Annotated in this window: 94 protein-coding genes, 1 rRNA gene and 3 riboswitches; of the genes, 72 read left to right on the forward strand and 23 right to left on the reverse strand. The window is 39.2% G+C overall.

Going from position 1 to position 102,266, the window contains the following annotated elements; translation table 11 throughout:
- The 4 genes from rrf to gntK (AC3WR0_RS16435) form a co-directional block, all read left to right on the forward strand.
- Positions 1–75, forward strand: a 5S ribosomal RNA gene (rrf, locus tag AC3WR0_RS16420); the annotation flags it as partial.
- A 220-nt stretch (positions 76–295) separates the two neighbouring features.
- Positions 296–1,345: a Gfo/Idh/MocA family protein gene (locus AC3WR0_RS16425; RefSeq protein ID WP_492553317.1), complete on the forward strand. Its 1,050-nt coding sequence runs from the start codon at positions 296–298 to the stop codon at positions 1,343–1,345.
- A gap of 412 nt (positions 1,346–1,757) precedes the next feature.
- Positions 1,758–3,077 (forward strand): GntP family permease, encoded by a 1,320-nt coding sequence (locus AC3WR0_RS16430; protein ID WP_492553318.1) that lies wholly within the window; start codon positions 1,758–1,760, stop codon positions 3,075–3,077.
- Between the two features lie 304 nt (positions 3,078–3,381).
- A complete protein-coding gene (gene gntK, locus AC3WR0_RS16435) occupies positions 3,382–4,926 on the forward strand; it encodes a gluconokinase (RefSeq protein WP_492553319.1) in 1,545 nt (514 codons plus the stop codon).
- A 55-nt stretch (positions 4,927–4,981) separates the two neighbouring features.
- On the opposite strand, the gene AC3WR0_RS16440 is transcribed toward gntK (AC3WR0_RS16435), so the two are convergent.
- Entirely contained in the window at positions 4,982–5,773 is a 792-nt protein-coding gene (locus tag AC3WR0_RS16440) for a MurR/RpiR family transcriptional regulator (RefSeq protein ID WP_492553320.1), read from the reverse strand.
- A gap of 170 nt (positions 5,774–5,943) precedes the next feature.
- Between AC3WR0_RS16440 and gntK (AC3WR0_RS16445) the strand changes: the two genes are divergently transcribed.
- On the forward strand, positions 5,944–7,482 hold the full coding sequence (gntK, locus tag AC3WR0_RS16445; protein WP_492553321.1) for a gluconokinase: 1,539 nt from the start codon (positions 5,944–5,946) through the stop codon (positions 7,480–7,482).
- A gap of 34 nt (positions 7,483–7,516) precedes the next feature.
- Here gntK (AC3WR0_RS16445) and AC3WR0_RS16450 read toward each other — a convergent pair whose 3' ends face one another.
- Positions 7,517–8,224: a DUF421 domain-containing protein gene (locus AC3WR0_RS16450; RefSeq protein WP_492553322.1), complete on the reverse strand. Its 708-nt coding sequence runs from the start codon at positions 8,222–8,224 to the stop codon at positions 7,517–7,519.
- 705 nt (positions 8,225–8,929) lie between these two features.
- Here AC3WR0_RS16450 and AC3WR0_RS16455 point away from each other — a divergent pair.
- From AC3WR0_RS16455 to AC3WR0_RS16475, 5 genes are all read left to right on the forward strand, one after another.
- On the forward strand, positions 8,930–9,826 hold the full coding sequence (locus AC3WR0_RS16455; protein WP_492553323.1) for a helix-turn-helix domain-containing protein: 897 nt from the start codon (positions 8,930–8,932) through the stop codon (positions 9,824–9,826).
- 37 nt (positions 9,827–9,863) lie between these two features.
- On the forward strand, positions 9,864–10,220 hold the full coding sequence (locus tag AC3WR0_RS16460) for a hypothetical protein (protein ID WP_492553324.1): 357 nt from the start codon (positions 9,864–9,866) through the stop codon (positions 10,218–10,220).
- A 242-nt stretch (positions 10,221–10,462) separates the two neighbouring features.
- Complete coding sequence (locus AC3WR0_RS16465) at positions 10,463–10,735, forward strand: hypothetical protein (protein ID WP_155900175.1); 273 nt, start codon at positions 10,463–10,465, stop codon at positions 10,733–10,735.
- Positions 10,736–10,921: 186 nt separating this feature from the next.
- A complete protein-coding gene (locus AC3WR0_RS16470) occupies positions 10,922–12,151 on the forward strand; it encodes an MFS transporter (protein WP_492553325.1) in 1,230 nt (409 codons plus the stop codon).
- Between the two features lie 45 nt (positions 12,152–12,196).
- The gene (locus tag AC3WR0_RS16475) at positions 12,197–12,565 is read left to right on the forward strand and encodes a DUF488 domain-containing protein (protein WP_492553326.1); all 369 of its coding nucleotides are present in this window, start codon (positions 12,197–12,199) and stop codon (positions 12,563–12,565) included.
- A 325-nt stretch (positions 12,566–12,890) separates the two neighbouring features.
- Here the strand turns inward: AC3WR0_RS16475 and AC3WR0_RS16480 are convergent, their stop codons facing one another.
- Positions 12,891–13,361, reverse strand: coding sequence for a VOC family protein (locus AC3WR0_RS16480; protein WP_492553327.1), 471 nt, complete (start codon positions 13,359–13,361; stop codon positions 12,891–12,893).
- 280 nt (positions 13,362–13,641) lie between these two features.
- On the opposite strand from AC3WR0_RS16480, the gene katA reads away from it, so the two are divergent.
- Positions 13,642–15,099: a catalase KatA gene (katA, locus tag AC3WR0_RS16485; protein ID WP_492553328.1), complete on the forward strand. Its 1,458-nt coding sequence runs from the start codon at positions 13,642–13,644 to the stop codon at positions 15,097–15,099.
- Between the two features lie 51 nt (positions 15,100–15,150).
- On the opposite strand, the gene AC3WR0_RS16490 is transcribed toward katA, so the two are convergent.
- Complete coding sequence (locus tag AC3WR0_RS16490) at positions 15,151–16,422, reverse strand: dicarboxylate/amino acid:cation symporter (protein ID WP_492553329.1); 1,272 nt, start codon at positions 16,420–16,422, stop codon at positions 15,151–15,153.
- Between the two features lie 513 nt (positions 16,423–16,935).
- Positions 16,936–17,979: a DctP family TRAP transporter solute-binding subunit gene (locus AC3WR0_RS16495; protein WP_492553330.1), complete on the reverse strand. Its 1,044-nt coding sequence runs from the start codon at positions 17,977–17,979 to the stop codon at positions 16,936–16,938.
- Positions 17,980–18,169: 190 nt separating this feature from the next.
- Between AC3WR0_RS16495 and AC3WR0_RS16500 the strand changes: the two genes are divergently transcribed.
- The 13 genes from AC3WR0_RS16500 to purD all read left to right on the forward strand — a co-directional run bounded on the left by AC3WR0_RS16500 (position 18,170) and on the right by purD (position 32,154).
- Entirely contained in the window at positions 18,170–19,759 is a 1,590-nt protein-coding gene (locus AC3WR0_RS16500) for an ATP-binding protein (RefSeq protein ID WP_492553397.1), read from the forward strand.
- Positions 19,752–20,429, forward strand: a complete 678-nt coding sequence (locus tag AC3WR0_RS16505) for a response regulator (protein ID WP_492553331.1) — start codon at positions 19,752–19,754, stop codon at positions 20,427–20,429. Before AC3WR0_RS16500 ends, AC3WR0_RS16505 begins: the two co-directional genes overlap by 8 nt.
- A 136-nt stretch (positions 20,430–20,565) precedes the next feature.
- Positions 20,566–20,667, forward strand: a riboswitch (purine riboswitch).
- Between the two features lie 152 nt (positions 20,668–20,819).
- Entirely contained in the window at positions 20,820–21,284 is a 465-nt protein-coding gene (purE, locus tag AC3WR0_RS16510) for a 5-(carboxyamino)imidazole ribonucleotide mutase (protein ID WP_492553398.1), read from the forward strand.
- Positions 21,277–22,428: a 5-(carboxyamino)imidazole ribonucleotide synthase gene (gene purK / locus AC3WR0_RS16515; RefSeq protein WP_492553332.1), complete on the forward strand. Its 1,152-nt coding sequence runs from the start codon at positions 21,277–21,279 to the stop codon at positions 22,426–22,428. Before purE ends, purK begins: the two co-directional genes overlap by 8 nt.
- Positions 22,429–22,430: 2 nt before the next feature.
- Complete coding sequence (gene purC / locus AC3WR0_RS16520) at positions 22,431–23,156, forward strand: phosphoribosylaminoimidazolesuccinocarboxamide synthase (protein WP_492553399.1); 726 nt, start codon at positions 22,431–22,433, stop codon at positions 23,154–23,156.
- A complete protein-coding gene (gene purS / locus AC3WR0_RS16525; protein WP_027323114.1) occupies positions 23,144–23,398 on the forward strand; it encodes a phosphoribosylformylglycinamidine synthase subunit PurS in 255 nt (84 codons plus the stop codon). The genes purC and purS overlap by 13 nt, the downstream gene beginning before the upstream one ends.
- Positions 23,395–24,081: a phosphoribosylformylglycinamidine synthase subunit PurQ gene (gene purQ, locus AC3WR0_RS16530; protein ID WP_492553333.1), complete on the forward strand. Its 687-nt coding sequence runs from the start codon at positions 23,395–23,397 to the stop codon at positions 24,079–24,081. The genes purS and purQ overlap by 4 nt, the downstream gene beginning before the upstream one ends.
- A complete protein-coding gene (gene purL / locus AC3WR0_RS16535) occupies positions 24,065–26,284 on the forward strand; it encodes a phosphoribosylformylglycinamidine synthase subunit PurL (RefSeq protein ID WP_492553334.1) in 2,220 nt (739 codons plus the stop codon). The genes purQ and purL overlap by 17 nt, the downstream gene beginning before the upstream one ends.
- The gene (gene purF / locus AC3WR0_RS16540; protein WP_492553335.1) at positions 26,269–27,684 is read left to right on the forward strand and encodes an amidophosphoribosyltransferase; all 1,416 of its coding nucleotides are present in this window, start codon (positions 26,269–26,271) and stop codon (positions 27,682–27,684) included. Before purL ends, purF begins: the two co-directional genes overlap by 16 nt.
- Before the next feature lie 24 nt (positions 27,685–27,708).
- Positions 27,709–28,743 (forward strand): phosphoribosylformylglycinamidine cyclo-ligase, encoded by a 1,035-nt coding sequence (gene purM, locus AC3WR0_RS16545; protein WP_492553336.1) that lies wholly within the window; start codon positions 27,709–27,711, stop codon positions 28,741–28,743.
- A complete protein-coding gene (gene purN, locus AC3WR0_RS16550) occupies positions 28,740–29,309 on the forward strand; it encodes a phosphoribosylglycinamide formyltransferase (RefSeq protein WP_492553337.1) in 570 nt (189 codons plus the stop codon). Before purM ends, purN begins: the two co-directional genes overlap by 4 nt.
- Positions 29,310–29,318: 9 nt before the next feature.
- Positions 29,319–30,857, forward strand: coding sequence for a bifunctional phosphoribosylaminoimidazolecarboxamide formyltransferase/IMP cyclohydrolase (gene purH / locus AC3WR0_RS16555; protein WP_492553338.1), 1,539 nt, complete (start codon positions 29,319–29,321; stop codon positions 30,855–30,857).
- Between the two features lie 22 nt (positions 30,858–30,879).
- A complete protein-coding gene (gene purD / locus AC3WR0_RS16560) occupies positions 30,880–32,154 on the forward strand; it encodes a phosphoribosylamine--glycine ligase (RefSeq protein WP_492553339.1) in 1,275 nt (424 codons plus the stop codon).
- 677 nt (positions 32,155–32,831) lie between these two features.
- On the opposite strand, the gene AC3WR0_RS16565 is transcribed toward purD, so the two are convergent.
- Entirely contained in the window at positions 32,832–33,446 is a 615-nt protein-coding gene (locus AC3WR0_RS16565) for a YitT family protein (protein ID WP_492553340.1), read from the reverse strand.
- 25 nt (positions 33,447–33,471) lie between these two features.
- A complete protein-coding gene (locus AC3WR0_RS16570) occupies positions 33,472–33,750 on the reverse strand; it encodes a hypothetical protein (protein WP_492553341.1) in 279 nt (92 codons plus the stop codon).
- A 203-nt stretch (positions 33,751–33,953) separates the two neighbouring features.
- Between AC3WR0_RS16570 and AC3WR0_RS16575 the strand changes: the two genes are divergently transcribed.
- The 8 genes from AC3WR0_RS16575 (at position 33,954) to AC3WR0_RS16610 (ending at position 42,705) form a co-directional block, all read left to right on the forward strand.
- The gene (locus tag AC3WR0_RS16575) at positions 33,954–34,148 is read left to right on the forward strand and encodes a VOC family protein (protein ID WP_492553342.1); all 195 of its coding nucleotides are present in this window, start codon (positions 33,954–33,956) and stop codon (positions 34,146–34,148) included.
- Positions 34,149–34,598: 450 nt separating this feature from the next.
- Entirely contained in the window at positions 34,599–36,038 is a 1,440-nt protein-coding gene (locus AC3WR0_RS16580; RefSeq protein WP_492553343.1) for a GntP family permease, read from the forward strand.
- Positions 36,039–36,117: 79 nt separating this feature from the next.
- A complete protein-coding gene (locus AC3WR0_RS16585; RefSeq protein WP_492553344.1) occupies positions 36,118–36,903 on the forward strand; it encodes a 3-hydroxybutyrate dehydrogenase in 786 nt (261 codons plus the stop codon).
- Positions 36,904–37,032: 129 nt separating this feature from the next.
- Positions 37,033–38,445 carry a sigma-54 interaction domain-containing protein gene (locus tag AC3WR0_RS16590; protein ID WP_492553345.1) on the forward strand — a complete coding sequence of 471 codons (1,413 nt, stop codon included), beginning with the start codon at positions 37,033–37,035 and terminating at the stop codon, positions 38,443–38,445.
- A gap of 122 nt (positions 38,446–38,567) precedes the next feature.
- The gene (locus AC3WR0_RS16595) at positions 38,568–38,813 is read left to right on the forward strand and encodes a hypothetical protein (RefSeq protein WP_492553346.1); all 246 of its coding nucleotides are present in this window, start codon (positions 38,568–38,570) and stop codon (positions 38,811–38,813) included.
- The gene (locus AC3WR0_RS16600) at positions 38,813–39,964 is read left to right on the forward strand and encodes a GerAB/ArcD/ProY family transporter (protein ID WP_492553347.1); all 1,152 of its coding nucleotides are present in this window, start codon (positions 38,813–38,815) and stop codon (positions 39,962–39,964) included. Before AC3WR0_RS16595 ends, AC3WR0_RS16600 begins: the two co-directional genes overlap by 1 nt.
- Positions 39,924–41,501, forward strand: coding sequence for a spore germination protein (locus AC3WR0_RS16605; RefSeq protein ID WP_492553348.1), 1,578 nt, complete (start codon positions 39,924–39,926; stop codon positions 41,499–41,501). Before AC3WR0_RS16600 ends, AC3WR0_RS16605 begins: the two co-directional genes overlap by 41 nt.
- A gap of 4 nt (positions 41,502–41,505) precedes the next feature.
- Entirely contained in the window at positions 41,506–42,705 is a 1,200-nt protein-coding gene (locus AC3WR0_RS16610; RefSeq protein ID WP_492553349.1) for a Ger(x)C family spore germination protein, read from the forward strand.
- Positions 42,706–42,767: 62 nt separating this feature from the next.
- On the opposite strand, the gene AC3WR0_RS16615 is transcribed toward AC3WR0_RS16610, so the two are convergent.
- The 3 genes from AC3WR0_RS16615 to AC3WR0_RS16625 form a co-directional block, all read right to left on the reverse strand.
- On the reverse strand, positions 42,768–42,893 hold the full coding sequence (locus tag AC3WR0_RS16615) for a 3-methyladenine DNA glycosylase (protein ID WP_492553350.1): 126 nt from the start codon (positions 42,891–42,893) through the stop codon (positions 42,768–42,770).
- Between the two features lie 25 nt (positions 42,894–42,918).
- On the reverse strand, positions 42,919–43,146 hold the full coding sequence (locus AC3WR0_RS16620; protein ID WP_492553351.1) for a YczO family protein: 228 nt from the start codon (positions 43,144–43,146) through the stop codon (positions 42,919–42,921).
- A gap of 826 nt (positions 43,147–43,972) precedes the next feature.
- Positions 43,973–44,773: a glycerophosphodiester phosphodiesterase gene (locus AC3WR0_RS16625; protein ID WP_492553352.1), complete on the reverse strand. Its 801-nt coding sequence runs from the start codon at positions 44,771–44,773 to the stop codon at positions 43,973–43,975.
- A gap of 189 nt (positions 44,774–44,962) precedes the next feature.
- Here AC3WR0_RS16625 and ytvI point away from each other — a divergent pair, with 189 nt between their 5' ends.
- From ytvI to AC3WR0_RS16660, 7 genes are all read left to right on the forward strand, one after another.
- Positions 44,963–45,994, forward strand: coding sequence for a sporulation integral membrane protein YtvI (gene ytvI / locus AC3WR0_RS16630; protein WP_492553353.1), 1,032 nt, complete (start codon positions 44,963–44,965; stop codon positions 45,992–45,994).
- Between the two features lie 200 nt (positions 45,995–46,194).
- Positions 46,195–46,302 (forward strand): YjcZ family sporulation protein, encoded by a 108-nt coding sequence (locus AC3WR0_RS16635; protein ID WP_492553354.1) that lies wholly within the window; start codon positions 46,195–46,197, stop codon positions 46,300–46,302.
- 22 nt (positions 46,303–46,324) lie between these two features.
- A complete protein-coding gene (locus AC3WR0_RS16640) occupies positions 46,325–46,462 on the forward strand; it encodes a YjcZ family sporulation protein (RefSeq protein ID WP_081680176.1) in 138 nt (45 codons plus the stop codon).
- Positions 46,463–46,659: 197 nt separating this feature from the next.
- Positions 46,660–47,958 carry an ABC transporter substrate-binding protein gene (locus tag AC3WR0_RS16645; RefSeq protein ID WP_492553355.1) on the forward strand — a complete coding sequence of 433 codons (1,299 nt, stop codon included), beginning with the start codon at positions 46,660–46,662 and terminating at the stop codon, positions 47,956–47,958.
- 167 nt (positions 47,959–48,125) lie between these two features.
- Positions 48,126–49,013 carry a carbohydrate ABC transporter permease gene (locus AC3WR0_RS16650; protein WP_492553400.1) on the forward strand — a complete coding sequence of 296 codons (888 nt, stop codon included), beginning with the start codon at positions 48,126–48,128 and terminating at the stop codon, positions 49,011–49,013.
- Complete coding sequence (locus AC3WR0_RS16655; RefSeq protein WP_492553356.1) at positions 49,010–49,879, forward strand: carbohydrate ABC transporter permease; 870 nt, start codon at positions 49,010–49,012, stop codon at positions 49,877–49,879. Before AC3WR0_RS16650 ends, AC3WR0_RS16655 begins: the two co-directional genes overlap by 4 nt.
- Positions 49,880–50,274: 395 nt before the next feature.
- A complete protein-coding gene (locus AC3WR0_RS16660) occupies positions 50,275–50,874 on the forward strand; it encodes a cell wall hydrolase (RefSeq protein ID WP_492553357.1) in 600 nt (199 codons plus the stop codon).
- A 14-nt stretch (positions 50,875–50,888) separates the two neighbouring features.
- Here the strand turns inward: AC3WR0_RS16660 and AC3WR0_RS16665 are convergent, their stop codons facing one another.
- Positions 50,889–51,320 (reverse strand): YkvA family protein, encoded by a 432-nt coding sequence (locus AC3WR0_RS16665; protein WP_492553358.1) that lies wholly within the window; start codon positions 51,318–51,320, stop codon positions 50,889–50,891.
- Between the two features lie 185 nt (positions 51,321–51,505).
- Here AC3WR0_RS16665 and AC3WR0_RS16670 point away from each other — a divergent pair, with 185 nt between their 5' ends.
- A complete protein-coding gene (locus AC3WR0_RS16670) occupies positions 51,506–53,182 on the forward strand; it encodes a glycoside hydrolase family 13 protein (RefSeq protein WP_492553359.1) in 1,677 nt (558 codons plus the stop codon).
- 228 nt (positions 53,183–53,410) lie between these two features.
- On the opposite strand, the gene AC3WR0_RS16675 is transcribed toward AC3WR0_RS16670, so the two are convergent.
- The 4 genes from AC3WR0_RS16675 to AC3WR0_RS16690 all read right to left on the reverse strand — a co-directional run bounded on the left by AC3WR0_RS16675 (position 53,411) and on the right by AC3WR0_RS16690 (position 57,822).
- A complete protein-coding gene (locus AC3WR0_RS16675) occupies positions 53,411–53,890 on the reverse strand; it encodes a polysaccharide deacetylase family protein (protein WP_492553360.1) in 480 nt (159 codons plus the stop codon).
- A gap of 125 nt (positions 53,891–54,015) precedes the next feature.
- Positions 54,016–54,528 carry an acyl-CoA thioesterase gene (locus AC3WR0_RS16680; RefSeq protein ID WP_492553361.1) on the reverse strand — a complete coding sequence of 171 codons (513 nt, stop codon included), beginning with the start codon at positions 54,526–54,528 and terminating at the stop codon, positions 54,016–54,018.
- A gap of 506 nt (positions 54,529–55,034) precedes the next feature.
- A complete protein-coding gene (locus tag AC3WR0_RS16685; RefSeq protein WP_492553362.1) occupies positions 55,035–56,774 on the reverse strand; it encodes an AAA family ATPase in 1,740 nt (579 codons plus the stop codon).
- A 178-nt stretch (positions 56,775–56,952) separates the two neighbouring features.
- A complete protein-coding gene (locus AC3WR0_RS16690) occupies positions 56,953–57,822 on the reverse strand; it encodes a metal-dependent hydrolase (protein ID WP_492553363.1) in 870 nt (289 codons plus the stop codon).
- 172 nt (positions 57,823–57,994) lie between these two features.
- On the opposite strand from AC3WR0_RS16690, the gene AC3WR0_RS16695 reads away from it, so the two are divergent.
- The 8 genes from AC3WR0_RS16695 (at position 57,995) to AC3WR0_RS16730 (ending at position 67,909) form a co-directional block, all read left to right on the forward strand.
- Positions 57,995–59,575: a peptide chain release factor 3 gene (locus tag AC3WR0_RS16695; protein WP_492553364.1), complete on the forward strand. Its 1,581-nt coding sequence runs from the start codon at positions 57,995–57,997 to the stop codon at positions 59,573–59,575.
- 132 nt (positions 59,576–59,707) lie between these two features.
- Positions 59,708–60,739 carry an EAL domain-containing protein gene (locus tag AC3WR0_RS16700; RefSeq protein WP_492553365.1) on the forward strand — a complete coding sequence of 344 codons (1,032 nt, stop codon included), beginning with the start codon at positions 59,708–59,710 and terminating at the stop codon, positions 60,737–60,739.
- Between the two features lie 450 nt (positions 60,740–61,189).
- Positions 61,190–62,287 carry an SDR family oxidoreductase gene (locus AC3WR0_RS16705; RefSeq protein ID WP_492553366.1) on the forward strand — a complete coding sequence of 366 codons (1,098 nt, stop codon included), beginning with the start codon at positions 61,190–61,192 and terminating at the stop codon, positions 62,285–62,287.
- Positions 62,288–62,303: 16 nt separating this feature from the next.
- Positions 62,304–63,839 (forward strand): aldehyde dehydrogenase family protein, encoded by a 1,536-nt coding sequence (locus AC3WR0_RS16710; RefSeq protein WP_492553367.1) that lies wholly within the window; start codon positions 62,304–62,306, stop codon positions 63,837–63,839.
- 171 nt (positions 63,840–64,010) lie between these two features.
- Positions 64,011–64,481, forward strand: a complete 471-nt coding sequence (locus AC3WR0_RS16715) for a hypothetical protein (RefSeq protein ID WP_492553368.1) — start codon at positions 64,011–64,013, stop codon at positions 64,479–64,481.
- Positions 64,482–64,632: 151 nt separating this feature from the next.
- A complete protein-coding gene (locus tag AC3WR0_RS16720; RefSeq protein ID WP_492553369.1) occupies positions 64,633–65,940 on the forward strand; it encodes a DUF5667 domain-containing protein in 1,308 nt (435 codons plus the stop codon).
- A 131-nt stretch (positions 65,941–66,071) separates the two neighbouring features.
- Positions 66,072–66,818 (forward strand): RNA polymerase sigma factor SigI, encoded by a 747-nt coding sequence (gene sigI, locus AC3WR0_RS16725; protein ID WP_492553370.1) that lies wholly within the window; start codon positions 66,072–66,074, stop codon positions 66,816–66,818.
- Positions 66,815–67,909 carry an anti-sigma factor domain-containing protein gene (locus tag AC3WR0_RS16730; protein WP_492553371.1) on the forward strand — a complete coding sequence of 365 codons (1,095 nt, stop codon included), beginning with the start codon at positions 66,815–66,817 and terminating at the stop codon, positions 67,907–67,909. The genes sigI and AC3WR0_RS16730 overlap by 4 nt, the downstream gene beginning before the upstream one ends.
- A gap of 43 nt (positions 67,910–67,952) precedes the next feature.
- Here AC3WR0_RS16730 and AC3WR0_RS16735 read toward each other — a convergent pair whose 3' ends face one another.
- Together AC3WR0_RS16735 and AC3WR0_RS16740 are read right to left on the reverse strand one after the other, a co-directional pair.
- Complete coding sequence (locus AC3WR0_RS16735) at positions 67,953–68,147, reverse strand: alpha/beta-type small acid-soluble spore protein (protein WP_027323152.1); 195 nt, start codon at positions 68,145–68,147, stop codon at positions 67,953–67,955.
- Between the two features lie 125 nt (positions 68,148–68,272).
- Positions 68,273–68,617, reverse strand: coding sequence for a DUF3905 domain-containing protein (locus AC3WR0_RS16740; protein WP_492553372.1), 345 nt, complete (start codon positions 68,615–68,617; stop codon positions 68,273–68,275).
- Between the two features lie 152 nt (positions 68,618–68,769).
- On the opposite strand from AC3WR0_RS16740, the gene ykzP reads away from it, so the two are divergent.
- Positions 68,770–68,931, forward strand: a complete 162-nt coding sequence (gene ykzP, locus AC3WR0_RS16745) for a protein YkzP (RefSeq protein WP_196814362.1) — start codon at positions 68,770–68,772, stop codon at positions 68,929–68,931.
- Positions 68,931–69,071: a hypothetical protein gene (locus AC3WR0_RS16750; RefSeq protein WP_196814363.1), complete on the forward strand. Its 141-nt coding sequence runs from the start codon at positions 68,931–68,933 to the stop codon at positions 69,069–69,071. Before ykzP ends, AC3WR0_RS16750 begins: the two co-directional genes overlap by 1 nt.
- A gap of 29 nt (positions 69,072–69,100) precedes the next feature.
- Here AC3WR0_RS16750 and AC3WR0_RS16755 read toward each other — a convergent pair whose 3' ends face one another.
- Positions 69,101–70,843: a B12-binding domain-containing radical SAM protein gene (locus AC3WR0_RS16755; protein ID WP_492553373.1), complete on the reverse strand. Its 1,743-nt coding sequence runs from the start codon at positions 70,841–70,843 to the stop codon at positions 69,101–69,103.
- 224 nt (positions 70,844–71,067) lie between these two features.
- On the opposite strand from AC3WR0_RS16755, the gene AC3WR0_RS16760 reads away from it, so the two are divergent.
- From AC3WR0_RS16760 to AC3WR0_RS16770, 3 genes are read left to right on the forward strand one after another with little or no spacing between them, the layout of a single operon-like run.
- Entirely contained in the window at positions 71,068–71,784 is a 717-nt protein-coding gene (locus tag AC3WR0_RS16760; protein ID WP_027323155.1) for a (Fe-S)-binding protein, read from the forward strand.
- A 23-nt stretch (positions 71,785–71,807) separates the two neighbouring features.
- The gene (locus AC3WR0_RS16765; protein ID WP_492553374.1) at positions 71,808–73,235 is read left to right on the forward strand and encodes a LutB/LldF family L-lactate oxidation iron-sulfur protein; all 1,428 of its coding nucleotides are present in this window, start codon (positions 71,808–71,810) and stop codon (positions 73,233–73,235) included.
- Positions 73,235–73,936, forward strand: coding sequence for a LutC/YkgG family protein (locus AC3WR0_RS16770; RefSeq protein WP_492553375.1), 702 nt, complete (start codon positions 73,235–73,237; stop codon positions 73,934–73,936). Before AC3WR0_RS16765 ends, AC3WR0_RS16770 begins: the two co-directional genes overlap by 1 nt.
- 39 nt (positions 73,937–73,975) lie before the next feature.
- On the opposite strand, the gene AC3WR0_RS16775 is transcribed toward AC3WR0_RS16770, so the two are convergent.
- Complete coding sequence (locus AC3WR0_RS16775; protein ID WP_492553376.1) at positions 73,976–74,998, reverse strand: acyltransferase family protein; 1,023 nt, start codon at positions 74,996–74,998, stop codon at positions 73,976–73,978.
- A gap of 331 nt (positions 74,999–75,329) precedes the next feature.
- Between AC3WR0_RS16775 and AC3WR0_RS16780 the strand changes: the two genes are divergently transcribed.
- The 5 genes from AC3WR0_RS16780 to AC3WR0_RS16800 all read left to right on the forward strand — a co-directional run bounded on the left by AC3WR0_RS16780 (position 75,330) and on the right by AC3WR0_RS16800 (position 83,598).
- Positions 75,330–76,343: a 2-oxoacid:acceptor oxidoreductase family protein gene (locus AC3WR0_RS16780; protein ID WP_492553377.1), complete on the forward strand. Its 1,014-nt coding sequence runs from the start codon at positions 75,330–75,332 to the stop codon at positions 76,341–76,343.
- Positions 76,343–78,637 carry a thiamine pyrophosphate-dependent enzyme gene (locus AC3WR0_RS16785; protein WP_492553378.1) on the forward strand — a complete coding sequence of 765 codons (2,295 nt, stop codon included), beginning with the start codon at positions 76,343–76,345 and terminating at the stop codon, positions 78,635–78,637. The genes AC3WR0_RS16780 and AC3WR0_RS16785 overlap by 1 nt, the downstream gene beginning before the upstream one ends.
- 434 nt (positions 78,638–79,071) lie before the next feature.
- Positions 79,072–80,871 (forward strand): methyl-accepting chemotaxis protein, encoded by a 1,800-nt coding sequence (locus AC3WR0_RS16790; RefSeq protein WP_492553379.1) that lies wholly within the window; start codon positions 79,072–79,074, stop codon positions 80,869–80,871.
- Between the two features lie 153 nt (positions 80,872–81,024).
- Positions 81,025–82,875: a PAS domain-containing sensor histidine kinase gene (locus AC3WR0_RS16795; RefSeq protein ID WP_492553380.1), complete on the forward strand. Its 1,851-nt coding sequence runs from the start codon at positions 81,025–81,027 to the stop codon at positions 82,873–82,875.
- A 135-nt stretch (positions 82,876–83,010) separates the two neighbouring features.
- The gene (locus tag AC3WR0_RS16800; protein WP_492553381.1) at positions 83,011–83,598 is read left to right on the forward strand and encodes a DUF2087 domain-containing protein; all 588 of its coding nucleotides are present in this window, start codon (positions 83,011–83,013) and stop codon (positions 83,596–83,598) included.
- A gap of 579 nt (positions 83,599–84,177) precedes the next feature.
- Here AC3WR0_RS16800 and mtnK read toward each other — a convergent pair.
- Together mtnK and AC3WR0_RS16810 are read right to left on the reverse strand one after the other, a co-directional pair.
- Positions 84,178–85,362, reverse strand: coding sequence for an S-methyl-5-thioribose kinase (mtnK, locus tag AC3WR0_RS16805; RefSeq protein ID WP_492553382.1), 1,185 nt, complete (start codon positions 85,360–85,362; stop codon positions 84,178–84,180).
- Between the two features lie 95 nt (positions 85,363–85,457).
- Positions 85,458–85,612, reverse strand: a riboswitch (SAM riboswitch).
- A gap of 77 nt (positions 85,613–85,689) precedes the next feature.
- Positions 85,690–86,472, reverse strand: coding sequence for a carbon-nitrogen family hydrolase (locus AC3WR0_RS16810; protein WP_492553383.1), 783 nt, complete (start codon positions 86,470–86,472; stop codon positions 85,690–85,692).
- A gap of 173 nt (positions 86,473–86,645) precedes the next feature.
- On the opposite strand from AC3WR0_RS16810, the gene AC3WR0_RS16815 reads away from it, so the two are divergent.
- The 10 genes from AC3WR0_RS16815 (at position 86,646) to AC3WR0_RS16860 (ending at position 96,125) form a co-directional block, all read left to right on the forward strand.
- Positions 86,646–87,824, forward strand: coding sequence for a pyridoxal phosphate-dependent aminotransferase (locus tag AC3WR0_RS16815; RefSeq protein WP_492553384.1), 1,179 nt, complete (start codon positions 86,646–86,648; stop codon positions 87,822–87,824).
- Positions 87,825–87,908: 84 nt separating this feature from the next.
- Positions 87,909–88,016, forward strand: a riboswitch (SAM riboswitch).
- 377 nt (positions 88,017–88,393) lie between these two features.
- Positions 88,394–89,605 carry a 2,3-diketo-5-methylthiopentyl-1-phosphate enolase gene (mtnW, locus tag AC3WR0_RS16820; RefSeq protein ID WP_492553385.1) on the forward strand — a complete coding sequence of 404 codons (1,212 nt, stop codon included), beginning with the start codon at positions 88,394–88,396 and terminating at the stop codon, positions 89,603–89,605.
- Positions 89,605–90,282 carry a 2-hydroxy-3-keto-5-methylthiopentenyl-1-phosphate phosphatase gene (locus tag AC3WR0_RS16825; RefSeq protein ID WP_492553386.1) on the forward strand — a complete coding sequence of 226 codons (678 nt, stop codon included), beginning with the start codon at positions 89,605–89,607 and terminating at the stop codon, positions 90,280–90,282. Before mtnW ends, AC3WR0_RS16825 begins: the two co-directional genes overlap by 1 nt.
- Positions 90,269–90,889 (forward strand): methylthioribulose 1-phosphate dehydratase, encoded by a 621-nt coding sequence (locus tag AC3WR0_RS16830; protein WP_492553387.1) that lies wholly within the window; start codon positions 90,269–90,271, stop codon positions 90,887–90,889. Before AC3WR0_RS16825 ends, AC3WR0_RS16830 begins: the two co-directional genes overlap by 14 nt.
- Positions 90,890–90,919: 30 nt before the next feature.
- Positions 90,920–91,447 (forward strand): 1,2-dihydroxy-3-keto-5-methylthiopentene dioxygenase, encoded by a 528-nt coding sequence (locus AC3WR0_RS16835; protein ID WP_492553388.1) that lies wholly within the window; start codon positions 90,920–90,922, stop codon positions 91,445–91,447.
- A 477-nt stretch (positions 91,448–91,924) separates the two neighbouring features.
- Positions 91,925–92,164: a Spo0E family sporulation regulatory protein-aspartic acid phosphatase gene (locus tag AC3WR0_RS16840; RefSeq protein ID WP_027323170.1), complete on the forward strand. Its 240-nt coding sequence runs from the start codon at positions 91,925–91,927 to the stop codon at positions 92,162–92,164.
- A gap of 500 nt (positions 92,165–92,664) precedes the next feature.
- Positions 92,665–93,489 (forward strand): electron transfer flavoprotein subunit beta/FixA family protein, encoded by an 825-nt coding sequence (locus AC3WR0_RS16845; RefSeq protein WP_492553389.1) that lies wholly within the window; start codon positions 92,665–92,667, stop codon positions 93,487–93,489.
- A 32-nt stretch (positions 93,490–93,521) separates the two neighbouring features.
- Complete coding sequence (locus AC3WR0_RS16850; protein ID WP_492553390.1) at positions 93,522–94,553, forward strand: electron transfer flavoprotein subunit alpha/FixB family protein; 1,032 nt, start codon at positions 93,522–93,524, stop codon at positions 94,551–94,553.
- The gene (locus AC3WR0_RS16855) at positions 94,546–95,841 is read left to right on the forward strand and encodes an FAD-dependent oxidoreductase (protein ID WP_492553391.1); all 1,296 of its coding nucleotides are present in this window, start codon (positions 94,546–94,548) and stop codon (positions 95,839–95,841) included. The genes AC3WR0_RS16850 and AC3WR0_RS16855 overlap by 8 nt, the downstream gene beginning before the upstream one ends.
- Complete coding sequence (locus AC3WR0_RS16860) at positions 95,841–96,125, forward strand: 4Fe-4S dicluster domain-containing protein (RefSeq protein ID WP_027323174.1); 285 nt, start codon at positions 95,841–95,843, stop codon at positions 96,123–96,125. Before AC3WR0_RS16855 ends, AC3WR0_RS16860 begins: the two co-directional genes overlap by 1 nt.
- A 221-nt stretch (positions 96,126–96,346) precedes the next feature.
- On the opposite strand, the gene AC3WR0_RS16865 is transcribed toward AC3WR0_RS16860, so the two are convergent.
- A complete protein-coding gene (locus tag AC3WR0_RS16865; RefSeq protein WP_492553392.1) occupies positions 96,347–96,697 on the reverse strand; it encodes a hypothetical protein in 351 nt (116 codons plus the stop codon).
- A 387-nt stretch (positions 96,698–97,084) separates the two neighbouring features.
- Here AC3WR0_RS16865 and AC3WR0_RS16870 point away from each other — a divergent pair, with 387 nt between their 5' ends.
- From AC3WR0_RS16870 to AC3WR0_RS16880, 3 genes are all read left to right on the forward strand, one after another.
- Complete coding sequence (locus tag AC3WR0_RS16870) at positions 97,085–97,612, forward strand: hemerythrin domain-containing protein (protein WP_492553393.1); 528 nt, start codon at positions 97,085–97,087, stop codon at positions 97,610–97,612.
- A gap of 211 nt (positions 97,613–97,823) precedes the next feature.
- Positions 97,824–98,969: an MFS transporter gene (locus tag AC3WR0_RS16875; protein WP_492553394.1), complete on the forward strand. Its 1,146-nt coding sequence runs from the start codon at positions 97,824–97,826 to the stop codon at positions 98,967–98,969.
- On the forward strand, positions 98,953–99,960 hold the full coding sequence (locus AC3WR0_RS16880; protein ID WP_492553395.1) for a phosphotransferase enzyme family protein: 1,008 nt from the start codon (positions 98,953–98,955) through the stop codon (positions 99,958–99,960). Before AC3WR0_RS16875 ends, AC3WR0_RS16880 begins: the two co-directional genes overlap by 17 nt.
- A 67-nt stretch (positions 99,961–100,027) precedes the next feature.
- On the opposite strand, the gene AC3WR0_RS16885 is transcribed toward AC3WR0_RS16880, so the two are convergent.
- Positions 100,028–101,524, reverse strand: coding sequence for an ATP-binding protein (locus AC3WR0_RS16885; protein WP_492553396.1), 1,497 nt, complete (start codon positions 101,522–101,524; stop codon positions 100,028–100,030).
- A gap of 196 nt (positions 101,525–101,720) precedes the next feature.
- On the opposite strand from AC3WR0_RS16885, the gene AC3WR0_RS16890 reads away from it, so the two are divergent.
- On the forward strand, positions 101,721–102,161 hold the full coding sequence (locus AC3WR0_RS16890; protein WP_027323179.1) for a MarR family winged helix-turn-helix transcriptional regulator: 441 nt from the start codon (positions 101,721–101,723) through the stop codon (positions 102,159–102,161).
- The last annotated feature ends 105 nt before the right edge of the window (positions 102,162–102,266 follow it).

The raw sequence follows: 102,266 nt of genomic DNA on the forward strand, positions 1-102,266 counted from the left end.
AACACGGAAGTTAAGCTTCTCAGCGCCGATGGTAGTTGGGACATGCGTCCCTGTGAGAGTAGGACGTTGCCAGGCAAAAAAAAGACAACCTGTATGGGTTGTCTTTTTTTTGCGTTAAAATTAGCTCTATAATACATCTAGATCTTCAAGCGATTTGCACGAAAGTATTTTCTTCGTAAGTGTCACATTAGATAAGGGGTGACAGTCTTAGTCATCACCACAACATTTGACGGAACATATAAGGTATTATTTAACCTAAAGAAATATCTAAATTAGTGTCTATTTAAAAGGAGTAATGTGTATGACCATGAGAGTTGGAATTATCGGGGCGGGTGGTATTGCTGCTGGAGCCCATATCCCCAATTATCAAAACTATGGACCGAACGTAGAAGTGTTAGCAATCTCTAACCATAATAAAGAAAAAGCAGAAGTATTGGCAGAACAATTTTCCATTCCTTCTGTCTTTGAAAATTACCAGAATATGCTTGATGAAATGAAGTTGGATGCGGTAAGTATTTGTACTCCCAATAAATATCATGCTGAACAAACTATTGCTGCATTGTTAGCTGGATGCCATGTTTTGTGTGAAAAGCCCCCAGCAATTACTCCAGAAGAAGCTGCCCTAATGGAAGACATCTCAAAAAAAACCGGAAGGATATTAGCATATGGCTTCCATTATAGGTATTCCGCAGAGGTTCAAACATTAAAAAGATTTATTCAAGAAGATGAATTAGGAGAAATCTATGCAAGTACAGTTAAAGCTGTTCGTCGCAGGGGGATTCCGGGCTGGGGAGTATTTGCTAATAAAGAGCTTCAGGGAGGCGGTCCCCTTATTGATATAGGTGTTCACATGCTTGATAGTGCGTTGTATTTAATGGGGTACCCGGAACCGGATACTGTTTTTGGTACAGCTTATCAAAAGCTGGGGAATCGGAAGGGAGTAGGTCTTCTTGGAGATTGGGATTGGGAGAATTTTTCTGTAGAAGATATGGCCAGAGGTATGATTACATTTAAAAATGGTTCTTCTCTATTACTTGAAACCGCATTTGCTGCCAATGTAGAAGCATCGGAAGAAATGCAGGTATCCCTGATGGGTGAAAAGGGTGGAGCAAATCTTTTTCCTTTGAAGATTTTTCAGGAAAAGCATGGGACTTTAATTGATATTCAGCCAGTTTTTCTTTCTAAGCGAAATATGTACAAAGAGGAAATCCATCATTTTATAAACGCCATATTAGAAGGAAAACAGAACCTCTCCACACCTCGCCAGGGAGTGATTCTTCAAAATATTGTTCACGCATTATATGAATCAGCTTTAAAAGGGGAAGCCGTCAAGCTAGAGTTATAAAATCATCTATGAAAACAAGAGATAGTTTTTAATGACTGTTATCTAAGAGGGCTTTATTACGAGGGCTTTTGTTTGATGGGTATTTCACGCTAATGCTTTAATTTGTCATTTTTCAGCCAACTTTAGTATTGTTACATTTGAAAACTCTTTAAAAAGTGCTCTTGTTAAATACATAAGAGGTTAAACGAGAGGAGTCCTTATCCAAAATGGGTAAGGATATTTTTTATGGAAAAAAATAAAGAAAAAAATTTTCATATTTATGTTGATGAAAAAAATTTTCTTTCGTATAATAAGTTTAAGGGTTGAAAGTGCTTTCATTTTACCAGCCAAATAAAAAGATATTGATTGGTAATAATGATAGGACATGGGCTATGCCCACAGATCTTTTTACAAAGAAAAGGGGGAAATAAGAATGTCTCATTTAATAGTCACATTATTAGCTATTATTATCGTTATCATTGGGGTTTCATGGTTTAAGTGGCATGCGTTTATCAGCTTAACTGTTGCGACATTATTCCTGGCTATTTTTTCAGGTTTATCTATGGATAAGATTGTTAGCGGCATTGAAACAGGTGTCGGAGGAGCACTTGGACACTTAGTAGGCATCTTGGCACTTGGTACTATTTTAGGAAAGTTAATGGCCGAGTCTGGTGCAGGGGTTCAAGTAGCCAATTTCTTTGTACGTACCTTTGGAATCAAAAGGCTGCCTTGGGCAATGCTCCTTGCAGGATTTATTATTGGTCTTCCTGTATTTTTTGAAGTGGGAATTTTAATTGTACTTCCATTGGTTATTTCATTACAAAAAACATCTAAGCAGAATCTCTTGCTTATCGGTTTGCCAGCGATTGCCGGTTTATCCATTGTTCATGGATTGGTTCCGCCACATCCTGGAGCAATTGCAGCAATTGGAATTTATAATGCAAACATGGGCAGAGTTCTAATGTACTCCCTTATTATCGCAATTCCAACAGCCATTCTTGGAGGGCCGGTATTTGCAAAATGGATCTCTAAACGGGTTATTCCTGAAGGAGAACCTGTACTTATTAAAGTTGAAGAAGTGCAAAGGAAGCTTCCAAGCACAGGAATTTCTTTCTTCGTCATCCTGCTTCCTGTCATTTTAATGGTATTTTCTGCACTGGCTCCATACATTGGTTTGCCAGCAGGTTTCGCAAAATTCCTAGGATTTATCGGAAGTCCGTTAATTGCTTTATTAATCTCAGCTTTTGCAGCAATGTATTTCCTTGGTTTCCGTCAAGGATTGGATAAAAATCAAGTTAAAACTTTGATTGAAGAATGCTTTTTGCCAGTCGGCTCTATCATTGCGATCATCGGTGCCGGTGGCGGATTCAAACAAATCCTGATTGACAGCGGCGTTGGTACTACAATCGGAGATATGGCTCAACATTTCTCACTGTCACCTTTAGTATTAGCATTTATTATTGCAGGCTTAATCCGTATCGCAACGGGTTCTGCAACAGTAGCCCTTACAACTGCGGCAGGTATTGTTTCACCAATTATTCAGCACATGACTGGTGTTAACCTAGAACTTCTTGTTATTGCTACTGGTGCTGGTTCATTAATGTTCTCACACGTTAACGATGCTGGTTTCTGGATGGTTAAAGAATATCTTGGTTTGAGCGTTCCTGAAACCTTTAAAACATGGACTGTATTGGAAACGATCCTTTCATTCGTTGCTTTCGGTCTTGCTCTAGTATTGGATCTATTTGTTTAATATCATGAAAAGCTGGCTATGGGGTAATAATTAAACCCATGCCAGTTTTTTCTATTTGCGAAAAAAATTTTCATAGTTCGGTTTTTGTGTTAAAATTATTTTCGTATAATATGTATGAATGAAATATTTTTTCTCGCAAATTCTTTTGATTTTGATAGTAGAGGAGCGGCTATGGTAAAATGCTGAGATCCTTGATAACTTGTTTAAAAAAAACAGCCGCAAAGCTGTTTGAGAAGCACCATAGAATACTTAAAAAGTTCTAAAAGGAACATCCTATTGGTGTTGTAGGTTTAAGGAGGAAAAAATGATGGGCTCAAAATATGTCATCGGTGTAGATATTGGAACTACCAGTACAAAGTCTGTTTTATTTTCTGATAAGGGAAAAGTTATTTCAAGTCATGGAATTGAATATCCGCTTTATTCCCCTACACCTGATACGGCTGTGCAAGACCCTGAAGAAATTATGAATGCAGTGGTAAAAACGATTAAGGAAGCGATAGTAAAAGGCGGAATTCCTTCTTCTGAAATTGTGTGTGTTTCCTTTAGCTCTGCTATGCATAGTGTGATTGCGGTTGATCATGAGGGAAAACCCATTTCACCATGCATAACATGGGCTGATAATAGAAGTGCAAAATGGACTGAGAAAATAAGAAATGAGATGAATGGCCATAATATTTATCTTCGGACAGGTACACCGCTTCACCCGATGTCCCCGCTTTCTAAATTATTATGGATGAAAAATGAGGAACAGGAAATTTACTCAAAAGCATCTAAGTTCATTTCTATAAAAGAATATGTTTTTTATAAACTTTTTGGACGATATGTAATTGATTACTCCATTGCTTCTGCAACGGGAATGTTCAATTTGAAAGAATTAAAATGGGACGATGAGGCATTAAGAGTAGCGGGAGTATCCGCTGATAAATTGTCTGAACCGGTCTCTACCACCTTCAGCCTTACGGGTTTAAACGCTATGTACGCGAATGAAATGAACCTTTTGGCCGACACTCCATTTGTGGTAGGGGCTAGCGACGGGGTTTTATCAAACCTCGGAGTAAACGCGATTGAACCAGGTTCTCTTGCTGTTACAATAGGTACCAGTGGTGCAATACGTACGGTAACAGACAAACCAGTAACCGATCCCAAAGGACGTATTTTTTGCTACGCATTAACTGAAAATCATTGGGTTGTTGGCGGCCCTGTTAATAATGGCGGGATGATCTTTCGTTGGGTAAGAGACCAGCTTGGAGCTTCTGAAATTGAAACGGCAAAGAGGTTAGGTATGGATCCATATGAGGTTCTTACACAGATTGCGGCAAAGGTAAAACCAGGGGCTGATGGCTTGCTGTTCCATCCTTATTTATCTGGCGAACGTGCTCCTTTATGGGATGCAAATGCGAGAGGATCTTTTTTCGGGCTAGGCCTTCACCATAAAAAAGAGCATCTTATCCGTGCGGTCCTAGAAGGCGTTATTTTTAATCTGTATACGGTTCTTCTAGCTCTAAAAGAGTTAATCGGGGAACCTAAAAAGATACAGGCTACGGGCGGCTTTGCAAGGTCTCAGTTATGGCGGCAAATGATGGCGGATATATTTAACCAGGAGCTATATGTACCGGAAAGCTTTGAAAGCTCTTGTTTGGGTGCAGCTATTTTAGGATTGTACAGTCTTGGATTGGTGGATTCCTTAAATGTCGTTTCTGAAATGGTAGGAGCAAGCCACTATCATAAGCCTATCCAAAAAAATGTTGAGGTTTATCAGGAGCTTGCTCCTATTTATATCCATGTTTCCCGGTCATTAAATGAAGATTACCAGAGAATAGCAGCATTCCAAAAGAAATGGGTACATTAATAAATAAAAAACCTCACCTTTAATAGGTGAGGTTCTTGCCGTTTAAGAACTAGGTTCAATTATTATTTATTTTTGATAAAACACTCATATATAAAGCATCCAGCAGGCTTAACAGCACAATTCTCGAAGAAAGTGAAGAAGGCTCGTCGGTTCGGTTAGTAAAAGAATAGAGAGTTAGGTCTGCGTTTAAACTAACAGGTGACTGAGAAAAAACGGTTATGGCAATTAATGAGGCTTTGGTTTTTTTTATTGTGTCAAGGATAGTGATTGTTTCCTTGCTGCTCCCAGATTGCGAGACAATAACGGCGACATCATTTTGGGTTAATTGAGAAGCGGTTGTTAATTGAAACTGAGTTTCAAGGAACGCAGTTGCTTTAATTCCGGCATGTGAAAACCTTTGAAAGGCATCAAGTGCAAGGATGGAAGAGGTACCAGTGCCAAAAAATTGGACTCTATCTGCTTCTAGAATCAAATCCGAAGCTTTAGAAAAAGCATCATCATCCAGACGTTCGAGAGTATTTTCAAGAGATGTAATGGTATTTTTAAAAATTGTCTCGATAAGGCTATCATTATCATTGTTATCATTTTGAGGACTCTCTTTCTTATGTTCAGAACTTATTACTTCTGAAGCAAGAGAGATTTTCATTGCCTGGAACCCTTTAAAACCAATCCTTTTTGAAAAACGAAAAACAGTGGCATCCGCAAGATTTAAATCATCGGCTACTTCATTAATAGTCCGGTGGATCATAATCTCTGGTTTTTCCAGGATATAATCTGCAATTTTTTTTTCTTTCTCGCTTAACTTTGGATAAATGGAACGAATAGTTCCTAAACAATTTTGTGCCATTGCTATTTCCCTTTCTAGCGTTCCTAATAGGAGTATAGCATAATTAAAGGATGAAAAAAATTTTTATTGAAAACGTTTGCTGTAAGAAAATTATTTTTATTCATGTATAATTAAATAATAAAATAGATTCTCCAAGGAGTCGAAGAAGTTTTTCGAGGAGGCATTAGATTGTGCACACAACATATGTAATAGGTGTAGACATTGGAACAACAAGTGCAAAAGCAGTATTATTTTCAAAGGATGGTACTGTAGTGTCCAACTATAGTATTGAATATCCGCTGCACTCTCCTACACCGGAAACAGCTGAACAGGACCCGGAAGAAATCTTCAGGGCAGTTATAAACTCAATTAAAAAAGCTATACAGGGAAGCAACGTTTCCCCGGATGAAATCAAGTGTGTTTCATTTAGTTCCGTGCTCCATAGTGTTATAGCGGTTGATACAGCTGGTAAGCCATTGACAGAATGTATTACCTGGGCAGATAACAGGAGTTCTGAATGGGTGGAAAAAATCAAAACAGAAATGAACGGTCATGAAATTTACCTGCGTACAGGCACTCCAATTCATCCCATGTCTCCACTCTCTAAATTAGTGTGGCTAAGGAATGATTATTCAGAAGTATTTAACAGTACATATAAGTTTATTTCGATAAAAGAGTACGTTTTTAACAAGTTATTTGGCAGGTATATTGTTGATTACTCTCTTGCTTCAGCAACAGGATTGTTTAATATACATACATTAACCTGGGAAAGTGAAGCACTGGAAATAGCAGGGATATCACCTGAAAAACTGTCTGAACCAGTGCCTACCACCTATAAGATTGAAGGACTTAAAGAAGAGTATGCAAAAGAAATGAATTTGCTTCAATCTACTTCGTTTGTAGTAGGAGCAGGAGACGGGGTTTTGTCCAATCTCGGGGTTAATGCCATTCAACCGGGTGTTGTAGCGGTTTCCATTGGCACAAGCGGAGCGATTAGGGCAGTCGTAGACAAGCCAATGACCGATCCAAAGGGCAGAATCTTTTGCTATGCTTTAACAGAAAAGCATTGGGTCATAGGCGGGCCGGTTAATAATGGTGGTATGATCTTTAGATGGGTAAGGGATCAGCTGGGGGATACGGAGGTTTCCGCAGCTAAGAGACTAGGAAAGGACCCGTATGAGCTATTAACTGAAATAGCTGACAGGGTAACTCCGGGTTCTGACGGGCTGCTATTCCATCCTTATTTGGCTGGTGAAAGGGCTCCTTTATGGAACTTCAATGCCAGAGGATCATTTTTCGGATTGGGTATGCATCATAGAAAAGAACATCTAATTAGGGCTGTCCTTGAGGGTGTTATCTTTAACTTGTATACGGTTCTTCTTGCTTTAACGGAGTTAATTGGAGAGCCTCAAAAAATTCATGCTACTGGCGGTTTTGCAAGGTCTGAACTTTGGCGCCAAATGATGGCCGACATCTTTAATCACGAAGTATACATTCCGGAAAGCTTTGAAAGCTCCTGTCTCGGAGCAGCAATCCTTGGCCTTTATAGTCTTGGTGAAGTGGAATCTATAGAAGTGGTAGATAAGATGGTAGGTGCAACCTTTCATCACACTCCAAATTGTGAAAATGTCGCCATCTACCAGGACCTGACGCCGATTTATATACGATTATCCAGATTGCTTCAGGAAGAATACGAAAGCATCTCCGCGTTTCAAAAAAAATGGGTATAGGAACAAACAAAGGCTGTCCAAAATTGGACGGCCTTTATTCTTTATCTAAGGGTGATTTAATATCATCGTTATAAACATCAATGATAAGAGCACCGTTGGAAGAGATGACTGCATAATAAATGTCTTCCATTTTTAGCTTTCTTACTGAAAGTTCTTTTTCAAGCCAGGGCTTTGAATAACGGGAATTAAAATTTTTCTCAATGGGTATTCCGTCCATGATGATTTCTATAGGAAGGTTTTCCTGTCCAATTCTCCCTTGATAAAAATCTTGTTTGGTCAAAACTAGATGCTTTGTTTTTTTCATCACAGATAATTTACCACTTACCTCTAACAAAGCATAATCCACCTCTGAAAAATTGAAAATTCCTTGTTCCCTAAGCTGCTGGTTTAAATCATCAAGAGAATATCTTATCTTTTTCATATTGGAGTCGAGAATTTTTCCGTTTTCGATAACGACTGTTGGTTCTCCAGAAAACCATAATCGAAAGTGTCTGCTTCTTGATGAAATAATCGATACCAATAAGTACAGTAATATGAGAGTAAAGAAGGACGACAGCATTGGAGTGAAATGTAATGTAGTATGAAAACTCATATTCGCTATAAATGATCCGATTGTTATGGATAATGCAAAATTATAATGATTATTGTGGGAGTTAACCTGTTTTCCTATCCATGTGGAAATGACCATCAAAATAATGAAAGAGACACCAGTACGGAAAATAGAATCTAAGACATCTTCCAATCTTTTTCCATCCTTTACAAAGTATTATTCATTCCATTATTGACCAAATGATTAGATAATATGAAAATAATTAAAGGGGAGAGAAATGAGGGGAAAAGTTCATCTGTTTTTGAAGTGTTTTGAAATTTATAAAGCCACCCCTTGCTCAGAGATACCAATGAACTGCATTCAGGTGAGAAGGCCCTTCAAATCGGAGGCAGGCTTAACCATCATTACAGATCGAAGTACAAGCGGAAGAATACGAGCTTTAATCATTCCGAAGAGGTTTTACATTGCTATTGCCGATGGATTTATTTGAGGCGACAAAGAAATAAGCAGAATTGGGAAAAATAGTGGGAGCCACTTGCAGCGGGGGATACGAGCTTAGAAAAGCTAATTTATTAATGGTAATATGTTATTGAACCAAGAGCCTCATAGAAAAATTTCTCCTCATTAAAGCATCATAAAAAACCTCTTTGCAATTTTGATAAGGTTACTGTCTAGAGGTTTAAGTAATGCCTCCATGAACCTTTATAGACGGTTATCTAATAAAAGGATGGAAAATGAATCTTATGTAAAAAATTTTTCCCAACATCTTAAAAAGGATTTTGTCGATTTTGAAGGGAATACGACAGAGCAAGTTGAATAATAATGTAATACCTCTAATAAATTCAACAAAAAAAAATATATAGAGATAGAGTTTAAAGAGAGAGGAGCCAATAAATAATGGGGACAGAAAACATTAATTTTGGTGAAATACTGCATTCATTGAGAGTTTACAAGGGAATTGAGATTAAAGAATTGGCTCAGGGAGTATGCTCAGAAGAAGATCTTATCGAAATTGAAAAAAATAAAAAATACCCTGCCCTTGATCAAATTTATAAATTGGCAGAAAAATTAAATGTCGAAGTAAGCGACTTTTTTGACTTTGCAAATGCTGGGCCGGTGAACTATGTATCAGCTGTTTTTGAATTAATAAAAAAGTATAAAAGGGATCGAAATTACTCAGCTATCTTTGAAATTGTCATTACTGAAAAAACAAACCCTTTGTTTTCCCACCCCTCTAGTTCGCAATTTTTGTTGTGGCATGAAGCAATCTCAGAGTATTACCTTGAAGGGGAGAGTAAAAGGGATAAAAACGAAGTTGTAAAAAAACTTTATAGGGCCATCGAAATTACAAATCCATCAAAAAAGGGATTAACAGAGAGAGAAATAGAAATATTGACTTCTATTGCAATTATAGAGAAGGATGATTCAAATTATAACGAAGCTATTACTTTATTTAAAGAGGCATTGGAGGATATGGATAAATTACCAAGCCTAAGAGACTCAAGAGTACGGTTACGAACATTATTTGGTTTATCGCAAGCTCTAACAAAAGTAGAAAAATACGAGGAATCCTTAATTTATAGTAACAAGGGCATAAATCAATGTATTAATGATGAAATGCTATATTTATTTGGAGAATTTTATTGTCAGAGTGGCCTTAATTATATTAGTCTTGGAAAATTAAAAGAAGGTAAAGAGTATTTAGACAAGTCATTACAGACCTTTGAACTTCAAAACAATGAAAAATTTGTTAAATTAATAAAACTCGAAATGGAAAATGTTGTTCTATTATGATAATATTTACACAATTAAAACTATAGGAGGAACAAACATGAAAAGGCTTCTAAAAGTATCGCTTTTATCTTTCGGTATTCTTTCTGCTTCTCTAATGTTAAAAGATTTACCAAGCCAGCATAGCCCTCAATTAGCTGATTTACCAAGTCAACACGTGGTTACACCACCATTATTGGCTGACCTGCCAAGTCAACATGTAGTAACCCCACCATTGTTGGCTGACCTGCCAAGTCAACATGTAGTAACTCCACCATTGTTGGCGGATCTTCCAAGTCAACACGTGGTTACTCCACCATTATTGGCTGATCTACCAAGTCAACATGTAGTAACCCCACCATTGTTGGCAGATCTTCCAAGCCAGCACGTAATCTTTGGCGGTTCTGACTTAGCGTAAAAGTAGCATATTAATAAATAACTAGGGACTGGATAACTATATCCGGTCTTTTTAATTTTAATTACAATTACCTAGAGATATTTATTCTGAATAGTTTTATAATTATGGTTATAATTCCATTTTCAGGAAGGTGCATCTGATTGGTTAATTTCGATCTAAGGTATTGTCCCCAGTGTCTGGCGAAGCTTTTTATTAGAGAAGAGTTTAAGAAAAGGCTTATAGAAATCCTACAAGAGCATGAAATGGATAGGGAACTTTTTCTGGAAAAAGCTGAGGAGTTGCTGCTATGTGAGAATGCACCTTTTGAATTGCTGATGGATATTCGATTTGCGATAAAAACTGTAAATGCTAATCGGAATAATCTCATAGCAAAAGCTCTGGAGACAATAGGACATGATAAACTATGTTTTACTTGTGGATATAGCAATGCGGAAATTGAAGTTCTAAAACCAGTTCTGAAATCAAGATTCAGTCTGCGAAGCTTTTTTCTAAAGGCTCAACAGAAAAATATTTAAAACGGATTCCCCTTTCTCTGAAATGCAGAGGAGGGGATTTTTTTTGACTTTGACTGTGAAAATAGTAATCGGTTCTCAATTGAGAAGCTATGATATTATAACTGTTTTTTGCTGCTTGTATTGCCTTTAGAAAAGCGCCGATATACAATCCATTTCGGCACATTGAAAAAGGGGAGACATCAAGCATTGAAATTAACAGCAAATGAAAAATTAAGTATACAGCACGGAATAGCTTCTACGGTATCTACTACAGCAGTAAATGGATATATTCCACTTTTCGCCCTGGGCGTTCTTGGAGCAACCAACCAGCAAATGGGTCTTATAACATCATTGCCTTCCATCATTGGCATGCTTGCACTTATACCCGGAACCATGTGGTTAAATCGCTCCCAAAATATAAAGAATATAGCGGTAGGAACAACTTTTTTTACTAGGTTTCTATTTATGCTTATTATGTTTGTTCCGTTCTTATCCCATTCCTTGGCTGCATGGGCCCTTGTGGTATTAACAGGTTTATTAAATTTTCCAGGAGCGCTCTCAGGGCTTTCTTGGCAGTCGCTGATTGGGGATGTCGTGGAAGAAAAGAGAAGAGGGGAATTTTTTAGCACCCGCAATCGATTATCAACGATTACTGCAATGGCAGTAACTTTTGGAACAGGATTATACCTGCAGCACTTTGATAAAAATAGTGCTTTCCCTTATCAAATATTATTTGTGGCTGGCTTTTTATTTGCCCTAGCCGAAGTTTACTTTCTAATGAAGCACAAAATAGATCCAGGCCAATCCGCTAAACAAGAAAAGAACGAGCTTTCAAAACGAAAATTATCACTTGCAGTATTTACCTATAAGCCATATCTATCCTTTGTGATCTGTGGTCTTTTATTTAACTTTGGCGCACAAATGGCCTGGTCACTTTTCAGTATCTATCATATTAGAGAAGCTCACGCTACTGCATTATGGTTCAGTTTATTTTCAGTAACGAATCAGCTTGCCCAAATAGTCAGCATAAAGTGGTGGGCAAAAGCAGCAGACCGCTGGGGCAACACGATGGTATTATTCGTTGCTGCAGCAGGGATGGCAACTGCTCCTGCTTTGACTATTTTATCGGTTAATCTCGTGTATATTACGTTAATCAATCTATGGATAGGGCTTTTTGTTTCAGGAACTAACCTTCTTCTTTTCAATCAGCTTTTAAAGGCATCACCTGAAAAAAATCGAACCTCTTATATTGCCAACTATAATTTTCTCTTATCTGTGATTGGCTTTATAGCACCACAATTTGGTGTATACCTATTGAACCTTTATGGAATGAACTCTGCTATGATATTAATTTCACTGATAAGGTTTGCGGCAGGTTGTTCATTTCTTTTTGTAGCGTTAAGGGTTGAAAAAAGGCATGCGATTAAACCAGCTTAAATGTAGTAAACTAAGTTTATGGAAAAAATATAAATTAGGTGAACTATGACTGGAATCTATTTAAAAAGGATTTATGATCCTTATAGTGAAGAGGATGGAGAAAGAGTTCTTATAGATCGGGTTTGGCCAAGAGGAGTCAGCAAGGCGGAAGCAAGATTGTCTTTTTGGGAAAGGGAAATTGCACCCGATACAGAATTGAGAAAGTGGTTTAATCATAAACCTGAACGCTTTCAAGAGTTTAAAAAGAAATACCTCTATGAATTGCAAAATGTTGAAACAAAAAATCGTAAATTAAATGATTTAGTTGAATTAAGCAAAGATAAAACAGTTACTCTTTTATTTGCTACAAAGGACCCTATTTATAACCACGCCCAGGTTCTGCAAGAGGAACTGAACAGAAGGCTGAACTCCTGATGAAAATACCTTTTTTAAAGTTCTTTTTCTAAGACGATGTTAAGGGATTTTGTCCAATATAGATGCTCTAATGGCATTAAGATGAACCCTTTATGGGATTTCTTCCAATAGAGGCGATATAACGGACATTTTGATGGTCCCTTTATGAAGTGGTGTCCCAGAGAGGGCCTCGATGGCACTTTACCAGTCAGCTAGAGCAGAGCGTGTTTCTAAAATTCTTACTGAAGCTCTGCACGCTTTTGTCACTCAGCAACGCTCCGGATCTTTATCTTATTCTAAAAATCAAAAAGGCTGTCTCGCTTAAACCCGAGACAGCCTTTTGCATTTACCTCTTAACAGCTTCTTTACTTAATTTCTCCCATTCGCTCAAATGGACTACATGCATATCCGGTCTGGATTTCCCATCAATCAAAGCCAAATACTCGAGTGAATTTCCGTCAGGATCCTTAAAATAATAGGCGGCAGCAGGCATCCAAGGATGCACGACTGGTTCTGTTTTATCCAGCTTAAAGGAAGGGACGACGGAGATACCCCTTGCTCCCAGGAAATCAGGCACTTTCAGCAGCTCTTCAAGGGAAACATAAAAGGCGAAGTGTGATCGAAAAAACTCTTCTTCTGGAACCTCCCACACACCCAGCATTTGTTCTTTAATTCCTGGATCACCAAGCCAAAAGAAAGCTACTCTTCTTTCCTCAATAAAATGAGCTAGTTCAAAGCCAAGCCTTTTATAAAATTCTACTGCAGTTTCCAAGTTCATCGTATTTACATGTGTTTCATATAACTTTGCATTTTCCATAATAATCCCTACTGGTCCATATATTTATTTTAAAAGACAAAAGATAGCTCAGCATTATCCTTTCGAAGGAATATTTCTACATCAAAGGTCTGAATTTTTTCAATCAAAACATGTGATACTTTTTGTACATGTTGAATAGTTTTATAACTATAAGGCTAGTATTAAAATCTTTAAACTAGTTATTTGTTTAAAATTATTATAAATAAGTATTGATTTTTAATTGAGAGATGTTATCATTGGTTTTATAGCAAACAGATTAGATAAAAGAGGAGATGTTAAAATGACAAATAACAATCAAAAGCTTACAACAAGCTGGGGAGCGCCTGTTGGGGATAACCAAAATTCAATGACTGCAGGTTCACGGGGTCCGACTTTAATTCAAGATGTACATCTTCTTGAAAAACTTGCCCATTTTAACAGAGAGCGTGTTCCTGAAAGGGTTGTACATGCTAAAGGTGCGGGAGCACATGGTTATTTTGAAGTAACGAACGATGTTTCCGAATATACAAAAGCAAACTTCTTATCCCAGGTAGGAAAACGTACACCATTGTTTGTCCGATTCTCAACTGTAGCAGGTGAAAACGGTTCAGCTGATTCTGTACGGGATCCACGAGGCTTTGCTGTAAAGTTTTATACTGAAGAAGGAAACTATGACCTTGTTGGTAACAATACACCCGTGTTTTTTATTCGTGATGCGATTAAATTCCCGGATTTTATACATACACAGAAGCGCCATCCGGTCACTCATTTAAAGAATCCTACAGCGATTTGGGATTTCTGGTCTCTATCACCTGAATCACTTCATCAGGTAACGATTCTTATGTCAGATAGGGGAATTCCGGCAACCTACCGCCATATGCATGGTTTTGGAAGCCATACCTTCAAATGGGTTAACGCTGACGGTGATGGAGTTTGGGTGAAATACCATTTTAAGACTGAGCAGGGCATTAAAAACCTGACAGAGGAAGTCGGAACTCGTATTGCAGGAGAAAATGCGGATTACCATACTCAGGATTTGTTTAATGCCATTGAAAAAGGAGATTTCCCGGCCTGGAAGCTGTATGTTCAAATCATGCCGCTGGAGGATGCCGAAACGTACCGATTTGATCCATTTGATGTAACGAAGGTTTGGTCACAAAAGGATTACCCATTAGTAGAAGTAGGACGTATGGTACTTAACAAGAATCCGGAAAATTACTTTGCGGAAGTTGAGCAGGCTACATTCTCACCAGGAACCTTGGTACCAGGTATTGATGTATCACCGGATAAAATGCTTCAGGGACGTTTGTTTGCTTATCATGATGCACACCGCTACCGTGTGGGTGCGAATCATCAGTCGCTTCCAATCAACCGTCCTCGGAATGAGGTTAACAACTATCAGCGTGATGGTCAAATGAGGTTTGACAATAATGGCGGCGGAGCTGTCTATTATGAGCCAAATAGCTTTGGAGGGCCAAAGGAAACACCTGAAAATAAGCAGGCACCGTTCGCAGTAGCTGGTGCAGCTGACAGCGTTGGTTACGATCATAATGATCATTATACACAGGCAGGAGATTTATACAGGCTGCTGGGTGAAGAGGAAAGAGAGCGCCTTGTTAACAATATTGTTGGCGCTATGAAGCCGGTGGAAAGTGAAGAAATTAAACTTCGCCAGGTACAGCACTTCTTTAAAGCAGATCCAGAATACGGAACTCGTATTGCAAATGGGTTGGGGCTTGCATTGCCGCAGGAAGTATAAGATAGCAAAAGAAAGCCGTTCCTCAAAATAGGAACGGCTTTTCTCTGTGGCTTAGTTAGCTATTTTTATAGATGGATTTAATGGTTCGGTTTCAGTAACTGTTTCTGGATGGAATTCATTCTCGGTTTTAGCGATTACTACAGTTGCAACCCCATTACCAATCAGATTTGTTATAGCGCGTGCTTCAGACATAAAGCGGTCAACACCTAGAAGCAGGGCAATACCTTCAACTGGAATGCTTGGGAATGCAGCTAAAGTAGCAGCAAGTGTAATAAAACCTGAACCTGTTACACCAGCAGCACCCTTTGAGGTAAGCATAAGGATACCAAGGAGAGTGATTTGCTGCCATACAGACATATCAACACCATAAGCCTGTGCAATAAACATAGCTGCCATTGATAGATAGATAGCAGTACCATCAAGGTTAAATGAGTAGCCAGTTGGAACAACTAACCCAACTACTGACTTGGAACATCCGTATTTTTCAAGTCTTTCCATCATTTTTGGCAAAGCTGATTCCGAAGATGAAGTTCCTAAAACAAGCAGGATTTCTTCTTTAATATAAGCAATAAACTTTAATATATTAAACTTGTAAAGTTTTGCAATTGTTCCTAAAACCACTAGGATGAAAAGTGCCATTGTGATATAAACAGAGCCCATCAATTTTCCAAGTGAAAGAAGCGAAGCTACTCCAAACTTTCCGATAGTAAAAGACATGGCGCCATAAGCAGCGATTGGTGAAAGCTTCATAACCAGGTTTGTAATCCCGAAGAATACATCTGCGAGTTTTTCAAGAAGGGTAACAACTGGTTTCCCTTTCTCGCCCATTGCGGCAAGGGCAAATCCAAACATGACTGCAAAAAAGAGAATGGGAAGCAATTCGCCTTTTGCCATAGCAGCAATAATATTATCTGGAATGATATTCATAAAGAATTCAACTGCTCCGTGGCTCGCTGCTTTGGCCTGCTCTGTATATTGTGAAATGTCTCCGCCTTTAGCCCCAGCGGTATTGAAGCCATGTCCAGGCTTGATGACATTCACAACAAGAAGTCCAATTGCAAGAGCAAATGTCGTAACAATCTCAAAGTATAGCAGGGCTTTTCCCCCGATTCGCCCTACTTTTTTCATATCTCCCATACTTCCGATTCCTATTACGACAGTAAAAAATACGATTGGTGCGATAACCATTTTGATTAATTTAATAAATGCGTCTGCAAGAAGCTTTAATGAATCGGCCCACTGAGGAAAGATAATTCCTGTTATGATACCAAGAACGATTGCAATAAGAACACGAACCGTAAGATTATTTAGTGCTTTTTTCATTTAAAATCCCCCTTTGTTTGATTTGATAACGCTTTCATCCCTTGCTTTAATATTAGCCAAATATTTAGAAAAATTGTCTTTTAGGTGCTATTGTTCGTTTTGTTCATTTAGGTCATGAACTTTTTAAAATAAAGGCTTTTTAAGCTTATGTCGATTTTGCAATATGCTGATTGTGCTGTAGGCGCGAAACTCCTGCGGGGAAAGCTGTTAAAGGGAGACCCAACAGGCGAAAGGAATGGAGGAGAAAGAAGAACGGAATTGTCTTGTTCAGCACCGACAAGCGGTGGCCGGCTAAATAAAATCGCCACGCCCTGTGGCGATACCGGCACTATTATTTCATGTGCGCCGAAGGGCCTGACGATGAATCGTTCTTTGCTTAAAACATCAGGATTGAAGCAAACTCAAGGGGCTAGGCGAGGAAGTTGACAGGCTTCTAAAACGATCGCGGAAAGCGAGCGCCGGAAGCGAAAATCAACAGGAAAGAAAAAAAGAGGGGAAATCCCCCTCTTTGTGCTATTTGGTATTCTGTATTTTTTTTATTAAGTCATTGCTTTTTTCATCGTTAAAATCACGATAGAGAGGATGGAAAGCCTTCATCCATTCCTTTTTTTCCTGATTGCTTAATGAATGAATCTGTATAGGTGAACTATTTTTAATTTCTTTAAGCTGTTTAGTGTTCATTTTCGTAGATTCCTGTAAAATCCAAACAGTAGTTTCCTCCATAGCATTCTGAATCTCATCTTGAATCTCAGGGGAGAGGCTTTTCCAAAACTTCTGATTGATAACTACGATATATCCTAAATATCCATGATTGCTGATAGTCATATACTTTTGGAGTTTATAAATCCTCTTGGAGTAGATATTAGATATAGAATTTTCCTGTCCATCAACCTTGTGATTTTCCAAAGATTGATAAACCTCGTTAAACGAAGTAATGACAGGTTTAGCGTTCAGAAGGTTAAATTGTTCTGTAATCACTTTGCCAGGCATTACCCTGAAAGATTGACCTTTAAAATCAGAAGGGTGAATAAGAGGCGTTTGGCATGAAGTCATTTGCTTAAAACCATTACTCCAAAAAGCCATTCCCTTGATTTGCTGCTGGTCCACCATACCTAGAAGCTGACGGCCGACCTGGCCGGTAAAAATAGCTTTTACATGCCGGTCATCCCGGAAAATAAATGGCAGGTCAAGCACCTCCAGGCTGGGGACAATATCTGTCAGTTTAGAATAAGAGGGAGCAATCATCTGAATTTTCCCATCCTGTAGAGCTTTAAGCTCATCACTGTCAGAGTAAAGAATCCCATTTGGATAAACCTCTACTCTAACTTTTCCGTGAGTCTTTTTCTGGACGAGCTCAGCAAACTTCTGAGCAGCAAGACCTTTAGGGGTATTTTCAGCAACTACATGGCTGAAACGAATAACTACTTGATCTTTTAATCCTTTTTGCTCATCGTCCGCCGGGACTTTAGTGCGGTCAAAAAAACCTTCGGTACTGTTCATTACAAATATTATAAGAAGAGATAAAATTAGGCATGCTGAGAGGATATACCATTTCATTCTAGAAAACTCCCATTCTCAATTACCGTCTTAATAAAGTTTAAATTGTACCAGGATAATTTCTTTTTTCAAATTTATAATATCATTTTTTCAATTAAATGATTTAAGAAATCAGTTAGGATTGCTACAATACAGTAAAAAAGATTTTTTATACTGGCGGTCGAGCGCATTGAAAATAAATCTTGGCAGAATGCCAATCCACTGGAAGATTACGATATTAACATTTTTTATTGTTTTCGTTACTTTGCTTCTCCTGGGCATTTTTCTTGTAAATGAATTTATCCAGTCAAATGAAAACGAATTGAAGGAAAGGGCCATGATTACAGCCAGGAATGTGTCTGAGCTTCCTGGAGTTTTGCCCAATATGTTTAAAACGGGGAAGCCGTCGGAATCACTGAATAACATAGTTGAAAAAATAAGAATGAATAACAAAGCTGAGTATATTGTGATTTTGAATATGGATCATGAAAGGCTGACACATCCGCTTCCTCAGATGAGAGGCACCATCTCAAAAGGAGACGATGAAGGCCCGGCCTTTGCAGAAAGTTCATATACCTCTAAAGCAAGAGGCGAAATTGGGACGGTAATACGTGCTTTTGTACCCATCATAGATAAGGACCATCAGCAGGCTGGAGTAGTTATCGCAGGGTATCGTCTTCCAAGTGTTTGGGAAACCCTTCTATCAATTAAAAAAGAGCTGTTTTTAATAGGTGGAATGTGTCTATTTCTTGGAGGGTGGGGAGCATGGCTCCTGGCGGCCCAGATTAAGAAGCAGATGTTTTATCTGGAGCCTTATGAAATTGCCAGATTAGTAACAGAAAGAACGGAAACCTTCAACGCCATGCATGAAGGTATTATTGCTATCGACAGCAATGAAAAAATTACACTCTTTAACCGTAAAGCCTATGAGATTTTAGGGATTACTGGAAATGTTATCAGCATGCCGATCAGAGAGGTTTTGCCTGATACTTATCTGCCGGAAATTCTTGAATACAATCAGGGGATTTATAATAAAGATTTATATATTAATAACAGGACAATAATCAGCAACCGTTTCCCGATTATTGTCAAAGGAGGGACCATTGGCGCAATCGCTGTTTTCCAGGATAGTACTGAAGTAAGAAAGCTTGCAGAAGAATTGACTGGAGTAAAAGCGTTTGTCAGTGCTCTTCGGGCGCAGACTCACGAATATTTGAACAAGCTTCATACGATTGCCGGTCTTATTCAGCTGGGGAAAAATGAAGCAGCCCTCGAATATGTTTTTGATGTCTCGGAAACGCATGGAGAAATAACTAGATTTCTAAGTAAAAATATAAAGAATGACAGCATTTCGGGTCTCCTATTAAGTAAGATTTCGAGAGGGACGGAGCTTGGTATTCTAGTTTCAATTGACCGAAGCAGCACTCTTCAGCAGCTTCCGGATACTTTAGATCATCATGACCTGGTATTGATTCTTGGTAATTTGATTGAAAATGCTTTTGATTCTTTTAAAAATAAAGACAGCAGGGAGAACGAGATTTATCTCAGCATTCAACAAACCGACGAATTTTTATCAATATTGGCTGAAGACAATGGCTGTGGAATTTCAGAGAAGGATCTTCCGCATATTTTTGAATACGGCTTTTCTTCAAAAAGAGCAGAGGGCCGTGGAATCGGCTTATTCCTTATTAATCAGATTATCGAAAAGGGGAAAGGGGATGTCCATGTGGATTCGGCCATTAATCGGGGAACAGCCTTCACGATTACCTTCCCCATGAAAATAGGAGGCGCTTATGATTGATGTAGTTTTGATTGAAGATGATCCAATGGTTCAGGAAGTTAACCGGCAATTTGTCAGTATGGTTGAGGGGTTTCAGGTCACAGGTATTGCTTCAAATGGTAAAGAAGGTATGAAGCTAATAAAGTCCAAAAGGCCTAATTTAGTTTTAATTGATGTGTATATGCCTCATCTAAATGGACTCGAAACGATGACGCTCCTTAGGGCTGAACAAATTTCAGTGGACGTTATTGCGATTACGGCTGCGAGTGATATAGAAACCGTTAAGGCATTCCTTCAGAACGGGGCTTTTGATTATATTATGAAACCCTTTAAGTTTGAACGATTGAAAAAAGCCCTTGTAAATTACAGAAACTACTATGAAAAAATAAACAGGCTGGAAAATGTGTCACAAAAAGAATTAGATGCATTGCTCCATACACTGCCGAAGGAGAATTCAGCCCCAAATCAGCTGCCAAAAGGACTGCATGAGGTTACTTTGAAAAAAATTTATGCTCATTTGAAAAATACCAAGGCTCCCCTGTCAGCTGAGGAGGCAGCGGATGAGATAGGGATTGCCAGGGTCACGGCCAGAAGATACCTGGAATACTTAGAAGGCAGCGGTCAGGTCACCCTTGATGTGACATATGGAGGGATTGGCAGGCCCATTAACAGATATATCATAAAAGAATAATGGCTTGCATATTCTTTTGCAGAGGATTATATTAAATAGAAATAAAGATGATTCATAATCGAACGTTTTATGTAAAAACATCTTAAATGTTCGTGATTTGGTTTGACATTACCTGTTTTAGATTGCTATGATAGTATTAATCAAATAATTTACACCTCGTATAATAATGGGAATATGGCCCATGAGTCTCTACCCGGCTGCCGTAAATAGCCGGACTATGAGGGAGAGTTTTTCTATTTCTGCATATAAGCTGTATGCATAGGCTTTTTTGTTTGCGTACTTTTTCTATTGCCCGGAATGGTTTGCTTTCTCTTATAGAGAAGACAATCCATTTCGGGCTTTTTATTTTTTCAAGGGAGAGTGGAAGTTTTGCCTGATGTTTCAGTCATTATGGGAAGCAAATCAGATTGGGAGACGATGAAAAATGCATGTTTGATATTGGAAAAACTGCATATTGATTATGAAAAAAAAGTGATCTCAGCCCATAGAACTCCTTCTTATATGTTTGACTTTGCTGAAAAGGCGAGAGAAAGAGGCATTAAAGTTATTATCGCCGGAGCCGGTGGTGCCGCACATTTGCCGGGTATGGTTGCTGCTCTTACTACCTTGCCAGTAATCGGAGTTCCGGTTCAGTCAAAAGCATTAAACGGCTTGGATTCTCTGTTATCCATTGTACAAATGCCCGGCGGGATTCCGGTAGCAACAACAGCTATAGGAAAAGCGGGAGCTGAAAATGCCGGATATTTGGCTGCACAGATACTGGGAGCCTTTGATTCTAATGTGGCAAAAAAGATTGCTGAAGCCAGAGAAGAAATGAAAAGTAAAGTAATGGAAAGCGGTGAGGAGCTTGTCTAATAAAGTGATTCTACCTGGACAAACAATTGGAATAATCGGCGGTGGCCAGCTTGGCAGAATGATGGCACTGGCTGCTAAAGCACAGGGATTTCGAATAGCTGTTCTTGATCCGGAGGAGAAGTCACCATGCGGCCAGGTTGCTGACATCGAAGTTACAGGCGGGTATAACGATATGGAGGCAATTCGCACGCTGGCAGATATTAGCGATGTTATTACATATGAATTTGAAAATATAGATGCTGAAGCACTTAATTGGCTTTGTCAAAATGCCTATGTTCCCCAGGGAGAAAGAGTATTGAAAATTACCCAGGATAGGCTGAATGAAAAACAAGCAATCCTCGAGGCGGGTCTTCATCCTGTTCCATTTGAAAGAGTGGATGAAGAGGAGGAATTGGCGCAGAAAATAAATAGAATCGGCGGTTTCCCAGCGGTTTTAAAAACCGCAAAGGGAGGATACGACGGAAAAGGCCAATATGTTCTTCGGAGTGAAAGTGATACAGAAATGGCAATAAGACTGCTGGCAAATGGGCCATGCGTACTTGAAAAATGGATTGAGTTTGAAAAAGAAATTTCAATAATAGTTACTAGAAAAATAGATGGGGAGATTAAATTTTTCCCTGCCGCTGAAAATGTCCACAAAAATAATATACTGCATAAGACCATTGTGCCTGCCCTAATTTCGGATGACACAGAGCAAAAAGCCAAAAGAATGGCTGGAAGGCTTGCTGATTATCTTGAGCTGGTAGGGACCCTAGCTGTTGAAATGTTTGTCGGTAAAGATGGAGAACTTTATATAAATGAAATGGCTCCACGTCCTCATAATTCTGGCCACTATACCATTGAGGCCTGTGAAACATCTCAGTTTGAACAGCATATACGTGCTATCTGCTGCTGGGATTTGGGAAGTACAGAGCTTTTAAAACCGGCAGTTATGTATAACATATTAGGCCAGCATCTTGAACCGCTTTTGGAAACTATCCCTGCACCGGCAGATTGGAAAATTCATTTATATGGAAAAAAAGAGCCTAGAGAAAATCGAAAAATGGGGCATATCACCATTTTAGAGGAATCTCTGGAAAAGGCAGAAGCGTCCGCCGCAGCAAGTCTGATTTGGAATGAAAAAACAGCAGAAGGGATGAAGTGAGCATGAACAAAGGTGAGCTTTTATACGAAGGAAAAGCAAAGAGAATCTATTCCACCGAAGATGAAGGCATAGTTTGGGTTGAATATAAAGACTCAGCCACAGCTTTCAATGGTGAAAAAAAAGCTAATATTGCAGGTAAGGGCATGCTGAACAACCAGATTACTAGTTTGCTATTTTCAATGCTTGCCGATAAAGGTGTTAAATCTCACTTTATCAGCAAGTTATCCGAAACAGAACAGCTGGTAAAGCGGGTGAAGATCATCCCTCTTGAGGTAGTAGTTCGAAATCTGGCTGCCGGCAGCCTTTCCAAGCGGCTTGGAGTTCCAGAGGGAAAAGCTTTCACCAGGCCAATGGTTGAGTTTTATTACAAAAATGATGATCTTGGCGACCCAATACTGACAGAGGACCATATCAGAGAAATGGAATTAGCCACACCTGAAGAATTAAAGGAACTAAAGAATAAAGCTTTGGAAGTAAACTCGGTTTTATCATTGTATTTTAAAGACCTTGGCATTAACCTTGTTGATTTTAAACTTGAATTTGGAATAGACCAAGACGGCATTATTCTTCTTGCAGACGAAATTTCTCCTGATACATGCAGGCTTTGGGATATAGCTACAAATGAAAAGCTGGATAAGGACGTTTTCCGCAGGGATTTAGGAAGCCTGACAGAAGCTTACACTAAAATTCTAAAGAAAGTAGGAGGGCAAACAGCATGTACAAAGTAAAAGTTTATGTAACTTTAAGGGAAAGTGTATTGGATCCACAGGGGGAAGCTGTAAAAAATGCTCTTCACTCCATGAATTATGGAGAAGTTGGAAGCGTTCGAATCGGAAAATATATGGAGCTTGAAATTGAAAAAGGCAGCAAAGAAGTTGAGGAAACAGTTAATGAAATCTGCAGCCGTCTTCTATCTAATCCTGTAATTGAGGATTATCGTTATGAAATTGAGGAGTGTGTGGCCCTGTGAAATTTGCTGTGATTGTTTTTCCAGGATCCAATTGCGACCTTGATATGTTTCATGCCATTAAGGATGAATTAGGTGAAGAGGCAGATTATATTTTTCATGACAGTGAAAATCTTGATGGCTATGATGCCATCCTTCTTCCAGGTGGTTTTTCTTACGGAGACTATCTTCGAACAGGTTCCATTGCCCGTTTTAGCAATGTAATGAAGGAAATTATCAAGGCAGCTGAAGCAGGAAAGCCTATTCTGGGAGTTTGCAATGGATTTCAAATCCTTCTCGAGACAGGCCTTCTTCCTGGCGCTATGCTTCGCAATGAAAATATGAAGTTTATTTGCCAGGATGTCCAGTTAAAAGTGCAAAACAATGAAACGTTATTTACCACCGGATATGAAAATGGAGAAATTATCACTATTCCTATTGCTCATGGTGAGGGCAATTACTTTTGTGACACAGAAACCTTAAAAGAACTCAAGAATAACAAGCAGATTGTTTTTTCATATGAAGGTGTAAATCCCAATGGCAGCATTGAAAACATCGCTGGCATTACGAATAGAAAAGGCAATGTACTGGGGATGATGCCACATCCTGAGAGAGCGGTAGATTCTTTGCTTGGAGGAGCAGCTGGCTTAACGCTATTCAAATCAATCGTCAAAAACTGGAGGGAAGCAAATGTTATTAAAGCTTGAGCCAAGTCCGGAGCAGATTAAAGCAGACCGTCTTTATCGTGATATGGGATTATCTGATCAGGAATTTTCGATGATTGAAAGAATCATAGGAAGATTGCCTAATTTTACGGAGACAGGACTATTTTCAGTAATGTGGTCAGAACACTGCAGCTATAAAAATTCCAAGCCTGTTTTAAAAAGATTTCCAACAACTGGGGAAAGGGTACTTCAGGGACCAGGTGAGGGTGCAGGAATCGTTGATATCGGGGACGGGCAGGCAGTTGTTTTTAAAATTGAAAGCCATAATCACCCTTCAGCAATTGAGCCCTATCAGGGGGCGGCAACAGGTGTAGGAGGAATTATCCGCGATGTCTTTTCCATGGGTGCAAGACCTATAGCCATTCTAAATTCTCTGCGTTTCGGGGAACTTGATAACGAAAGAGTAAAGTATCTATTTAAAGAAGTGGTTGCCGGAATCGCAGGCTATGGTAACTGCATCGGTATTCCAACTGTTGGAGGAGAAATACAATTCGACGCTTCCTACGAAGGGAATCCTTTGGTAAATGCCATGTGTGTTGGATTAATCGACCACGACAGCATTAAAAAAGGCCAGGCGCATGGCGCGGGAAATACCGTTATGTACGTTGGAGCCAAAACCGGCAGAGATGGAATTCATGGGGCCACTTTTGCTTCAGAAGAACTGACTGAGAAATCGGAAGAGAAAAGACCAGCCGTACAGGTTGGCGATCCATTTATGGAAAAGCTCCTTTTGGAAGCTTGTCTTGAGGCAGTTAAATCAGACGCTTTAGTCGGAATTCAGGACATGGGAGCGGCAGGGCTAACCAGCTCTTCAGCCGAAATGGCCAGCAAAGCAGGCATGGGAATAGAAATGAATCTTGACCTTATTCCACAGCGCGAAACAGGTATGACTCCATATGAAATGATGCTGTCAGAATCTCAGGAACGCATGCTTTTGGTGGTGGAAGCAGGCAGAGAGAAGGAAATTAGCGATATCTTTTTAAAATATGGATTGGAAGCTGTTCGGGTTGGGCAGGTAACAGAGGATAAAATGCTGAGACTTCTTCATCACGGTGAGGTAGTAGCCGATGTACCAGCGGATGCACTTGCTGAGGAAGCTCCTGTTTATCATAAACCTTCCTCAGAACCACAGTATTTCCGTGACTTCCAAAGTATCGGAGAAGAGATTCCTTCAGTTGAAAATTATAAAAATACATTCCTGAAGCTATTGGCACAGCCAACCATTGCCAGCAAAGAGTGGGTTTACAGCCAATATGATTATATGGTCCGGACCAGTACCGTAGTTTCACCTGGTTCAGATTCAGCCGTTGTCCGCATCCGTGGCACAAGAAAGGCATTGGCTATGACAACAGATTGTAATTCCCGTTATTTATATCTTGACCCTGAAATGGGAGGGAAAATAGCAGTTGCTGAAGCAGCAAGGAATATCGTCTGCTCCGGAGCAGAGCCGCTTGCGATTACTGACTGCCTGAACTTCGGAAATCCGGAAAAACCTGAAATTTTCTGGCAGATTGAAAAAGCAGCGGATGGAATCAGTGAGGCATGCCGTACCCTTGCCACTCCGGTCATCGGAGGGAATGTATCGCTTTATAATGAAACAAATGGAACAGCGGTTTATCCAACTCCCGTTATTGGAATGGTAGGCCTTGTGGAGGACCTTGATCATATAACAACTCAAAGCTTTAAAAATGCAGGGGACCTTATTTATTTAATAGGTGAAACTGCAGCTGAATTTGGAGGAAGCGAGCTGCAAAAGCTTACTGCCGGCAGGATTTATGGGAAGGCGCCAGCTATTAATTTGGAAATAGAACAGCAAAGACAGTCCGAAATTCTAGCAGCGATCCGTTCAGGACTGGTTTCCTCGGCACATGATCTTTCAGAAGGCGGCTTGTCTATTGCACTGGCTGAATGTTTAATGGGAACAAATGGGCTTGGTGTGAAGGTCCAGATTGAAGGGGAACCTGTCACTAATCTTTTCAGTGAAACTCAATCACGATACCTTTTATCTGTCAAAAAAGAACACCAATCAAAAGTAGAGGCAATGATTGAGGGTTGTGTATTGATTGGAGAAGTAAACGACTCTGCAGCTCTTGCCATCTTCTCAGAAGACGAGGAACTGATTAAAGCTGACGTTAAAGAACTTGAAACAGTCTGGAAAGGGGCTATCCCATGCTTGCTGAAATAAAGGGTATGAATGAGGAATGCGGCATATTCGGTATCTGGGGGCATCCCGATGCTGCTCAAATCACATATTATGGACTTCACAGCCTGCAGCACCGGGGACAGGAAGGAACAGGCATGGCAGTTTCCGATGGGGAGCAGCTTAAAGGCTATAAAGATGAGGGTCTTGTGACAGAGGTTTTTACTCAAGAGGCACTTCAGGGATTAACTGGAAAGGCTTGTATAGGGCATGTACGCTATGCTACGGCAGGCGGAAGCGGCTATGAAAATGTCCAGCCGCTGCTGTTCCGTTCTCAAAGTGGCAGCCTTGCCCTTGCCCATAATGGGAACCTTGTTAATGCAGTTTCCTTAAAACATCAGCTGGAAGCACAGGGCAGTATTTTTCAGACCAGTTCAGACACTGAAGTTCTCGCACATTTAATTAAAAGAAGCGGCTTTTACGAAATAAAGGATAGAGTTAAAAACGCTCTTACTATGTTAAAGGGTGCTTATGCATTTCTTATTATGACGGAGAAAGAAATGCTTGTGGCACTGGATCCTAACGGGCTGCGTCCGTTATCTTTAGGTAAATTAGGTGACGCATATGTGGTTGCCTCAGAAACCTGTGCCTTTGATATTGTTGGTGCAGAGTTTATTCGGGATGTTATTCCTGGTGAACTGTTGATTATTTCTGATGAAGGCATTAAATCAGAGTTCTTCTCCATTAACACTACGAGAGCTATTTGTACGATGGAATATATTTATTTTTCAAGGCCGGACAGCAATATTCATGGGATAAATGTCCATACAGCCAGAAAGAACCTTGGAAAACGGCTTGCTAAAGAAGTGTCTATCGAAGGGGATGTTGTAACCGGCGTGCCGGATTCAAGTATTTCAGTCGCAATTGGCTATGCGGAAGCATCCGGAATTCCTTATGAATTGGGGCTAATTAAGAACCGTTATGTAGGCAGAACCTTTATCCAGCCATCTCAGTCACTGAGAGAGCAAGGGGTAAAAATGAAACTTTCTCCTGTAAGGGGAGTTGTCGAGGGCAAAAGAGTCATCATGGTAGATGATTCTATTGTCCGCGGTACTACCAGCAGGCGTATTGTCTCCATGCTAAAAGAGGCAGGGGCATTAGAGGTACATGTTGTTATCAGTTCACCGCCTATTAAAAATCCTTGTTTTTATGGAATTGACACCTCCACAAAGGAAGAGCTAATCGCCTCGAGACATTCAGTTGAGGAGCTTCGGGAAATTATTGGAGCAGACTCTTTAACCTTTTTAGGTGTAGAAGGAATGCTTGAAGCAATCGGGCATCAAGGCGAGGGCAGTTCATGCGGACAGTGCCTTGCTTGTTTTACAGGCAACTATCCAACAGAAATCTATCCAGAAACAATGGGAGTTCCTCTTCAAAAGTGTTAATAAAGGGATCCGGGAGGTCACAAAATGGCAAACGCATATAAACAGGCTGGAGTAGATATTGAAGCAGGCTATGAGGCGGTTTCAAGAATGAAAAAACATGTTAAAACAACCTGGCGCCCGGGCTTAATGGGTGGCCTTGGGGGTTTTGGAGGAATGTTTGACCTTTCTGCACTTCATTTAAAGGAGCCCGTTTTGGTCTCGGGTACTGATGGCGTCGGGACTAAACTCATGCTCGCATTTATGGCAGACAGACATGATACCATAGGGATAGATGCTGTTGCGATGTGTGTGAATGATATTGTGGTTCAGGGTGCCGAACCCTTATATTTTCTAGACTATATCGCATGCGGAAAAGCCCTCCCAGAAAAGATAGAAATGATTATTAAAGGAGTTTCAGAAGGCTGCGTCCAGGCAGGATGTGCTCTCGTTGGAGGAGAAACGGCAGAAATGCCGGGAATGTATGATATAGAGGAATACGATCTTGCCGGCTTTGCTGTAGGCGCCTGTGAAAAATCAAAAATTATAACTGGTGCTGATATTACAGAAGGAGACGTACTAATCGGCCTTTCATCAAGCGGGCTTCATAGCAATGGATTCTCCCTTGTGAGGAAAGTTCTCCTTGAGGACGCTCAAATTGATCTTAACAGTATGGTTGAAGAACTTGGCTGCACTCTTGCAGTTGAATTGCTAACACCTACTAAAATTTATGTAAAGCCAATTTTATCAGCTTTAGAAAAGTTTAACATTAAGGGAATGGCCCATATAACAGGCGGCGGTTTTATAGAAAATATCCCCCGCATGCTTCCGGATGGTCTTGGAGCGAAAATTTACGAAGGCCAATGGCCAATTCACCCAATCTTTCATCTCCTAGAACAAAGAGGACAACTAAAGAGGTCTGAAATGTACAATATTTTTAATATGGGAATTGGTATGGTAATAGCGGCAGCTCCTGAAGATGTACCCAATCTAATATCACACCTGGAGGAACAGGGTGAAACCGTATATAAGATTGGAATAGTTAAATCGGGCGAAGGCATAGAAATTGGTGACTTCCTATGAAAAAAGTAGCAGTCTTTGCGTCAGGGAGCGGCAGCAACTTTCAGGCAATTGCCGATGCAGTCGTTTCCGGTAAACTGCAGGCAGAAATAAAACTGCTTGTATGTGACCGACCGGGGGCTCAGGCCATAAAACGTGCTCAAAAAATGGGTATTGACCAGTTTGTCTTTTCGGCAAAAAGCTATAGCTCTAAGGAAGAATTTGAACGGGAGATTCTCACGGAATTAAAAGAGAGAGGGATTGAGTACTTAATTTTGGCTGGATATATGAGATTGATAGGACCAACTCTTTTATCTGAATATCCGGAGAGGATTATTAATATCCATCCATCCTTACTTCCGGCTTATCCCGGAAAGGATGCTATTGGCCAGGCACTTGAAACTGGTGCATCCAGAAGCGGTGTTACCATTCATTTTGTTGATGCGGGAATGGACACCGGACCCATTATCGCCCAGCAAACAATAGAAATTGGGTATAATGAAACTCGGGAAAGCTTACAGGAAAAAATACATAGACTCGAACATCAGCTTTATCCTGTAACCTTACAAAAACTACTAACTAGAAAATAGAGGAGTGTCATGATGAAGAAACGTGCATTAATAAGCGTATCGGATAAGGAAGGAATCATTGAATTTGCGGCTGGTCTAGAAAAACTTGGATTTGAAATACTTTCTACCGGCGGAACTAAAAAAACCCTTCAGGAGAATGGCATTTCCGTTAAAAGTGTAAGCGAAATAACTGGATTTCCGGAGATTTTGGAAGGCAGAGTAAAAACCCTTCATCCGATGATTCACGGGGGGCTTCTGGCAAAGGCGGATGATCCATCCCATAAGGAGCAGTTAAACGAGCATGGAATTGTTCCTATACAGATTGTTTGTGTAAATCTTTATCCTTTCAAAAAGACGATTGAGGTGCCAGGAACAACCTTTGAACAGGCAATCGAACAAATTGATATTGGCGGGCCTGCCATGCTTAGGGCTTCAGCTAAAAACCATAAATATGTAGCTGTTACAGTTGATCCCGCTGACTACCCTTCAATATTAGGTGAACTGAATGAGTACGGAGAGGTCCAGCCTGCAACGAAACAGAGATTAGCAGCGAAGGTTTTCAGACATACTGCCGCTTACGATGCTCTGATTGCTGAATATATGACAGGATTAACTTCTACAGAAGCACCTGAAAAATTAACGGTTACATATGAATTGAAACAGGGGCTGCGATATGGCGAGAATCCGCACCAGAAAGCATCCTTCTACCAAAAGCCGCTAGGCTCATCTTTTTCGATTGCTAATGCGATACAGCTTCATGGAAAAGAACTGTCTTACAATAATATTAATGATGCGGATGCGGCCCTTAAAATTATTAAGGAATTCTCTGAACCTGCTGCAGTGGCTGTTAAACACATGAATCCTTGCGGTGCGGGAACGGGAAAAACGATTTATGATGCCTTTACTAAAGCTTTTGCAGCAGATCCTGTTTCCATTTTTGGAGGTATTGTGGCATTAAATCGTGAGGTAGATCGTGAAACAGCTTCAAAACTACACGAAATATTCCTTGAAATTATTATTGCTCCCGGATTCTCGGAGGAAGCTCTAGATATTCTAAAAGGGAAAAAGAATGTCCGCCTGCTGGCTATTCCATTTGAGAGTGAACCGAAGAAAGAAATGCGCTTAACATCTATCGAGGGCGGGCTTCTGGTACAGGATAACGATGAATTCTCTATAAAGGATGCGGAAATCAAGGTTGCAACCAAAAGAGAACCGACTGAAGCTGAGTGGAAGGCTTTAGAGTTTGGCTGGAAAATGGTGAAGCATGTTAAGTCTAATGCAATCGTAGTTAATGGAGAAGACATGACTTACGGCATCGGCGCTGGCCAAATGAACCGTGTCGGTGCGGCAAAAATTGCCCTCGAACAAGCAGGTAAAAAAGCAAATGGAGCAGTTATAGCATCCGATGCATTTTTCCCAATGGATGATACAGTAGAAGCTGCAGCAAAAGCCGGGATTACAGCGATCATTCAGCCTGGCGGATCTATCCGGGATGAGGATTCCATCAAAAAAGCCGACGAGTATGGTATTGCAATGGTATTAACCGGAATTCGACACTTTAGACATTAAAATAGCCATGGAGGTGCCGTTTGTGAATGTGCTGGTAATTGGCCGCGGTGGCCGTGAGCATGCGATTTGCAGGAAACTAAAGGAAAGCAGATTGGTGAAAACTGTTTATTGTGCTCCTGGAAGTGAAGGCATTAGGAATGTGGCTGAGACAGTTAATATTCAGGAAAATGAACAGAACAAACTTGTAGATTTTGCTAAAAAAAATAAAGTTGAATTAACGATTATCGGTCCGGAGGTTCCTTTGCTAGAAGGCCTTGCCGATCGTTTCTCCGCAGAAGGTCTCCGTGTTTTTGGGCCGAGCCGAGAGGCAGCCCTGATAGAAGGAAGCAAAGGATTCGCAAAGGATTTAATGAAACGTTATACAATCCCTACTGCCGATTACCGCACCTTCACTGATTACGAAGAGGCGGCTGAATATATTAGAGTAAAGGGAGTTCCCATTGTCATAAAAGCAGATGGCGTGGCGGCAGGAAAAGGTGTATCTGTTGCTTTTACATTGGAAGAAGCTTTGGACAGTCTGACAGAGATGATGCTGGATAAAAGATTTGGTTCTTCTGCGGATAAGGTTGTAATTGAAGAGTTTTTACAGGGAGAAGAGTTTTCCTTTATGGCCTTCATCAATGGAGAAACAGTTATCCCATTGCAAATAGCTCAGGATCATAAGCGCGTATATGACAATGACCTGGGACCAAATACTGGTGGAATGGGTGCGTATTCGCCAGTACCTCAAATTGGTGAACAAACCATTGCTGAAGCTGTGGAAACCATTTTAATACCAGCCGCTGCTGCCATGGTTAAGGAAGGGAAAAGCTTTTGCGGAGTCCTTTTTGCAGGCCTGATAAAAACAGAGCACGGACCAAAAGTGATTGAATTTAATGCGCGATTTGGAGATCCTGAAACACAGGTAGTTCTCCCTAGAATGAAGTCCGATCTCGCAGAAATAATTCTTGATATTTTGGAAGGAAAAGTTCCTGAGATTGAGTGGCATGAGGAAGCAATGGTTGGCGTTGTACTGGCATCTGGAGGTTATCCGGAAGCCTATGAGAATGGCAAAATCATTAATGGCTTGAACTCACTTCATGAAAGTACTTATCTATTCCATGCTGGGACCGGAAAATCAGACGCGGGACAGTGGACCTCAAATGGAGGGCGCATCCTTCTCGTTGGGTCTAAAGGAAACACAATTGCCGAGGCACAGGAAAAGGTATACGGAGAAATGAAGAAAATAAGCTGTTCTGAAGCATTTTATCGTAAAGATATTGGGAAACGTGCTATTGGGTATAGTGTTACCCCTTAATTAAAAATACCCAAATAATCGAGACTCTGTCCCTTCCAGGACAGAGTTTTTTGCTTGGCTAATCAGAATTTATTTCCCTAACTTCTGAACGCACGATGGACAGGATAAGGAAGGCTTCGTCAGCAATATCATCGCACGAAGGAAAAGCACTAGCTTTTCCGAGGATGTCCTAGTCAGGCGAAAGGCACACGATGTGCCGTTTTGAGCGTGATAAGCACAACTAAGGTATCCGCAAAGGACTTGGCGAATTCCAAGTTTTTTTAAAACTTACCTGTCAATGTTCCTTGACATCCAATTGATTTAAAAAAGGAGGAATTGTGATGTTACCAATCTTCAATGACATCACTTTGGTTCTAAAAAAGAGAAAATGTGATGTTACTAATCTTCAATAACATCATTTTGGTTCTAATAAGGAGAAAATGTGATGTTACCAATCTTCAATAACATCACTTTGGTTCTAAAAAAGAGAAAAAGTGATGTTACTAATCTTCAATAACATCACTTTGGTTTTAAAAAAGAGAAAAAGTGATGTTACCAGTCCCCACTATTATCACTTTGGTTCTAATAAGGAGAAAAAGTGATGTTACCAGCCTCCACTAATATCAATTTGAGGTTAAAAAAAAGTGAAGTCGAAAAATGCTCATATCAACATCAAAAGGACAAAGTTCCCCTTCAAGTTAAATCAGTGGGAAACCTCTCCAATAAAAATTAGATTTCCGGTATTGAACCTTTGTAAAACTGGAGGTTACTACGCCTACTATTAGTATGGTTAACGCTGAATAGAGAAAGCTTTTTAATCCCAGTATGTTATATCCTAATAAGGCTACAAAACCATCAAGGAGAAATATCATAAGACCGATATTGATGGGGGAAGACTTAGATATTATGTAAGCTAATAAATCGGTTCCTCCCGTACTTGCCTCATATCGGAGCATCAGTCCAATTCCCAATCCGATGATAGAGCCTCCCAAAACTGAACTCAGTAAAATAGGAAGTAAAAAAAAGTGCTGCAAGGGTGCCAATGAATCAATAAAAGTGGAGGAAACTACAAGACCTAGCAGGCTGGTATAGAGTAAATGGCGACTCACAAACCATGCAAATAAACAAAGGGGGAGGCTAAGCAAAATCATACACAATCCGACCTGGATACTGTATTGGTAATGGATAATTAGGGCAAGTCCAACAATCCCGCCATCCAATAAATGGTGAGGGATTAAAAAGCCATTGATACCTGTTCCAATTAATAGACTTCCAAGGAATACAGTAACGATTTTTATAAGGATGGCAATCACCTAGCTTTCATTAAACTGAAATAAATTAACGTTTATTGACTAAAATAATAGTAATTCCAAAAATTAGAGAAATGAAGGTGACGATCCAGGTAATATTAAAGGCTATGCCAATATCCAGATTCATTAATGATTTATTATTCATTCTCTCACAATAAAGAGCATAGATAAGGGGAATGGAACCGATAAGTACTAATAGATTAAATGAGACCTTTTTAAGTGGTGATCTGGAATTGAATTGATTAAATAAGAATGAAAATGAAGTATATAACAATCCAAGGGATACAACAATTTTAGCAATCAGCACCGCATATCTCTCCTTTAAAATCCCCATTTACTTTAAGCTTGTTTCTTTTATAAATATTTCCTGCCAGCCAAAAATATTCTTTGAATAAAAAGAATAGGACAATGATCGAATGTTCTGGATTGAAAATTTGATAATCCAAAATTTTTATAGACAGCATTTTAAAGATTATTCTTAGAAAGGATAAAGGGGAATTACCGTGGGTTTTGACCGTAAAGGACATTGAAAAAACCTGCAGCTTCTATTCAACTATTAAGGGAATGGAAATTATTACATTCGGTGATAACCGAAAGGCTTCTAAATTTGGAAATCAAAAGATTAATCTTCATCTCTGGGGAAATGAATTTGAACCAAAGGCAAATATGCCGACTCCTGGTTCTTCTGATTTATGTTTTATTTAGGAAACTCCCATTAATCAGGTTTTAAAAGAAATAGGAGAGCACGAGATTATAATTGAAGAAGGACCAATTGAACGACTGGATCTCTGGTGAAAAAAAGTTACTATATATTTTAGAGATTTGGATTTAAATCTACTAGAAGTTTCCAATTATATAGAAGAAAAATAAAATTCCGTTCGGACGGAATTTTTCCGGATAGCCGGACTGGTTAGCCAGACTTTTCCGGATAATCGGATTATATTGTCTTGAAAAAGAAGTTTAATAAAAGGAAAACATATGGAAGCACCCTACAAGTAGATTGATTTTTTTGATAATTAGGAAGATATAAATATCTTGGCACGAATCTTGCAACTAAACTAATGTAAGCAGTTAAGAAAGGGGGAAGGTTTGAGAAGTTTTGTAAACGCTTACTATTACTCTGTAAGAGGTAAAGAACGATTAAGGGGGATTTAAATGGATTTAATTGTAATTTTATTGGCGTTAGGACTTTTAATGTTTGTGGCGTATCGCGGATTTTCTGTTATTTTATTTGCTCCACTATGTGCACTTTTTGCTGTTTTATTAACACAGCCAGGTTACGTTCTGCCATTCTTTTCTGGGGTATTCATGGTTAAGATGGTCGGCTTTATTCAATCTTATTTTCCTGTATTTTTATTAGGTGCAATCTTTGGTAAGGTAGTTGAGATGTCAGGACTTGCGGAATCAATTGCTAAAACAATCGTAAAAGCGATTGGTGCAAAGAGAGCCGTTTTGGCTATCGTTCTTTTGGGAGCCATCTTGACATATAGCGGAGTAAGTTTATTCGTTGTTGTATTTGCTGTTTATCCTTTTGCTGCACACTTGTTTAGAGAAGCAAATATTCCTAAACGACTTATTCCGGGAACTATTGCATTGGGAGCCTTTACCTTTACAATGGATGCATTGCCGGGCACTCCGCAAATTCAAAACGTAATACCGATTGCTTTCTTTAAAACGGATATATATGCAGCTCCTGTATTGGGTATTTTAGGAGGAGTTTTTGTATTTCTCATTGGTTATTTATATCTAGAATCAAGACGCAAGAAGGCAGAAAAAGCTGGAGAAGGCTATTTTGGATTTGGAACTGAAACTGCGGCGGCTGCAGATAGCCAGGCAGCTATACAAAAAGGGGAGACAGTTCCTGACTTTTCGACCCAGCAATCTCTTGGCAAACAAATCATGGCCTTTGTTCCACTAATACTAGTAGGCGTTATGAATAAAGTATTCGTAACCTATATTCCAAAATGGTATCCTAATGGCTTTGATTTCTCAGCAATCGGATTAAAAACCTATGCTGTTGATGTTCCAGCAGTGGCTGCAATCTGGGCAGTAGAATTGGCGTTAGTGGTAGGTATTTTTGCTACCATGGCATACGATTGGAAACGGGTAAAAGCTAATTTCAAAGAAGGTCTTAATTTAAGTATCGGAGGCGCACTCCTTGCAACTATGAACACAGGATCAGAATATGGATTTGGAGGGGTTATTGCCTCACTTCCTGGTTTTAAAACGGTTAGTGACGGAATTTCCGGAACTTTTTCTGACCCGCTAGTGAACGGTGCTGTTACTACAACTACTTTGGCAGGTATTACAGGCTCTGCTTCAGGCGGTATGGGTATTGCATTAAGCGCAATGTCTGAAAAATATAATCAGGCAATCCAAGCAGCCAATATTCCTCCAGAGGTTATGCACCGGGTTATCTCTATGGCATCAGGTGGTATGGACTCACTTCCGCACAATGGTGCTGTTATCACGTTACTAGCGGTAACTGGTCTTACACATAGGCAATCTTATAAAGATATTTTTGCCATTACGGTTATTAAAACAGTTTCTGTTTTCTTCATTATTGCTCTGTATTCATTGTTTGGAATTGTGTAACAACAGACTAACAGTGAGATTACAATCACTGGCAGTCGGTTAGCAAATCTAAACATTGATTAAGAGAGGAAGAAAAAGTATGGGTAAATTGCTAGAAGGAAAAGTAGCTTTTATTACCGGTTCCGGAAGTGGAATTGGCCTGGAAGTAGCTAAGTCATTTGCAAATGAAGGCGCAAAGGTGGTTATTTCTGATTTAAATAAAGAAAGCAGTGAAAAAGCAGCAGAGGAATTAAAAGAGCATGGATATGATGCTCTTTCTGCTCCTTGTGATGTTACAGATGAAACCGAGTTTAAAAGCAGTCTTGAGTATGCTCATCAGGTATATGGTAGTCTCGATATTCTTGTGAATAATGCTGGCCTTCAATATGTTTCACCAATAGAGGATTTTCCTACTGAGAAATTTAAATTATTGATTAATGTCATGCTTACAGCTCCTTTCATTGGAATAAAAACTGTTTTTCCAATTATGAAAAAGCAAGGGTATGGAAGAATCATCAATATGGCATCTATAAACGGTCTAATTGGATTTGCTGGAAAAGCAGCATATAATAGTGCGAAACATGGAGTAATCGGTTTGACCAAGGTGGCAGCTCTTGAAGGTGCAGAGCATGGCGTAACAGTCAACGCTCTTTGCCCAGGGTATGTCGATACACCACTTGTTCGAAACCAAATGAAGGATCTTGCCGCGACTAGAAATGTAGCATTGGAAAGCGTTTTGGGTGAAGTTCTTTATCCTTTAATTCCACAAAAGAGGCTATTGTCTGTCAATGAAATTGCTGATTATGCCGTGTTTCTTGCCAGCGATAAAGCCAGAGGAGTGACTGGGCAGGCTGTCGTTTTAGACGGAGGTTATACTGTTCAGTAACTTTAATAAACGAGAGGATCCCAATCAAAGGGGGTCCTTTTATTTTTAGAAGATTAAAAATTTTATCGGCTTATCCCATATACCTCTGATATAATGGTTATAATTTGAACGCGTAAAGGGGATATTGCTATGAAATTAGGTATCGACCATATCCCGTATGAATGGATAGAACAAATTATTAGTCTCTCAGCTGAAAGAATTGTGGTTGTTGACCGTGATGGAGTTATCCGTTACATCAGCGACCCCTATTGTGATTTCCTTGGTACATCTGTTGAATATGCAACAGGACGTTATGTGGGGGAAGTTATAGAAAACACTAGGATGCATATCGTCGCACGGACTGGACAGGCAGAAGTGGCTTCGGTTCAGGCCATAAAAGGAAGTGAAATGATAGCGAATCGATATCCCTTGATTGTTGACGGGGAACTTGTAGGTGCTTTTGGAACCGTAATGTTTCGAAGTCCTGAAGAATGGCGGGATTATAACAGAAAAATTCAGCCACTTCTTCAGGAATTGAAATTTTATAAAACAAAGTTCGAGAGTGAGCTTAAGAGTAAGTACAGTTTCGATGATATTGTCGGAAACAGTCCATCCTTTATTGCTGTAAAGCAATTTGCCGAGAGAATTTCTGTAAGCCAGTCAGGTGTTCTTCTATTAGGAGAATCAGGAACTGGAAAGGAACTCTTTGCCCATGCTATCCACAATAATAGTACACGTGCTGCATTTCCTTTTGTACCAATCAATTGTGCGTCAATCCCCGATCATTTATTGGAGTCGGAATTATTTGGTTATGAAGAAGGTGCTTTTACAGGAGCCAAGAAGGGCGGAAAAAAAGGACAATTATATGTGGCTAACTATGGAACTATTTTTCTTGATGAAATCGGTGATATGCCGCTGGCCATGCAGAGCAAGCTTTTAAGAGTCCTGCAGGAGAAGGAAATTCAGAGAATTGGCAGTCAAAAAACAATCCCCATCGATGTGAGGGTTATTGCAGCTACACACCGGGATTTAGAGAAATTGGTTCTGGAGGGGAAATTTCGCTCTGATTTATATTACCGGTTAAATGTTATAAAAATCGAGATTCCTTCTCTAAGGAAAAGAATAGAAGATATTGTTCCCATAGCTCTTAGTCTTTTAAAAAAGCTTGAGAAAAAATTCAATCGGGGGGGAATCGAGCTTTCAGAAAAAGCCTCAGAAAGGCTTAAGCTTCATTCCTGGCCGGGTAATATACGTGAATTGGAAAACGTTCTTGAACGTGCGTTAAATGTCCTGGATGGAAAAATGATAGATATTTTTCACCTTCCACTCTACCTAAGAGATATAGATCCAGGCCAGCAGGGATTTAAAAATTCAGTTGTTTCTTTCAGTGTTGAAAAAAAGGAAGAAATAAAGTCTTTAAAAGAAGAAATTGCAATAGCTGAGAAAAATACCATTTTACGGGCCATAAATGCTTCCGGGGGAAATAAGGTGGAAGCTGCAAGACTTTTGCAAATTAGTAAAACTACTCTCTATGATAAATGCAAGCTGCATAATATTAAATAAATCTGCTATAAACCTTCCTGTCGGGAGGTTTTTTTATTTAGGTCAATCGGCGGGATAAAATCCGGAAGGGATTGGAAAGATAGGAGAGATAATGAAAAATCCACTAAAATATAGGTGTTTCTATGATTACCTTATCATACTTTCTTACCTTTGCATCTTTATGGGTTCTGACTGCTTTATTTGATTCGGCTCTATACCATTACTCTATTTGGGAGGGGCTGAAATATCTTCTTTTCACCGAGATTAGCTTGGATATGGCTTATCTTATAAGCAGCCTGCTTATCGGTCTTGCCTTTTGTATCGTGACGGATATCAGACTCTATCGGAATAAGAAAAAGGGTAATCAGGCAAAGGGGAATAAAAATTAATGCTTAAAGAAAATATTTCACTTACACAACTCGAAGCTTTGCTGATTAACTTTCTTCTAGGGAGTGCAATCGTAATTGGGATTGGCACAGAAGCGAAAAATGACGCGTGGATCGCAATATTAATTGCATCTTTAATTGGCAGTGGCATTATCCTGTTTTATTGGTTTTTAATGAACCGGCTCCCGGGGAAAACACTTTACGAGCTGTTGGAGTTCTGTTTTGGAAGGAAGTTCGCAATTCTTCTCTCCCATGGATATATTGTTTATTTTTTGTACAATTCCGGCAGGGTTATTAGAGATTTTGGTGAATTAATGGCATCAGCCATCATGCCTAATACCCCGATTGAAATCATTTCACTGACCATTTGCTTTGTTATAGGATATATTTTGTACCTTGGGTTGGAGGTTTTAGCCCGAACATCGGAAATTTTCACCCCTTATTTATTTGGTTTTATATTTTTGTTAACCATTTTTCTGCTGGTAAGTGGGAATATTGAAGTGACAAGATTACTTCCGGTTCTGGGGGAAGGATTTAAGCCTATTTTGAAATCATTGTTCCCTGGTCTGCTGACATTTCCTTTTGGGGAATTAATTGTTTTTACAGTTATCTTATTAAATGTAACTGATACTAAAAAAGGACGAAAGGCATCGTTAATAGGAGTCGGGGTTGCATCGTTTCTCCTGGTTTTTTCATCGATATTAATGATTGTAACGCTTGGTGTCGATGGAATTCTTCGTTCTAATTTCCCCTTGCTTAGTACAGCAAGGGAGGTAGCCATCGGCAACTTTATAGAAAGAATTGATGCGATTGTTGTTTTTATTATGATGCTAGGGATTTTAGTAAAGGGCTCTGTTTTTTTATATGGGGCATTAAAAGGATTGGAATATATATATAAGAAACCTTTCCGTTACTTTTCCATTCCCTGTGCGATGCTGGTTGCGTTTTATTCGGTGTTAATATCTGTAAACTTTGCCGACCATCTTCAGGAAGGGTTAAAATTGGTCCCTTACTTTCTTCATTTACCCCTCCAATTCGGAGTCCCAGCTGTAATGCTGGTTATCCTTTTATGGAAGCAAAGGAAAGGTAAAAAAAATAAAACGGGGTGGAATTATGGCTCCAATCAGAAGGCTAAGAAAAACCCGGGCTCTTAAAAAAATTGGAGAAATAAAAGAGGGCAAGGAAATGGTAATACCGGAACTAGCCAACAGCCTGCATAGCTGGAAGAAAACCTTATCAAGTATGTTTGGTAAATCTTTTGATTTTCGGGTAATTGAGGGAGTTATTAATGGTAAGGCCGGTATTCTTTTTTATCTGGAAAGCATGATTAATAAGAAGGAAATGGTCAAAACAACCAGCAAATTGTTTGTTAATAACAGGAATATACAACAGTTTCAAACAATTGATGAATTTTGTTCATATGCCCAAGAAATATTTGGAGGAATTAAATGTAAAATTCTGGACGATGAAAAGACCGTTTCAGAAGCAGTTCTAAATGGAAGCATAGTTATTGTAATAGAGGGACTTTTTGAAGCAATAGCTATTAAAATGTCAAATGCTGAAAAAAGAGCCTTAACGGAACCAAGCACACAGACAGTAATAAGAGGACCAAAAGACAGCTTTATCGAGGCTATATCTACTAATATAACCCTTATTAGAAGAAGAATTAAAAGTTCTAATCTAACATTTGAAAAATTCACCATCGGTAAGGACACCCAAACCGTTGTATATATAGGCTATATGGATGGCATTGTAAATCAAACTGTTCTAAAGGAATTAAAGGATAGGTTAAATGATATACAAGTGAGTGCGATTTTTGATTCAGGCAATATCGAGGAGCTCATAACTGATAAGACTTTTACATTTTTTCCATTGGCCTTAAACACCGAACGGCCGGATAGTGCAGCTGCGAATATAATGGACGGGAAAATAGTCATTCTGGTAGATGGAAGTCCTTTCGCACTTATAGTTCCAGCCGTGTTTGTAAACTTTTTCGAGATATCGGAGGATTTTTATCAGCCATTATATTTAGGCTCATTCTTAAGGTTTATTCGTTATCTTTCCTTTATGATTGCTCTTATTACTCCTTCTGTTTATGTTGGAGTATTAACTTATCATCAGGAATTGCTTCCAACCAGCCTGTTGCTGAGTATCATTGCCCAGCGGGAAGGTGTCCCTTTTCCAGGCGTAGTTGAGGTGCTTTTAATGGAAATAACCTTTGAAATTCTTCGGGAGGCAGGCATACGAATGCCAAAAGCTGTAGGGCAAATGGTGTCCATTGTAGGAGCGCTTGTTATTGGACAGGCTGCAGCTGAAGCAGGGATCATATCAAATATCATGATTATTATTATGGCAATAACTGCCATTGCAAATTTTGTTTCTCCCGTTTATAGCTTTTCCTCCGCCTCAAGGCTGATCCGGTTTATGCTGATTATTTCCGCAGCATGTCTTGGTCTGTACGGTGTATTCCTGATGTTGATTTTAATGGTTGCCCATCTCTGCTCGCTTCGGTCATTTGGGATACCGTACCTTTCACCTTTAGCCCCATTCATATTGGAAGATCAAAAGGATGTCTTTATTCGCTTTCCATACTGGGCTATGAGTAAGAGGCCAAAATACATGGAAACGGAAAAAGGCCAAAAAGCAAAACCAACCGCAAGTCCTTCACCGCCTCCAATGAAGGGAGAATAGGATAATGAGGGCCCGAAAATATGGAATTGCGGCAGCCTTTCTATCTGTTTTTTTATTAGCAGGCTGCTGGGACCAGCGAGAACTCTCAACAATATCTGTAGTAACAGGAATGGCAGTAGACAAGGGAGAAAAGGGAAAATATATTCTCACTATAGAAGCTGTTAATGCACAGGAGCTTAATAACAAGACCGCAAGTGGCTTTGCCCCATCCACTGTCTACGGTTTGGAAGGAGACTCAATGGAAGGCTTAGCCCAAAAGATGAATGTTGCTTTTTCTAGGAATTTAATCTACTCGCATATGAAAACCTTCATTATTAGTGAGGAAATTGCGAAAAAAGGAATGCTTGATTTTCTTGACTTCTTGGAAAGAGACCGAGAGATACGGGATGATTTTAATATCCTTATTGCCAAAGGTGTTAAAGCATCAGACATTTTAAGAGTAACTTACCAATTCCAAAAATCATCCCCCCTTAAGTTACATGCCCAGCTTGATTCGATGGTAAAAAATTGGGGCGGTGACCCTGATGTTCGTTTAAATGATATGATTGAAGCCCTCACTTCCACAGGACGCGAACCTGTAATGGCTACAGTTACGATTAAGGGCAACCCCCAAAAAGGTAAGAGTATTGAGAATATGCAAAAGGTTACCCCAGATGCCCTTGTTACTCTTGATTCGATGGCCATTTTTAAATCTCAAAAATTAAAAGGATTTTTAAATTTAAATGATACAAGAAATTATATATGGATAGAGGATAAATTAAAGCATACCTCCTTAACCGTTCCATGTAAAAAAAATCATTATTTTGATGCAAGGGTATATGATAACGCTACTAAAGTTGAGGGTTATCTGGAGAATGGTAAAGCAAGGATTACTGTCAGCGTCAGGGCTGAAGCGTATCTTAACGGGACTCAATGTGCCGCAGATTTGGTTAAGATTGAAGTATATAAAAAATATGAAGACATGCTGGAAAAGACAATTAAAAAGAATTTGTTGAACACTATTACCAAGGTGCAGAAACAGTATGGTCTGGACATTTTTGGATTTGGTGAAAAAGTAAGGCAGCAGGACTATAAAGACTATAAAAAGATTGAAAATAATTGGGAACACTATTTTAAAAATGCTGAAATTAAAGTAAATGTAACCGCAAGAATAAGAAGATCCGGCATCCGGACAAAGAGTTATTTAACGAATATAAAAAAGTAATAAATACAAAAAATCCTGATTAACAAAGACCAAAAGAAAAAGGGCCATATGCCCTTTTTCTTTTATTTATTATCGCATTCTTCCTGAGGTTTTTTAGGATCCCGTTCTGGCTCGATATCCTGATTTTGCTGGTTCTTTAAATTTTGTTCCACTGAATTATTTTGATTATCGTTTTGTTTTTGTTCCATGATAAATGCCTCCTTGAAGTTGTAATTACATACCTGTTTTGTATTTTTTATCACTTGAAGAAGTATGCTTAGACACATGCTCTTCTTTTTCTTCAATTTGTTCTTCCCTTAAATCCTCCATTGGAATGGGATCTACATTTTGTTCACTTTCAAATTTATCAAATAGGCTTTCTTTATCTGTCGGATATTGCTCTGGATTGTCCATGTCTTTTGGCGGATTGGCCATATATCGTTCCTTTTTGCCTTTTTCCATTTGAATATCACCTCACTAGTTTTTATATACCCGCCATTTTTTCAAAAAAAACAAAAATAATAGAATTACTACTGATCCTGAATGTGGCTAAATGTTTTTTAGCAAAAATTCTTAAAAAAGAATTTTTAAATGAGGCGGATACCATTTTCGGTTACGGTGAAGCATATCTGACAAATCATAAAATTAAAGAAATGGCTAGAAGAGAGTAGGAAACTCTGAATCAATCTTTATAATAGAAGATAAAGATTCAAGCGGAAGTCTAGGAAGGAAATCAATTAATCTTTTTTTTGAAAAGTGTAAGCTCTACTAAAGCTAATCGGAAAAGAGATCATAATAAAACGGCAGCTGTCGTGGAGACAGCTGCTGTTGTTTATGGTTAAGAAATATAAAGTTTTACCTTTTAAATTGTCTAGCTCCAGCGCCCAGCGAGTTTTCATCTCGGTAAGGCTTCCTTGAGTATCTTGCGTCAAGTATGACCTTTAGGTGATACTTGGTGCAGCTAGTGTCCATCCCACTTCTCCCTACGATAAGTCAACATCGAAATGCTTTGCATTTCGTGTTGTCCAGCTTCAGTGTCTAGGGGCTCGAGGTCATAAGCCAATCCGTCTGAAGGTTAAAGAACAACCTTCTCGCCGGCTCGTCTTATGCTTGTCGCCCCTAGTCAAGACACTTCAGCATTTCATTATCCTTTATCTCAGTCGAAGTGGAGGCGCGCAGGACGCGGGTCAGAAAGGCGTTGCCACAGGAAGTGGCGATCTTAGCCTTTCTTCAAATGGCCATACGTCGCTGAACGGGCGCTTGCGCTTTTCTTTTACATTATAAGAAATTAAAGCAAATCCGGATAGTCGCTGATAATCCCATCGGCTTTTAGCAAGTTCATTTTGATCGCTTCACGCTTATTATTTATGTTCCATACAAGCATTTTCATTCCAAGACTATGGATTATTTCAGCAAGATACCGATTGACTATAGTGATTTTTGGGTTTACATACGAAGCATATTTAGATATTTCCATTAGCTCAGTTTCAGTAATTCCACGGAAAGAATTTTTTATCAGAACACCGACTGGAATAGAAGGACACAAAGAATGAAAATGTTGAATGGCTTGGCGGTCAAAGGATTGGACGATAAACCTGCATTTATCGGAGGTATACCTTTTGAACTGTTCCGAAAGTACTTCTGTTATACCGGGATATTGAAAGGGTTTTTTTATTTCGATTAACAGACCGGCTTGTTCACTGTATCTTTCTAAAATATCCCGAAGCTCAGGGATACTTTCACCAGCAAACCTGGTATGAAACCAGCTGCCGGCATCCAAGTTTTTTAATTCGTTCATTGTAAAGTCGGAAACCTTACCCTTGGCGTTAGTGGTTCGATTCACGGAAGAATCATGAATAACAGCAAGCTTTCCATCCTTCGTCAAATGGATATCCAATTCAAGAAACTCAGCTCCTAGTTCAATTGCATGATCGAATGAAGCTATGGTATTCTCCGGACAATAACCAGCAGAGCCTCTGTGGCCAATTTTTAAAAAGGGATGTACTGGAAATTTTGATTTTCCCTTTTTATAAATTCCCCTTGAAAAAGAACCTAAAAAGATGGATCCGTATCTTTTATTTCTTCTCAATTGCACCACTCCGATCAGTGTAAAAATAGAAATAGTTTCGTTCCGCACCGGGCATGTCTATTTTAATGAATAATAAAGTCAGAATTTTAAATTGTCAAAAACTTAGCATTCAAGCATTTAAAAAGATATAATAAACACATGTTTGCTGCACTCTGTTTAGGGCCGAATAGCTTTGTAGGAGAGAATATTATGTGGAAAAAATGGATTATTATACTGGCAGTCGTGGCGGGGGTTATCTTTTTTGTTCCGTATAGTCTTCCGTTAATATTTGCTTTTTTAACAGCAATTTTGCTGGAAGGGCTTGTTAACTATTATCAGCGTAAGTTGAATTTGAGCAGAGTTAAATCTGTACTCGCTTCCTTTATTACCTATTTACTGGGTATCACCGTTATTGGCTATAATTTGTTTTTGCTGCTTTTTCAGCAGGCCCTTAGGCTTTCTGAAAAAACACCAACGTATGTAAAAGATCTTTATTCTACCGCGATAAAACCTTTAATCAAAAAATGGGAGTCTTATTCTAAAACACTTCCGCCCGATGCAATTGATTCTGTTGAAAATTCAATAAATAATGCGATTAATTCTCTTGATTCCTTCTTACAGGCAACCGTTCAGTTTTTAATCCACTTTTTAACTGGGATTCCCGGATTTTTGATTGAACTTCTTGTATATATGATTGCTCTTTTTCTTTTCAGTCTTGAGCTGCCAAATATAAAAGAAAAAGTGAAAGCCCATCTTACCCCGCAGACAAAGGAAAAGCTGTCCATTGTCATTAACCAGCTTACAATGGCTGGGTTAGGATTGATCAAGACACACATCTTTTTAAGTCTTCTCACTTTCATTTTGGCATTGATAGGTTTGGCGATTCTTGGAGTTAAATATACTGCTTTGATTGCTTTATTAATAGTAATCGTCGATATTCTTCCCATTCTTGGGACAGGCTCTGTACTTGTTCCCTGGGCAATTATTTCTCTTCTGCAGGATCAGAAATTTTTAGGAATTGGTCTGATCATTCTCTTTTTGGTAATAACGATCGTCAGAAGGATTATCGAGCCGAAAATGTATGCAACGAACCTTGGCATTTCACCGTTATCTGCGCTAATCAGTTTTTATATAGGCTTTAAATTGCTTGGCTTTATTGGTTTGTTTGCAGGTCCGGCCATTGTTATTTTGATCGAGGCATTAATTAAAGTAAACATCATACGATTCAACTTTAAGCTGTAAACGAACGCTTCCTGGCCGGGGGGCGTTTTTTTATTTCTGTAAAATATGATTTCTAGTCTTTCCAATCACATGTCTTACGTTAAGGGAACTCATTAAAATGCCAACGAATTGGGCGTTTTCACTATTTTATATAACCGGCTATAGCACATTTTCTTTAACCTGAATAGGATATATAGACTTTAAATAAGGAGGTAATGAAAATGTCTGGTGGCGCTCACGGCTACGGCGGCGGATTTGCCCTTTTAGTGGTACTGTTTATTCTTTTAATTATTATTGGTGCTTCTTGGGGCTACGGCGGTTGGTATTAAAATATAAAGGAGGTAAATAAATATGTATGGTTATGGATTTGGCGGCGGATGCTGCGGTTATGGTTATGGCGGTGGAGTTGGCTACGGTGGCGGATTTGCCTTAATCGTAGTACTGTTTATTCTATTAATTATTGTTGGCGCAGCTTGCTTTAGATGGTAATAGGGTAAAGGAAAGAGGCAGGATATAAATACCCTGCCTTTTTTACATTTAAACAGATTTTACCTAATATTGATAAAAATGTAATATCCGTTGATAACTTTTAAAAAATTTGTAGGTTTAATGGTTTATTTGTCATATCGACGGGTATTTAAACATTGTCAAATAGATAATTACTTTTTAGGGAGGAAACAGGAACCATGAAAAGGGGACTAGTTTTATTTATTTCAATTTTCTTTATTATCAGCCTGCTGGCTGGATGTTCTTCAGGGGGACAAGCAAATCAAGCCGAGGCAAAGACTAAAGACGGAAAAACCGTCGTTAATTTCTGGTCATTCTGGGGCTCAGAAACACGCAGACCAATTATTGATAAAATCGTAAAGGATTTCAATAATTCACAGGATAAAATTGTAGTAAAACATACATTCTTACCTTGGGGCGATATTTGGACAAAGAATTTGGCATCAGTTGCTGCAGGAAATCCTGCTGATGTAGTTATTAATGACATCAATACTGTTGCACAGCGCGCGAAAAACAACCAGGCAGAGGATTTAAGTAAATATGTAGATGATTCGTTCAAGAATCAATTCTATCCGCACTTATGGCAAACCGTTCTTTATAAGGACAAGCCTTATGGAATACCTTTTAATACTGATACCAGATTACTCTTCTATAACAAAACAGCTTTTAAAGAAGCAGGACTTGATCCTAATAAGCCGCCACAAACTTGGAAAGAGCTTGAGGAATACGCTAAAAAGCTGGACAAGAAAAACGGCAATCGATATGAACGAATTGGGTTTTATCCATTATGGGGAAGTATCGGTGCTTCATCTTGGATGGCAAGTGCTGATGGCGGAAAGGGCTTTATTGATAATGGTAAGTTAAACATTAATACACCGCAAAAAGTAAAGGCTTTAGAGTGGCTTCAGGGCTGGAAAGACCGTTTAGGAGATAAAACGGTTCAATCCTTCCAGGCGGATTTTGGAAGCCAGCAGGCTAATCCATTTATTGCTGGTAAAGTAGCAATGTGGGCTGATGTCGGCACATTCTATACTCAAATTCGTGATTATGGTAAAAACATGGACTTTGGTGTAGCTCAAATCCCTGCTTATGATGAACAAAGTAAACATTGGGCGGATGGCGGCGGATTCGTTGCAGAAGTGCCAAAGGGAGCAAAGCATCCAAAAGAAGCTATGGAGTTTATTAAGTACCTGACAGGTGAAAAAGCACAGAAATACTGGGCTTTGAAGAACTATGACAATGTTGCAAACAAAAAGGGCGCAGAAGCTGCTGCCAACGAACTTTCTGGTCAAGCGAAGGATGTTTATCAGATGTCAGTAGACAATTTGAAAGTAACAAACCTTTTTCCTACTCCAGTTGAATATCCAGATTATCAAAATCGAATTAATCCGTATATAGACAACGTTATGCTTGGAAAAACCTCTCCAGAAAAGGCTTTAAAACAAGCAGAAGAAGACGTTAAAAAAATGAAAAAGTAAGTTAAAGAGAGAAGGGGTGCCTTCTCTCTTTACTTAAAGGTCTAAGAAAGGGGAAAAGGGGAATGAAACCTTCTCAATCAGTAAATGTACTCGAAGATAAATACATCGAAAAAACTTCCACAGCAGCAAATACCCCTACCATCGCCAAAAAAGGCCTCTCCAAGAAAATGAGAGAAAACATATGGGGTTATCTATTTATTAGCCCCTGGATAATCGGGTTCCTTGGATTAACGCTCGGGCCTTTGCTTTTTTCGCTAGCAGCGAGCTTTACAGATTATAACATTACCTCAACAATGAATTTTATTGGGCTTGATAATTATAAACAGATGTTTACTGTAGATACACTTTTTTGGACTTCCTTATGGAACACTTTGTATTATGTGATTTTTTCTGTTCCTCTTACAACAGCAGGAGCAATCATTCTAGCTGTTCTTTTAAATCAGAAGGTGTATGGGATGAAAATATTCCGTACGATCTACTATTTGCCTGCGGTTTTATCTGGTGTTGCTGTTTACTTTCTATGGATGCAGCTTTTAAGTCCGTCGGCTGGTCTGGTAAATACGTTTTTGGGCTGGTTTGGAATTGAAGGTCCAGCATGGCTTTTTGATCCTAAATGGACAAAGCCTGCCTTACTGTTAATGAAAATGTGGAGTGTTGGCGGAGGTATGCTTTTGTATCTTGCCAGCCTTCAGGGTGTTTCACAGCAAATGTATGAAGCAGCAGAGATTGAAGGGGCAACTGCCTTTCAAAAGTTCCGTTATATTACTCTTCCAATGATCTCTCCCGTTATCTTTTTTGATTTAATAACCAGTACGATTGGGGCATTTCAAATTTTCCAGGAAGCTTATGTAATGACTGAAAACGGGAGCGGTGGCCCGTCAAATTCCCTGCTTTTTTATAACCTTCATATGTGGAACAATGCTTTTAAAAACTTCAACATGGGATATGCCTCTGCAATGGCATGGCTCCTGTTTATTATTGTTATGGCCCTTACCGTCATTAATATGAAAGTCGGTAAAAAATGGGTTCATTATGAGGGAGGAGACAAAAAATGAGCCAGTATGTCTCACCGAAATTCTATCAAACGAGAAGTTTCAAAAAAAAATCTAAAAGCCTGTTGATTACACTTTTATTGGCGGCAGGCAGTATTATTATTCTTTCGCCATTATGGTGGATGATTTCAACATCTTTAAAGACGCCGGCTGAAATAGCACAATTTCCACCATCTTTTATGCCGGATAAATTCCAATTCTCAAATTATCTAAAAGCGTGGCAAACCGCTCCATTTACAAGATGGACCTTAAATACATTATTTATTGCCACTTGCGGTACTTTGGGAAGCGTGTTTATTAATTCAATTGTAGCTTATGCTTTTGCTAAAATTAATTTTAAAGGGCGCAACGTATTGTTTACGATTGTATTATCGACCATGCTTATACCTGGATTTGTAACCATGGTTCCACAATATATATTATTTTCAAAGCTTGGATGGATTAATACCTATCTTCCATTAATTGTTCCTGCATTTTTTGGAAGTGCATTCTTTATATTTTTACTTAGACAGTTTATGATGTCTATTCCAAATGAATTGATGGAAGCGGCCGTACTTGATGGGGCGAACCATTTGAAGATTTGGTGGCATATTATGCTGCCTTTAACTAAGCCAGCTTTAATTACAGTAGCAATTTTTTCTTTTACGGGTGCTTGGAACGATGTACTCGGACCGCTTTTATATATTAATGATGAAAAGCTTTATACCCTGCAAATTGGTCTTCAGACCTTCAAAGGAACTGTTCAGACTCAATGGCATTATCTAATGGCCATGTCAGTTATGGTTCTAATTCCTATTGTTTTAATGTTCTTCTTTTTTCAGCGTTATTTTATCGAAGGTTCCAATATATCATCAGGAACAAAGGGCTAAGTTTAAGCTAAAAATGGCTGCCAATTGGCAGCCTGATTTTTATTTTAGGCCAGTTACATTTTTGATTTAGGACAATTTTAATGGGAGTGAAGTTTGAGACACTTCTAAAGTACTCCATTATCCTATCGCAAAATTAAGTGAAATTTAATTCAAGGATGATTTTCTTATGCTATAGCATTTCCTTCGTGCGGCATTTCAATCACACCTCGGGAACGACGCCTAAATCAGAAATCAATAAACAATTTTACAGAGTCGTATTTTAAACGCTATTTACAAACTGGTTATTTGGTTGGTATTTCCTCTATTTCCTTGGTAAGTTTTTGGGGTTGGGTTAACCATATCATCCATGTTACGGTTATTGAGGTGGAAAAATAAAGGATAAGGGAGGAAGACAAATGAAAAAGATAGCCATCTTTACGGCCGCTATTTCTTTTTTATTCCCGTTTGCCAATCTGTTTCCTGAATCCCGCGCAACTGCAAAAACTTTAGATACAGTTAAAGTTCATAAAGCAAAGTCAGGAGAAACCGTTAAAGAAATCGCTGTAAAATACGGAGTCCCTGCTCAGGAAATAAAAGAAAGTAATGATGACGGGAATACAAAATTGGTTAAAGGGGAAAAAGTGATTGTGCCGGAATCCGTTAGCCCCCAGGAGAAAGAACTTTTGGCAAGACTTGTTCAGGCTGAAGCTAAAGGAGAACCTTTCCAAGGTAAGGTGGCGGTAGCCGCAGTGGTACTTAACCGGGTTAAAAGTGAGAAGTTTCCCGACACGATAAAGCAGGTAATATATCAAAAGCAGCAATTCCAGCCAGTTGATAATGGAATGATTAACAAACCTGCCGGGCCGGATGCAAAAAAAGCAGTAAATGAAGCAATCGCAAAAGATGGGGAAGTAACAAAAGCCCTGTTCTTCTTTAACCCTCATAAAATTAAAAAAAGCTGGCTTTATTCAAGACCAGCCATTAAAGATATTGGTAATCACAGGTTTACCATGTAAAGCCCTCTTGATTTTTACTCAAGAGGGTTTTGTGCATTTATTAAAGGCGAAGAAGAATCTCTCCATTCCCTGAATTTTTCCAGGTCCCCTGAAATTTTTTTCAGTGTGAATCCTATAACTGCGGCATCATCAAAGATCCCAAAACCAACAAGGAAATCGGGTATAAAGTCTATAGGAGAGACAAAGTAAATTACAGCACCAATAACAGTCATAAGTGTACTCTTCGAAATATCCCTATAATCGCCCTTTGTCCATGCTTTAATTAAGTCAAAAAAAAGCTGGAGCTTGTCCCATGTTTCCCCAAGAGTCCCTTTCTTATCATTTGCTTTCTTTACTGCACTTTTTAAAAGGCCCTGTGTCTTTTTAGGATTATTAATATAGTCTTTAGCTTTTAATTCATATTTTTGCTGTTCTTTTTCAATTCGATCCTTTTTAAAACCAAACAATATTTCCACAACCCTTCTTGTTAAAAACTTATTACTTATTTAAGTAATTTTCCACTAAATAGTGGATTTAAACTTTTGAAAAGTATTCTCCTTTTTCCGGGGAGGTTTTTTAGTAATTGCTTTTCTTCTCTTTTAAAAGAAGGTATCTTTAATAATAGGTGTACTGTTAGGAGGAATAAAGGTATATGGAGAAAAAATGGTGGAAAGAAAGTGTTGTGTACCAGATTTATCCACGAAGTTTTATGGACAGCAATGGTGATGGAATTGGTGACCTTCAGGGGATAATCTCTCGTCTTGATTATCTAAAGGAATTGGGTATAAATGTAATATGGCTATCACCGGTTTATAAGTCACCGAATGATGATAATGGATATGATATTAGTGATTACCGTGATATTATGGATGACTTTGGAACAATGGCTGATTGGGAGGAACTTCTTGCCCAGGTGCATAATCGCGGCATGAAGTTAATTATGGATTTGGTTGTAAATCACAGTTCTGACGAGCATGCCTGGTTTATTGAGTCCCGTAAATCAAAAGATAACCCATATAGAGATTATTATATTTGGCGTCCTGGCAAAGAAGGCAGAGAGCCAAACAACTGGGGTTCTTTTTTCAGCGGGTCAGCATGGAAATATGATGAAGCAACAGATGAATATTTCTTACATATCTTTTCAAAAAAACAGCCTGACTTAAATTGGGAGAACCCCAAACTGCGGAATGAAGTTTATGACATGATGAAATGGTGGCTGGATAAGGGAATAGACGGTTTCCGAATGGATGTTATTAATTTTATCTCCAAAGAGGAAGGCCTGCCAGATGGAGAGGCTGGACCAGGACACCGCTATGGCGACGGCAGCCCCCATTTTATGAATGGTCCGCGAATTCATGATTTCCTTCAGGAAATGAATAAGGAAGTACTCTCCAAGTATGACGTCATGTCAGTGGGCGAAATGCCGGGTTCAGACCCTGAAATTGCCCGTCTTTATACAGACTCCAGCCGTAATGAAGTCAATATGCTATTCCAGTTTGAACATGTTGATCTTGATAGCGGACCGGGAGGAAAGTGGAACCTTAAACCACTTAATTTACTTGATCTAAAAAGAAATTTAACCAAATGGCAAAACGCCCTTGAAGAGGTTGGCTGGAACAGTCTATATTTTTGCAATCATGACCAGCCTCGTGTCGTTTCCCGATTCGGTAATGACAAGGAATATCGGCTGGAATCGGCAAAAATGCTAGCAACCATCATCCATATGATGAGGGGAACCCCATATGTTTATCAGGGGGAAGAGCTGGGAATGACAAATGTTCCTTTTTCTTCAATTGAGGACTATCGCGATATCGAAACACTTAATTTTTATAAAGAAAAAGTGGCAGAGAATGTCCCGGTTGAAAGCATCATGAGAAGTATCTATGTAAAGGGCCGTGATAATGCACGAACACCTATGCAATGGGATGATTCAAAGAATGCGGGTTTTACTATTGGAACACCATGGATTAAAGTAAATCCAAATTATAAAGAAATCAATGTAAAAAAAGCAGTGGAGGACAAAAACTCAGTTTTCCATTACTATAAGCAACTGATTCAATTAAGAAAAGACCATGAAATAGTTGTTTATGGAAAGTATAATCTGATCGAAGAAAATGATCCGGAAATTTTTGCTTATACAAGAGAACATAATGGCAAGACATTGCTGGTGATCTGTAATTTCTATGGAAATGAACCATCCTTTGAAATTCCGGGAGAACTTAAAAAACAAAGCTATAAACACCTGCTTGGAAACTATAGCTGGGAGGAAACAGACTCTGTATTAACTTTGAGACCATATGAGTCGCAAATTCTTTTATTTGAAAAGTAAAATCAAAGAACCTTCTATCCTCTGATGAGGGAAGGTTCTTTTTTATATGGATTCATAATTTAATTGATAAGTTTCTGAAATTGATCGATAAAGAGTCCAAAATAATTGATTAATTTTCTAAAATGATCGATTTAACCCCAAACCTGATTGATAATCACCCCCGAACTATCTGGAAAAAATCCAAGAGTTTAAATTTATTTAAGCTGCATGTCAGCCTGGCTGATAAATTTAAAACCTCTGTTTTTTTAACTCAGGAATGGCGAGTTTCAATCCTTCAAAGGTTTCTCCCTCCGGGTGATTCATATGCATAAGCACGATGGAACCTGGTACTGCTTTACGCAAGGCATCTCTGACCTGATCCTTCTTAAAGGTAGCTCCGGCGTCACCCAGAACATTATAATTAACCGGCTGCTCTCCAATTTCCATTGCAACTCTTATTCCAGTTTCATCATAGTATGCAGTGCCTGAACGGAAAAAGTAGGATGTTTTTCCAGTAAGTCTTTTTATTTTACGATCATTGTTAAGCACTTCATCGGTGATTTCATTCACATTTTGAGTTCCCTTGATTTCCCACGCTTCTCGGCCATTCATTGAAAGAGGGCGATGCTGAGTGCAGTGGTTTTCAATCTCGAATAAAGGAATCTTACTTAAAGCGATGAAGGTATTATAATTTGAATCAATCCAGCGGCTGTTGATACACTTTTTCATATAAAAATTCACTTCTATATTTATTTTTTCTTACAGAGTGGTAAGACAATGTCTAATAAAAATTTACTGAATACGAAAAAACAGCATATGCTCGTCGCATGGCACTTTATTAAAGATTAGCTTTATTATTCCCAAGGTTTTTTTGTGGTTAAATAATCCGCAAGCTCTTTACTCATTTTGCGGTGTGTCTTGCGCTGCTCTGCTCTATCTTTACCTGTTTCATGAAGTTTCTTTTCCTCTTCGGTTTCAGGGATTACAGGTGGAACCCTTGTTGGCTTTCCGTTATCATCAAGTGCTACAAATGTAAAGAATGCAGTTGCCGCAATTCTTCTATTCCCACCCAGTAGACTTTCCGCAATAATTTTAACAAAGACCTCCATTGAGGACGTTCCAGTGTATGTAACAAATGATTCAAAACACACTGAGGATTCAGGGGTAATAGGGCTTAGAAAGTCTACCGAGTCAGTGGAAGCTGTAACGCATTCACTGCGGGAATGCCTTGTTGCCGATATTGATGCAAGCATATCCATATCACTCATCAGTTTTCCGCCAAAAAGGGTATTGTGGTTATTTACGTCGTTGGGAAATATTCTGCTGGTTCTTATAACTCTAGACTCATTGCATGTTTTTGCTTCCATATGAAATTACCTCCAAAGCAAGTACTAAACCTTAATTTATTTTATTTTTGCTTCTTCATGTAGCAATTTACTATATCCTATATCCTAAATACAAAAAAAAAAACCAGATGCTTTCTGCACCTGGCTGCTTACGGGGATGTTTTCAGAGCCTAGCGAGTTTTCAGCTTTGTAAGGTGCAATAAGTGTCCATCCCAATCCTCCCTGCGATAAGTCAATCAACATTGAAATAGTGCTCTTTCGGAGTTGCTGCTGGTAAGCTCGTCACAAAGCTGCTTGATGCCTCTTCAAAGTAGTACTTATTCAGAAGGCTATTTTAGGCTGATGCTTCGCAAGCTCTTCGTTTTTGTCTAGCTGAAACGCCCCAGTACCTGGCTGTTTCGCATTTCATTTTCCTTTATTTCACTCGAATTAGAGGCTCGCAGGAAGCGAATCAGAAAGGCGCTGCCAAAGAAAATGGCAGCGCCTTTCATCAAATATAGGTCACTAAACAGGATTTCGCTTTTCGCTTATGCCATTACCATTTCATCGAAATTAATGGCTGCTCCTCTGACGATTTCTTCCACTTCAGAGCCCTCAAGTGTTTCTTTCTTCAATAATGCTTCAACCAATTTGAGGTATTGGCTTTGGTTTGATTGAATCAGCATTTCTGATTTTTCAAGTGCTTCCTGGAACAATTCCTGCATTTTTGCTTCACGGTCGCCTTTGTTGAAGGTGAGGGTAAAGCTATCCTGCAGCATTCCTGTATCAACCATTTGTTCAATCAGGTTTTTAGCCTGTTTTACGTCGCCGCTGACTCCAATACTATGTTCACCAAGGAACATTCGCTCGGCAACCCCTCCTGCTAGTATCATGGATACTCGGTCAAGCAGTTCGCTGGATGTAGACAAGTGCAGTTCTTTCGGAATTGGTGCAACATAACCCAATGCTTCACCACGTGGAATAATGGTAGCTTTCCGGACTGAGCCAGGCTTGGTCAATTCGGAAACAATAGCATGACCTGCTTCATGAATCGCTACACGGTTTTTCGTTTCATGATCCTGAAGGGCTCTTGAAGAGCTTCCAAGGATCGTCCGATCAAGCGCGTGGTCAAGGTCGCTTTTCTGTATAACTTCAAGACCATTTCGAACAGCTCTTCTGCTTGCTGTTTCAAAAAGCGATTGAAGATCGGCACCGGAAAATCCAGATGTACTTTCAGCTAAATTGTCAAGTGATGCTTCAACGTCACTGGCAAGAGCCTTGCCTTTTGTATGGATCGTAATAATTTCACGTCTTCCTTTTGTATCTGGAAGAGGAATTTGAAAAGAAAAGTCAATACGTCCGGGACGAAGGAAAGCTTCGTCTAGCATATCTTTGCGATTTGTGGCCGCAATGAAAAGAATTCCATCGTTTGGATGACCGCCGTCTAACTGAACCAAAAGCTCAGTCAGGGTTTTTTCGGACTCTTCTCCGCCATGCTGTTTACGTCTGCCTGCAAGAGCATCTACTTCATCAATAAAGATAACAGCTGGGGTCTGCTTGCGTGCATTTTGGAATAACGAGCGAACACGGCTAGCACCGACACCTACAAAAAGTTCATTAAAAGCAGATCCGCTTGCTGAAAAGAAATTTGCATTCATTTCCTTTGCAATTGCCTGGGCAAGTAAAGTTTTCCCTGTACCAGGAGGTCCATATAAGAGAATTCCTTTAGGAGGTTTTATTCCCAACTTAGCCGATTTTTCTGGCTGTTGTAAAATAGAAAGAGTCTGCATGATTTCCTCTTTTACTTCGTCTCCCAATCCGCCTACATCATATAAAGAGATAGATGGAAGAGGCCTAGCTTTTGACAGACTGTTTTTCATTGGGTTTGAAATCCCCATGCCGCCGCCTTTTTTATTTTGGAGTGCAAGAGCAGCGGCTGCCAATGAAACAAGGATACCGCCCATAACCCATTTCCCAAATTTGCTGCTGTTGTTAAACGAATAATCAACATTGTATTTTTCTACTAATTTATCAACCATTTGACTGTTAGGAGGGACATTAGAGACATACTTGCCATCTTTGGTTTGAAGATGCAATGAACCATCTGAGTTTTCTGTCAAGGTAACCGTTTCTCCTTTTTGATTCTGGATTGTTTTCGCCATGGATGAGAAGGGGACAGAGATTTCTTTATTTGATTGTTGGAATATCCAGACAGCTGCACCAATTAACAATATAAATACGCCTATGAGCGGAATAAACTTCGACACTAATTTTGAACTTTGATTCAATGAATTCAGCTCCTTCAAAAGTCTATCTCCATTATATGAAATTCTTAAATACAATAAATAGGTATTATGTAATTTTAAACGAGGGAATCGCTGGAAAAGCAAGAAAGATTGCAGGTTAGTGAGGAAAACCATCTGCGAAAAAATCGTAATAAAAATAGCAGCCTAAAGGCTGCCAATACTATTTTACTTTACTGATATATTCATATAGGAAGGATTGGCCATTTCGATAAAATCGGGGATCATAAATACCAAGCCGGCGGTGGGTATTAACAATCACTACAAACGGGCTCCATTGATATAAGGTTTTCGCCTCAGGTTTTTTTGAGAACAAATTATCTAAAGAAGTATTTTCCGCCGAATAAAGTTTATATAATTCTTTCCTTTTTTCAAAAAGGCCGTCCTTGTATATAGTTACATTCGTGTGATCTTTGGTTATAACCGTAAAAGAAGTGGGAACAAAGTCTGCCGAAAGCGCGATTTGTTCATGCTGTTTTTCATAACTGCTAAAAAGAAAATGCCCCTGAAGGCTTTGAGTAAAAACATGAAAGGCAATTAGCACCCAACCAGCCCTGTAGTAGAAAGGTGCACGGGTTTGATTCCTTCGAGTGAATAGGAAAGCCGCCAATATGATAACCCAAAAAACCAAGTCAACAATTGGTACGGTCCCGAAGGATATCCTTTGGTGCGAAAAAGGCTCCAGATAACCAGTTCCCCAGGCGTTGCATAAATCACTCGTTATATGTATGAGAACAGCGAGCCAGCCGAACAAAAATAGTTTAATATCCTTGGTTTTAAAGAGCCAGATGGCTAAAATATAGAAGAGAAAGGCCCAGATAGGCGTAAAGAAAAGGGAGTGGGTCAAACCACGGTGCCACATTTGATATTGGCCATGCAGATCCCATAATTGAGAGACTACATCAATATCGGGTATATGGCTGGCACCGACTGACGTTATCAGCCAGGCAAATTTTTGTTTCCGTTCCATATTCCGTTTTTCTACTGTACCATATAAGGCGAGACCGAATAAAGTATGAGTAATTGAATCCATTCATAGCACCCCTATTTCTATTATAATCTTTTCTTACTTGGAAAAAAATAGTTGCTGTTTCCATGTAAAAAATAGTCTGTCTGCTTATTGGAGGATTGCAAAGTTTTGCTTGTAAAGATAAGATTGAAGTTATGGACAAAAATTATTTATTGTCAAAAGAAAGGAATTGCAAATGAGTAAGAATTTTATAGAAGAAGTAACGTCACGCAGGACGTTTGCGATTATTTCTCACCCGGATGCGGGTAAAACAACACTTACTGAAAAGCTGCTGCTGTTTGGCGGAGCTATTCGTGATGCCGGTACTGTTAAGGCTAAGAAAACTGGTAAATTTGCCACAAGTGACTGGATGGAGATCGAAAAACAGAGAGGAATCTCGGTTACATCCAGTGTAATGCAGTTTGACTATGACGGATACCGCGTCAACATATTGGATACGCCTGGACACCAGGATTTTAGTGAAGACACCTATCGAACACTTATGGCAGTGGACAGTGCTGTTATGATTATTGACTCTGCCAAGGGTATAGAGGAGCAGACGCTTAAGCTTTTTAAGGTTTGCCGTATGCGAGGAATACCTATTTTTACATTTATAAATAAGCTAGACCGCCAGGGGAAAACACCGCTTGAGCTTTTGGCTGAACTAGAAGAGGTTCTTGGCATTGAATCATATCCAATGAATTGGCCCATCGGAATGGGGAAAGAGTTTCTCGGTATTTATGATCGCTACTATAATCGTATCGAGCAATTCAGGGTAGATGAGTCAAAAAGATATATTTCTCTAAATGAAGATGGAGAAATCGAAGGTGACCATTCATTAAAGGTTACAGGCCTTTATGACCAGACTTTAGAAGAGATTATGCTCCTAAATGAAGCTGGAAACGATTTTTCTGCGGAGCGAATTAAGGATGGGAAGCTAATCCCTGTCTTTTTTGGCAGTGCGCTAACAAACTTTGGGGTTCAGACCTTCCTTGAAACTTATCTGCAATTTGCGCCACCACCAGCGCCACGCGAATCATCGACTGGAAAAATTGACCCGATGTCTGACAGATTTTCAGGCTTTGTTTTCAAAATTCAGGCCAATATGAATCCTGCCCACCGAGACCGGATTGCTTTTGTAAGAATTTGTTCTGGAAAATTTGAAAGAGGAATGTCCGTTAATATTCCGCGATTGGGTAAACAGTTAAAACTGGCACAATCCACATCTTTTATGGCCGAAGAACGGAACACAGTGGATGAAGCAGTCAGTGGAGACATTATCGGTCTTTATGATCCAGGCACATACCAGATTGGTGACACCATTACGTCAGGAAAAGATGATTTCCAATTTGAACGCCTCCCGCAGTTTACTCCTGAATTATTTGTCAGGGTATCAGCTAAAAACGTTATGAAGCAGAAATCATTCCATAAGGGAATTCAGCAGCTTGTTCAGGAAGGTGCCATTCAGCTGTTTAAAACAGTAAAGACGGATGATTATTTCCTAGGAGCGGTTGGCCAGCTTCAATTCGAAGTATTTGAACATAGAATGAAAGCAGAATACAATGCGGAAGTTCTAATGGAACGCCAGGGCTCTAAAATAGCCCGCTGGGTTGAAGGAGAAACGGTTGACGAAAATCTTTCAAGCTCACGTAGCCTGCTTGTTAAAGATCGTTTTGACAACTATGTTTTCCTATTTGAAAATGAATTTGCCCTAAGATGGTTCAATGAAAAAAATCCTAAGGTAAAACTATATAATCCTATGGATATGCACGAGTAGAAAAGCATTTAAAAACCGGCAAGCCCTAATGGCTTAGCCGGTTTTTCTAACATTCTGGCACATTTAAAGTATCCTTCGCTTAAGTTATTTGCTAAAATTATGCAAAATGTAGGTATTTAGGAGGGTTTTCAAGTGAGTTGCATCCAATGTGGAGTGCCATTTAGTCTTAAAGATAAAGGTTATTTATATATAAAGTCTGCCCAGGATCTTTACAGGTATGACTTTTGGGACGCTGGAAAGGGATGGTGGTCCTTTGCTTATGTAAACCATAGAGAATTAATAAAAAAAATTGAATTAATAGAAAAAATTGAAGGAATAGGGGGCATTTTGCTGGAATCACCTTCATCCTTAAGCACCAGCCGAAAGCTTCCTTTGTTAACTATAACTCTGGAGAATTTACTGATACGACTTAAGAATCAAGATATTATATCAATTATTGAATCCGGGGATCTTATCAGCTTTCAGCAGCCAATTATTGATTTAGAAAAGGACGATGAAATCTTTGGATTTGAATCTCTCCTGCGCACACATGGGCACGAGCAGATATCTCCGGGGACTCTTTTCTCATTAGCTGCAAAGGCAGGAATGCTTTCCCTGCTGGACCAGCGGGCAAGAGAAGCTGCGATAATAGCGAAAAAACGATTCCTTAAACCAGGAGTAAAAAGTTTTATTAACTTTTTGCCATCAACCATTTATAATCCTGATTTTTGTCTTAGGCATACTTTCAGCCTTGTTGAAAAATATGAGATTGATCCAGCCGATCTTGTTTTTGAAGTGGTTGAATCGGAGGAAATAAAGGATATAACTCATCTGAAAAAGGTTTTAAATACATATAAAAAAGAAGGAATGAAGGTAGCACTCGATGATGTCGGTGCTGGTTTTTCCACCCTGGATGTTCTGAAAGAGCTTCGACCGGATTTTCTGAAAATAGACCGTCAATATATAAATTACTGTGATCAGGACGATAGGAAGATGCAGTTTCTAAAAGTAGTAACTCAATTGGCAAATGAATTGGGTATTACAGTTTTGGCAGAAGGAATTGAAAGATTGGAAGAGCTTGAATATTGTAAGAGCATAGGGGTCAAGCTAGCGCAGGGCTATTTAATCGGAAAGCCTGTTTTTGAACCAACTTACAATAAACCATTTAAGGTTGCAAATTATTAATTTATAAATCAATTTAGTAAATCTCGGCTTATGACCATGTCGCGATTTTGCGCTGCTTTTTATTGGATCGAAGGCGAGAGATCCCAGCGGGAAAGGTGTGTAAAAGGGATACCTCACAGATACAGAGCAATGATGTATCCCCTTTTTGCTCTTGTGCCACAGAGTATAGTATTCGATGAAGCCTACCTTTAGCTCGTTGCAGAGGTGCAAGTAGCTGTTCACAGCTTTTCGGGATCTATACAGGGCAGTAGCTAGACCGACAGCGGAAACCGAGCGCAGAGAGCGCAAATCAACCTAAAAGTTTAGCAGAATCTAGTTAAAATAAATTAACCCAAAATACCATGAGAACCTTTTTTGAAAAAAGAGGCTGAATTTTCTGTCAAAAATTTGACGAATTCTTCCCGCTCTGCCTAAAATATGAATAACTATTCATTTTTCAGGAGGGCTAATATGGATAACGGGTATTTTTTCACAGGGTTTCCGGGATTTATTTGTAATCAGCTAATTCGCCAAGTGTTGAAACAAAATAACTATCAAGGTTCGGTTTATGTTCTAGTTCTTCCTGCCATGCTACAAAAAGCAGAACAGGAAAAGAAATTAATTACCTCAGAAATGGGAATGCAGGAAGAAAGGTTCCAAATTATTGAAGGTGATATAACAAAAGAAAATCTGGGAATTTCAGAGGCTAAGAGAGAAGAAATAGCGGGCAGGATTTCAAACGTCTTCCATCTTGCCGCCATATATGATCTCGCTGTTCCACGTGATATTGCCTATAAAGTAAATGTGATCGGAACCAAAAATGTGAATGAGTGGATTAGAAGTCTTGCAAATTTAAAAAGGTTTACTTATTTCAGTACCGCTTATGTGGCGGGCAATAGAGAAGGCGATTTATATGAAACAGAACTGGTGCTTCCTCAGGCTTTTAAAAACCATTATGAGGAAACAAAATATAAAGCCGAATTGCTCGTCGAGGAAATGAAGCAAGAAGTTCCGGTTACTATTATACGTCCCGGCATTGTAAAAGGGCATTCTAAAACTGGAGAAACAATTAAATTCGATGGGCCTTATTTTATTATGAACTTTTTGGACCGGCTTCGATTTTTGCCTTTAATCCCAAGCATAGGACGGGGAGACGCTGTAGTAAACCTGGTACCGGTTGATTATATTATTGAAGCAACTGCCTATTTGTCATTTTTGGAAAAGGGAGCTGGCAAAACCTATCATTTAACAGATCCTTCCCCTTATACAGTTACTGAACTCTATGCAATGATGATGCATGAATTAATGAAAAAACACCCTAAAGGAAGTCTGCCTCTTTCTATGGCAAAACTCGGTCTCTCTCTTAAACCTGTGAGAAAATTCCTCGGTGTGGAGAAGGAAGCATTGGATTATTTCACCTGGATGGGAAAATTCGATTGTTCACATGCACAGGAGGATCTAAAAGGTTCCGGTATTAAATGCCCTGATTTCAGGGAGGGTATTGGACCGATGGTTTCTTTTTACTCAGAAAATAAGACCAATCCAGCTTATCAAATAAAAATTATTTAAAGATAGGTGAATGAGTATGCATTCAGTTCAGGAGAAGCTTCAAGTATATGCACCGGCAACGGGAAAGTATCTTGGCGAAATTGAAGAGACACCTGCAGAATTTGTAGGGGAGTTTTACCAAAGAGGAAGAAACGCTTTTGAAGCATGGGGCCAGCTTTCAGTTGGAGAACGCCTGCAATATTTGAGAAAACTAAAGGAGTATATAGCAGACCATATGGAGGATATTGCAAGGATTATTTCCGATGACACCGGAAAAGTCATGACTGAAGCACTTGTTGCCGATATTATGCCTACATTGGATGCAATCAGCCATATATGCTCACACGGAGAAAAAATATTAAGAAGGCAAAAGGGGAGCACCCCGCTTCTTTTAATTGGTAAAAAGTCATTTATTGAATACATGCCAAGGGGAGTAGTTTTGGTCATATCCCCTTGGAATTATCCTCTTCAGCTTGCAGTAGTTCCTATGGTTAGTGCGTTGGCTGCAGGTAATTCTGTCATTTTAAAACCTTCAGAAGTTACACCACTGGTAGGGAAATGTATAGAGGAACTTTTTGATAAGGTTGGTTTTCCAAAAGGAACCGTTCAGGTGGCACATGGGGGGAAAGAGGTAGGGGCAGCTTTTACTTCCGGGAAACCAGATTATATATTTTTTACCGGCTCCGTCCGTACAGGAAAAATAATTCAGGAGGCTGCCGCAAAAGAGTTAATCCCTACAACTCTTGAATTAGGTGGAAAAGATCCGATGATTGTTTTTGCAGATGCTAATTTAAAACGGGCAGCAAAGGGTGCAGTTTGGGCAGCATTTACAAACAGCGGTCAGGTATGTATGAGTGCAGAAAGATTGTATATCGAACGTTCTGTTTATATGGAGTTTATGGAACTTCTAAGAACAGAGGTAGCTGGACTTAAAATGGGGATAGATGAAAATAGTGATATTGGTTCGATGACTTTCCCAGGTCAAATACAGATTGTCAGGGAACAGCTTGAAGAAGCCCTCTCCCGTGGAGCATTAATCGAAACTGGAAAGCTGCCTGAAGAATGGGAAGATGGCATGTTTTTGCCGCCAACGGTAGTAACTAATGTTTCACAGGATATGAAGATTATTCAGGAAGAGGCATTTGGGCCTATTCTGCCAGTCATTCCTTTTGATACGGAGGAAGAAGCAATTACCTTAGCAAATGGAACGGAATACGGTCTTAATGCAAGTATCTGGTCCATGGACCTGACAAAAGCGAGAAGAGTTGCATCAAGACTAGTTTCGGGAGCTGTCGTTATAAACGATGCCATTATCACAGTTGCTAATCATGGCCTCCCCTTTGGTGGCGCTAAACAAAGCGGAATCGGCAGATACCATGGAGATGCAGGATTAAGAATTTTTTGCCATGAAAAAGCTATTATCGAGGATAGCGGAAAAAAGGCAAATGAGATTCAATGGTATCCATATGAGGGAAAATACCCATTATTCTTAAAGCTTTTTAAAAGCTACTTTCAAAGAAAACGGAATTGGACCGAGTTTGGCCGATATTATTTAAAACTGTTAAAAAAATAGTCAGGGTATAAACTTTTCGGAAGTGCCAGGGAATGCTTCTTTTTATGAGTTTAATACGAAGATATTTTTAAATCTAACTTGTGATAGTTTTCCTATAAAAAAGCTTTAAATTAGCCCGGAATGGACAACATAGGAATCAGAACAAAAAAACAGGAAAAAGCAGGTTGGATCATGAAGAAACTTAGTAAATTAGAAGCCGTGTTATGGAATATCGCTCTGCCGGGATTTAGCCAGCTTTTAGCCGGTAAATATCTCAAAGGAGTTCTATTTATAACATTGGAGTTTATTATAAATGTTAACAGTCATTTTAATTTATGCATTCTTTATAGTTTTCAAGGACAAATGGACCGGGCATTTGAGGCTGCCAATCTTCAGTGGCTGATGTTTTACCCTTGTGTATATATGTTTGCGATGTGGGATGCATACCGTTATGCAATGCCACCTGACGAAAAGCTTTCCTTTCTGCCATTTGTTTTTAGTGCTTATTTTGTAACAGTTGGAACCATGTTTGGGGGAAAGGCGACTATTTTTGGGATTCAGCCTGGAATAGTCTTTTTCCCTATGCTTTCTTTAATACCTGGCCTTTTAATCGGCTTTATTCTTCGTTCACTTTTACTTAAACGCGGAGTGAATAACTTTTAAAAGAATGAAGATTCGTACTGTACCTCTCCATTGTGGGGGTATTTTTTTTTGTAATTTATTTATTTTTTAAACCCCCAGAAACGGGTTTATCTCTTCCGTAATCATTTAGTGAAAAAGCGGCCGCGAAAAATAAATCATGAGGTGAATGAAATTGAAAAAGTTTACAAGCAGTAACGAATTACATAAGATCGCAAAGGGAGCTTTGGCAGTAGTTCTTGCCGGATCCTTTACACTCTCAGCAGGACATGCTTTTGCAGATGAAAATACAACAACTTCTGCGAATACAACTGTATCTACTAATACCGACACTGTTTCAGCTGACACTGCTGTTACAACTGAAAAAACAGAAACTCCATCTTTAGTACCTGGTGATTTTTTCTACTTCCTTAAAACTGCTCTTGAGCAAATTAAATTAGCTCTGACTTTTGATGATGCTAAAGAAGCGAAATTACTAGCTAATTTAGCCTCAGAGCGTTTAGCTGAAGCACAAGCTCTTTTTGCAAAGGGTGATGAAGAAGCGGCAGTTAAAACTTTAAAAGAAGCTATCGAAGAAATGAATAGCGCTAATAAAGTTATCGATAGCCAAAAAGAAGACGAAAATAAAGACGAAGATCAAGTGAAAGATGAAGAAAAAACGGAAGATGAAGTAAAAACAGACGAAGTAAAAGACGATGAAAAAACTGAAGATGAAGTAAAAACCGACGAAGTAAAAGACGATGAAAAAGCTGATGACCAAGTAAAAGACGATGAAAAAGCTGATGACCAAGTAAAAGACGAAGAAAAAACTGAAGACCAAGCAAAAGATGAGCAAAAAACTGAGGACGAAGTTAAAACTGATGATACAGCTGCTATTGAAGATGTAAAAACAGTTTTATCTCAAAACATCATTGCTTTAACTTCTGCATTGGAAAAAGTTCAAAACCCAACAGCAAAAGCGGCTTTACAAAGAAATATTGAAAGAGCTTATGCTCATCTGGCAAAGAAAGCAGATAAGCTAGAAAAACATCTTGCTAAGAAAAATCAAGAAGACGAAGTAAAGCCTGAAGCACCAGCAACAGAAGAAACTGCTGAAAAAGATGCAGATACTACTGAAACTACTACAGCTACTACACCTACTACACCTGTAAAAACTGACACTACTGCTGCAACACAAACTGAATCTCCGGCACCTGCAACAACATCAACAGCAACAACAGCTACAACAGCTCCTAAAGCTGAAGTAAAGAAAACTCCTGTTGTTAAACAACAAGTAAAACAAGCTCAACAGCAGGTTAAACAGGTACGCCAGGCAGCAAAACAAGAAGTTAAACAAGTACGCCAGGCAGCAAAACAACAAGTTAAGCAGGCTCATCAAGCTGCAAAACAACAAGTTAAACAAGTAAAGCCTGTTGTTAAACAAGAATTGCATCATCCACACGAGGAAGATCAGCAAAAAGGTTCAGAACACAGCCATAAGTAAGAAGTTTTCTAACATGAACAATAAACAGGAAAAGATAGCCTTTTTAGGGGCTATCTTTTCTAAAAGCTTTTACCCCCATAAGTTAATAGAATCATCCGTATGGTATAATGGGTGATTAGTGAGGTGAGGCAATGCTGTGCTTATTGTTCATGACCAAAAAGAGAAAAACAACATTAGAAGAATCTGTAGCATTAATACAGCAGGGAGAAAATTCCCTAAGGAATGAAATAATAGATTCTTATAAACCTTTTATAGCTAAAACAGTTTCGGCTGTTTGTAAAAGGTATATACACGAAACAGACGATGAATTTAGCATCGGCCTTATCGCATTTAATGAAGCGATTGATAAGTATTCTCCAGAGAAAGGCAGTTCCCTGCTGAGTTTTGGAGAAGTGCTAATCAAAAGGCGTGTAATTGATTATATCCGTAAGCAGTCGAGAAACAAAACAATAAGTTTTGAATTTAACAACGACCTGCAGGACGATGATTCGCAAAGCGTTTCGTTTGAAAATGAGCTTTCAATTGATGAATATAATAGAAAAACAGAGCAGGAGCATCGCAGGGATGAAATTATGCATTTCCAAAAGCTTTTAACCCAGTATGAATTAAGCTTTAATGATTTGCTTGAAAATTCCCCAAAGCATGCTGATGCCAGGAAAAATGCAATATTGGCTGCAAAACTTCTGATTGAAAAGGAAGAATTAAGAGAAATATTGCTTACAAAAAAGAGGCTCCCCATCAAGCAGCTTGAAGAGTTGGTCGATGTAAGCAGAAAGACATTAGAGAGAAATAGAAAATATATTATTGCAATGGCACTTATTTTTACAAGTGATTATGTTTATTTAAAGGATTATATTAAGGGGGTGCTGGAAACATGAAAAAAGGAATCATTATGGAAATAGATGATGTTTTTCTAACATTATTAACCCCTGATGGTGAGTTTTTGCGTGCCCGTAAACAACCAAAACCGTATGTTCTTGGAGAAGAGGTACATTTTTATCCTCTTGAAATGAACGTAGGACAAAAAAAGTCAATTCCATTGGTAAGATTTTTAAAGGGGAAAGTCTTACTTTCTGCAGCTGCTGCTATTTTTCTTCTTGCAGCTTCATACGTACCATTCTACAAGGGCAATCAGGCATATGCTTATATGTCCATTGACGTTAATCCAAGCATTGAACTTGCTTTAAATAAAAAGATGCAGGTCCTGGAAGTAACACCTTTTAATAAGGATGGTAAAAAGATCGTAAAGAATCTGAATGACTGGAAAAAAAGAGATGTAGCTGCTGTTGCAGAACAAATTTTAAACGAAATAAAAAAACAAGGCTACATAAAATCTAAGTCACTCGTAGTTATCTCAACTGTTCGGGCGGAAAAAAGCGAAAAGAATGCTGAAATACAGCTGACAGAGAATCTTCAGGAAATAAAAGAAACAGTTAAAAAAGACGATCTGGAAATTGCTGTTGTCAAAGGAAACAAAAAGGATCTGCAAGCTGCTCATAAGCAAGGGATGACTGCAGGCAAGTACAAGGAAAAAAGTATTCCTATAAAAGCAGAAATGAAAAAGGATACTAAACCTTCTATAGAGGATAACAGCAAACAGGAGGCAGTTACCGAACAGACACAAATAACGCCACCTGCTGTTCCGCCTGGACAATTAAAGAAGGAACAGAATACACAGCCACAAACTTCGAATGCGGTTATGCCAAGTGTACCTACTAATGCTAAACCGGTTGCACCAGGACAGCTTAAGAAGAATAATGGCCAGCAAATTAGGCAGAATCATGAAGTAAATCATGCGCCTGAAAAAAAAAGGACTTTTATCCAAAAACCAAAAAGTAACCCGCATACCGCCCCTGGCCAAGTGAAGAAAAACGGCAGTTCTACAGGTGGGGAACATCATCAGTCAGGTAATGCGTTTAAAAATAAAGAAACCCATGGCGGCCAAGAAGGCCAAAAACACGGGAAATAACAAAGTCCGGCTTAGGCCGGACTTTTTCCATTTATATTTAATTTTATTCTCTTCCTGATAATTGAGCTTGAGCTTGTTGTACCAGTCTCTTTGTGATTTCTCCGCCTACTGAACCGTTAGCGCGTGAAACGGTATCAGATCCCAGCTGAACACCAAATTCCTGAGCAATTTCATACTTTACTTGGTCAAGATATTGCTCAATCCCAGGGACTAGTAGCTTGTTACTGCTTCTTGCCATTAGAATCATCTCCTTTTTTGCTTCACAGAGAAAATATCTCTGTATAAATATTTTGGCCTTTTATCTTAACTTCATAAGTGGTAATACTTTTCGTTTATGGCAAATCCCGTATGCTTAAAATTAACTTAATCCTTCCCGTGGCTGACATCCTTGGTCGGGTGCATAAATGGGTAAGCCTGAGGTTTCCTTTTGTGTTCAAGAAGTTCTCTATTTTCTGCTGAATTCCAGCCGATATCATTCGTTGGATGGACCCATTCGTCTCCTGACATTATAGCTGGATCTGTTGTACTTGACCAATTTTCCAATGGGGATTCCGACGAAGAATAAAGACTGTCCCCGATTTTCACTCCGAACTTGTTTATAAATGGAGGCTTCATACTAATTCCAGTCCCTTTAAAGCTCGGGGCGTTTATTTGATGGGGAAGGGTTTCATTTAAACTGACCTGATCCTTATCATTTTTCTTACTCATCCAAATCGCTCCTTTTCTTTTTATTTTTTGCTTAATATTTTCTTTTATGATTAGAAGGAATTAGTAAATCAGGAATCTGTTTTGGGAATGGTAACTTTCAACCTGTGCAAAATATACTTAGATTTAAATTTTTATGCCTAGGAGGGGTAAAGATGGCGAAACGGAAAGCTGAAAGAAATGCTGTTGAAAAATACACAAAAACACCTCATAAAAATGTACAAGAATCTGAGTTCTCAGCTGAATTTACACATGGCGAAGAAGCAATAAAGGGTGCAAATCGGAATTCCAAGCTTGGAAAAAAGGGGCGCTCGTAATGAAGGATTCGAATAAGGAAAAAGCTCAAAACACTAATGTTGAATTTAGTGTTGAGTTTGGGGATGTAAATGGAATTAAATTATATGAATTACCATATATGAATCAGAAAAATAAAAACAAAAATCAAAAAGGAAAATAAAAATAAGCCGGCTGCTTAGCCGGCTTATTTTACATAGCAAAAGTAAATGAAGAGCTCTTTTCATTGGCAGGTTCAAAAAATACTACCAGGCAGGATCTTGTTTTTGAAATTTTTCCTGTTTTTAAATATTTATTAAGGTCAAACTCTAATGATTCTAGCATGGTGTGCTTGTATAGCTCTTTTTCTCCCAGACCTAACTGTACAAAATTCTGGCCCGCCATTTCTGGTGTTTCTATTAACAATTTATAAATCCCGGCTCTTTCATCTTTATTAAAGCTTGGCTCCCACCAAGGTTTTCTTGGTTTATATTTCTGGCTTGAAAAATAGTCATACTTCATTAATCCAACTGCAATATCCAAGTCCGGAATATTCCTGTATTCAAGAAATTCTAAAAGTCTTCGGTATAAATCTTCTAGCTGATGTCCAATTCTGGACCACCCTTGTCTGTCCCAATATGAACCGAAATCCTGAAAGAAATCAAACGGAGTATCAAATACTTTTGTTACAAGGTATTCAACAGTATAATCCATTCGGTGGTCATTCCAGTATTTCTCCAACACATCCTCAACCTGTTTGATCTTTATGATATCATCAAAGGAAAGAACATTATTCCCAAGAATTTCGTATGGAGCATTGTCCATAAATGTGTATTTATGTTCATCGGAACGAATCCTAAGCCCCGTGCCTCTTAGCATTTTAAGAAACCCAAGCTGCAGTTCTTCAGGCCCTAGTTCAAAGACATCATTAAAGGTTTTTCTGAAGGAATGGTAATCCTCTTCTGGAAGTCCCGCTATCAAGTCAAGATGCTGATCAATTTTTCCGCCTTCTTTAACAAGGGTTACAGTCCGGGTTAATTTAGTGAAGTTTTGCTTTCTCATAACTAGTTCATTTGTATAATCATTTGTTGACTGAACCCCAATCTCAAATCTGAAAAGGCCTGGAGGTGCTTCGGCATTTAAAAATTCAATTACCTCAGGTCTCATGATGTCGGCAGTAATTTCAAACTGAAAAACGGTCCCAGGAAGGTGTTCATCAATTAAAAAACGGAACATCTCCATGGCATAACTTCTACTAATGTTAAAGGTCCTATCCACGAATTTCAGAGTCTTTGCACCATTAGCCATTAAGAAACGAATATCGTCCTTAATTTTTTCCCTGTCAAAATATCTTACTCCTACTTCTATGGAGGAGAGACAGAACTGGCAGCTAAATGGGCAGCCCCTGCTTGTTTCAATATAGGTTACCCGCTTGCCTAAATGGGACAGGTCCTCATCAAAACGATAGGGAGAGGGCAGTTCTTTCAAATCCAGCTTATTCATTTGGGGAGTAAGACGAATCTTACCTTCATTTCGGAAAGCGATTCCTGGAACTTTATTAAACTGGTTCTGGCCGTCCAATTCGTTAAGAAGCTGTTTAAAGGTTTCTTCTCCTTCACCCATTACGATAAAATCTGCACTTGGTACTCGTTCCATCCATTCCAAAGTATCATAAGAAACTTCTGGTCCGCCGAGGACTATTTTTATGGAAGGATTAATCTTTTTAACAATATTAATTACTTTAATTGTCTCTTCTATATTCCAAATATAACAGCTGAATCCTATTATATCGGGCTTTTGCTGAATAAGATCGGAAACAATATTCATAACAGGGTCTTTGATGGTATATTCTTTTAGATTTATTATGAATTCGGGTTCCGCATATGCTTTCAAATAGCGGATCGCTAAATTAGTATGGATATACTTTGCATTCAAAGTGGAACAAATAATATTCATTTCTATAACTCCTTTTTAGGGTTAAAACCAATATTCTATTATATCGTTCTTTTTATAAAAAAGATATAGAGATCTTTGTTAACAAAAAAGAAGATCATTGGAATATTTTCAGAATTAAAAGATGTTTTTCTTTTCTGTCTATTTGATATTCAGGTATGATTATTAAGAGTGAAGATTCATTGAGCCACAAAAGAAAATAAATGAAGATTTATGGGGTGAGGATGATGAAAGTAGCTTTATTTGCTACATGCCTGGTTGATCTTTTTCAGACCAATGTGGGGAAAGCAACCGTTGAACTGCTCGAGCATCTCGGCTGTGAAGTGGAATTTCCAGAATCCCAGGTTTGCTGCGGGCAGCCCGCATATAACAGCGGATACTTAAAAGAATCAAAGGAAGCAATGAAAAGGATGATAGCGACCTTTTTGGATGCCGAGTATATCGTTTCTCCTTCCGGGTCTTGCATCGCCATGTTTCGGGAGTATCCTCATATTTTTAAAGGTGACCCTGAATGGGAACCAAAGGCTATTAAGGTAGCTGAAAAATCCTTTGAATTAACTGAGTTTATCGTTGATGTTCTTAATGTGGAGGATGTTGGTGCTGCTTTTGATGCGTCTGTTACCTATCATACCTCCTGCCATATGACCAGATTGCTGGGGGTTAGGAAAGCACCAATGATTCTACTTAAAAACGTAAAAGGCCTGCGTTTCACAGAGCTTTCTGGAAAGGAACAATGCTGTGGATTTGGAGGAACTTTTTCCGTGAAAATGGCTCAAATTTCTGAGCAGATGGTAGATGAAAAGGTTTACCATATTGAAGAAACAGAAGCAGAGTATTTAATCGGGGCAGATGCTGGATGTCTAATGAATATAGGCGGCCGGATACAGAGAAAAGGAAAGCCAATAAAAGTTCTGCACATTGCTGAAATTCTAAACAGCCGTTAAAGAATGGGAATGGAGGGAAAGCCATGCCGATGAAAATAGGCTCAAATGATTTTAAAGACAGGGTTGAAGAAGGAATCAATAATTCTTTCATGAGAAAAGCAGTTGCCGGTGCCCAAGAAAGGATGGGGTCGAGAAGGCAGGATGCTGCTGATCAATTGGGGAATTGGGAAGATTGGAGATCCCATGGCGAGGAAATTCGTCAGCATGTATTAGAACATTTGGATTACTATTTGAAGGAATTAAGTGACAATATAGCAAGCAGGGGAGGGCATGTCTTTTTTGCCCAAACTCCGGCTGAAGCAAATGAATACATAAAAAACGTGGTGGAAAGCAAAGGAGCAAAAAAGGTAGTTAAATCAAAATCAATGGTAACAGAAGAAATCAATTTGAATTCTTGCCTTGAAGAGGCTGGGTGTGAGGTAATTGAAACGGACTTAGGAGAATATATACTCCAGGTTGATGACCATGATCCCCCCTCTCATATAGTTGTACCGGCACTCCATAAAAATAAAGAGCAGATCAGAGATGTTTTTACAGAAAAATTAGGGTATCAAAAAACAGCAAAGCCTGAAGAATTAGCGGCCCATGCACGTGCAGTTCTCCGTCAGAAGTTTCTGGAAGCAGATATTGGAATAACAGGCTGCAATTTTGCTGTAGCAGAAACAGGCTCCTTTTGTCTTGTTACCAACGAAGGAAATGCGGACCTTGTAACGGCTCTTCCCAAAACACAAATCACTGTAATGGGAATGGAAAGGATCGTGCCAACCTTTGAGGAGCTCGAAGTTCTTGTTGGACTGCTGACGAGAAGTGCCGTTGGCCAGAAATTAACCAGTTATATTACAGTACTGACTGGACCTAAAGAAATAGATGAGGCAGACGGGCCGGAGGAGTTTCATCTGGTAGTAGTGGATAACGGCCGTTCTAATATATTGGGAAGTGAATTTCAGTCCATATTGCAATGTATCCGCTGTGGAGCTTGTATAAATACCTGTCCTGTATACCGTCATATTGGCGGCCATTCCTATGGATCTATTTATTCCGGTCCTATTGGAGCTGTTCTTACACCGCTTTTGGGAGGATATGAGGAAAATAAAGAATTGCCCTATGCCTCAACTCTTTGTGGAGCTTGTACAGAGGTATGTCCAGTGAAAATTCCTCTGCACGGACTGCTTCTAAAGCATCGTGAGCAAATTGTTGAAAAGGAAGGGAAGGCCCCTATCTCAGAAAAGCTTGCTATGAAAGCTTTTGGTCTTGGTGCAGCCTCTCCCATCCTATATAAACTTGGGACCAAAATGGCTCCTGCGGCGATGAATCCCTTTGTGTCCGGTAACACCATATCAAAAGGGCCGGGACCGCTTAAGGCCTGGACAGAAATCCGTGAATTTCCTGCCCCTCACAAAGAAAGATTCCGGGATTGGTTCAAGAACCGAGAAAAGGATGGCGACGCATAATGACCGGGAGTATTACGAATCGCGAAAAGTTTCTAAATCAAATTGCTTCCCAGCTTGGCCGTCAGTCTGTAACGGAGAAGGTTGAAAGACCGGTATGGAAGTTCCAGCCACAAAAAAATGTTCTAAAGGATGCTTCTCAGGACGAATTGCTGACTATCTTAAAGGATCAGTGTCTCAACATTCATACCAGCCTTTACATTACTGATAAAAATAATCTTTCTGCTGTTTTAAAGGATGAAATAGAGGCATATGGAGGTTCTGTGCTTGCCGGAAAGGATAATAGGCTTAAGGAGTGGGGATTGGATTTCCTTTTAAAATCAGAAATAAAATTTGAAGAATGGGATTATACCCAAGGGCGTGAAAATATTCTCCGGGCTGAAAAAGCAGGGATAGGACTTGTTATAAGCGATTTAACACTTGCAGAGTCAGGAACAATTGTATTATTTACAAATAAGGATAAAGGAAGAATGGTAAGCTTCCTGCCCGAAAATCTAATTGCTCTAATACCAAAAAGTTCATTAGTTCCGCGGATGACCCAAGCCGCTGAACAAATGCGGGCTGAACATCTTAAAGGAAATCCGGTATCTTCCTGTGTTCAATTTATAACAGGTCCAAGCAACTCTGCGGATATAGAGCTTAATCTTGTAGTAGGTGTCCATGGACCCGTCAGGGCTACATATATCGTTATTAATGATTTATAGAAAAAAAGCATGAGCCATTGGGGCTCATGCTTTTTTTCCTTATATTCTAAATGTATCGACCATACGGTATACAAATCGTTTGGTCTTAGACATTTTCAATTCAATAAAAGGCTGTGTAATGGAAGTAATAACCTTACTCGAAAGCAGTAAAGTCAATCCAAGCGCCAAACCTGCAAGCAGAAGGAAGCCGGTGGTTGGACTGAAATAGTCCTGTAGGTCGCTGTCCCTGAAGACCCGTACAAAGAAGCCGTGAAGCAAATAAACATATAAAGTATTTTTTCCAAGATTCGTAAAGAAATATCTTTTTTGTGGAATCATCGCCAGAAAGCTTAGAACCATTGCAAAGTTCAAAAGATAGATGCCAAGCCTCTTTAGCATTGCGATTCCAGAAGCTGCTGCACCAAGCTTATCATAGGGCTTTGATCCAAGCAGCCAATCTTCCTGAATTCCAGGAAGGAAATATAGGCCTGCGAATACGATTAAAATCATAAACAGGGAGAGTATTTTAACTTTTTGCTGTAAAAGCATATAGATATGCTCTTTTTTCAGATAGTACCCAATAAGGAATAATGGGAAAAACACAAAGGTTCTTAAAAGGCTTAGAAAATCTGAAGCCCAATCAACATAGCCAATCATCATTCCTACTGCCAGAGCGATGGAGATTGATACCGGGGCTTTTAATTTTGTGAAAATGATTAATAAAATGTTCCAAAAGAAAAGGCTGATTAAAAACCATAATGACCAATGCGGATCAAAAGGGTTAACTTCAAAGGTAGACTTATGATGCTGGAAATAATAAAAAATTGAATAGATAACCTGAAATATCAAGTACGGCAAAATGAGCTTTTTGGCAATCTTAGAAATATAACCTTTTTTATTAAAGCCTTTTGAAAAATAGCCTGAAACGAGAATAAACGCAGGCATATGGAAGGTATAGATTTCCTTGTATACAGTTGAAATGAGATGGTTGTTCTCATTATAGGACCATAAAAGATGGCCGAAAACCACAAAAAATATCAAAATGAATTTTACATTATCAAAATAGTAATCCCGCTGCTTCATGTGAACCTCCAAATAAAACCCCTGATTACTTACCTGTTTAAATTACCTCTCCATTTTAAAGTCAAACAGGAAATACCTTCCAAACCAAAGGGATTTAGAAAATCCCTATCTGTTATACAACAACGTTTTATCTGTTGTATAATTATATATTCGTACCAAAGCCTTTGTTTACGGGGGTTTTTGCCACTGGTAAAAAAGTGTTATAAAAATATTTGACGAAAAATGACTTTTGTCACAGCGGAATAAAAATAGCTGCCATACAATATCAGAGGGGAAACAATTTATTTATAATTTTTTGCATATGTGCAAAAAGAAATTTTGGAGGGAGAATATGTCAATCTTACCTAGTAAAAACGAACTTGGATTTTTTGAAATTCGCCTTGAATCAATTGGTGGATTAGGGGCAAATCTGGCCGGTAAAATGCTTGCTGAAGCAGGTGTGCTGGGTTTGGGGCTAAATGGATCCAACTTTTCATCATATGGATCAGAGAAAAAAGGAACACCAGTAAAAAGCTTCGTACGTTTTTGCGATCCTGATGTAGAAATCAGAGATCACAGTCCAATAGAACAGCCTCATGTTATCGGGATTTTCCATGAAGCTCTTTACAAAACAGTTAATGTTCTAAGCGGCCTAAATGCAGATGGCATTGTATTAGTAAATTCCACCAGGGAATCGGATGATATAAAAAAAGACCTTAAGCTTGAATATGGAACATTGGCCGTTATTGACGCTCTGACAATTGCTGTTGAGGAAAAAACAAAGGTAAATACAGCTATGTTGGGTGCCATGTTCCGAATTTGTGACTTTCTTGATCCTGAGTCAATGAGAAGCGTTATCCGTAAAACATTTGAGAAAAAATACCCTCATTTAGTTGAACCAAATATAAGAACATTTAACAGAGGATACAACGAAGTTAATTTTAAAACCTATAAAGTGCCAGAAGGAGCAGAAGGAAAAAGATTTACCCGGCCGCTTCCGAGGCTTGGGTATATGACTCAGGAAATTGGAGGGGTGATGGTTGCACAAGCAAACAGCATCCAAAAGGACTTAAGTGGATCGAGACAGGGATTCCTTCCTCAGTTCAAACAGGAAACATGCATTAATTGTGCAGCCTGTGATACAGTTTGCCCTGATTTCTGCTTTGTTTGGGAAGCTGGAGAAGACAAAAAGGGCAGAAAGCAAATGTTCCTTAAGGGGATTGATTATCAATATTGCAAAGGATGCCTGAAATGCGTTGAGGCATGTCCGACAGATGCACTAAGTGATCTGCGTGAGATGATCGGTTATGCGGATAAACACAGAGTTAAGCAAAACTTTCCTTATGTAGCAGGGGGGCTGGCATAATGGCAATTTTAGAAGAAGATTTAAAAACTACCACCGCAGCGGAACAGGTCTTAACTTTTGAATCGGGTAATGAAATGGCTGCAATGGCTGCTGCACAGATAAATTATCATATTATGGGATACTTCCCAATCACACCTTCAACTGAAGTTGCGCAGTATCTGGATATGATGAAGGCAAGAGGGGAGCACGATATAAAATTGATCCCTGCTGATGGAGAGCATGGATCGGCAGGTATTTGCTATGGTGCATCTGCAACCGGAGCGAGGGTATTCAATGCAACAAGCGCCAATGGATTTTTATACATGTTGGAGCAAATGCCCGTTCAGGCCGGCACACGTTTCCCAATGGTACTAAATCTTGTTACACGTGCCGTAAGCGGTCCGCTGGATATCAGAGGAGACCATTCGGATTTGTATTATGCACTGAATACGGGCTGGGTTATATTAACGGCAAGAACACCTCAGGCTGTCTATGACATGAACGTTATGGCATTAAAGATTGCTGAGCATTCCAAAGTGCGTCTGCCGGTCATTGTAGCTTATGACGGTTTCTTTACATCTCATCAAAAGAGACGGGTTGAGTATTTTAAAGACCGCACAGTTGTACAGCAATTTGTTGGAGAATGTCCAATAGATTACCATTTTGCAAGAGACTTACGCAAACCAGTAACAATTGGTGCCCATATGAATGGTGATGATTTAATCAATAATCATTACCAGCAATCTGAAGCTATTTATCAGGCTGGAGAAGTATTTAAAGAGGTTGCTGAAGAATATAAAAAATTATCAGGAAGAGAATATCCTGTTCTAGACCTATACAAAATGGATGATGCTGAAGTGGCTGTATTCCTTTTGAACTCTGCTGCTGAATCAGCTAAGGACGTTGTGGATCAGCTTCGCGCCAAGGGTATAAAAGCGGGTGTAATCAGTCCTAATATCATTCGTCCCTTCCCTGCTAAGGAAATCACGGAGGCACTTAAAAATGTAAAAACACTGCTTGTAGGTGAGCGTGCAGATTCTTATGGAGCTAATGGTCCAAACCTTACCCATGAAATAAAGTCTGCACTTCAGGATGATAAAGACAATAAAACTATCGTGTTGAGCAGAGTATTCGGCCTTGGAGGAAAGGATTTTTATGCAAGTGATGCAGAGAAGTTTTTTGAAATGGCTATTGTTGCAATGGAAAAGGGATATGCGGAAAAGCCATTCGATTACTATGGCATTGTTCCGGGAAATCCCGAAAACATCCTCAAGCCTGTAATAGAGCCACAGCATGGAGACGCATATAAAACTGGGTTAATTGAAGTAGCTATGGATGAGGAAACCAACAAACTTAAAGTGAAACTTCCTCCTCTAAGAGCACTTACCACAAAGCCAAAACGAATTGCGTCAGGCCACGGGGCATGTCCGGGCTGCGGAATTTTTGCGGGACTTGAACTTTTCTTTAAAGGAATTGAAGGGGATATAGTTGTTCTATTCCAGACTGGCTGTGCGTATGTAACAACCACTTCCTATCCGCATAGCTCGCATAAGCAAACCATGATCCATAACTTATTCCAGAATGGAGCTGCTACGTTATCAGGTACTCTGGAGGCTTTTATGGAACAGAAACGCCGTGGAGAAATCAATGTATCAGATGATGCAACCTTTGTGATGATCACTGGTGATGGCGGCATGGATATTGGTATGGGCTCAGCAATTGGAACAGCCTTGCGCGGCCATAAGCTGATTATGCTTGAATATGATAATGAAGGCTATATGAATACAGGATCACAAATGTCTTACTCTACCCCTATGGGGCATATGACCAGTACGACAAGTATTGGCAAGACACAGAAAGGTAAGGCTTTCCACCATAAGGATACTCCCCAAATAATGGCAGCAACCAATATTCCTTATGTATTTACAGGGTCTGAAGCATTTCCTCAGGATTTGGTTAAGAAAGGCGCCAAGGCTCAATGGTACGCCCAAAATATAGGCACAGTTTATGGAAAAATCCTCATTACATGCCCGCTAAACTGGAAATCTGAGGACCGATTTGGTGAGGAAATAATGGAAGCAGCGGTTAACTCCTGTTTCTTCCCGCTTTATGAAGTGGAGCAAGGTGTTACTTCTATTACTTATAATCCGGAAGATAAAAACAAACGGATTGAGCTGTCCGAATGGCTGAAATACATGGGGAAAACAAAACATCTTTTAAAAGAAGAAAATAAACCAATGCTTGCTGAATTTGAAGCAGAGGTTGAAAAAAGATGGCAAAAACTAAAAGCTAAAAATGAAAATCCATTTTTGTAAAACTAAAAAGCTTTTATTTAAAATTTAAAATGTTTAGCTAAAATAAAAAGCATCCATAGGTGTACTTTCAGTTTGTCGACAAGAGGGGGTTCGGAAAGCTTTATTCCGAACCCCCTTTTTGATTTTATTAAAATTTCCTATGGTTATACAATTCTTATTCACGGATTCAAGGCTGTTACCGGACAAACTGCCATGTCCAGTTGGCCAATCTTTGGTGAAAATCAGTGCAATTACCTTATGAAAAATTACGACCTATTTTCATGGGCCATTGGTTTTATATATTAGTTTAGAAGAGCTTGTGCCGATTTTTGTCAGATGTTGCAATAATATGTTTCCTAGTGATTTTTTTTCTATTATAATGAATGAAAAGAATAGTAAAAATATTCAATTTTACATAACTTTAAAAGCTTAGGAAACATGAGGGGGAAATACCAATGAAGATATTGCGAAGGAAATCGGGGACAAAAACAGCCAAGCCCAAAGAGAAAAAAAGAACAAATAGGATAGAAAAAGCAATTGAATCCTTATTTAAGTGGAAATTTTGGCAGAACCTGAAGATCGGGCAGAAATACGGGGCTGCCTTGTTTGTCACAATAGGGCTTTTTGCATTATCTACTATTATTATTTTTGTCCTGTTAACCAGGGTAAGTTCAAGTCTTGACCATGTGAGAGATGCTGGTCAAAGAGCTGTAAAGATTACAGAGGCGGAAGCGATTTTTGAACAAAAGGGCGGGATTATTGGAAACTATATTATTGATTCTAATCCTGGCCACCTTAACCATTTTTATAAACTTACTGCTAAACTCGATACGCTAAAAAAAGAGTTTGAAGGATCATTAACATCTGGAGAAAAGAAAAAACTGCTTTTGGAAATTGACAAAAATGATGAAGAATTAAACAAGTTGTTTAAAGACCAAATTATTCCTGGAGTGAGGCTTCAGCATGTCAGGGATTATCGTTCCGGTAAGCTAAAAGCAGACAGATTAATTGAAAATACCGTTTCAAAACTGGATAAGCTAAGAAGTGATTTAAAGCTGGAGCAGGAAGGCTCTGTTTCTTCCGCTAAGGCTGAACTGGTGCTTACCATTATTGTGCTTATTCTATCAATCTGTATTTCAGCTGGTTTGGGGATTACATGTATATTAATTATGGGCCGTATCGTTTCTCGAAAACTTGGCCAGATTGTCAATGTTTCAAATGAGATTTCGTCCGGGAATTTAACCGTTGCTTCAGTCGAATATACTGGGAAGGATGAGATTGCAGACTTAAGCAGGGCTATAAATGCAATGAAAGAAAAACTTCAGGCAATGATTCAGGAAATACAGGGCGTTTCAAGCTATGTAACGAATCAAAGCAGGGAGTTAAATGGAGCAGCAGAGGAAGTGAAAGAAGCGAGCCAGCAGGTTGCCTCCACTATGCAGGAACTTTCAGGGGGAGCAGAAGAACAGGCTGGCACTGCTGCCGACCTTGTTCATTTAATGGAAAAATACCTTTCGAAGGTGGAAGAGGCAGTCCAAAACGGAAATGTCATACACTCATCTTCAAACCAGGTTTTAGAGCTGACCAACAAGGGAGATCAGCTAATGGAAGCCTCACAGCACCAAATGGTAAAGATTAATGAAATTATGAAACAGTCTGTTGAAAGGGTTAAGGGGCTCGATACTCAGACGAAACACATTTCTAAATTGGTTCAGGTGATTAATGAGATTGCTGGTCAAACCAATTTGCTTGCTCTTAACGCAGCGATCGAAGCAGCCCGCGCCGGTGAGCATGGAAGAGGCTTCTCTGTGGTTGCTTCAGAGGTAAGAAAGCTGGCTGAACAAGTTTCATTTTCAGTCTCTGATATTACTAAAATTGTAGATGGAATTAAAACTGAGTCAAATCAAGTAGTATCTTCGTTGCAAACAGGATATAAAGAGGTAGAGGAAGGTACTGAACAAATTGAGAACACAGGTATGACCTTTAAAAAAATCTATGGTGCAGTTAATTTAATGACAGAAAAAATTAATGGAATTTCTACTAGTCTTGAGCAGATATCTATAAACTCTGCAAATATGAATTCTTCCATAGAAAATATAGCTTCCGTTTCTGAACAGTCTGCCGCTGGAATTGAACAAACAAGTGCATCCATTTCACAAACAAATTATTCAATGGAAAGCATTTCTGATCATGCCCGTTCACTCTCTGAACTCTCCCAGCAGCTGGACGAAATGATATCTAAATTTAAATTATAATTCTATTCTCAACCGCTTCTTATGGGAGCGGTTAATTTTATTTCAGGAAATTTTACTTTTTTACAAAAATATAAAAGGTTTTTTTGGCAGATTATAGAATAATAGAAATAAAACTTAAGGACACGGATTTTTACAGGGGGAGGGGGCATAGTAGTGAGCAAGAACGAGGAAATTGCCATTTTAAAACAAGAAATAGCCCTTTTAAAACAGGAATTTGACGAATTTAAAAAAACGGCACTAGAGAGAGAAATTTCTACTGTTTTTGAATCTGCATCCGATGCCATCATTTTATATAAAAAAGATGGTTCAATTGTGGCTGCCAATCAGGCATTTTCCAGGATAACAAATATTCCCCTAGAAGAAATGAAAGGTCGATCTCTTAAAGGTTTTATTCCAAAAGAAAAAAGATACAAGCTTAAAAGGATTCAAACATTAATAGAACATACAGGAAAGGCAAAAGGTATATTACCCATTCAACATTCACAGGGTACTTTTTATTTTGAAACAGTGGTTTCCTTTAATGAAAGAATGGATTGGAACTTGGCCATTATGCGTGATGTTACACACAAAAGAATACTCGAGCAGAAAGTAAGAAAAAACGAGCATCTTTTCCAGGAGCTGTTTTTGGAAGCACTGGATGGAATTATCTTTTGGGATACAAAAGGGCGAATTATAAATGTCAATTCTGCAGCCTGCAGAATATTGGAGTGCGGTTATTCAGATTTAATCGAAAGACATTTTATGGATCTCCCTATAAAAACTAAAAAAAATCGTTCGCTCTATAAAATAATGGCCGAATTTAAATCTTCTGGTGCTGTAAGAGATGAGCTATATTTTAAATTTCAGGATGGAAGGGAAAAGCTGCTTGAATTTACTTGCAGAATGCATTCTATTGATGGATTTCATATGACCATCTTTCGAGATATTACAGAACGGTACAAAATGGGAAAAGAACTCCGCGAAAGTGAGCAGATTTTTAGAATTATATTTGAAGAAGCTCTCGATGGGATTATTTTATGGGACGAGCATTTTGAAATTATGGACATTAACAGTTCAGCTGTTAGCATGCTTGGACTGAAAAAGGAGCAATTGGCCGGCCAAAGCCTAGTGGAATTAGTCAGCCACTGCAGCGTAAAAAAAGAAGACCTTTTAAAGCATGTGGATTTGGTCATACAAAATGGCAAGGATGCTTCTTCTATATATCTTAACACTTACGATGGCGAGAAACGCCATATTGAATTTTCTACCCAGCATGCGTTGGTAGCCGGATTAAATGTTACGGTTTTTAAAGATGTTTCTGAAAGAATTCAAATGGAGGAACAGTTGAGAAAATCCGATACCCTAAATGTACTTGGTGAGCTTGCTGCGGGCATTGCTCATGAAATTCGAAACCCAATGACCGCACTCAAAGGGTTTATTCAGCTATTGGAAGGGAGTATTAAAGAAGAGAACACCATGTATTATCAAGTTATTACTTCAGAACTTCAAAGAATTGATAGTATTATTAATGAATTCCTGATTCTCGCAAAGCCGCAGGCCGTGAGATTTCAAGAGAAGGATGTTGTGGGAATCATGCAAAAAACAGTCGAACTTTTGAATGCCCAGGCTGTTCTCCACAATGTCCAATTTGATTTGGAACCGGATGCGGAGCTTCCTCCTATTTTTTGCGAACCCAATCAATTAAAAAAAGTTTTTATTAATATCATTAAAAATGCTATTGAAGTAATGCCTAATGGGGGAACAATCTCAATAGAAATAAAACAGCAGGAAGATATGGTCCTAATTTCTATAAAAGACCAAGGGGCAGGAATACCTGTGGAAAAAATAAAACGATTGGGCGAACCATTTTATACAACCAAGGAACGTGGAACAGGACTGGGATTAATGGTTAGCTTCAAAATTATTGAAGAACACAGGGGAAAAGTAGAAATAGAAAGCGAAATGGGCAAAGGCACTACCTTTCTTATTTCACTCCCGATCAAGCCGGCTAAAGGAAGGAAATGAAGGCACTTCTTCAGGAAGTGTTTTTTGTTTTGGACGGTTCTCATACTGGGATCATTATTCCAATTTATGCTTGACGCCATAAAATTAATTTGATATATATCTAATTAGATGATAATAAAAAAAGAGGTGCTCTCGATGCAGCTGGATAAACTAGTGGCTTTTTATAAAACTATGGGAGATCCCACAAGGGTCCGGATTGTATCCTTACTGGCAAAAGGACCTCTTCATGGCCAGGCAATTGCAGGTAAGCTTGGATTAACTCCGCCTACTATAACTCATCATTTAAAAAAACTTCGGGATATCAGTGTGGTTACCGAAAAAAGAGATAAAAACACGATTTACTTTTATCTAAATCAAAAAATGATAAAGCAGCAAGCTAAGGCACTTACCCTGCTGCTCGAGGAAAGAGGCGATGAAATGGAAAATATGGTAGAAGCAAGCCTGGAAAAACAAAAGATACTGGCCAACTTTTTTTCAAAAGACGGCAGACTTAAAAGCATTCCTGCACAGCGTAAAAAAAGATTATATGTATTTGAACATATCGTCAGCGGATTGAAAAAGGGCAAAAAGTATCAGGAAAAAGAAATAAATGAGTATATCAAACAATTTCATGAAGATTATGCAACTATACGCCGGGAATTTATCATGAACCATTATATGTACAGGGAAAATGGTATCTATGAGCTTAACCCAGAAGAAATGTGGGCTAAAATAGAAAATTAAAAAAGCAGCTGGTTGGCTGCCTTTTTTTTAAAAATTTAAGGTCTGTTTGTTGTTTTAAATAAAGGCTTTTATCTAAGAGCATGTTGCAATTTGAAGAAGCTGTGAGAAAAAATAGGCGAGACTCCTCGCAAAAATGCATTCGCATTTCCTTCTTGCGGTGACGACTCGGAGATGCCTTTTCAATGTCCTGCGGGAAGAGCAAGCCAGGCGGAGACCTCGAAGGTCGTTAGCGGTCGAGGAGGCGTGCTCCTGCGCCACAATATATTCGACGAAGAAAGCCAACCTTCTGCTCGTCGCAAAGCTGCAAGCAGCTATACACAGATGCGTCTCACGAAGTTATTTAAAGGCAGTTGGCTTTTATCATAACAAAGCTTACCAAAAGAGCCTAAATAAATGAAAAAGCATAAGATCCGTGACACTCATCTAAAATGCATTCGCATTTTCTTTGTGCGGCAATCATTCCATATCCTGTGGAAAACCAAGACACCGCAGGGAGCAACGAGCGAGGGAGCGGATTCTAGTGAATATCAACAATATAGTTAAACAAAGCCAAAAGTTTCAAGAGGAAAAGACTTTTTCTTATAACAACTCCCTAAGCTGCTGGGAAAGCTGTTCGATGCTTTTGATACTGCTGCGTTCTTTGATTAGATTTTTTCCTATTTCAAGGGTTTTTCTTTTTGCTGATAATCGTCTTTCATCTTCCGAAATGCTATCCAAATCAGCGACATGAGCAAGTCCTACCGTCCTGCGGATTAATTCGCATCCCGCAAATCCAAGTGAATCAGAAAAGTATTTTTCCAGAATGTAGTTCGAAAATTCATCGCTTACTGCAAAGGCCTCTTTGTTTTCTTCCTTCCAAAGTCGGCTGAATTCTTTTACAAATACCTTCCATACTGTTTCAATATGCTGGATGAAAGTATTTCGTTCCTTTTCATTTACGATAACCTGGAACGCCAAATTCGCAATTACCTGGCCGATATCAAAACCTGCTGGTCCGTAAAAAGCGAATTCCGGATCAATTACTTTTGTTTCTTTTGGACTTGCAAAGACACTTCCTGTGTGCAAATCACCATGAAGAAGAACTTCAGCTTCTGTTAAAAAGCTTTTTTTCAGAATAGATGCGTGGAATTTTAGCTCTTCATCATTCCAAAGCTCTTCCACGTCCTTTCTCAATCCTTCTTCGAAAGAGTTATTAGAAGAATTATAGAATGGATCTGTAAAGATCAGGTCCTCTGTAATTTTGCAAAGCTCGGGATTAATAAATTTCTTTGCCCATTCCTTTTTATCACTCGCTCCCAGGCCATAATCAGAGGTATAAAATAAAGTTTTTGCAAGGAATTCTCCCAAGTGCTGTGAAATTAACGGATATGTTTCACCGTTTAAAAAGCCAGTTCTTGCAATGGAAAGGTGCGAAAGGTCTTCCATAATGGTTACAGCCAGTACATCGTCACTGAAATAAACTTCTGGAACATAATCAGGGCAAATTTTTGCGGAAATTTTAAGCGCTTCCGCTTCGATAGTGGCTCTATGAAGTGTAAGTGGCCAGCTTTCTCCGACCACCTTGGCGTATGGCAATGCCTGCTTAATAATTATGCTCTTTCCGGACTGAGAGTCTTTAATTCTAAATACTAGATTTAAATTTCCATCACCGATTTCTTCGCAGGAAAGCGTGCTGTTTGGCTGAAAAAGTCCTTTAGAGATTGCAAGATTAATGGCGGTTTCTTCTGTTAATGCTTTATAAATATTGGCTGTCATTACACTCATTATTAATTCCTCCTCATTTTTGGAGGCTTTCCGCTTATAGATGCAAAAAGCCTCTTTCTTATCAGAAAGAGGCTTGAAGAGACGTATCTTCTCACCTCTTATCTTTCAGAAAGAAATTTCTTTCCGTAGGATTTAGCACCGTGCCTTAAGGGGATATTTCCCGGCGCAAATAGCGCCCCATTTCACAATGGAATTACAGTCGGTTGCTGGGCTTCAAAGGGCCATTCCCTCAGCCAGCTCTTGATAAGAGTTTAAAAAACTATTAATTTCAAACAATGTAAAAATAATAACAGTGAAATTTTAAAACTGTCAACTGTTTTTATAAAATTAATAAAATTCAGGTCTTCTATCTTCGAAGATAGGTATTAGCTTTCGAATCTCTCCTACACGGTCAAAGTCAACAGCTGCTGTGAGGACTTCCTCACCTTCTCCAGCCTCTGCGACGACTTCACCCCATGGGTCAATGATCATTGAATGACCTGCAAATTCGTTATTAGGATCACAACCGGACCGGTTGCAGGCAATGACAAAGCATTGGTTTTCAATAGCCCGGGCAATAAGCAAAGCACGCCAATGGTTTAAGCGGGGTTTTGGCCACTCGGCTACCACAAAAAGTGCTTCAGCTCCTTGGGAAGTATGTGTTCTGATCCATTCAGGGAACCGGATATCATAGCATATAACTCCAGCTAACTTACGGTTTTCAAGTTCAAACATGCCATCCTCTTCACCGGGAACAAGGTAATGATGCTCATCCATCAGTTTAAATAGGTGAAGCTTACTGTACTGTTTCTTCAGTTCCCCTTTGTTATCAATGATGAGGAGAGTGTTTTTTACTTCATTGTGAGTTTGGCCGGCAGCAGAGCCGCCAACAAGGTGCACCTTATATTTGTCTGCAATTTCCTTCAAAAAGCGGATTGTTTTACTGCAATCCTGATCAGCGATCTCGTCAAGCCTTGTTAAGTCGTAGCCGGTTGTCCATAGCTCAGGGAGGACCAGAATGTCGGGGTTTTCCCTCATTGCTTTCGCAATCAAATCCCTGGCTTTTAAATAATTAGCTTCAGGATCTCCAAAAACAATGTCCATCTGCAGGCATGCTATTTTTAGATTCACTGCTCCTCACTCCTTTTGAATGTTAAAATATTATTGATACAAGTTTTGCTGCTTCGTTTGTTTACAGCATTGTTTGTTTTTTAAAAATTTTCACTTTACAAGCTGCCACTATCGTTATATCATTTGTCACTAGATTTTCCAATAAAAAAATGAAAACTAAAGCAGGTGTCGAAATGAAAAAATTTGCACAATCAGATTTGCTGAACAGTCTCCCAAAACAGTTTTTTGCTTCATTGGTAAAAAGGGTTGGAGAATATATAGAAAATGGGCATGATGTTATAAACCTTGGACAGGGAAATCCTGACCAGCCTACACCGGCACACATTGTGAAAAAACTCCAAGAGGCAGTTGCCAATCCGATAAATCATAAATATTCACCTTTTCAGGGCTTTAAATACCTAAAGGAAGCTGCTGCCCAATATTATTTAAGAGAATATGGGGTAAAAATAGATCCTGAAAAAGAAGTGGCTATCCTGTTTGGAGGAAAAGCTGGGTTGGTGGAAATCCCGCAATGTCTTTTAAATCCCGGAGACACCCTGCTGGTTCCTGATCCAGGGTATCCTGATTACTGGTCTGGTGTGGCATTGGCACAGGCGAACATGGAGATCATGCCTTTAAGGGAGGAAAACTCCTTTCTGCCGGATTATAATGAATTGTCAACAGAGGTAATTTCAAATGCAAAATTGATGTTTCTTAATTATCCTAATAACCCGACAGGTGCCACCGCAACGGCAGATTTTTTTGAAAAGACAGTACAGCTTGCTAACGAGAATGATATTTGCGTAGTACATGACTTTGCATATGGTGCGATTGGCTTTGATGGAGAAAAGCCGCTTAGTTTCCTGCAGACTGAAGGGGCTAAGGACGTAGGCATAGAAATTTACACTTTATCTAAAACCTATAATATGGCCGGATGGCGGGTAGGATTCGCGGTCGGAAATAAAAATGTCATTTCTGCTATTGAGCTATTGCAGGACCATTTATATGTAAGTTTGTTCGGGGCCGTTCAGGAAGCCGCTGCTGAAGCTTTAAACGGTCCGCAGGATTGTGTTCGCGAATTGAATGCATTGTACGAAAAACGCAGGAATGCACTGATTGGCGGACTTCAGGATTTAGGATGGGAAGTTAGCGGACCAAAAGGTTCTTTCTTTGCTTGGCTGAAGGTTCCGAAAGGACTGACTTCAGAAGAATTCGCTAATATCCTTCTTGAAAAGGCCCATATTATGGTGGCACCCGGAGTTGGCTTTGGAGAATACGGGGAAGGTTTTGTCCGCGTTGGACTATTAAGCTCTGAAGAAAGGCTAAAGGAAGCTGTTGAAAGAATAGGTGCATTAGGAATTTTCAAAAAATAGTTGACAACCCAAAAAATTCTTGCGATAATCCTAATTGAATTTAATTTTAACATTATGAAAATCTTAATAAATTAATTAATTTTTTTCTTATCAAGAGCAGGTGGAGGGACGAGCCCGATGAAGCCCGGCAACCGACTAAACGCTGGTTTAGCACGGTGCTAATTCTTGCAGCAAATAGCTGAAAGATAAGAAGATGTTAGTTTGGTATGCTAACCTCTTCTTTCTGAAGAGGTTTTTTTATTGTTAAGGAATTTTACTTGTGGATAAACCCAAACAAAATTATTGGAATTTAGCTTCAGCGCCCAGGCAGTTTCCCGGGAATATGCTTCTTTGAATATTTTGTGAGGATCACGAGCGACTGGTGATGATTCGAAGAGTCTCATAAGCCAAACCCCTCCAGAAATCAGGACAAGGAACGCTTCGGAAACATTCAGCTTCGCACGAAGGAAAGGCTACAGTTTTTCCGAGGATGACTGCGGGATTCGTTCTATGCCTGTCGAGGCCCGGAGAAAGTGGGGCAGAAAAGCATTGCCAATTGTTCCTGGATACTGAGAAAGGAAGATTACAACATGAGTGAGTTAATTGCAGTTTATTTATTACATGATGAAAAAAATCCCGAAAAAAAGGCCGAAGAGATAGCACTTGGTCTTACTGTCGGTTCATGGACAAACCTGCCGGAACTTGAGAAAAGCCAGCTAAGAAAGCATAAGGGAAGAGTAGTATCGATTGAAGCTGCTCCCTCAGAAAAAGGTAGCCAATCGATTATTAAAATTGCCTATCCTGCCGCTAACTTCTCGGCAGATTTGCCTGCAATCCTGACTACTGTTTTTGGAAAGCTTTCTCTTGATGGGAAAATTAAGCTGCTCGATCTCGAATTCGACCAAGCGCTTAAAGGTAATTTTCCTGGCCCTCGATTTGGAATTGACGGCTTAAGACAAAAGACAGGTGTTTATGGCCGTCCGCTGTTAATGAGCATTTTCAAAGGAGTTCTTGGCAAAGATATTGAATTTTTAGTCCGCCAGCTGAAAGAACAGGCTTTAGGCGGGATTGACCTTGTAAAGGATGACGAAATTCTTTTTGAAAATGAATTAACTCCTTTTGAAAAAAGGATTATCGAAGGAAAAAAGGCACTGGATGAGGTTTATGAACAAACTGGACACCGAACCTTGTATGCGGTTAATTTGACGGGAAGAACATCAGAATTAAAGTCGAAAGCACGCAAGGCCGCTGAACTGGGAGCCGATTTGCTGCTGTTCAATGTTTTTTCCTACGGGTTGGATGTTCTTCAGGAGCTAAGAGAGGATGATGAGATTGCTTTGCCTTTGATGGCACACCCAGCTGTAAGTGGAGCATTTACCTCATCACCTGTATATGGCATCTCTCATGCGCTGCTTCTTGGAAAACTTCTTCGTTATGCCGGTGCTGACTTATCTTTGTTCCCTTCGCCTTATGGGTCCGTAGCTCTTGAGAGGGACCGGACCTTAGAAATAGCTGAAGAACTAAGAAAACAAGATGAGTTCAAAAGGGTCTTTCCTGTCCCGTCGGCAGGTATTCACCCTGGTCTGGTACCGCTATTATTCCGTGATTTTGGAATTGACTCTGCTATCAATGCTGGCGGAGGGGTTCATGGACACCCGGATGGCGCGCGCGGTGGAGGTATTGCGTTCAGGCAGGCGATTGATGTGAAACTGGAAGGAAAGGCTTTAGCTGAAGGATCACAAAAGTATCCAGAACTGCGAAAGGCACTTGATATCTGGGGAAATGCAGAGGTGAACTCTTAATGGTAAAACCAGTTATTTATTGTGATTTTGACGGAACCATTACCGAAAAAGATAACATTATTGCCGTAATGAAAGAATTTGCACCGGACGGCTGGGAAGAGATAAAGGACCAAATCCTATCTCGTCAAATTTCTGTTCGTGAAGGTGTGGGACGTTTGTTTTCGCTGATACCGAGTTCCAAAAGGGATGAAATTATCAGTTTTGCAATTAAAAATGCCAGAATCCGCAAGGGATTTAGAGAGTTTATTGATTTTGCCAGGGAAGAGGACATTCCTTTATATATAATTAGCGGCGGAATAGACTTTTTTGTACTTGCTGTCCTGGAAGAATTCGGTCCATTTGACGGTATTTATTGCAATGGCTCAAGCTTTGAGGAAGAGACAATAGAAATTCTCTGGCCTCATCAATGTGATTCTTCCTGCCAAAATGACTGTGGATGCTGTAAACCTTCTATTATTAGGGAACTAGGTCACCAGGACGTTTTTAAAATCCTCATCGGTGATTCAGTTACAGATCTAGAAGCAGCTAAACAGGTTGACTTTGTACTGGCCAGGGATCTTCTGCTTGAAAAGTGTCATGAATGGAATTTAACCCATGAGCCATTCGAAACTTTTCTTGATTGCATCGAAGTAATAAAGAATAGGATTGAGGTGAAAGCATTAAATGTTAAAGGATAGATGGACTGAACTTGCTGATGTGAAGGATGAATTGTCACAAAGGGATTGGTTTATGGGTACCAGCGGAAACCTTGCTATTAAAGTGAGTGATAAGCCCCTGCAGTTTCTTGTAACAGCTAGCGGGAAGGATAAGCGGAAAAGAACACTAGAGGATTTCCTGCTGGTAGATGAGCATGGCCGTCCGGTTGAGGAAACGCATTTAAAGCCTTCAGCTGAAACCCTCCTTCACGTAGAGATTTACAGAAAGACCAGTGCCGGCTGCAGCCTTCACGTTCATACAATTGATAACAATGTAATTTCTGAGGTTTTTGGAGATCGGGGAGAGGTTACCTTTCAGGGGCAAGAGCTAATTAAAGCTTTTGATAAATGGGAGGAAGACGCTGTACTCCGAATCCCTATTATAAAAAATTACGCTCATATCCCTACATTGGCCAACGCTTTTTCAGAACATTTACACGAAGATACCGGTGCTGTACTTATTCGTAACCATGGCATTACAGTTTGGGGAAGAAATGCATTTGAGGCAAAAAAGATATTGGAAGCTTCCGAGTTTTTGTGTAAATATCAATTGCGCCTCCTTGAACATAAGCCTTATCAATTAATTTAAAATCATATTTATAGAAAGGAAGATAAAAAAATGGCATTTATTAAATTTCAAAACAGAGTAGAAGAAATTCATGGAACTGAGGAAGTAATCAGCTTTCTAAATAGCCAGGAAGTTATTTATGAAAAATGGGATATTAATAAACTTCCAGAAGCACTTAAGGAAAAATATGCACTTTCTGATGAAGAAAAAGATCAAATTCTAAACGCATTTGAAGTTGAAATTACTGATATTTCAGAAAAAAGAGGCTATAAAGCACAGGACGTTATTTCCTTGTCCGATACTACACCAAACCTTGATCAGCTCTTAAAAAACTTTCAGCAGGAGCACCATCATACTGATGATGAGGTTCGTTTTATTGTAAGCGGCCACGGAGTATTTGTTATTCAAGGAAAAGACGGAGAATTCTTTGATGTCTTTTTAGAGCCAGGAGATTTGATTTCAGTTCCTGAGAATGTACGCCATTACTTTACACTTCAGGATGATCGTAAGGTTGTAGCAATCCGAATTTTTGTAACAACTGAAGGCTGGGTGCCAATTTACGAACAACAGGAAGCTTAATAATAAAATGAATCGGCTGATGATCTCATCAGCCGATTTTTTAATTGTTAAGAAAGTAAAGTATTACCTACAGCGCCCAGCGAGTATGCATCTCTGTAAAGCTTCCTTGAGTATCTTGCATCAAGTATGACCTTGAGGGTGCTTGCGCTCTTCTTACGCAAGAGGTATGTAAACAAAAAGTATTTGCCAAAAATATTCCTTTAGCGTATTAATAGAAAAAAATAATGCAATTTAAATGAATTATTTTATTACCTATAAAAGTAAGTAAATTACATAATTAGGAAGCGGAAAAGATAAAAGGAATGTCGGAAAAAGCATTCTTTTTATCTTTTTCTGTGTCGAAAGTTGCTAATTTTAGGAAGTTTTGTCTTCTTTTGCGAATTCATTTACAGAGCAATAAAAAGTTGTCATAATGCATCAGGTAGCCTATTTTTTTCATAAGGCAGGCAATTGGTTTAATTTAGGAGGAGAAAAAAGTTGTATCAGAAAAGCAATCGGCGCCTGAGAAGTATGCTATCGGAGATAAACTCCAAGAGAGATGAAATGATAAAAGCGGGAATGAATTATGGTTTTACTAATGAAAAAACTATTAAATGCAGCCAGGAACTAGACCAATTGATTTTTGAATATCAGCAGGCTTCCCAACAATCATCTTTTGAAGATGTTAAAATGGTTTTTCAAAAAATCTTATTCCGACTTTCAGGGGCGGCCTTTTAAAATAAAATATAAGTTTGGCAGAGGCTGTCCCAAAGTAAATGGGGCAGCCTCATTGGATTTTAAAAACTTAAATCTTCACGCCCTTCCTTTAATTATTGGCTTTTCCTGTTTTGCTCATCCACCACTAATGAAATATTCTCCGCAATTTTTATGTCGATATTTCGAAAGTTTATTGATCTCACGTTTTTCCCCATATAATGTGATTTTTATCATTGTTTATATCTGTATATTTTTTATAGTAGTATTGTAGATTTATTTTTACAGTTCTTTTCTTCCTCTTCCTCTTAAGACCACAGCATAATGCAATATAAAAAGTACTTATTTTATGTAAGCGTTATAAGTTACCGACAGACAATCTCAGAATTACACAATTAGAAAAAACTTCATAGTTTTGTACTATGCCTATATTGCGATTCATATATCGTAATATCAAGCATTTTCAAATAAAAGAAAAGAAATCGCTTTCACATTTTTCATCCTATAGAGGAGGTAAGTTTTACATGCACATTGTCGTCTGTGTCAAGCAAGTTCCTGATACTAAAATTATTAAAATTAACCCAAAAACCAACACACTCGACCGCCGCAGTGCACCTGCCATTCTTAATCCATACGATGCGCATGCGGTCCAGGAGGCAGTAAAAATCAGAGAAAAGACAGGCGGAACTATTTCTGTCCTATCCATGGGACCACCCCAGGCGACAGCGGTAATAAAGAAAAGCATCGAAATAGGTGCTGACAGAGGGTATTTAATCTCTGACCGGGCCTTCGCAGGTGCAGACACCCTCGCAACCAGCTATGCGTTATCGAAGGCGCTGGAGAGAATCGGAAAGGACCTTCCTGTGGACATGGTCATTTGCGGTAAACATGCAATTGATGGTGATACAGGCCAGGTTGGACCAGGTATTGCAAGACGGATGGATATACCTCCTGTTACCAATGTAATTGAAGTAACAGAGGTGAACGAACAGGAAAAAACAGTTTTAATCAAAAGGAAATCAACAAATGGCAATGAATTGATCCAGGCAGAATTACCTTGTCTGCTGACAGTAGAAAAAGAAATTAATAGCATAGATTATTCTCCGCTTCCAAATATAATCAAGGCAGTACGATATGAACCAGTCATATGGACTGTAGCAGATCTGGAAAATGTTGAGCGCACCCAGTTGGGATTAAAAGGCTCGCCAACGATTGTAGGGAAAATGTTTACTCCTCCAAAACCAGAGGGCGGAAAAAGGCTTGAAGGTTCATCAGATGAGCAGGTAAAACAGCTAATGGGAATTTTAATGGAGAAAAAAGAGGTTCTTTCTCTCCAATCTTCCAAATAAATTAACAATCGAACTAGCGAGGAGGAGTACCAATGAAACTGGAAGAATACCAGGGAGTCTGGGTATTCATTGAGCAAATCGATAGAGTAATAGAAGGAGTTTCTCTTGAATTGCTTGGTGCAGGCCGAAAACTTGCAGATAAATTAAATGTTCCACTGGCGGGAGTTTTGCTTGGTGAAGGAATAAAGCCTTTGGCTTCGGAGGTTATTACAGGCGGAGCTGATGAAGTTTATATTATCGATCATCCGGTCCTGAAGGATTACCGGACTGAATCCTATATGAAATGTATCATGCTGCTTGCCGAAAAATATAAACCGGAAATTTTCCTTTATGGTGCTACTCCCAATGGGAAAGATTTGGCCAGCGCTGTCGCGACAGACCTGAATACCGGACTGACAGCAGATACCACTATGCTTGATGTGGATGTGGATAACAGGCTGCTTGAGGCAAGCCGTCCAGCATTTGGCGGTAATATCATGGCAACCATTCTCTGTAAAAAACACCGTCCGCAAATGGCCACTGTAAGGCCAAAGGTTATGAAAGCTCTTGAACCAGACACAACACGGTCGGGTAAAATTATAGTAGAAATCATATCTCTCGCCGAAGAAGATATGCGGACAAAGGTTCTCCAAATTGTGAAGGATGTAACAAAAAATGCCAATCTTGCAGAGGCACATGTAATAGTTTGCGGAGGAAAAGGCATGGGAGACCTGCAAAACTTCGGATTGTTATATGAGCTTGCCGAAACAATTGGTGCCAGTGTTGGCGGAACACGTGACGTTGTTGAAGCAGGATGGCTTCCTCATCATTTACAAATCGGGCAGACTGGTGAAACAGTCACACCGAAAATCTACTTCGCTGTTGCCGTTTCAGGGGCAATCCAGCATGTGGTAGGAATGAAAAACTCAGAAATTATTATTGCTATAAATAAAGATCCAAATGCGCCTATATTTGATGTAGCAACATATGGAATTGTAGGAGACGCCATGGAAATCATTCCAAAATTAATCGAGGAATTTAAACAAGTTCCTATCAATCAAGGTGGTGAAATCAGCTATGCCTGAAAAATTTGACGTAATCATTGTAGGAGCAGGACCAGCAGGCACAGCCTGTGCTCTTCAAACCGCTAGGGCAGGGCTGAAAGTTCTTTTAATTGAGAGAGGCGAATACCCGGGAAGCAAAAACGTTATGGGCGGGGTTTTATACCGTAAACAACTAGAGGAACTAATTCCTGAATTTTGGAAAGAGGCACCACTGGAGCGGCCTATAATTGAGCAGCGTTTCTGGATGCTGGATAAAGAGTCGGTTGTTTCCTTCGGTTATAAAGGATTGGAATGGGGAGCAGAGCCATACAACAACTTTACTATTTTAAGAGCGCAGTTTGATCAGTGGTTTGCTCAAAAAGCGGTTGAAGCTGGAGCGCTTCTAATTAATGAAACTGTGGTTACTGAATGTATTGTAGAAAACGGAAAGGTTATTGGAGTTAGGACCGACCGTCCTGATGGAGAGCTCCATGCAGATGTGGTAGTTCTTGCGGATGGAGTAAACTCACTTCTATCCAAGCAGCTTGGATTCCATAAGGAATTCAGACCCGATGAGGTAGCACTAACTGTTATGGAAGTTATCAACATGCCAAAAGAAAAAATAAATGACCGGTTTAACCTTGAGGAAAACCAGGGAACAACCATTGAAATTTTTGGGGATTCTACCAAGGGGAACCTTGGTACAGCCTTCCTTTATACAAATAAGGACAGCCTGAATATTGGGGTTGGAACTACGCTATCAAGTATGATAAAAGCTAAGCTGAAGCCGTATGATCTTCTTGATTATCTTAAAAACCATCCAATGGTCAAATCTATTCTTCAGGGAGGCGAGTCAGCAGAATATCTGGCCCACCTTATACCAGAAGGCGGTTTCCGATCTGTTCCAAAGGTAGCCGGAAATGGTGTCCTCGTAGTTGGAGATGCAGCACAGCTTGTTAATGCGATTCACCGTGAAGGTTCTAATATGGCCATGTATTCAGGTAAATTGGCTGCAGAAGCTGTAATTAAGGCAAAGGAAAGAAATAATTACAGTGAATCAAGCCTGAATAGCTACCGTGAAGCTTTATATGGAAGCTTTATCATGAAGGATTTAGAGAAATATAAAGATGCTGCTCATACCTTTGAAAAGTACCCGCAATACTTTAAAGAATATGTACCAATGATGAATAAAGCAATGAGCAAATTCTTTACGGTAGATGGTACACCAAAACGTGACAAACAAAAACAAATTATGAAGAGCATTACAGCGGAAAGAGGCACAATCCGTGTAATTCAGGATATGTATCGAGCTTGGAAGGCGGTGAAATAATGTCAACGAAAAATATCGAGGAAAAACAGTATCTCCTCCGTTTTAAATGTGATACGAAATCTCATTTGACCGTACTGGATCATGATGTATGCATGACACAATGTCCCGATAAAATTTGTACAGTATTTTGCCCAGCAGAGGTTTATAAGTGGGAAGGAACACGTATGCAGGTAGGCTACGAAGGCTGCCATGAATGCGGAAGCTGTCGCATTGGCTGTCCATACCAGAACATAAAATGGGAATATCCAAAGGGCGGACACGGAATCGTTTTCAGAATGGCTTAAAAAACAAAAGGCTTTCCCTCTAGTATAGGAGGGAAGCCTTTTTTGCACACATAAATAAATTTCAGGGCAACCTGAAACGGTAAGAGGGGCACGATATTTAAGTTGACTTATTTTCCGGGAAATTTCGCATAAAAGGGGTAAAATGTCGTATTAACACTATATGTATGGTTATTCACAAGGAGGTTTAAAAAGAGGTGAAGCAAGGGGATATTGAAGTGTGATTAACTTATTTTTTCTTGAAGGCCTGAGGAGAAAATCTCGTCTTTTTTACTAAAGCTTGCATATGATTTTGCCAGTTCCGCGGCATTATTGAACGAATCAAACAGCTGGGATGAAAAGTAGGGATGTTTCCATGAAAAAGATCCTTCCGAGTCAGCTGGGTATATACTCACTTTCCAATGATAATATTCTGTATCTTCGAATGCAGGCTCACCTTCCAGAGCAATTAACCAGTGTGTGGAGCGGACCTGATTCGGAGGAGTTATTTCTGCTTCTAACAGTGCGAGCTGATCCTTTAAGCCAATTGGAATTAATCCTGTCTGATAAAAATCCCGGTAATTAGGATTGTACATAATTTAGCCCTCCCTATAGCTTCTATAACTACATTATATGTGAATTTACAGCATTATTTCGATTTAAATGTTAAGATTTCAAGAAATTTAAAAGCGCTTCCAAATTTTCAGAAAAAGTATATTCAATTTTTGAATTTTAAGCTCTGTAAAAGCTCATTGTTGATTTTTCCTTATTTTGATTGAAAGACGCGAGACTCCTCGGAAATACTATCGCATTTCCTTCGTGCATGGGCGATTTTAAGGGTGCTATTCATGTCCTACGGAAAGCGAAATTCACTGACAGATTAACAAATCTTTATTAAAGATATGAAATGTGACACGCATCACAACTATTTTCTATTGCCGGCGTTATACTGAGTTCATAAAAGTTTGAAAGGAGCCATATAAATGAACGGCTGTATGAGTGGTTTTGGCGGTATGCCAACAGGTGTATTATCCGAAGGCTTGAAGCAATTAAAAAGTGAACACCCATCATTATTAGAGAAATTGGAATTTCAATATAATCTGGTTCAGCAAATTGAAAAGGAAGAAAGTATAGAGAATAATTTTACTGAATTGATTCGCAGGGTGTCAGAGTTTAAGGCGGAGCTTGATCCCCATTCAGAAAGGGAAGAAGGAGTTCTTTTTCCGATGATGGGTGCCTATGTTGGAACCACATCTGGCCCAATTGCAGTGATGGAATATGAGCATGACCAGGCAAAAGGCTATATTGGATCCTTTCTGAAAACTGCTTTGGAAGATCGTATACTATCTATAGAGGAAATGAAAGAACAAGCACATTTAATAAAAAGTGCGTATGTCACATTGACCGAGCACTTTGCAAAAGAGGAAAATGTCCTTTTCCCTATGGCGGAAAGAATGCTTTCTGATGAGGAAAAAGAAGAACTTGCAAGGAAAATTAATGAGATTAAGTAAAGAATGGGACATCCCATTCTTTTTTTATTAGGCTATTAATTTTTTTAAAAATTTAAACTATAATTTAACAAGGTGGAAGAGTATCAACATCCCTGTATATATTTAATGAAATTTTACATATAAGGAGGAAAGCAGATGGTGACAGAAATCATTTCCCAACGCCCCTAAAGGGGGTTGAATCTGAACCACCTTTATAAGGAGGTTTAGAAAAATGTTAAGAAATTATATCTTTCTTGTTAGCTTTTCAGAATTTGCTTCCCGTATGAATTTCATGGCACTTACAGGTTTTCTGCTTTTGTTTCCATCCTCAGAATGGAATCTGATGATATTTTTCCTAGTTCGTCAAATAGGTGGACTGCTTACTAGTTTATTAGCCGGCAGGTTAGCAGATAATTGGGATAAGCGGCTAATTATGCTTGGCAGTGAAATAGCAAACGGGGCAGCTGTTTTAATACCGCTTTTTTTCTATCATCCAATAGCAGTATGGGTATCTGCTTTTATAATGGGCTGCACTTACCAAACCTTTTATATTAGCTATTCTTCTTCTATACCGGAAATATTTGGAGCTAAAAATGCATATAACGGTAATGCTCTTATTCTAAGAGTCAGTTCAGTTTCGAGTATCATTGGGTTTTCAGCAGGTGGGTGGATTGCAGAAAACTATGGCATTCAGCCAATAGCAGTATTTGATAGTTTTACGTTTTTTACAAGTGCAGCAGTCCTGACCTTCTTGCGCTGGAACTCAAAGGCTGAGAAAGTCAACATTATAATAGAAAAAAAGAATCTTCAATTTAAGGAGTTATTAAATAAAAGCGAATCCTTGGCACCAATATGGTTTATAGCCTTTTTCTACAGCCTGGCAGTAGCGGGTTATAATTTTTCGCTTCCTTTGCTAGCCTCAGAGTACGAAAAAGCATCCTTAATGAATGGAGTCTTTTGGTCATCTGCTGCGGTTGGCAGCTATTTAGGCAGTTTAATTAAGCGAAGACATTATTTAGAAAAGAGTTACTTTCAATATTTATTCTTCTTCTCCTTTAGCATTGCTGTTGCTTTTTCTGTTAATAACATCTTTGCTGCAGCGTGTTTTCTTCTGATAGGGGGTGTTTTTGATAGTGCAGGGCAAACAGCGGCAGCTTCTATCATACAAAAGGAAAGTAGAACAGTAAGAGGGCGCTCATTTGGTATCCAGGCTTTTTTTAATCGTTTAGGTTTTTTTGTGGGATTCGGTGCAGCACCATCGCTTGCAGCTGCTTTAGGATTGCGGGAAAACATGTGGATCTTGCAAGGTATATTGGCAGCAGGGGTAATATTTTTTTATAAAAGGGTAAGGGTGGGTCAATTTGGAACAAACCGTTGAGAGATTATTTAAAAGTGACATACTTCAAGATTTAATGGCAAGATTTGATGCAGCTGGGGAGTGTAAAAAACTGGGGGACTTTGAAAATTATGTTTTTGAAGTTACCTATAGGGGTAAACCTGCTATTCTTCGTGTTACTCACAGCTCACACAGAAAAAAAGAGGAAATCGATTCTGAGCTTGAGTGGATGGACTTTTTGCATAAAAACGGAGTCACCTGTCCGGGATGCTATCGTTCAAAGCAGAAGCTTTGGGTGGAAACAGCCGCAGCTGAGGACGGATCGAATTTTTATGCCTGCTTATATTCAAAGGCCCCTGGTTCTTTGGTTAAAGTGGGAGCCCCTGAATTTAATGATAAGCTCTTTTTTGCCTGGGGGGAAATAATCGGTAAAATGCATGCGGTAACAAAAGGGTATAAGCCTTCAGGGCATACGAGGCCTTCTTGGGACGAAGAAGAGCTTTTGGACATTGAACAATATGTTTTAGAGAATGACATTGTCAAGAATACAAACGCCATCATTAAAGAGCTGGAGAGTCTTCCGGCGAATCGCAGCAATTATGGGCTTATTCATTCAGACGTACATTCGGGTAATTTTTTCTTTGATGGTGAAACCGTTCATGTTTTCGATTTTGATGATTGCAGTTATCACTGGTTCGCTTCTGATATTGCCATCCCACTCTATTATTCTCTTCTTTATGGCTTCCCTGGGAACGATGAAGCAGAAGCGAAGAAATTTTCAGTTAACTTTTACCGGAAGTTCTTGACTGGATATCAGAAACATAACGAACTCCCAACTGATTTATTCAAACAGCTTCCGCTCTTTTTACGGCTCAGGGATATAACCCTGTATTCAGTTCTGGAAAAAAAGATTCCTTTGGAAGAAAGGAATGAAAATATCCTTAATATGATGGATAAAATTAGGGATCGGATCCTTTCAAACAGGGCCATCATTGATCTTTCAGAGGATGAAATAATGTCGGTAAACTCCTAATCTGAGGAAAAATCAAAAGCTGCCTTCTTTTGAAGGGCAGCTTTTGATTTTTAAAAGTACATTTCCATTAGTGTTGGAGTGGCAGCGAAATAAATACAGTGGTACCGACAGACAGTGTACTTTCAATGGAAATAGTACCGCCCATGGATTCAATAATTCGCTTGCAAATCACGAGTCCTAGTCCCGTTCCTGTATCCTTGGAAGTATAAAAAGGATGGAAGATCTTTTCTAAATCTTTTTTTTGTATTCCTTCCCCAGTATCTGCAATTTCTAATTTTGCTTGCTGCTTCGTTTTATATAGGCGGATTGTGAGCGTTCCGCCAATTTTCATTGATTCAAAGGAATTTTTGGAGAGGTTTAAAAGAACCTGTTTAATCTGGTCCTTTATTCCCTCAATCCTTATTGGTTCAGGGGGAACCTCCCAGGAACAAACGGAGCTATAGGAATTTCCTTCTGAAATAACGAGAGGCTGCAATTCGTTTACAATTGCGGACAAATCGATTATTTCTCTGTTTTGGGCAGTAGGTTTTCCCAGAATAAGAAACTCACTTGCAATTTCATTAATTCGCTGAAGCTCTGTGTCAATGACCTGAAAATAATACTGGTCATCTGCATCTTTATACTTCTCTCCGAGCAGCTGTAGAAGCCCTTTTATGCCTGTAAGCGGGTTCCGGATCTCATGGGCTGTACTGGCAGCAAGTGTGCCAACCAATTCAAGTTTTTGTGCTTCATATTGAAGTCTTTCTTTTTCGGTCTGCCTTTTTAAAAGCAGGTATTTGATTAATAAATAGAAAACATGGGATATAATTAAAAGAAAAAGCAAATTTTTTATTAATGTCTTAATAATAGTACTGTAATCCGGAGCGGGCAACTGGACATGAATGGACCAGGGGAGCCTGTTGATTGGTTTTACCAGCCAGTCAGTACCTGTAAGCTTACTATCTTTATCAATATTAATCTTAAGAATTGGATCTTGATCTGCATTTGCTATATATAGCTTTGCATCAGGAGTTACTAATTTCATCAGATTTTTCAAATAGTCTATTCTTAAATAGGCTACAAGAATCGCACTTAGCTCACCTTTATTATCCAAAACTGGAGAAGCAAGCCCGATAATTTCCTGATGATTGCTTATATATTCAGGATGATTCGAAATCACAGTATCTCTGGTCTGTATCAGTTCTTTAATATAATCCTTGTTTGCAAGGAGAGAACTGTCTGGCAGGAGGTTAGAACCAACTAATTTTATTCCAGCACTGTCGAGTAAATAAAGTCCTCCATACCGTGAATCTCTTTGCTGAATATCCCTTAATAGAGGCTCGTTTTTCTGAGGAGAACCGCTATTAATTTTGGCGGAAAGAGAGACGATATCCAAGCTGGTATTCGTTTGGGTTATAAACTCGTCCCAGCTTTGCTGATGAATAGTACCTATCCATTCCGCTTTCTCCTTTCGGACCTGGGTATCCTTTTTTAAAAGATCGTGATAAAAATAACCAGTTCCAAGGAGAAAAGGGAGAATCACGAGGAGAATATATACGATAATATTTTTCTGATGTATATTCATAGGTATTTTCCTTAGGTCATTGATAGGTAAATATGAGTCTATTATAGCATTAGTGGCAGATTTAGGGGAGACTTCTGTAATGGGAATAAATATGTTCTTTCCCGGTTGATTCCATGGTAAATTGACAGGATGCATTTATTTTCATATAATAATTTTGAATTCGAGATAATTCTATTACCCAAAAGGATTGATTTCTATGGAAAATGAATCAGTATCACAATCCCTTAAGCTGTTTATCGTATTGTCAAGAGCTTATAAAGCTCTTAATGAACATGTTAATAGATATATACAAGAGCATGGCTTAAACCCTACAGAATTTGCTGTTATGGAGCTTTTATTTCACAAAGGTGATCAGCCGATGCAGCAAATTGGCAGTAAAATCCTTTTAGCCAGCGGAAGTATCACATATGTTGTCGATAAACTGGAACAAAAGGGAATGCTTAGAAGAATCGCCTGTCCAAAAGACAGAAGGGTAACTTATGCTCAGATAACTGACGAGGGAAAACAATTTATTGAAGGGATTTTTCCTGAACATGCACAAAGAATACATGAATTGATGTCCAGCCTGGACATCCAGGAAAAAGAGGAAGCAATCAGACTCCTGAAAAAACTTGGAATCCCTGCAGGCAAGTTTTAAAAATACGGTGAAAACCGTATTTTTTTTATTGGTGTGCCAGGCATGGCAACTATCTAGGTGGTGAAAGTCCACTGTGGGGGTACACATCGACCAACCACTAAGGAA

The organism is Neobacillus sp. FW104-15D2, assembly GCF_058790155.1.

What these genes read in the sequence shown, in the direction of transcription:
- AC3WR0_RS16425 (WP_492553317.1), top strand. Translation starts at nt 296, where the DNA reads ATGTGTATGACCATGAGAGTTGGAATTATCGGGGCGGGTGGTATTGCT.
- AC3WR0_RS16430 (WP_492553318.1), top strand. Translation starts at nt 1,758, where the DNA reads ATGTCTCATTTAATAGTCACATTATTAGCTATTATTATCGTTATCATT.
- gntK (WP_492553319.1), top strand. Translation starts at nt 3,382, where the DNA reads ATGATGGGCTCAAAATATGTCATCGGTGTAGATATTGGAACTACCAGT.
- AC3WR0_RS16440 (WP_492553320.1), bottom strand. Translation starts at nt 5,773, where the DNA reads ATGGCACAAAATTGTTTAGGAACTATTCGTTCCATTTATCCAAAGTTA.
- AC3WR0_RS16455 (WP_492553323.1), top strand. Translation starts at nt 8,930, where the DNA reads ATGGGGACAGAAAACATTAATTTTGGTGAAATACTGCATTCATTGAGA.
- AC3WR0_RS16460 (WP_492553324.1), top strand. Translation starts at nt 9,864, where the DNA reads ATGAAAAGGCTTCTAAAAGTATCGCTTTTATCTTTCGGTATTCTTTCT.
- AC3WR0_RS16465 (WP_155900175.1), top strand. Translation starts at nt 10,463, where the DNA reads ATGGATAGGGAACTTTTTCTGGAAAAAGCTGAGGAGTTGCTGCTATGT.
- AC3WR0_RS16475 (WP_492553326.1), top strand. Translation starts at nt 12,197, where the DNA reads ATGACTGGAATCTATTTAAAAAGGATTTATGATCCTTATAGTGAAGAG.
- AC3WR0_RS16480 (WP_492553327.1), bottom strand. Translation starts at nt 13,361, where the DNA reads ATGGAAAATGCAAAGTTATATGAAACACATGTAAATACGATGAACTTG.
- katA (WP_492553328.1), top strand. Translation starts at nt 13,642, where the DNA reads ATGACAAATAACAATCAAAAGCTTACAACAAGCTGGGGAGCGCCTGTT.
- AC3WR0_RS16490 (WP_492553329.1), bottom strand. Translation starts at nt 16,422, where the DNA reads ATGAAAAAAGCACTAAATAATCTTACGGTTCGTGTTCTTATTGCAATC.
- AC3WR0_RS16495 (WP_492553330.1), bottom strand. Translation starts at nt 17,979, where the DNA reads ATGAAATGGTATATCCTCTCAGCATGCCTAATTTTATCTCTTCTTATA.
- AC3WR0_RS16500 (WP_492553397.1), top strand. Translation starts at nt 18,170, where the DNA reads ATGCCAATCCACTGGAAGATTACGATATTAACATTTTTTATTGTTTTC.
- AC3WR0_RS16505 (WP_492553331.1), top strand. Translation starts at nt 19,752, where the DNA reads ATGATTGATGTAGTTTTGATTGAAGATGATCCAATGGTTCAGGAAGTT.
- purE (WP_492553398.1), top strand. Translation starts at nt 20,820, where the DNA reads ATGGGAAGCAAATCAGATTGGGAGACGATGAAAAATGCATGTTTGATA.
- purC (WP_492553399.1), top strand. Translation starts at nt 22,431, where the DNA reads ATGAACAAAGGTGAGCTTTTATACGAAGGAAAAGCAAAGAGAATCTAT.
- purS (WP_027323114.1), top strand. Translation starts at nt 23,144, where the DNA reads ATGTACAAAGTAAAAGTTTATGTAACTTTAAGGGAAAGTGTATTGGAT.
- purL (WP_492553334.1), top strand. Translation starts at nt 24,065, where the DNA reads ATGTTATTAAAGCTTGAGCCAAGTCCGGAGCAGATTAAAGCAGACCGT.
- purF (WP_492553335.1), top strand. Translation starts at nt 26,269, where the DNA reads ATGCTTGCTGAAATAAAGGGTATGAATGAGGAATGCGGCATATTCGGT.
- purM (WP_492553336.1), top strand. Translation starts at nt 27,709, where the DNA reads ATGGCAAACGCATATAAACAGGCTGGAGTAGATATTGAAGCAGGCTAT.
- purN (WP_492553337.1), top strand. Translation starts at nt 28,740, where the DNA reads ATGAAAAAAGTAGCAGTCTTTGCGTCAGGGAGCGGCAGCAACTTTCAG.
- purH (WP_492553338.1), top strand. Translation starts at nt 29,319, where the DNA reads ATGATGAAGAAACGTGCATTAATAAGCGTATCGGATAAGGAAGGAATC.
- AC3WR0_RS16580 (WP_492553343.1), top strand. Translation starts at nt 34,599, where the DNA reads ATGGATTTAATTGTAATTTTATTGGCGTTAGGACTTTTAATGTTTGTG.
- AC3WR0_RS16585 (WP_492553344.1), top strand. Translation starts at nt 36,118, where the DNA reads ATGGGTAAATTGCTAGAAGGAAAAGTAGCTTTTATTACCGGTTCCGGA.
- AC3WR0_RS16590 (WP_492553345.1), top strand. Translation starts at nt 37,033, where the DNA reads ATGAAATTAGGTATCGACCATATCCCGTATGAATGGATAGAACAAATT.
- AC3WR0_RS16595 (WP_492553346.1), top strand. Translation starts at nt 38,568, where the DNA reads ATGATTACCTTATCATACTTTCTTACCTTTGCATCTTTATGGGTTCTG.
- AC3WR0_RS16600 (WP_492553347.1), top strand. Translation starts at nt 38,813, where the DNA reads ATGCTTAAAGAAAATATTTCACTTACACAACTCGAAGCTTTGCTGATT.
- AC3WR0_RS16605 (WP_492553348.1), top strand. Translation starts at nt 39,924, where the DNA reads ATGGCTCCAATCAGAAGGCTAAGAAAAACCCGGGCTCTTAAAAAAATT.
- AC3WR0_RS16610 (WP_492553349.1), top strand. Translation starts at nt 41,506, where the DNA reads ATGAGGGCCCGAAAATATGGAATTGCGGCAGCCTTTCTATCTGTTTTT.
- AC3WR0_RS16615 (WP_492553350.1), bottom strand. Translation starts at nt 42,893, where the DNA reads ATGGAACAAAAACAAAACGATAATCAAAATAATTCAGTGGAACAAAAT.
- AC3WR0_RS16620 (WP_492553351.1), bottom strand. Translation starts at nt 43,146, where the DNA reads ATGGAAAAAGGCAAAAAGGAACGATATATGGCCAATCCGCCAAAAGAC.
- ytvI (WP_492553353.1), top strand. Translation starts at nt 44,963, where the DNA reads ATGTGGAAAAAATGGATTATTATACTGGCAGTCGTGGCGGGGGTTATC.
- AC3WR0_RS16635 (WP_492553354.1), top strand. Translation starts at nt 46,195, where the DNA reads ATGTCTGGTGGCGCTCACGGCTACGGCGGCGGATTTGCCCTTTTAGTG.
- AC3WR0_RS16640 (WP_081680176.1), top strand. Translation starts at nt 46,325, where the DNA reads ATGTATGGTTATGGATTTGGCGGCGGATGCTGCGGTTATGGTTATGGC.
- AC3WR0_RS16645 (WP_492553355.1), top strand. Translation starts at nt 46,660, where the DNA reads ATGAAAAGGGGACTAGTTTTATTTATTTCAATTTTCTTTATTATCAGC.
- AC3WR0_RS16650 (WP_492553400.1), top strand. Translation starts at nt 48,126, where the DNA reads ATGAGAGAAAACATATGGGGTTATCTATTTATTAGCCCCTGGATAATC.
- AC3WR0_RS16655 (WP_492553356.1), top strand. Translation starts at nt 49,010, where the DNA reads ATGAGCCAGTATGTCTCACCGAAATTCTATCAAACGAGAAGTTTCAAA.
- AC3WR0_RS16660 (WP_492553357.1), top strand. Translation starts at nt 50,275, where the DNA reads ATGAAAAAGATAGCCATCTTTACGGCCGCTATTTCTTTTTTATTCCCG.
- AC3WR0_RS16670 (WP_492553359.1), top strand. Translation starts at nt 51,506, where the DNA reads ATGGAGAAAAAATGGTGGAAAGAAAGTGTTGTGTACCAGATTTATCCA.
- AC3WR0_RS16675 (WP_492553360.1), bottom strand. Translation starts at nt 53,890, where the DNA reads ATGAAAAAGTGTATCAACAGCCGCTGGATTGATTCAAATTATAATACC.
- AC3WR0_RS16680 (WP_492553361.1), bottom strand. Translation starts at nt 54,528, where the DNA reads ATGGAAGCAAAAACATGCAATGAGTCTAGAGTTATAAGAACCAGCAGA.
- AC3WR0_RS16690 (WP_492553363.1), bottom strand. Translation starts at nt 57,822, where the DNA reads ATGGATTCAATTACTCATACTTTATTCGGTCTCGCCTTATATGGTACA.
- AC3WR0_RS16695 (WP_492553364.1), top strand. Translation starts at nt 57,995, where the DNA reads ATGAGTAAGAATTTTATAGAAGAAGTAACGTCACGCAGGACGTTTGCG.
- AC3WR0_RS16705 (WP_492553366.1), top strand. Translation starts at nt 61,190, where the DNA reads ATGGATAACGGGTATTTTTTCACAGGGTTTCCGGGATTTATTTGTAAT.
- AC3WR0_RS16710 (WP_492553367.1), top strand. Translation starts at nt 62,304, where the DNA reads ATGCATTCAGTTCAGGAGAAGCTTCAAGTATATGCACCGGCAACGGGA.
- AC3WR0_RS16715 (WP_492553368.1), top strand. Translation starts at nt 64,011, where the DNA reads ATGAAGAAACTTAGTAAATTAGAAGCCGTGTTATGGAATATCGCTCTG.
- sigI (WP_492553370.1), top strand. Translation starts at nt 66,072, where the DNA reads ATGCTGTGCTTATTGTTCATGACCAAAAAGAGAAAAACAACATTAGAA.
- AC3WR0_RS16730 (WP_492553371.1), top strand. Translation starts at nt 66,815, where the DNA reads ATGAAAAAAGGAATCATTATGGAAATAGATGATGTTTTTCTAACATTA.
- AC3WR0_RS16735 (WP_027323152.1), bottom strand. Translation starts at nt 68,147, where the DNA reads ATGGCAAGAAGCAGTAACAAGCTACTAGTCCCTGGGATTGAGCAATAT.
- AC3WR0_RS16740 (WP_492553372.1), bottom strand. Translation starts at nt 68,617, where the DNA reads ATGAGTAAGAAAAATGATAAGGATCAGGTCAGTTTAAATGAAACCCTT.
- ykzP (WP_196814362.1), top strand. Translation starts at nt 68,770, where the DNA reads ATGGCGAAACGGAAAGCTGAAAGAAATGCTGTTGAAAAATACACAAAA.
- AC3WR0_RS16750 (WP_196814363.1), top strand. Translation starts at nt 68,931, where the DNA reads ATGAAGGATTCGAATAAGGAAAAAGCTCAAAACACTAATGTTGAATTT.
- AC3WR0_RS16755 (WP_492553373.1), bottom strand. Translation starts at nt 70,843, where the DNA reads ATGAATATTATTTGTTCCACTTTGAATGCAAAGTATATCCATACTAAT.
- AC3WR0_RS16760 (WP_027323155.1), top strand. Translation starts at nt 71,068, where the DNA reads ATGAAAGTAGCTTTATTTGCTACATGCCTGGTTGATCTTTTTCAGACC.
- AC3WR0_RS16765 (WP_492553374.1), top strand. Translation starts at nt 71,808, where the DNA reads ATGCCGATGAAAATAGGCTCAAATGATTTTAAAGACAGGGTTGAAGAA.
- AC3WR0_RS16770 (WP_492553375.1), top strand. Translation starts at nt 73,235, where the DNA reads ATGACCGGGAGTATTACGAATCGCGAAAAGTTTCTAAATCAAATTGCT.
- AC3WR0_RS16775 (WP_492553376.1), bottom strand. Translation starts at nt 74,998, where the DNA reads ATGAAGCAGCGGGATTACTATTTTGATAATGTAAAATTCATTTTGATA.
- AC3WR0_RS16780 (WP_492553377.1), top strand. Translation starts at nt 75,330, where the DNA reads ATGTCAATCTTACCTAGTAAAAACGAACTTGGATTTTTTGAAATTCGC.
- AC3WR0_RS16785 (WP_492553378.1), top strand. Translation starts at nt 76,343, where the DNA reads ATGGCAATTTTAGAAGAAGATTTAAAAACTACCACCGCAGCGGAACAG.
- AC3WR0_RS16790 (WP_492553379.1), top strand. Translation starts at nt 79,072, where the DNA reads ATGAAGATATTGCGAAGGAAATCGGGGACAAAAACAGCCAAGCCCAAA.
- AC3WR0_RS16800 (WP_492553381.1), top strand. Translation starts at nt 83,011, where the DNA reads ATGCAGCTGGATAAACTAGTGGCTTTTTATAAAACTATGGGAGATCCC.
- mtnK (WP_492553382.1), bottom strand. Translation starts at nt 85,362, where the DNA reads ATGAGTGTAATGACAGCCAATATTTATAAAGCATTAACAGAAGAAACC.
- AC3WR0_RS16815 (WP_492553384.1), top strand. Translation starts at nt 86,646, where the DNA reads ATGAAAAAATTTGCACAATCAGATTTGCTGAACAGTCTCCCAAAACAG.
- mtnW (WP_492553385.1), top strand. Translation starts at nt 88,394, where the DNA reads ATGAGTGAGTTAATTGCAGTTTATTTATTACATGATGAAAAAAATCCC.
- AC3WR0_RS16825 (WP_492553386.1), top strand. Translation starts at nt 89,605, where the DNA reads ATGGTAAAACCAGTTATTTATTGTGATTTTGACGGAACCATTACCGAA.
- AC3WR0_RS16830 (WP_492553387.1), top strand. Translation starts at nt 90,269, where the DNA reads ATGTTAAAGGATAGATGGACTGAACTTGCTGATGTGAAGGATGAATTG.
- AC3WR0_RS16835 (WP_492553388.1), top strand. Translation starts at nt 90,920, where the DNA reads ATGGCATTTATTAAATTTCAAAACAGAGTAGAAGAAATTCATGGAACT.
- AC3WR0_RS16845 (WP_492553389.1), top strand. Translation starts at nt 92,665, where the DNA reads ATGCACATTGTCGTCTGTGTCAAGCAAGTTCCTGATACTAAAATTATT.
- AC3WR0_RS16850 (WP_492553390.1), top strand. Translation starts at nt 93,522, where the DNA reads ATGAAACTGGAAGAATACCAGGGAGTCTGGGTATTCATTGAGCAAATC.
- AC3WR0_RS16855 (WP_492553391.1), top strand. Translation starts at nt 94,546, where the DNA reads ATGCCTGAAAAATTTGACGTAATCATTGTAGGAGCAGGACCAGCAGGC.
- AC3WR0_RS16860 (WP_027323174.1), top strand. Translation starts at nt 95,841, where the DNA reads ATGTCAACGAAAAATATCGAGGAAAAACAGTATCTCCTCCGTTTTAAA.
- AC3WR0_RS16865 (WP_492553392.1), bottom strand. Translation starts at nt 96,697, where the DNA reads ATGTACAATCCTAATTACCGGGATTTTTATCAGACAGGATTAATTCCA.
- AC3WR0_RS16870 (WP_492553393.1), top strand. Translation starts at nt 97,085, where the DNA reads ATGAACGGCTGTATGAGTGGTTTTGGCGGTATGCCAACAGGTGTATTA.
- AC3WR0_RS16875 (WP_492553394.1), top strand. Translation starts at nt 97,824, where the DNA reads ATGTTAAGAAATTATATCTTTCTTGTTAGCTTTTCAGAATTTGCTTCC.
- AC3WR0_RS16885 (WP_492553396.1), bottom strand. Translation starts at nt 101,524, where the DNA reads ATGAATATACATCAGAAAAATATTATCGTATATATTCTCCTCGTGATT.
- AC3WR0_RS16890 (WP_027323179.1), top strand. Translation starts at nt 101,721, where the DNA reads ATGGAAAATGAATCAGTATCACAATCCCTTAAGCTGTTTATCGTATTG.